Raw genomic sequence first — 115,343 nt, 5'->3', positions numbered from 1 at the left:
TCCTAATTGAATCGGGCAAATAACTAGCCAAAACAACACAGAAACGAAAGCCTTCGGCAAGCAAAATCATTGCCCTCCTAGAATTAATTCCCACAACCCTTTGTCTTATTTTCCTCTCAAAAGAGCTTACATCCTGATTCCTATCCTGAAACAAAGCCATACATTTCTTTTCCCAATTCCCACCTCTTGAGCACAGCGCTCCCAAGCTACAATAGCGAGAAAAAATGTGGTCAGCATAAATTGTGTTTAAAAAGAACAATAACTCTTCTTTTTGTTGTCCAATCAAAAGCTTTCTCAATTTTTCATATCCCTTCAAAAGATTCTCAATATGATCTTTTTTACTGATTTGAGAACGACTCAAACTTTCATATCGAATATCACAATAGTAATAATTTTTATTTCTTACAAAGCTATTTTGAGCAAAAGCCAAAAAACTTAAGACAAACATCAAATCTTCGCCATAGCTAATCTCTTCACAAAATTGAAGATGGTGTTCTTGTATAGCGCTGTTTTTAAAAAATTTTCCACATCCCCAAGAATTTCCCAAATAAAGACAAAAATCAATAAACAGCCCTCTTCCTACGTACTCTTGATCACCACTTGCTTTGGCCCAAAAGAGGGGAACTTTTATTTCTTTTGTTTTTTGAATCGCCACTCCTGCATAAAATAAGCACTCAATATCTCCTTTTGAGAGAAAACTATATGCATCTTTCAAAAAACCTTGGGCGATATAATCATCACTATCTATAAATGTAACATATTGCCCTCTAGCGTGTTGCAAGCCTAAATTTCTTGCCGATGAAACTCCTCCATTTGCTTTATAAAAATATCGAATTCTCTCATCATTGTATTGTTCCAACAACTCCCTTGTTCTATCTGTACTACCATCATCAACAACAATCAACTCAAAGTTTTCAAAATCTTGACAAAGCACCGAATCAATAGCGCGACTGATAAAATCCTCACGGTTGAAGGTGGGGATAATAACACTAAAAAACACTGCAGACAAAGAGGACATTGTAATAGCCTTTTATTCTTCACTTGCATTCAATCCACTCCTTTACTTCCTGCATAATTTGTCTTTTATTAATCTCCAGCAACAACTCGTGTCTGGCACCGCTATAAAGGCGCAGTTGAACATTCTCATATCCTTGAGAGACAAGATACTCATAAGCCCTTAGCGCCCCTTTGCCAAAGTCTCCACAAGGATCATCATCTCCACTCAAAAACACAATAGGAAGATTGATCTTGTTCACACGAAAATTAGGAGAAAAAACTCTCTTCAATCCTCCAAACAAACACCCAAAAGAATTGAGTGTAAAAGAGAAGCGATACTCTTTTTTTTGCATATATGGCTCTGCTTGCTTCAAATCTCGCGTAAGCCACGCATAAAAAGGAGCAGATGCATCTCTTTGGCGAAATCGACGATTAAATCCTACAAGACTTAAGCGATTCATCATTCTAACCCCGACGCGTTTCAAACCCAAAAGCTCCAAAACAGAACACAGATTGACTCCAAATCCCGCCAAGGCATTTGGTGAAGGCGTCCCCATCAATACTAAAGCATCTAACTCTTTCTCATATAACTGCAAATAGCGTCTTGCGAGCAAAGATCCCATAGAATGGCCTATAAGAATAAACCTAAACCCCTCAAAACGCTTTTTAAGAATCTGTGTTAGGGTATGCATATCCCCAACAGCTCTCTCAAATCCATTCTCACCCATCTCACCTAAATCAACGACATATTTTCCACTCCTTCCGCCAATACTCTCTCCATGTCCCCTATGATCATTGACCGCCACAACATATCCACAAGCAGACAAAAATTGAGCAAACTCATCATACTTTCCTCGTTCTTCAATCATTCCATGCGCAATTTGCACAATACATTGATTGTAATTTTTGGGGGTATATAGACTATAAACCACCTCCCCAAAATCACTCCTAAAGCTCAAATCTTCTTTTGTCATTTCTTTTTCTTTCTTGCGCACACCACACGCTTAATCAAGTACAAAATTTTAGAAAATCTTCCCAATTTATATAAAATTTTTCTCTTAAAAAAATAAGGGTAAGCTCCAAGTTCTTTAGATAATTTTTCTGCCCTATCAAGATATTCTTTTTCGTTGCTATAGCCTATCGCACAATCATACAAAAAATAATACGGCGGAGAAAAGTGCTCCAATAAACAATTGGACTGATAGTACAGATAGATTGATCTAAAAACATCAAGCAAATCATAATTTCTAAAGTTTTTATGTTGCGCCATGATTGAATCATCTCTTTGACGATAAAAATAATATTCTCCACAATAGCGCACAAATGCATTGCAAAAAGGGGAAATCATATATAAAAACGCCTCATCTTCATAAACCTTTCCCTCCAAAAACTCTACCCCGCAACGCTCCAAGAATTGTCTCAAAAACAAAAATCTCCACACTGCTCCACCAAAAACAATATTGTGAGAATCTGGGACATATCTTTGAGGCTCCTTCCTTTGCGGATTACTTAAGCGCGTCCTTCCAAAGCGTACGATGGCTTCATTGCAAACCATTTCGACATCAAACCGTATCGCAATTTCAACCATCTCTGCAATATAATTCAGACTTAAGTAATCATCGCTATCTACAAACATAATGTATGCACCGCTTGCCTTTTTCATTCCGACATTTCTTGCTGCACTTAATCCCTTATTTATCTGAGAAATTAATTGCACGCGTGGATCATACAAGTACTCTCTAGCGATCTCTTCACTTCCATCCTCACTTCCATCATTGATCAAAATGATCTCAAGATGCTTATAGGTTTGAGAAACTACAGAATCAAGGCATTCTTTCAAATAGCGAGAAACATTATAAATCGGGATAATTACGCTCACTAAAGGTGGCAACATACAAATGCTCCAAATCAGAAGCCCCCCCATCTGAAGCATGGAGGGAGAGGGAGGAAAACTTATGAAAGCTTAAAGGGATTTTCTACAACTCTTTTGCGATCAACAATATAAGGGATCAAAGCCATATGTCTTGCACGCTTAATTGCTTTTTCAACCCTTTCTTGCCATTTTTTTGTATTGCCTGTAAGGCGTCTTGGCATAATCTTATAACGCTCAGATAATGAATGCTTAAGCATTTCAACATCTTTATAGTCAATAAATTCAATTTTGGCTTCAGTATAGCGACAATAGCGCTTTGAATATTTTTTCTTTTCCATATTTCAACTCCTAAAATGGGATTTCATCATCATCGATATTGATTTCTGGGATATTGTGAGAATTACTATAATTGGATTGTGGGGAGGCTTGTTGCGGTGCCCTTTGCATCTGAGGAGCATAAGAAGCCTGTTGTTCATATTGAGGATAGGCTTCATAAGCTTGTGGAGCACTTTGAGAATCAGAGCGCGTATCCATCATCTGCATAGACTCTGCAGTGATTACGTGACGCGATCTCTTTGCACCCGACTGATCAGTCCAACTTTCATAAGTAAGCTTACCTTCAATCAAGATTTTGCTTCCCTTTCGCAGATATTGATTAGCCACTTCTGCAGTACGCCCAAATAGCTTCACATCAATAAAGCAAACCTCTTCAGCTTGGCTGCCATCTTGTTTTTTATATCTACGATTGGAAGCAAGTCCAATTGTAGCTACAGCACTTCCGCTAGGAAGATACCTCAACTCAACATCACGCGTCAAATTTCCAACCATAATCACTTTATTAAACATTATCCCAACCTCAAAAACTATTCAGCAACTTCCTTAGTTTCAGTCTCCTGACTCTGTTCTTGAACTTGCTCTTCAACCTTTTCCTCAACCTTTTTTCTTGGAGGCTTTGGAGAATCATCTTTTTTGAGCGTCTTTTTTGCATATTTTTGTGGGTTATTCGCTTTATCTACAAGCGTTTCCCAAGCTTTTTGCTCTTTTTTGTTTTCATATTTCACAACAATAAATCTCAAAATATCTTCATTGATTCTATAGAGTCTTTCAAGCTCCAAAATCAAAGAGGCTTGAGCCTTGAAATAGATCACAAAATAGTAGCCTCGTTTATTTTTTTTAATCTCATAGGCAAGTTGTCTCATTCCCATATCAAGGCATGTTTCAATCTCACCACCATTTTTTGTAATTGCTTCTTTAAAGAATTCAATCTTAGATTTGATTTCGTCTTCAACAAGCGTAGGTTTAACGATAAACATCGTTTCATAATGCTTCATAAAAACTCCTTTTGGTTTCAGCCCAGCCCACTCAAGAGCCAAGCAAGGTCTTTTTATAAAAAATAAAAAGCCTCAAATTCTACCCTAAAATTTTTTGAAGTTTTTGCAAAGCGATCAATACCGCTGTGCTTTTCCCCCTACCTGAAAAAATCTGCACTCGTGCCTCAATAAGAGTCTCAAAAACTTCCCTATACTGTCCCTCACGCAAACTCATCGCCTCTTTCGCCATCTTATCCACCACAAAATTTGGAGGAGAGTACCCCAAAATCTCTTTGGCATCAGCCTTTCCGTTTGAGCGAATATAGGCAAAAAACATAAAAAGTTTATAAAAATGAGCACCAATAGAACTAATCATTCCCATCTCATCCAAACCCTCTTCTTCAAGTCGTGCGTATATTCCCATAATCTCTCTACGGGATAAAAGCGCATCTAACAAATCTTCTAACTCCACACTTCCCAAAGCACTACATAACTGTAAAATGTCTTTTTCCTCAATAGGACGATGAAAATAAACTAATTTTTCAAGTTCCTTATAAGCAATTGAAAGATCCCCGTTTTGGATATTCAAAAGCAACATTAAATGGCGCGAATCAATACTAATCCCAAGCTCTTTTGCCCTAGCCATCAAAACCATTTGAGCCTCATTGAAATTTGGTTCAAAAAACCTTGCTTCAACTAGTTTTTCCCCCTTAAACAATCCCGCCATTTCTTTAAAATCTCTCGCATATTCACTGGAACTCTTAGAATCGCTTTTGCGAAACTCAACAATAAGAAAATTGGATGGATTTTTTTTCAAAGCCTCTAGAAATGATTGAAGCTCTTTTTTGGACAATTTTTTATCAATTTTTAGAACAACAAGTGTGCTATCCCCAAACAAAGAAGATTGACTAAGCAAATCAAAGACTTGAGCATAATCATAATCACCAAAATAGAAACTCACAATATTCTCAAGATCTGTTGTCATGGAGGCAATTTTTTTTGAATAAAACTCAATCCAAAACATACACTCTCCATAGAGTAAGCTTGCTTGAGGAATTTGAGAATCCAAAAATCTGTCCAATTGCTGTCGATTCAAACCTTATCTCCACCTTTAGTTATTCGTATCCATGCTCGTGCTAAATAGGGAATGTAAAATGCTGCCCTCACCTTATAGCTGACATAAGGGATGAGCTTTTTTAGATCTTGCTTATGACACAAAGAAGAATCTTTGATCCAGCACAAAAATGGCATCGATGCGCAACTTCTCAAGCAGCGCCGAATCAATGGGTAAATGGCACTTAATTCTTTTTTTTGCAAAAGAGACAATAAATAATTGCAATTAATCATATATGAGCGAAACAAAACTTGATTAGAGTGCTTAGAAAATGTTTTTGCACAAGATATGCTCCCCTCCCTCAAACGATAACAAACCCAGTCATTAAAAAAACAAATCCTATCCGCCATCCTAAATGTTTCAAGACCAAAGATTAAATCTTCATTGATCATTCCTTCAACAAATCTGATCCCACTTTCCTTTAAGAAGCCCAATTTATACCCCCCCCCCCAAGAAAAGGCAAAATAATTCCCCTTAACCCCCTTCAGATATTCCATTCCACTCAACTTCAATGCCTCATCTTTCTCTTCTCTTTCGATTAGCAACCCCCCTTCTTCATCAATCACTTGAACCCCGCCTATAGCTATCTTGACAGAAGGATCTCGTTTGAATGTTTCCTGCATTGTTTGAATATAACTTTTGTGCATCACATCATCAGAATCTAAAAAAACCAAAATATCTTCTTGATTTGTGCTATCGCTCATTGCTATCTCTATGCCCACATTTCTAGCACAACTAAGGCCTTTATTCTCTTGATTTACCAATAATACGCGAGGATCTTTTGTATATCTCTGCGCAATGACTCCACTCTGATCGGTGCTCCCATCATTAATTAAGATAATCTTAATATGCCGATAGGTTTGAGCAAGCACCGATTCGATGCATGCTTGCAAATACTTCTCCACATTATAAATAGGAATAACAATATATACACAAAGATTCAATCTCAATCCTTTTAAACTTTTTGTGCATAGATTCTAGCACTCGCCAAATCCACTTCAAGAATCTCCACATCCAAAATATCAAATTTATTCACCCATTCTCTTTCTAAAAGCACGATCTTTGCTCCATCGATTTGTTCAATTGCCCTGCAAAGCGGAGGATATTGCTCATCAATAACGCTCACCTTCAATCTCTCTCCAAGATGCTTATTTGCCCAATGAGCATATTTTCGATCCTTATAGGCATTTTCAATTTTTGCCACTTCACGCTCTAATTCACTCAAAGACTTGCAAAGCGATGGGAAATCTTCACTCAAATAAATCAATCGCTTATTCTGAGATTTCAATGCCTCTTTGATAACACGATGAACACACAGATCGCTATATCTACGAATGGGAGAAGTAAAATGAGTATAACTCTCAAAGCCCAAACCAAAATGCCCAATATTATCACTAGAGTATTGGGCTTGATTTTGGGCTTTGATGATCATTTTGTCTATCTCTCTTTGCATACCTTTTTTCTTCGCCCATTTTTGGATCTCTTCAATTATTTTATGGACATCTTTTTTTCCTCTTTTATCTTCAAATCCTAAACTTTTAAGATAGCAAAGAAGCTCTACAAGATGATTTTCCTTCATTTCTTCGTGGATGCGATAGATTCCATAGGAGGGCAACCCCTCAAACATCTCTGCACTTGCAACATTGGCCAAAAGCATCGCTTCCTCTACCAAATGATTGCTTTCACCCTCCTTTGATTGTTCAACCCCCAAAAGACTTTCATCTTCAAGGAGCAGTTTAACCTCATCACTCAAGAAGTCATACCCTCTTTTTAATCTCTTTTCTCTCAGTCGCTTTGCCAGGGGATAAAACTCCAAAATACTTTCAGCAACCTCTTTGGCAATCCCATCTTGTTGTTGGTTTTGCAAGAGTTTTTCAACTTGATCATAGTTCAAGCTTTGATGATTCTTAATCACTGCCTCATAAATTTGCTTAGCACATATTTCACCCAAAACATCAAAATGGATCTCCCACACCATTGCAAGCCTGCTTTCCCCCTCTCTGAGAGAGCAAATATTTTCGCTCAGCTCTCTTGGGAGCATCGGAATGCTTTTGTGCGGAAGATAGATGCTAAATCCTCTCCTCCTTGCTTCTTTATCAAGTGCGCTTTCTTTATTGACATATTCACTAACATCAGCAATCGCGATATACAAAATCCTTTTTCCCCGATCGTAATACAACGCATCATCATGATCTTTTGCATCTTTGGGGTCGATTGTGCAAAATGGCAAAGATTCTAAATCTTTTCTATGAGGATAAAACTCTTTATAAACTCGATCTCCAAAACTTTGCGCCAAAGTCAAGCATTCTTGAGGAAAATCTTCATCTTTGCCATAAGTGCGCAGAACAATCTTTTCATCTACCCTCTCATCTTCCAAAACCCCTAGTACCTCCAAAATTTCTCCATTTCTAGCATCAATTTCAAGCACAGCATGAGGAGGAAGCGCACTCAATGCTTTTTGCCTAGCCCTAAGAGGATAGATGATAGGTTTATCCTGAGTGCTTTTCAAAGAAAGTGCAGAAATTTTTTCCCTTACCTTTTCTAAAAAAACAATTTCTCTACAAAGCGGAGAATAAAGCAAGCTCACCAATCTTGCTCGCGTCCCTCCAGATAAAGTCTTAACCAGTGCGATATCTCCACTCATAACAAATTTCAAACTTCCCATCATCCTAAAATCTTTTGAATGAATTGGACAAAAACTCTTCAAAAAAACAAGATCCTTCCTTACAACATCCAAAGAACCAATCGCAAAACCTTCTTTTAGCTTAAAAACTCTGTCTTTTTTTGCGATAGCATCAAGCTTTTGAAGTGCATAAAATAGAGAATGATGCTTCTTAGGAATCTCTCTAGTCCCACAACTCAAGGACTCTAAAAATTCTTTGATTTCCACCTTAAATCCTTATAAATTTCAAAAAATATCTCATAGTCTCCTTTGAGCAATTATACACTTGGCTATAATCTAAACTCAATGAAAGGAAAGATGATGGATCTAAACAAAATAAGCATAAACAAGTATTTCGCCAACATTCTTTTGGCAATATTGCTATGTCTTTGGCTTGCAGGCTGTACCTCCACCCTAGAGCAAAAACCCTCTCCATCCTCTTCTCCATTTATTTTCCCCTCCCAACAACACCAACTCAATATTGAAGATATCCCACATACCCCTTCAGAACAAGTCATCGATCTCAACTAATGCAACCCTTAAATCCCATCCCTACCTCTTTGCAATCTCTCAAGTCTCCTCCTGCAAAGCTTTTCTATAAAGGCAATGCAGAGCTTCTAAACTATCCTAAAATAGCCATTGTTGGGACACGCAAACCCAATCCCTACACAAAACTTTTAACTCACAATCTAGCTTCCATGATTGCCAAACATCAAGGCGTCGTAGTGAGCGGAGGAGCCTTGGGAGTAGATATCATCGCCCATACTGCAGCCTTTCCTTATACAATCATGGTTGCACCCACTGATCTCAATCACTACTACCCAAATACCAACAAAATAATGCTTCAAAGAATCTATCGCGATGCACTAGCCCTTAGCGAATATGCAGATATTCCCTCGCCAAGACCTTATCACTTTCTTGAGCGCAATCGCATTGTCATTGCTCTAAGCGATCTTGTCATCATCCCGCAAGCAGATCTTCATAGTGGCTCCATGGAAAGCGCTAAAATCGCTCTTGATCTTGGCAAGCCTCTTTATGTTTTTCCCCATCGGATTGGAGAGAGCGAAGGAACAAATTCTCTACTTGCAGCTTCAAAAGCTCGCGCAATCTATCGTCTTCAAGAGTGGGTTTTAGAACAATTTGGCGCACACAATGAAAAAGAAAAGGATGAGATTCTTGAATTTTGTGCTTTGATTCCAAATTTTGAAGAAGCTTATCAACGCTTTGGTGATCGCCTTATTGAGTATGAAATTGAAGGGAAAATTGAGAGGAAAAATGGAAAAGTTTATGTCCGATAATAATATTTTAGCTTGTGATATTGGGCTCAAACGCATTGGCCTTGCTAGCCACATCCAAGGGATCACTCTTCCTCTTCCACCCATTCTAAGAAAAAATCGCGATCAAGCAGCACTTGCGCTCTCACAACTTCTCAAAGATCGAGCGATTAATATACTTATTGTAGGAATGCCAGAATCAGATGAGCATAAACCCCACGAAATGGAAAGGCGGATCAAACATTTTGTCTCTCTTGTAGAGTTTTCAGGAACAATTATTTATGTCAATGAAGCCCTTAGCTCAAAAATCGCCCAAGAATCTCTTTTTGAGCTAAGCAAAAAAGAAAGAAAAGAAAAGATCAAAAATGGTGAACTCGATAGCCTCTCAGCAATGGAAATCTTGGAAAGATATCTCTCCAAACAATAATCATTATTTGCTTTTTATATACGGCCCCTCTTTACTTGAGCCGTTTTTCCATCACCCGTCTAACTTTCTCTATCTTCAGCCTCATAATTGACAAGATATTTATCAAACAACCAATTCGGCCAATTATTGAGGAATCGCCCTCTATCAAATCTTGTTTTAGGAAAATCTTATTAACTCCCCCTCTTTTTTAAGACCTTGAGATCCAGTATTTTCCCTAAGCAAAGCATGACTTAGGGAAAAGCAATATCATAAATCTATTAAATCTTATGCCTTTCTTCAAGCACCTCTTGACATCTGAGGCATAATTCCCCCTCTTGCTTTGTTAGATATCTCCAGCACCTTGGACATTTGCATTGAGCCGATCGATAAACCAAGAATTTCTTGCCAGACACCTCAAATTCTCCTACTTTTTCGCCATAGCATTCCTTGCCAACACAAGAGACAATCAACCATTCTGCAAGTTGTTCAAATGCATACTCAGTTGCAATCTCCACTTCAAGAGAACTTTTGATTTTCCCTTCTTTTTTCAAAACATCCAAGACGCCCTCAAAAGCATCCTTGATTTCTTTGAGTTCTGAAAAATCAACTTGAGGAGTTTGAGCGACCTTTACCTCACTCCGCGTCAAATCAAAGACATTTTGAATCTTTCCTCCATCCCTCACCGCTTCACTTGCATAGCTCAAAGCTTCATTGACAGTGTAAGTCAAAATTGGAGCAACTGCAAAAAGCATCTCTCTAGCCAAAATTGCCATCACGCTCATACTTGCCTGACGCTTCTTGCTCTTATCACTTTCACAATACAAGATATCCTTGCAAAGCTCAAGATAGATTCCGCTCAACTCATTGACAATAAAGTTTTGCAAAAGTGCCAACCCTTTCACAAACTCAAACTCAGCAAAATTTTCTTGCACTTCATCAAAGACTTTCATTCCAAGATGATAAATCCACAAATCAATCTCACTCCAATCACAAGAATCTACAAGAGTCTTGCACTCGTTTGTGTTGGCCAAAAGGAATCTGATCGTATTGCGGATCTTGCGATAAACCTCGCTGACTTGCTTCAAAATATCTTTTGAAATCTTTAAATCATTTTGATAATCACTGCTTGCCACCCAAAGCCTTAAAATCTCCCCACCCATTTCTTGAAGCACTTGCTCTGGAGCAATCACATTGCCCTTGCTTTTGCTCATCTTTTCACCTTTTTCATCTACGCAAAACCCATGCGTCAAAACTCGCTTAAAAGGAGCTTTGGCATGAATTGCACAAGAGACTAAAAGTGAGCTTTGGAACCACCCACGATGTTGATCACTCCCCTCAAGATACAAATCTGCTGGATACTCTCCTGCATCATAACGCACGCTTTGCAAAACAGCCTTCCAAGTGCTTCCACTATCAAACCATACATCTAAAATATCTTGATTCTTTTCTAGATCTTCTGCACGCGACTTCCAAGATGGTGGAAGCAAATCAACAATCTCTTTGCTCCACCACACATCACATCCCTCGCTTTTAAAAATCTCTTGAAGATGTCTCAAAACCTCCTCATCTAAAATCACCTCTTGAGTTTTTTTATCAACAAAAAATGCAATAGGCACACCCCAATCTCTTTGTCTTGAGATACACCAATCTGGACGATTTTCAATCATAGTTTTTAAGCGATTCTTGCCACTTTCTGGATAAAACTTGACTTTTTCAATCTCCTGCAGGGCAACTTCACGCAAGGTTTTTCCCTCACAATAAGGCTTATCCATCAAAATAAACCATTGAGTTGTCGCCCTAAAAATAACAGGCTGATGCGTTCTCCAACAGTGAGGATAGGAATGTCTGATCTTTGCGTGCTTCAAAAGCGCACTACCCAAGAGCTTGATGACTTTATCTTGAGCTTCAAAAATATTTTGTCCCAAGAATTCGCTTGGCAAAAGCTTGAGAGACAAAATCAGATCGTTATATCGCCCTTTTTCATCTACAGGCACAAGCGTAGGTAGATCATATTTTAATCCCACATAATAATCATCCTCACCATGCCCAGTGGCTGTATGCACACACCCTGTTCCATCTGTGGTGCTAACATGCTCTCCCAAAATGATCAAACTTTCCCTTCCATTAAGAGGATTGCGTGCTTTTAAGCGTTCAAGCTTGTCCGAATCCCATTGTCCAATCACCTCATCATCTTGAGCGATCACTCCTTTTTGTCTCAAAGATTCTAAAAGCTCTTTTGCTACGATATGGCCTTTTTGCGTCATAACATAAACTTCATTGGGCTTAAGCGCGATTGCCACATTGGCAGGCAATGTCCAAGGAGTTGTCGTCCAGATCACCAAAGCCCCATGATCAATCCCCAAAGTCTCAAGACTCTCTTGCATCAAAGGGAAAGCAACAAAAACAGAATCGCTTTCTTTTTCTTCATACTCCACTTCCGCTTCAGCCAATGCACTCTCTGCAGCCCAGCTCCAATAAATAGGCTTATAACGCTGTGCCAAAAGCCCATTTTTGGCAATCTCACACAATGCCTGATAAATATCTGCTTCAAACTCAAAATCAAGCGTTCTGTAAGGATTCTCAAAATCTCCCAAAACCCCAAGCGATTGAAATTCATCACTTTGGATTTGGATAAATTCTTTTGCCCAATCGCGACAAAGCTCTCTAATTTTTTCTTTGGGAAGAATGTCTTTTTTTGCCTTGCCAATCTTTTTTTCTACTTGTTGCTCGATAGGAAGTCCATGACAATCCCACCCAGGCGTATAGTAGGGATATTTGCCTTGAAAATACGCAAATTTAACAATAATATCTTTAAGAATTTTATTAACCGCATGCCCAGTATGGATATGACCATTGGCATATGGCGGGCCATCATGAAGTGTAAATTTTTTGCCCTGATTCTTTGCCTCAAGACGCTTTTCTCTCATTGTCTGAAAGGCTTGACTCTTCCACGCTTGATAAACTTTAGGCTCATTCTCGCAAAGATTTCCTCGCATAGGAAAATCGGTTTGGGGAAGCCTCATTGTATCCTTATAATCCATATCAACTCCTCTGTTTTAGAGCAAATAATAAAGTAGAATTTTACTCAAACTTTGCCAAAGGAAAAGGTATGGAACATCATCTTGGCACCTTAAATACTCCTTTAGGAAAATTATTTTGTCTCATTGAAAACAACTGCATTTCACTTCTTCATCCCTCCCCCCACCTTGTGCCAAATTCTCTCTACATAAACTCTTCGCACCCTCTTTTGGCTGAAACACAAAACCAACTAGATGCTTATTTTTCAAAAAAACTCCAAACTTTCAACCTTCCCTTAAAGATCACAAGCTCTTCTTTTGGAGAAAAAATTTTAAGCGCACTCCAAGAGATTCCCTATGGACAAACTTTGAGCTACAAAGAGCTTGCTTCACATATAGGACATCCCAAATCTTACAGAGCTCTAGGCAGTGTCCTTTCAAAAAATCCTATTCTTCTACTGATCTCTTGCCACAGAATCATTCTCTCTAGCGGGGATCTAGGACAATATCTTTGGGGGAATGAACGCAAAAAGAAGCTACTCACTCTAGAAGGTGCTATTTTCTCCTAATGTCCAAATGCTCGCTTTTTTAATTTAAAAGCGATGATTGCAAAACACGCCAAAATCACAGCCCAATACTCCCAGCTCAAGACTTTTTGAATCTGCACAATATGCAACAAAGCACTTCCTATGCAAATCAGCACAAGCCAAAATAAAATGCGATAAAACCTCCCACCAAAAGAAAAATACCCCAAGATAAGCATTCCAACAAAGCTTAGCAATCCCCAAAAAATATATTTCTTCTGAAAAATCTCAATCACCATCAAATCCCAAGCAAAAGCAAAATCAAAATATACAAAGATTCCTAGATGCAAAATCGCAAAGACCAAAGCACAATGCCCCAAAGCTCTTCCCCAACGCCCCGCAATCAGTCCAAGCACCAAACTCCCAAAGCTTAGCCACCCACTCCAAAAATACAAAACTTTGATTGGATCGCTCAAACTAGAATATTGCTCAATGGCATAGCTTCCTGCAAAAATAGCAATCAATGCCACCCCAAAAACAGCAAGCTCCCTAAAAACCTTCATCAATAAAGCTCTTTTGGATTCATTCCCTCATACAAATACCCCACCTCTTTGTCATAACCATTGAGATAGAGCGTTCTTTGTCGTCCCCTTTCTCCTATCACTCGCTCACTTGCTTGCGACCAACGAGGATGAGGAACATCTGGATTGACATTGGCATAAAAGCCATATTCTCTAGGATTCTGCTTCTCCCAAGTTGAAATGGGACGCTCACTTACTAGCTCAATTGTTGCGATTGATTTAATGTATTTAAAACCATATTTCCAAGGCACAACAAGACGAATAGGGGCACCATTTTGGGGCAAAAGGCTTTTGCCATACATTCCCACAGCCAGAATACTTAGAGGATGATAAGCCTCATCAAGTCTTAACCCCTCCACATAAGGAAAATCAATAGAAGGAAAGAGTGACTTTTGAGCAGGAAACATTGAGGGATCAAATAAGGTTGTAAATTTGACATATTTAGCTTTTGGAGTTGGCTCAACCATTGCCAAAAGCTCACGCAACTCAAACCCAATCCAAGGGATCACCATACTCCAAGCCTCAACACATCTTAAACGATAAACCCTCTCTTGCAATTTGACCCTCCGAAGAAGATCTTGAAGCTCTATTTGCAAAGGCTTTTTCACTTCTCCAGTGATGCTGAGTTTCCAAGATTTGGGAGCAAAAGCTTTAGAATTTCGTTTAGGATCATCCTTCCCAAACCCAAACTCATAAAAATTGTTATAACTTGTTGCGAGTTCCTCTTGAGTGGGATTGAGCGGAGAGTTTTGAGCCACATAGTCCAAAGGAGCGCCAAAAGAAGTCTGAGCCATCAAAGAATCAATCAAAAAAGGAGCGACACTAGCACCAACTCCTAACTTCATAAATTTTCTACGTTTTAAAAAAAGTTCCTGAGGTGTAATCATTGGATTTCCTTTTGTCTAGATTTCACAAGAATATCCGACAAATCCAAACCATTCCTAATCAACCCTCAAGCAAAGCCTTATAAACAATCATCCACGCTTCTCGATCTGATTGGAGCTCAAACTCTTCTCCCATCGCCTCATTAAGGGTGCCATTAGCCAAAAGATGAAGGGATAGTTGATTGAGCGGATATTTAAGATTTGTAGAAGTAATCCTTACTTGAGTGTCAAAACAAAAAAGCGAGATCTGCATTCCCTTTTGAGAGCTGACCTTGCAAGGAAGACGCAACGCTTCAAATTCCCCATAATCGCTCTTCATCACAATGCTCTTACATTGCTGTGCATATTCATAGAGCAAAGAAATATTCCCCAAAGCATGATCTTCTCTCTTGCCCGTAGCACCTAAAATCAAAAATTCATCAAAACCTTTATGAAGACAAAAATAAAAAGCCTTGGAAAGGTCATTGCTCATTTGCTCTGAGATTCTTACAACTTGACTTGCATATTTTTTCTGAAGCTCCAAAGGAATACTATCTAGATCCCCAATAATGACATCTGGAAGGATTCCCAAACTCTCAAGATGCACAATCGCACCATCACACACAATCAAAAACTCAGCACTCCTCAACTCTTCTACCAATTGACTCTTCTTGGGAAATTCTCCATTGGCCAAAATCACAGCTCTCATCGCACTAAACCACCCCTTGCTTGACTGATCCAAATCCTCCAATACCATAGCCCGATTCCCAAAAATACGCACATATTCAATAATTGGGGCAATGCCGTCGAATCTTTATAATAAAAAAACCCCCACATCAAAACAGAAAGCACATTGGCAATACTCACAAAGAGATAATTTTCCACATATCGCTTCGCCTGAAGATAAAATGCCAAGATTTGTAGCACGACACTAAAAGCATTGAGATAAGCAAAGGCAGAATTTGCAGATTTCAAAATCTCGCCATATCCTACACCCAACACCACAACCACGCATAAGCTCAAAACAATCTCTCTAAGCCCAAGAAATCTGACCGTCACTCTCTCTTCTTTTTGATTTTGATTCCACAGCCAAAGTCCTAAAATATTGATGGGCAGATAAAAAAGATTGAGCATCACATCCCCATAAAGCCTTGCTTCAAAAGCGATATAGGCATACATAGCCGAATATATCAAACCAAATACAAAACATACAAGCTTCCCCTCTCCTGCAAAAAATGCATACATAATCCCCAAAATTGCAACAAATAACTCAAGACCATAAGACCCGCTCATATAGCTCAACCACCCTACAATCCCACACACGCAAGCCAATGTTATATAAAAATAAATCGAAAGATTTTTAAATTGAAGCATTAGAATCTGAAGCATTTCTTTCCTTTCGCGAGCATTACCTCACAAGTTTAGAGTATGATCTCAGCCCAAAGCTTCAAGCTCTGAGCACCCCTAGAAATTCGCCTGTAATTTTAATCAAAATTTATCATCTATTGCTTCAACTCTAATTTCATAAACCCATCATTTGCTTCATTTTAAATCGCTAAAATAATCAAAACAACCAAAGGAAAAAAATGAAAAACAATACTCTTGCTCTTATAGCTTTTACCATCCTAGCATCTCACACCCTTCAAGCAAACCAAGCATGCCACAGTGAAAAAGACAAAATCAAAGGATGTATAGAAAAAGAATTTTTTAAAGATGAAAATCTATGGAAAGAAGTACCCTACCTTCAAGGAAAAAAACAAGGAATAGAAAAATGGATTGACCCCACTTTGGGAGTCTTAAGAGAGATTCCCTACAAAGATGGGAAAATCAATGGAATAGTCAAAGGATATTATGAACAAGGAGTCATTTGGTGGGAAGCTTCTTACAAAAATGATCAACAAGAAGGGGAAATGCGGGGATATTATCGCGATGGAAAACTTGAATACACCACCCCTTATCATCAAGGCAAAAAACAAGGAACAGAAAAATGGTATAACTCAAATGCAACTCTAGAACTTGAGATCCCCTACCAAAATGGAAAAATTGATGGAATTGAAAAATGGTATTGGGACAATGGAAAAATCAAATACCATATTCTCTACACAAATGGAGTCAGAGAAGGAGAGACAAAAACTTATCATTCAACAGGAGAACTTCAGGCAATCATCACCTTCAAAGATGATCAGGCTATCCGTGGAACATGCTCCAACCGACATAAACTTTCAGCCTCTCAACTATCTCAACTCACAGAAGATTTATTTTATATCAATACATTCTGCCCCTAATTCCTCTTTCAAAACCCTTAGAATCTTCCTCACGCTATCGCCTTCTCCATAGAGATTGGGGAGAACTTCAAAAGCTCCTAAAGCTTCAAAAGCTTGGTCTATTGTCCTCTGACCCAACAATTCACATGCCCCACTTTCTACAAGCTCCTTCCACTCGCTCACTTCTCTCAAAACAAGACATTTTTTCTTCGCAAAATATGCCTCTTTTTGCAATCCTCCGCTATCAGTAAAAACATATACACAATGCTTTAAGAGCCAAAGAGTTTGCAAATACCCTTGAGGAGGAAGAAGACAAATAGAAGAAGGAAGAGAAATACAAAACTCTTTAAGTCTTCTTTGAGTACGCGGATGAAGAGGCAAGAGAATCGGGATCTTCTTCCCCACTTCGCCCAATCCCTGCAACAAAACCCTTAATCTCTCCATATCATCTACATTGCTTTGCCGATGAAGCGTGCAAAGAATAAAATCTCTAGGGATCTCCACCCCTTGAGGTTTTTGCGCCCTAAATGAAAAGTGCAAAAAGCTATCCAGCATCACATCTCCGCTAATGAACGCTTTTCCTTTGACATCTTCCCTTAAAAGATTTTCATACGCCCCCAGTGTAGGTGCAAACAAAAGATCTGAAATTTGATCGCTCATGATTCGATTTCGCTCTTCAGGCATTGTAAGATCTCCACTTCTTAGACCTGCTTCGATATGCACAAGCTTCACACCCCTTTCTTTGGCAAAAAGACTTCCAGCAAGGGTCGTTGTTGTATCCCCATAAACAACAACACAATCAAAATTCTCACTTTTAAGCCTTTGATGCATTTGGATAAGCATAGACCCCAACTGCAACAAACTCTCTCTTTCCTTGATCTCAAGAAGGATTTGAGGTTTTCTCATCTCCAATTCCTGAAAAAAAACCTCACTCATTGCAAAATCAAAATGTTGCCCAGTATGCAACAAAATCTCTTCTATTCCATAATCTGCAAGCTTTTTTTGCAAAATCGCATGCTTGATAAATTGGGGTCTAGCGCCAATGATTGTCAGGATTCTCATCCCTACTCCTCATCGCATTTTTGGCATACACCTTTAGCCAATACGCTCTTCACTCTTCCTTTGATAGATGGCATTTGCATATTCTGAAATTCATGACAAACCTCGCAAACAAAATATGCCCCTACGCGATCGGCCAATTCATAAAACCCTTTTCTATTGAGTTCTGTTCGCACCACAATCCCCTCTCGCTCAAAAAGTTCCATATTGCGGTAGAAAGTCGTCTTGTTTGCCTCAAGCAAAAAGGATTCAAAGCTCAAAGGAGTTTTTGAGCGCGCAAGAGTTTGCAATATTTCTACTCTCAACTTACTGATTCCAATATGATGATCTTTGAGAAGCTGATGCACATTCATAAATCTTGGACCTTTTTATTTTTATTTTATCACTACTTATCGATAAACTTTTGATTTGCAACTCAGTTGCATTTGATACAATTCTGGCTTAACTTACAACGCCATAGGATATCTCATGAAAAAAATCAAGTCTCTATTCTTCATACTTTTTGGCTTAGGTGTCTACCTAAATGCCAAACCACTCATCACCGTTAGCATCCCTCCTCAAGCCTACTTTCTCTCCCAAATTGCAGGCACAACGGTTGATATTCACACACTTATTCCTCAAGGAGCCGATCCACATACTTTTGAGTTTAAGCCTCAAATGCTTATTGCGTTGCAAAAAAGTGATTTGTATCTCACAATTGGATTAGAGTTTGAAGAGATTTGGATCCCCAAATTTAAAACTAATCTTGCACATACCCAAATCCTCTCTATCGCACCAAAGCAAGAAGCAGAGTGCTGCCATCACAATCACAATCACAATCACAATCACGACCACGACCACGACCACGACCACGACCACGACCACGACCACGACCACGACCACGACCACGACCACGACCATTCTACCACAGAGCACAAGCACGATCCTCACACTTGGCTTAGCCCAATCTTGGTAAAATCCATTGCGACAAACATCGCTCAAATACTCATTGCCCAATATCCACAGAATGCTTCATTGTATGAAAAAAATCTGCAATCCTTTATCGCTAGAATCGATGCGCTACATCAAAACATTTCAAACAAACTCAAACCACTCAAAAATCGCACCTTCATCACCTACCATCCAGCATGGGGATACTTTGCCAAAGACTATCAACTCCAAGAAATTTCAATCGAATTTGAAGGAAAAGAACCCACTCCACAGATTCTCAAATCCATTTTTAACACCATCAGATCTCACCACATTCAAACTATCTTTGTCCAAAATGGCTTTTCAATCAAAACCGCCTCTGATATCGCAAAAAATACAGGAGCCAAAACTTGGATTACAAATCCTTTGGCCTATGAGTGGGAAAAGGAGCTTTTGCACTTTACTGAAGGACTACTTCAATGATTCAAATCAATGGTTTAAACTTCACCTACGCCAACCAAACTGTGCTTTCAAATATTTCTCTCCAATATGATTGCTCCCAATTTTTAGGAATCATTGGCAACAATGGTGGAGGAAAATCAACGCTTCTAAAGCTTATTTTGGGGTTATTAGATGACCCTTCAGATGCAATCTCTCGCGATCTTCCCATTTCTAAGATTGGCTATGTCCCACAGCACATTGCCAACAATCCCCACTTCCCTATTTGTGTTTTTGATCTTGTTTTGATGGGTCGCACGCGCCCATTTGGCTTTTATACCTCACAAGACAAAAAGCAAGTGCTGAAAATCTTAGAAGAGCTTCATATCGCTCATCTAGCCCACAAAAATTTCAATTCCCTTAGTGGCGGACAAAAGCAAAAAACTCTCATTGCGCGCGCATTGTGTGCAGATTCTCAAATCCTCATTCTTGATGAGCCTACAGCGCACATTGACACACATTCTACTCTAGAGATTTTTTCCCTTTTGTCCAAACTCCACTCACAAGGAAAAGGAATCATCACTGTATGTCATGATCTTGAGCTTTTGCTCTCGCATGCAACACACATCGCTCACCTCCAAACAACCCTTACTTGCTTTGCAATTCCAAAGCAAGAGCAAGAACTCATCAGGGCTTTTGGGTGCAAACATCACATCAAAGGAAATTGCGATGCTTGAATACTATCTCTCTTTGCTTGAGATTCCTTTCATCACCAATGCTCTTTTGGCAATCTTCCCTCTTAGCATTATGTGCGGGATCTTAGGATCTCTTATCATTATCAATCGATTGTCTTATGTTGCCGGAGGGCTTACACATAGTGCTTATGGCGGGATTGGAATAGGGGTTTATTTTGGCCTTCCAATTTTGGTGAGTGCGATGAGTTTTTCGCTAGCAATCGCATTTTTGATGGCCTATCTTATCAAACACCATAAACACGCAAGTGATAATTTTATTGGTGCAATTTGGGCCTTTGGAATGGCTCTAGGAATCATCCTCTTGCAAGCTTCAAATGGCTATCAAGCTGATATGATTGGATATCTCTTTGGCAATATTTTAGTCCTATCAACCACAAACCTTTGGCTTATTTTTGGACTGTCTTTGATGATTTTGGGAATCACTATCATCTTTTTCCCTCAGATTCAAGCTCTGAGCTATGATGAAGATTTTGCCAAAACGCGAGGAATTCACTGCACCAAGATCTTTTATCTAATCGTTTTAATGATTGCCTCTTGTGTTGTTATTAGTATGCAGGCGGTTGGACTAATTCTTATTATTGCACTTCTTAGCATTCCAACTTTTATCGCCCAATCCCTAAGCAAAACACTCAAAGGTATGATCATCCTCTCAAGTCTTTTAAATCTTGTCTTTTGTTTCTTGGGACTCCTAATGAGCTTTGCTTTTAATCTCTCAAGCGGAGCTAGTATCGTCTTGGTTAGCGTTTTTGGCTTTGTTTTATATTTGATATCAAAAAAGATCTTTAGAGATCTTGGATAATGTCTAAGATTTTTGGCTGATTGTTTGCATTATTCAAAACAGATGAAGCCCTATAAGAGGCATTTTTATAGTGCTCAATTTCCTCTTGTGTGAGGGCATTGATCAGATAAGCCATTTTTTGCAATGAAAAATCTTGAGCTATTTTTCCAACTCCATTTTCCTCTATCATATCAGCAACATCTGGATTGGGCGTGCTTACAAGCATCAAAGATGAAGCAATATATTCAAAAACCTTATTAGGAATCGTACACAAAAGATTGTAAGTCTTGGGAGGCATAAAATATAAACCAATATCAAAAGCATTGCCAAAAGGGATAATCTCCTCAAATGCAACAGGAGAGTGAGAAAAGATTTTCTGGCCTTTTTGCTGTCTTTTTTGAATCATCATTTCAATCTTCTTGCGATACTTCTCTTCGCCTCCAACAAAAACACAATGCAACTCAAAGCGTTTTTCCAAAAGATCACTTAACTCAATCACTTTTTCAATACTTCGATTGGGCGAAAGGGATCCATGATAGAGAATCTTGATTGTTGAGCGCACCTCAGAAGGAGGCAAATCATAAAAATAAGGCCATGAAGGATAATAAACTGGGTTGATTTGATATTCTTGGGCATAGCGTTTAACAAAACTTGGAGATACGCTCAAAACACAATCGGCCTGAGGCAAATACATCCGGCACAAGCTTTCATAAAATCTCTTAAAAAGCAGATTCCAACGCTTATTGGATGTAAACCATAGAGGAAAAAACTCTTGGGCATCAAAGATGATTTTTGCTCCTTTCTTATATTTCAAAGCAATGGGAAGCAATGGAAGATCAAAACAAATAATAAAATCAAAATCATATTTCTCAAGAAATGGAACAATTTCAAGACGATTTTTTGTCCAAATCAATCTTTCCCATTTAGAAAACAGAACATCTCGATACAAACACACTTCTTGCCAAAAATGACGCTTTAAATAGCTAGGAAAACTAAAAGTTTGCACCCCTTCAATCTTTTCGCTTCCAATCCCCATCGCAAAAAGTTCAAAATCTCCCCTTAGATTCTCAATCATGCGCCTAGGTCGCGGATTGCTTGCTGGATTAGATGCTGTAAGGATCAGAATCTTTTGCACCCAAACACTCCAAAAAACTCTCAACCCCCATTTCTTCCCTTTTTTGGTTATAACGCTCAAGTCCTCCCATGACTTCATCAATCAAAGCCTGCTTCTCATCTTGCGTCAAGCTAAGCAGATAGCAGGCTTTTTCTCTATAGTCTTCCCTGCTTATTGCCATCGTCTTCCATTCTTTTTGCACAGCTTGCAGATTTTTTGCAAGCACCAAAGAAAGATTGCCTTTTGCAACATATTCAATGCGACTCTCTCCTTGCTCCATTGGAAAACTATCGAGCCAAAAGTCAATAATATGCCCATAAATGGCACTATTGACATAACCACAAAAGTAAAATCTAGACATAAATCCTTCGTATTTATCATTTAAGATTTGTCTTAATTTATTTTGTATCTCTTCGATATTGCCACTTCCGCAAGCCAAATAAATCGTATCTGGAAATTCCTCCATAAGATCAACTATCATTTGCAAATAAGGCAAGCTATCAATCTTTGTCAATCTTCCAATTGTCCCTAAGATTCTTACATCTTGCGGATATTGAGAGCGATATCTAGCAATCATCTCTTGTGGGACATAGGGGTTATAAAACTCACGATCCATAACAACAGGAACTCCCACAAAATCATATCCCTCATGCATCACCCAAACAGAATTCCCGCAGATGTGCGTGATTTTTTGATCAAGATGAGGAATATCATAAACAAAATTTCCATGTGACCAAAAGATCTGTTTGGGCGCACTTCGCACACTTAAAAGAAAATCACTGATTCCATACCCATTATTGGGACTAATCAGCACATCAATGCCATCTTTTTGCATCGCTTTATGGAGCATCAATGCCTTTTGTAAATGAGAATTATAAAATCCTTGAAGATTGCACTCTTTTCCCACATCAACAATCTCAATACCCAATTTTTCATAGCTAGCGATTGCACTCTCAGAATTTTCACTCTTTTCTAGCAAGCTCATCAGATAAATTTTGATTGTATAGCGATCCTTAAAGTTTTCATTGGAAAGCAACTGTTTTAAAAAGCTATATTCAACCTTGTATGGAGAATTTTCAACAATGCGATCTCTTAAGATTCCAATTACTTTTTTATCTTTTCGAGCAGAAGAGACTTGTTTAAGGCCATATGCGCTTCCAAATTCTTCATATCTCTTACAAGCAACCTGATCAATTTCTTGGCAAAAAGTCCTCCACTCTTCCTGAGATGAGTAACTATTGCCACACATATGATAGATAAAAAACTGCATATACAATGCATGATCTAGGTATTCCTCTTGAGGAGATCCAAGATAAAAATAAAACAACTCTTTCCACAATGGATAAAGCTCAAGCCATGATCGATGATTGAAAAAGCTTGCAACATTCCAAAAACAATGCAATTGCCAATTTAAAATTGATCGAGCACGCATTAGAGGCAAAGAAAAATAATATTCACTCTTTAAAATTTCCCCAACGGCATCTAAAAAATCCTCCATCCTAATGCCCATTTTTGGAAAAGCTTGGCGAATAAACTCTGCTGCCTTTCCAACCAAACTAGAATGAATCTGCAGATGACTAATTCCTTGAATATATTTCTTGATAGCCCCCTTAGCACCTCCACTTAGAATCAAACTCAAAACCTCAAGCTCCAAAAGCATAAGATTCTCAACCTCCCCAAGGCCCTCTTGCAAAAAATGCTCTTGTGCAGTTTGAATAAATGGCCCAAATCGCTCATCTTCTTGTGCGATCTCAATAGGAGCAAAAATCAAATAACTTATAAGATAAAAGCTCTCTCCAATATCCCCCTTTTGCAAAACCAAATGAAGGATTTTTTCACGCAAGGTGGCTGCGAGATTTAAATATGCTTCGTGATCTTTGTGATACAAGGTTTCAAAATCCTGTATTTCATAGGAAAACAAAGACTTCAAAAACACATCCAAATCACTCTTATATTGACATTTTTCTAAAACTTCTTGCAATTGCTTAATCACTTCTTTCCACTCCTATCCAATAGCCACATATATCCCAGTCCATGACCCTTTGCATAAAGACTAATTTGTGCGCTCAAATATCCGCCCTCTTCAATAATCTTTGTTATTTTTCCCAGAGGGATATCTGCAAAGAAAATGCCATCCATCCCATTTGTCATCACCTCATCACCAACAGAGATCTTGCTTCCCAATGGGATATAATCGATGACTGCATGATTTTCCTCTCCACGCAAGATTCCAAGCGCCCTAGAATCTCCAATAAACACCCCATAAGAGCATAGAGAATCCCCATTAAGATAACCCACCATACGCCCCTGATCCAATCGCGCAATCCCTGCTACATATCCACCAACAATCAGTCCATAAAACTTATCTGATCTTTGAGCTTCAAAATCCGAAAGCCATACGCGATTATAATTTCCCATTTCTACATAAGAAATAGAGCGAACTGGAAAAATTTGAGTCATAGAAGTAGGAGGAAGGTTATAAAACCCCAAAAGCTGATTTAGCTCGGCTTGTAATTCTAGCTTTTCAATTTTCAGTGCTTCAAGTTTCTGCAACTGCTCCTTAAGATTTGCAATCGTTTCTGCTTGATCAAAATGAGATTGATACACATCCACAATCCACGCCTTAGTATCAAAAAATCCATTTTTGATACCATCGCTCAAGGCAAGCACGCCGTTACGCATTACATGATCAAGCTTAAAAAAAACAAACAGACCTATTAAAAATAAAATAAAAAAGAATAAAGGTTTAGATTTCATCTACTCAAAGCTCAACTGCTCCAAAAGGTCCATTTCTTCAATCGCCTTGCTTGTTCCTTTGGCTACGCACAATAGAGGCTCTTCTGCAACAAAAACAGGAAGCTTAACAAGATCTGAGAGATATTTATCAAGTCCGCGAATCAAGGCTCCACCTCCTGTCAAAACAACTCCATTTTCTACAATATCTCCAGCCAAATCTGGTGGCATTGATTCCAAAACACTCTTGAGTGCATTGCCAATTTCTTTGAGTTGAGATTTGATTGCCTCTCTTACATCTTCACTTGTTAGCTCAATAGTATTGAGCAATCCACTCACCTGATCCTTTCCCTTCACCTGCATTTTAAGTGGTTGATCCAATGAGATTGCTGCACCAATTCCGATTTTGATTTCTTCTCCCGTTCTTTCTCCAATATAGAGATTGTAATTTGCTCTGACATATTCTACGATTGCCGTATCTAGCTTATCTCCAGCTACTCTCAAAGATTTTGCAATGACAAGCCCGCCCAAAGAAATCACTCCAATCTCTGTTGTCCCCCCTCCAATATCTACTACCAAACTCCCCTTAGGATCTCTTACGGGAAGTCCTGCACCAATAGCTGCAGCCATTGGCTCTTCGATCAAAAATACCTCTCTTGCGCCCGCACTCATTGCAGATTCTCTTACAGCCTTTCTTTCCACTCCAGTTAAGCCATAAGGGACACATACCATAATCCTTGGACGCATAAGAGATTTACGCTTATGGGCTTTTTCGACAAAATAGCGAATCATCTTCTCTGTCATATCAAAATCAGCAATCACTCCATCTTTCATCGGACGAATTGCATAAATGCTTCCTGGCGTTTTGCCCACCATGTCTTTTGCATCTGTTCCCACAGCTAGCAACTTCCCTCTAGTTCCATAACGATCGTTTTGCACAGCAATAATTGATGGTTCATTAATAATAATACCCTGCCCTCTCACCGATACAACAGTATTGGCAGTCCCCAAATCTATAGCAATATCATGGGAAAAAATCCCTATAAAACGATCTAAAATCATCTTTTCTCCTTCAAATCCCTTGTTTTTTCTTCAGCCTCTTGCTTAGAAATTGTTTCAAATAATGTTTTCATTTCACCTACAGGACAAGGTTTTAGTCCTCCCTCAATTACGTGGTGACGCCCGACAACATACCCCATATTTTGATGATTTTCTGGCAACTCAAACATCACAGGATTCAAAACCTCTTCAAGAATGTTTCTCAATCCTCTAGCACCTGTTTTTCTTTCAAGCGCAAGTTTTGCAATCTCTTGCAATGCCCCATCTGTGAAATTTAACTTCACCCCATCCAAATCAAAAAGTTTTTGATACTGCTTAATCAATGCATTCTTAGGTCGAGACAAAATTTGAACCATTGCATCTTGTGAAATCTCATCTAATGTCGCAATCACAGGCAAACGACCAATCAACTCTGGAATCAAGCCATAGCTCACCAAATCATCAGGCTCTACCTCAGAAAGCAAATTTTCATCTTCCTCTTTGTGTTCTTGATTAAACCCCAATGTCTTGCCACTTCTGCGACGCTTAATGATTTCTTCTAAACCATCAAATGCCCCTCCACACAAAAACAAAATATTGCTAGTATCAATTTGAATAAATTCTTGTTGAGGATGTTTTCTGCCTCCCTTTGGAGGAACATTTACAACACTTCCCTCAATGATTTTAAGCAATGCTTGTTGAACACCTTCTCCAGATACATCTCGCGTAATAGATCGATTCTCAGAAAGTCTTGAAATCTTATCAATCTCATCAATAAACACAATTCCCCTTTGTGCCTTTTCAACATCACCATCTGAGGCTTGAAGCAAACGCGTTAAGATATTTTCGACGTCTTCTCCCACATATCCAGCCTCTGTCAAACTTGTTGCATCACAAATTGCGATTGGAACCCCCAAGGTTTTTGCTAGAGTTTGTGCCATCAATGTTTTTCCACTTCCTGTTGGACCAATAAACAAAATATTGGACTTACTTACTTCAACATCTTGATAATCCCCCTCATAATCATTTTGGCAGATACGCTTATAGTGATTATAGACTGCAACACTCAAAACTTTTTTGGCATTTTCTTGTCCAATCACATATTCATCCAATGCCATTTTGATCTCACTTGGAATGGGCAATGCACCAAAATCCTCAAGAGTTTCTGAACTCTCTGCTTGAGCATTTAGAATCTGATTGATCGCTGAAATACAACTTACGCAAATACATGCATCTTGATGCGAAATCTCCTCATCGCTTAAAATAATCGATTCGCGTGGATATGATTTTCCGCAAAAACTACACTGATAAATAGAGGGTTTATTCACTGATTTTTCCTTTCTTGAGTGGAATTCCTCGTGTTGAGTCTAAAATAAATTGACAAATTTTTGCCAAAGTAGGCTGATGCGCACATCTTTGTAGCTCTTCTTTTGCCAAGTCCTTAAGAGGAGCAGTGCGAGAAAACAAGCGTCTATAAAGCGATGAGATTTCATCAATCAAAGCAGAATCAAATAATTTTCTCATCCTATGCTTATTGAGTCCACGAATCACTGCACGATTCCCTTCAAGCATGCAATAAGGTGGAGCATCTTGACTGAGAGCAGATGCACCCGCAATCATTGCGCCATCACCAATCTTGACAAACTGATGCACAGGTGTCAATCCACCAATATTGACATAATCCCCCATCTCAATATGCCCAGCCAAAGTTGCATTATTGGCCAAGATACAATGATTGCCAATCAAGCAATCATGCGCAACATGAACATAGGCCATCAAAAGATTATGATTTCCTATGATTGTTTTTCCTCCTCCCCCTTCTGTCCCAGGATTAAGGGTTGTAAATTCTCGAATCAAATTAAAATCCCCAATGATAAGCTCTGATTTTTCTCCAGAGTATTTAAGATCTTGTGGGGGAACCCCTACTGCTGCTCCTGTAAAAATTTTGTTATGCTTTCCAATTTTTGTATATCCCTTGATCGTGACATGGTTATAAATAATACTTCCCTCTCCAATCTCAACATTTTCACCAATCACGCAAAAATCTCCAATCTCAACATTTTCACCAATCACGGCCCCCTCTGAAATCACGGCAGTTTTAGCGATTTTTGCACTTGAAGAAATTTTCATTTTAGTCCTCCGCGTCTGCGACCATCGCCTTAAGCTCGGCTTCAGCAACAAGTTTTTCATCTACATATGCATAAGCCTGCAATTGCCAAATGGCTCCTTTTTGCTTAATAACCTCAACTCTGTATTCAAGGCGATCTCCAGGAACAACAGGGATTCTAAATTTCACCCTATCAATTGTCATAAAATAAACAATTTTCCCCTCAGCCAAAGAAAAATCATCCCCAAACATACTCATAAAAGCAAGAATGCCACCTGCTTGAGCCATTCCCTCTACAATCATCACTCCAGGATAGATTGGCTTTTGAGGAAAATGACCCAAAAAAACCTCCTCATTAATCGTGACATTTTTATATGCCCTAATCCTTTGATGAACCTCAAGATCAAGCACCCGATCTACAAGCAACATCGGATAGCGATGAGGCAAAATTTTCTTAATCATATTCACATCTAGCATATCAAACCTTTTGATTTTAGAATCTCTACCATAATATAAAAGCGAATTATTCTACCAAAACTCTATAGTTCTACAATCTCAAAGACTTTTTCTTCCTGAAATAGGCTTAAGATATTTAAGCGCAAGTCTTGGGAGTTTTGATCCTCTATCACAACAATCGGACATACACTGCAATGTCCTGCAACCTTAGCGCGCAATGCAAGCTCTTCCTCATATGTCATTGGATTTTTCAATAGCTCTCCAAGACTTGAATAGTTCTTTCCTGTCAGCTCATTAAAGGCCTTGAGATCTAAAAACAACGAATCATCTCTTTTGCTAAAACCAATCTTTCCCTGTTTTAGAGTTTGCCTCAAGTCTTTTGGACACTCCCAAATCAAAGACCCTAATCGTATGTTTTTTTTAGAAGATGAAGAGACTAGGATATGACAAGGCAATGTTTGAGCAAAACATTCTAAGCGAGCATTTAAGCATCGCCAAACTACCTGCGTCTTCTGCGTAAGTAAATATCTCTGATCTTGCTCCTCAAATTGATTGCGTTTTGAAAAAATCATATTGCGATGCTCAATGCTTCCTGGCATGATCTGACGATTGAGAGGAGTGATAAACTCCAAAGGAAATCGATTTTGTTTTTCTCTTTGCTGCTTTAAGGCAAACTTACAGCCACAATAGTTTTGTCGATAAAGATTATCTTTCTTACTTAGCTCATTTTGTTTTTGCGTTCCTCCACCACTTCGCACATCAATTTTGACAAAGTCTAGTCCAAAATCTTGGGCGATTTTATCTCCTTGAGCAAAAAGCACCTGTTGTGTTTTCATAGGACTTGAAAGAAGTGTTGTTGTAAATCTTCTCACTCCAAGATCCTTTGCCAACTTTGCTGTTTCCAAAAGCCGAACATCAAAACAAACCGAGCATCTCTCTCCCTTTTCTGGCTCATCCTCAAGTCCCCTGACTTGACATGTCCACTCTTGATCATCATATTTCCCCTCATGCAATCTTATGCCAAGCATTTCGCAACTTCGCCTCACATCCAAAAGCCTCAAATCGTGCTCTGCTTTGGGGTGAATATTGGGATTATAAAAAAATCCAACCAACTCTTCTTGTGGATAAGCTTTTTGAAGCTCTTGCAAGAAGTAATGACTATCTACACTGCAACAAATATGAACCAACATAACGCATCCTTATTTAATGTTTTTCAAGAAGAACCATCCACCTATGCATACCACGCCAACCAAAAAAACAAGCAAAATCACATCAAGAAAACTCATTTTCTCTCCTTTGTTTCACATGAAACATATTTGAATTTTTTCTCTTTTTCTCTAAGCTGTCCGCATGCAGCACTAATATCAATACCCTTAGATTCTCTGATCGTGCAAAGCAATCCCTTATTGACCAAGAAATCAGCAAACCTTTTAACATCTTGGATATGCGGACGCTCAAATTCACTTTCCTCATGAGGATTAAACAAAATCAGATTAACCTTGGCCTTGATTCCATTAAGAAGCTTCAATAAAGCCTTTGCGCTCCCCAAGTCATCATTAAGTCCCTTAATCACAAGATATTCAAACATAACGCGCTTCCTTGCATCTACAGGAAACTCTCTTACGGCCTCAAGCACTTTTTCTATATTGTATGCCTTATTCATGGGGATCAATTTACTTCTTAACTCATCATTGACAGCATGCAAAGAAATTGCCAGCTGCACACCCAAATCAAGCTCTCCAAGCTTTTTGATCTTAGGAGCAATTCCGCTTGTAGAAATTGTCTGTCTTCGTGTCGAAATAGACAACCCGTTTAACTCAGAGAGAATCTGGATCGCTTTTGTTACCTCATCAAAATTATCAAGAGGTTCTCCCATACCCATATAAACGATATTGACACGCTTCTCTGGAGCAAGCCCATTATCCTCCTTAAGTCGCACCACCTGCTCCACAATTTCACCCGCACTTAGATTCCTCACAAATCCACCCTTGGCTGTGGAGCAAAATGCACACCCCACCTTGCATCCCACTTGAGAAGAAAGGCAAAAAGTATATTTTTCTCCCTCGATGATTTTGCCTTCTTCATTGATTTTCTTATCTCGCATTTTAATAAACACGCTTTCAAAGCTCAAACCATCTTGAGTCCGAAACAAATACTTTCTTGTCCCATCTTGACTTGTTTCCACCTCAATAATGGACAAATTATTGGCAGAAAACTTTTCACTTAATTCTTGTTGCAAAGTTTTAGGAAGATTTGGCATCTTTTCAAATTCATGGATATATTTCACATAAAGCCAATGATAGATTTGCTTAGCTCTAAAACTAGGCTTGAAAATTTCCTCCAATTCCTTGAGGGTATAGTCATAGATATTTTTTTTCATTTGAAACGCACTTTAATATGGGATTTTGAATCGAGGGGGGATTGTAGCAAAATGTTTGTTATATCCCTAGTTCTTGCTTAACTTGCTCCAAAGTTAAAGTTTTGCCCCTCTATTTTTCTCTTTTTGCTTTTTTATAAGCCCCTTCATCACTTTTGCTCCAATGTGTATCTTTGTTTGCTCTGCTTTGATGTTTGCTTTGAATCTTCATAAGCGTTTTTCCTCTTTATTTTTTGTGTATTTTAGTATGTTTCCCCCAAAGAAAAAGGTTTATCCCCTCCCCCGCTCCCCTTAACCCAAAAAGAAAGTGTCGCCCCTTTCTTTTTGCAAATAAGGGGAGAGCCTCGCTAATCTTGGGCTTATTCATTTTTTAAGCTATTTTTAAGAGGAGGGCATGATATCATTTTTGTTCTCAATAATAAAAAACCACCATAGAAAAAGGAGAAAAAATGAGAGTAAAAACACTACTTCTTGTCGCTTTATTGGCTTCTAATTTATCTGCCCTCCCCTCACAATGCTATGACGCTATGTCTGGAAGTTATGATCTGCAAACAGACGAAGAAAAACCCTTGAAAAGGGATAAACTCAAATTATATTTCAAACAAGAAGGGAAAGATTTTTTAGTTTCCGGTAATCAACACAATTGGAATCCACTTGTGATGATTGCAAACAATGAAGAAAATGCTCAATTTCTTGAACCTATTAGTGCTGGTGTTGTTCTCTATACCTATCACAAAAGAATTAAAAAAAATGGTGATTCAAAAAAGTTATAGCTATCCATTAGTTGGCTCAATGATTATTACAGCTGTTTTGAATAAGTGCATTGAATAGGAGATAAAATGGAAAGATTTTCACTATATGAAAAAGATAATGTTTTAAGGACAATTTGTGAATACCTAAAAACAACAAATATTGAAACTCAATATTTTGATAGTTATTTTGAATTTCTTGATTTTTTTCACAATATTGGAGTTTTTGACTATCATTTTTTTACTATTGGTGCTTACTTGATTTATGGTTGGATGCCAACAATTCCAAATATAAGCATTACCCAAGAAGCAATCAACACCCTAAACAAAGCAAAACAAGAAGAGCCATTAAATTACTCTGATTATTTTTACCTTGTAAAAAGTGTCAATAATTCAATCGTTGGAGCTTCAAAGATTCTGCATTTTGTGAATCCAAAGGAATATCCAATATTTGATAGTCGTATCAAGAGCTTTTTTGCAAAAAACTTTCTTATTGAGGACATTTACAAAAAGACTTACAATGATAAGAAAAAAGAAATCAATCAATATCTTATCTATAAGACACTTTGTGAAGAAATTATTGAAATGGATCCTTTTCAAAAAATCTTTAATGCCGTTTCAAATGCCTATCCAATCACAGCAAAATTTACAAAAATGAGAATGCTAGAAAATCTATTTTTTAGTTTCGACAAGAACTCAAAATAATCTCGCCTTGGGCTAATGAAATTTTTGGGGAATAGACAAGGCAGGAGTGCCTTGTCCCACTAAAATGAATAAGCCCAAGATTGGCGAGGCTCTCCCCTTATTTGCAAAAAGAAAGGAGTGACACTTTCTTTTTGCAAATAAGGGGAGCGGGGAGGGAATAAACCTTTTTCTTTGGGGAACAATGCTTTGGGAGAAACTTTTTAGAAAAAACTCTCAGGAAAAATTCTTTGAGAAATTCTTAGGGAAACAAACCTTTAAAAACAAATTTTAGAGAAAATCCAAAAGAATATGCCAGAGAAATCGACCAAAACAACTCCTCTAAAAACCAATATTTGCAATCACCCCTCTCAATCTCCCCATCACATCTCTCCTATTCCCCACAAACTCCTGATGAGCATTCTCGCCACAATAATTACTCACACAAAACACCCCAATAGCAGGGATCTCAAAAGCATTTGCCACGCTTAGCACAGAAAAAAACTCCATATTCTCTAGCAAGATTCCCCTCTCTTTCATTCTATAAGCATGTTGAATATCTGTCGTGATATAGTTACTTGAATTGACTACAGCCTCTTGCAATCCAAGAGATTTGATTCTCTGAATTGTTTCATGTGAAACATCTTTTAAGGTGCAAATACGATTTTTAATTGGAGTATAACCCCCTCCAAGCAAAGCACTAGATTCAATCTGAGTAGCATGATCGCCAATCCAAAGCTCAAGCAATGGGAGTCCCAAATCATAACTCCCAGCACTTCCTACAAAAATCAAACAATCAGGCTTTTTCTCCAAACAAAGCCGAGTAAGATAAATTGAGCTTTGAATCAATCCAACACCAATCTTTTGAGCAAACTCAAACTCTTCACCATTCCCAGCACATACAAACATACTTTTCTCCAAATCCTTACAAAAAAACGATACAATCCAAGATAAAAGGATTATATAAGGCGTGAATTATAAAGCAAAAAAGAAATTTGGTCAGAATTTCCTCAAAGATCAAGGATATCTCAACCAAATCATCGAAGCGATTCCCCTCACACAATCACAATTGATTGAAATCGGGATTGGCTTGGGTGATCTGACAGATAGGCTACTCAAAGTCCACAATTTGATAGCTTATGAAGTTGATAGGGACTTATGTTCTTTGCTTAGCGATAGACACCAAAAAACGATAGAAGATCAGCAACTAAAACTCATTTGTTGCGATGTAATGGAGCTTAAAAGTCAAATAGCTTGGCTACATCCAACTTCATATTTTTTGGTTTCAAATCTTCCTTATTATATTGCAACGCATATTGTTCTGCGATTATTGAGAGATTGCGTATGTGAAGGTTTTGTCGTAATGACACAAAAAGAAGTAGCGCAGAAATTTTGTGCCAATGTTATGGAAAAGGAATTCTGTGCTTTGAGTGTTATTGCTCAAAGTGTTGGAAATATTGAGCTTTTATTTGAAGTTCCGCCTTTTGCCTTTGAACCTGCTCCAAAGGTAACTTCGGCTGTTTTTAAGGTTACAAAAGCCAAACATCATCCAACACTGGAGGAATTAGAAAGATTGGAAAATCTTCTTAAAATTTCTTTTTCTTCTCCTCGCAAAAAACTAGCAAAGAATCTCCTACAAGTCTATCCAAAGCAAAACATCTATAAGGCATTTCTTGCTTTAAATCTTGAGGAAAATATAAGACCTCACGAAGTCTCAACTTCGCTTTATCACCAACTTTTGAATTTTTTATAAGAGGTTGAAATAATGGAAAAAACAGAAAATCTTGAAAAAAAGCGACATTTTTCGCGAAATCAAAACAATAAACATCAAGGAAAAACAACACCAAATGAAAAAGGACAAGAGAGAAGAAATCAAAATTCCTCAACTCAAGGCCATCCATCCAATGCAAATTCTTCCAAAAAACCAAGAAGATGGTCTGGAAAAAATCCCAATACGCACTCATCTAAAAAACAAGAAAATGTTTCTACAAATGGTGTAAGTGAAATTGCAAACGTCAATGAAAAAGGGAATCTTCACCTCCACAGAGAACTCCGAAAAAGCGTGGATTCCAACACAAAGATACAAAAAAATAGTCTCAACCCTCACTATAAACTCAATCTCAACTCCAAAGCCAAAGTAAGAATTACTCCTCTTGGAGGGCTTGGAGAAATTGGGGGAAATATGACTGTTATTGAAACAGAAAAGTCAGCAATTGTGATTGATGTAGGGATGAGCTTTCCTGATGAAACAATGCCTGGTGTCGATATTCTTGTCCCCGATTTCAGCTATCTTCAAGCAATCAAAGATAAAATCCAAGCCGTCATCATCACACATGCCCACGAAGACCATATTGGAGCGGTGCCCTATCTTTATAAGCAAATGCAATTTCCTCTATATGGGACACCTCTCCCTCTTGGTATGATTAGCGCCAAATTTGATGAGCATGGCCTCAAGAAATACCGCTCCCTCTTTAGAAGCGTCGAAAAACGCAAGCCTATCAAAATTGGAGATTTTGAGATTGAATGGATTCATATCACCCACTCAGTCATTGATGCCTCAGCCCTTGCTATTCGAACAGAAGCAGGTGTCATTCTTCATACTGGAGACTTCAAAATAGACCACACTCCAATTGATGGACTCCCAACAGATTTGCATCGCTTAGCTCATTATGGCGAAGAAGGAGTTATGGTTTTGCTAAGCGATAGCACAAATTCTCACAAAAGTGGTGTTACCCCCAGTGAAGCAATCGTTGGACCAACCTTTGATCAACTTTTTAAAAGCGCAGAAGGTCGCGTCATTATGAGCACCTTTAGTTCCAACATTCATCGAGTTTATCAAGCGATCAATTTTGGAATCAAATACAAAAGAAAAGTGGCTGTTATCGGAAGATCAATGGAGAAAAATCTCGAAATTGCAAGAGAATTGGGCTATATCAATCTTCCCCAAGGAATCTTTATCGAAGCTCATGAGGTAGAAAAATATCCAGATGAAGAAGTCCTTATTGTCACTACAGGTTCTCAGGGTGAAACTATGAGTGCACTCTATCGAATGGCAACAGATGAGCATCGCCATATCAAAATCAAACCCACAGATCTCATTATTATTTCTGCCAAAGCAATTCCAGGAAATGAGGGATCAGTATCTGCTGTTATCAATCACCTGCAAAAAAGTGGGGCAAGAGTTGCCTACCAAGATTTTAGCGAGATTCATGTAAGCGGGCATGCCGCACAAGAAGAGCAAAAACTAATGCTTAGGCTTATTAAACCCAAATTCTTCCTTCCTGTGCATGGAGAATACAATCACATTGCTAAGCACAAAGACACAGCAATCAAATGTGGCGTGCCAGAGCGCAATATCTATCTTATGGAAGATGGGGACCAAGTTGAGGTCAATCCAAACTATATGCGAAAAGTGCGTTCTGTCAAAACAGGAAAAACCTTTATTGACAATCAAGCCGATAGAGTCATTGATTACAACATTGTTGTGGATCGTCAAAATCTATCCAATGATGGCACTCTTTCAATTAGTGCCAGAATCGATAAGAAAAAACTTGATTTCTGCGATGAGGTTCGAGTCACTAGTTTTGGTCTAATTAGCGCAAAAGAGGAGAAACATCTTGCAAAGGAAATCCAAGAAACTCTTCTTTTGATGATAAAGGCGTTCAAAAAAGACATCACGCCCAAAAATCTTGAAACAGAAGCAAGAAATATTCTTAAGAAATTTTTATTCAAAAAATATAAAAAATATCCTCTTATGGCAATTAACTTTTTTGTGGATTAAGTGCAATGTTAGAGACTGTAAAAGAGGTTTTAAAACAAGAAGCGCAAGCTTTGCTTGATGCTTCTTTGGATGAATATCAACTCCAATGCATCATAGATTGCATTCTTCATACCCAAGGAAAATTAGTCATTATGGGCGTAGGGAAAAGTGGTCTCATTGGAGCAAAAATCGCAGCAACACTTGCAAGCACCGGCACACCAAGCTTCTTTGTTCACCCTACTGAAGCTTTGCATGGGGATTTGGGAATGATTGAATCTAAAGATTCTGTTTTGGCAATTAGCTACAGCGGAGAAAGCGATGAGCTCAAAGTCGTCCTCCCTCACATCAAAGCCAAAGGATGCAAAATCATCACCATGACAAAAAATCCTACAAGCTCAATTTCCAAGCTCGGAGATTTTTTTCTAAGCATTGCTATAGAAAGGGAGGCCTGCCCGCTCAATGTTGCACCCACCACTTCTACAACACTCACTCTTGCACTGGGGGATGCTCTAGCTGTATGCCTTATGAAAAAGCGCAATTTTACACATCAAGATTTTGCAACATTTCACCCTGGAGGAAGTTTGGGGAAACGCTTATTTGTCAAGGTTAAAGATCTAATGCAAACAAACAACCTTCCTATCATCTCTCCTCAAACCCCACTCAAAGAAGCAATTGTTGTAATGAGCGAGGCACGATTGGGTAGTGCTCTAATCGTTCAAGATCACACTTTGATTGCTGTTTTGAGCGATGGAGATCTTAGAAGAGCAATGATGCAGGAAGATTTTGATCTTCATACTCCTGCCTTGCATTTTGCATCCAAAACACCCAAGGTATGCCAAAATCCAAATCTTCTCGCCTATGAGGCGCTAAAAATTATGGAAGCATGTAAGATCCAAGTTCTTGCTATTGTTGATGAGCAATACTCAATTATAGGAATCTTGCACTTGCACACCCTCATTGAAGCGGGGATTAAATAAAGTCCCTCTTCTTTTATCTCTCTTGCGTTTCTTGCAACACTTTAATTCTTTGCGCAAGTCTTAGACTAATAGATTGTATAGCTTTTTTAAAAGATGCAACATAATGCTCTGAGGGCTCTTTCTCTTCAATAAATCCACTTTCCAAAACTCTAAATTCCTTGAGGTCCAAAAACTCATAAAATAACCCCAAATGCACAAAATCCTCATTTGCTTCTTGAGAAATCTCAAAATTCAAGATTTCCAATTTAAGCAAGTAATCATTTTTGATTCCACCAAATGGAGGAAGGGAAACCTTGATGCATTGTGCATTAAACTGCTCAATGATTGCTTTCTTAAAAAGATTCTTAGGAGTATCAATCCAGGCCATTTTGGGAACTTTGACCACTTCACCACTGCTTTTTTTCATCATCAAGCTTTGATCCTCATAAATATTGAGTGATCGAATCTCTGCAATCCCTACATAATATGGCGATGCTTGACACTTTTGACTTTTGTTTAGGTTCAAATCCAAATCAAAGTAGCTCACTTCGGGCAATGGTGTTTTTAGACTAAAACATCCGCTCAACATCATTCCAAGAAGAAAAATCAAATAGTGCTTTTTCATTTTTTTGCTCCTTGTTGTCTTTGTCCAAAAATTGCCTCATAGGGGCTTTTTTCCAATCGATCCAACAAAAGATTGGCTTTTGAAAAGAATCGGTTCATCTCACTTAGACTATTTTCCACCCCTAGCATTGTTGGAGCAATAATTGAGCGGACATTATAATCTCCACGCTGAAGACTTGCATTGATATTGGATATCGCTTCATTTGCTGTAATGCTTAAAGTATTGATATTTTTTCTTGTTTCTTCCAGGTTGTGCAAAAGCACCTTAAGTGAGAGAATGATTTCTTGGATATTTTTACCATTCTCATCTGCAAACATTGATTTGATTTCAGCAATAATCTCTCTTGCATCGCCTCCACTTTTATCTATATTTTCAAGCAATTTCCCCATAAAGCCTTTTTGATAGCATAGCTCTGCTCCATCTTGCAAAATCTCTCCAGATCCCTGCTCAAGGTGCAAAAAATTTCCTCCAGCCAAACCTTGACTTTCAACGCTCACACAAGCATTTTGGTATAACTTCAAAGCAGAATCAATTAGCATTTTAATCTCAATCAGATTCATATCCCCCTTTTTAAATCCGATTGATTGCACTTTTCCAACCAAAATCCCTTTATAGCGAATACCCGTCCCTTCACTTACTCCGGATAATCCCTCACTTGAATAAGCCACATAAGACTGATACTTCGTCTTATCCAAGTTTTCACCACTCATCCAAAGAATAAAACCAACCATTGCAATCACAACAAACAAAAACAATCCACCAATATAGGTGAAATTTACATTTTTTTCCATATTCTTCTTCCTCTCTTGCACTCAAACAATTCACCAGCACTATTTATCTCACTCATCGAGGCAAGAGTGCCATCAAATACAATTTTTTGCTGCTCCAATACAATAAAACGATCCATACAATCCCTGACAGAATCCAAATCGTGCGTCACCATTACAATGGTAATTCCAAGCAATTCTCTTAATTTTAAAATAAGTTCATCAAATTTTTCGCTACTTGCTGGATCAAGTCCACTTGTTGGCTCATCCAAAAATAAAATCTCTGGACTTAAAGATAGGGCTCTAGCTAAAGCTACGCGTTTTTTCATCCCTCCACTCAACTCATAAGGATAGAGCGAACAAACATGAGGAGGCAATCCCACCAACGAAAGCCACATTTTTGAATTTTCATCAATAATCTTTTTGGGATAATCAGAATACTCACTCAATAAAATCCCCACATTTTCCAAAACACTCATTGAGCTAAATAAAGCACCAAATTGAAACAATACGCCACATCGCCTCAATAGACGTTCTTGCTTGGGGATTGACAAAAGGGCAACATTTTCATCAAAGATAAAAACTTCTCCCCCCTTAATAGGATTGAGAAATAAAAGTGTGCGTAACAATGTGCTTTTTCCACTTCCACTTCCGCCCAAGATTCCAAAAATCTCTCCACGGCCCACTTCAAAACTAATATCATCATGGATGATGCGTTGGCCAAATTGTGTGATGAGATGACTGACCTTGATGATTGTATTCACACATTCAACCTTGTAAAAATAATTGAAAAAATCGCATTCACAACGATAATCCAAAATAGAGCATTCACAACACTAATAGTTGTATATTTCCCCACAGATTGCGTATCTCCAATAATCTGAAATCCCCTATAACAACCAACAAGAGCAATCACTCCTCCAAAAAATGGAGATTTAATCACTCCCACCCATAAATGAGAAAGATCTACATATTCATAAAATCGTTCAATATACTGAGAAAAAGCAATGCCTGTTTGTATCTTAATCACCAGAGCACTTGCAAACAATGAGGCAATATCAGCCAAAAACACAAGCAAGGGCATTGCAATCACAAGAGCCAAAAACCTTGGAATCACAACAAAACGATACCAATCAAATCCCATAATTTTCATTGCATCAAGCTCTTCTGTGATACGCATAACCCCAATTTGAGCAGCAAAAGAAGAGGCACTTCTTCCTGCGATCACAAGCGCCAAGATAAAAGGACCCATCTCCCTTAAAGCAAGCTTTGCCATTGTCTCAACACTTGCAAGAGGAACACCCATTTTTTGAAGCTGAATCACCCCCTGCAAACTAATCGCCGCACTCACAATTGCACAAGTTGAAAGCCCTACAGGAAGAGCTTTGAAGCCAGAATTATTGATATGAAAAAGCAATGAAGAAAAGCGCAAAAGAGTAGGTTGGAGCAGCGTGCGAAAAAGATTAAAAACAAAAAGTCCAAAAAAATGACAAAAATCAATCAATCCTTCCCACAAGCCATACACCCAACATCCAAGCGAATATAAAACGGTTTGCTTTTGTTGTTTGGCAATAAAGCCTTCACGATGCACAATGAGCTTAAAAATCTCTTCATATTCTTGGCGTGCATGCAAAAGCTCATAAGAAAGACCTCTTTTTTTAAGCACCTCATCTAGATAAATTGCAAATGAAAAATCAAGCTTTTCTAGTTTTGAACAATCTAGCCAAATTTTATCAACCCCCTCCATAGTGGGAATCTGTTTGCGCGCTTGGAAATCACACACACCTTCTAAAAACAAAGTCTGACTGCTTGCCTGAAAAGTCATTATTCAACCGTGACGCTTTTAGCCAAATTTCTTGGCATATCCACATCGCTTCCTACGCGTACAGCTACCTCAAGGGCAAACAACTGCAAGGCAACCATCATCGAAAAGAACTCCTCCATATAATGAGAGCAGGGTGAAATATAAAGCATATCATCTGCCCCATCAAATTCCTTTGCACTAAGAGCACAAATCGTCGCATCTCTTGCACTAAGCTCTTCAACATTGCTTTTAATCTTTTCATAAAGCAAATGTTCAGGCATCAAAGCTACCGTAAAAAGCTCAGAATCTGCCAAAGCAATAGGCCCATGCTTCATCTCTCCGCTGGGATATCCCTCTGCATGCAAATAACTAATCTCTTTTAGCTTAAGGGCCGATTCTAGGGCAAGGGGATAAAACACATCGCGACCAATAAAGAAAAATCCATGTCCATGCAAATACCTCTTTGAAAGCCTTTTGATTCTGTCGTGAAGCTTGTGAGAAACTTCTGTTTTTTTGGCACTCTCTACCATCACCTTGATCAATGTCTCTGCCTCGCTAGGAGCCAAAACACCTCTTCTTTGCCCCAAAAAAACACTCAAAAGCCACAACACCATCACCTGTGTCGCAAATGCCTTGGTTGAAGCAACTCCCTTTTCAATCCCTGCACGCGTCAAAAGCACCTCATCACACTCTCTTACAATCGAACTGTTATCTACATTACAAATTGCTAGAGTTTTGTTTCCAAATGTCTTGACATACTTAACCGCTTCAAGCGTGTCAAGCGTCTCTCCGCTCTGCGAAATTGCCACAAAAAGCTCATTTTTCTTCAAAATAGGATTGGCATAACGAAATTCACTTGCAATCACAACATTTGTTTTGATCTTCCCATAACGCTCCAAAAGGTATTTGCCAACCATTCCAGCATGATAGCTTGTCCCGCAAGCACAAATTGTAATCTCTTCAATCTCATCACAAAACTGCCCATCACGAAAGTCAAAGATCACCTTCCCCTCATTGGTCCTTCCCATCATTGATTCAAGCAAAACTGTGTGTTGCTCATAAATCTCTTTTTCCATAAAAAATCTAAATCCGTCTTTTTGGGCATATCCCTTATCTTGGTTAAGCTTTACAACCAAATCCAAACTCTCAAAGCCGTTTAAATCCATATAGCCCACACTTTGATCTTCAAGATAACTCACATCTGTTGCCAATCCAATCAAAGGGGCATCACTGCTAGCAAAAAATATCCCATCCTCACCCTTGCCAATAATCAAAGGAGAGGCGTTCTTGGCATAAAAAATCTTTTCGGGTTCTTTTTGTGTGATCAACAAAATTGCATAAGCACCCCTTAATTCTGCGATTGTTTGCTTGAAAGCTTCAAAAGTATCTGTAAAAGTTTTGAGCTTTTCCTCAAAAAGATGCACAATCACTTCCGTGTCAGTCTGAGATACAAAATGATGTCCTTTTTTTTCAAGACATTCTTTGATTTCTCGATGATTCTCAATAATCCCATTATGCACAACATTGCTAAAATCTGCAAAATGAGGGTGGGCATTGGCCTCTGTTGGCTTTCCATGTGTTGCCCAACGCGTATGACCAATGGCAACACCAAACCCACTAGATGCAAAAGTCTCACACTTTTTTTCTAGATTAACAAGCTTGCCAACAGCCTTAAAAGTATGCAGTTGCCCTTGGCTCAATACAGAAATTCCAGCACTATCATATCCACGATACTCAAGCTCTCTCAATCCCCCAATAATCAACTTCTTCTTCTCGAGGTTTCCGATATAGCCGACAATTCCGCACATACTAACCCTTTTGATTTGAATCTAAAATTGTAAATTTTACCCTAAGCATTATTTTTTTTTCAAATAAGATTCAGTGTCCAAAAACAAGAGAGGATTCTGTTTGAAAAAGTTTTAATTCATCTTGAATAAAATTTTCAAATCTCAATTCTCCTAGTGTTCAAAGTCCAAATACCCAAACAAAGGAAAAAAGTGAACTCTCAAAACTCCATCGGCTTGCTTTGTATGCTTTTGGCAAGCATCTTTTTCTCTCTTATGAATGCTTGCATCAAGATTTTAAGCCTCCATCTTAGCATTACGCAATGCATGCTTTTTCGATCAATACTAATGAGCATTTTCATCCTGTCTTTGCTTTTATTGAAACCGATACAAAAAACGCATACAAAAGGAGGATATGGACCTTTATTGATTCGAAGTGTTTTTGGCGCAGGATCGATGCTTTTGTTCTTTTATAATATTTCTACCATCTCTTTAGGAACAGCATCTACCTTTGCCCAGACTGTCCCGCTTTATGCTGTCTTTTTTTCTTATTTTTTTCTCAAAGAATCACTGCACCCCATTGTCTTTATCGCCACATTTATCGGATTTGCAGGGATTATTTTGATCTGCAATCCTGATTCTCAAATCCCCCTACCCAACATCATCATTGGGTTACTCAGCGGAATCACTGCAGCAATGGCTCTAGTAAGCGTAAGAGCATGCAGGCAATTTTTTGATGATAGGGTTATTATTTTGAGTTTTGGGATTATTGCAACACTTATGAGTTTAGGGGGGATTATTCTCCATCGCGCTCTTAGTTTTGATTTTCTTGCTTGGAATGAGATACCAAACAATATGTGGGTTTATATCATAGCAATGGGTATCACAGGTACATTGGGTCAGTACTTCATGACCAAAGCCTTTATGTTGGCTCCTGCTGGTCTTGTTTCTCCGCTAGACTATACAAAAATCATTTTTAGCCTCTTGTTGGGAATTATTTTGGGCGATCCCTTTCCTAATTTTCCAACACTTTTTGGCATCTTTTTGATTATTCTTTCAGGGTTGCTTATTGCCACTCCAGTCTTTTTAAATGATATTCGGGCAAAAAGGAAGCGAAATGATTAATTTTAAAAAGCTAAAAAATATTGCAATTGTTGGCCTTTCTCCAAATCCAGACAAACCAAGCTATCAAGTCGGCCTATATCTTCAAAATCAAGGCTATAACATTTTTCCCATCTATCCCAAAACACAAAAAATTTTAGGAATCCAAGCATTGCAAACAATCCAAGATCTCAAACATCTTCCCATTGAATGGGTTGTAATTTTTCGAAAAAGTGAAGTATGCGAGATGCTTGTTCAAGAAATTATTGATTTGCACTCTCCTAGCATTCAAGGAGTATGGTTACAATTAGGAATTCAAAACACAAAAGCCAAAGATCTAGCCCTTAAAAATGGACTAGAATTTGTCCAAAATCGTTGCATCAAGATTGAAAGAGAAAATTATGCGAATTAGGCTTTATCTTGCTTTCCTTATTCTTTTGAATGGATTGCTTCTAGGGATGATGATCGATCAGATTAGCATCAGTGCCAAAGAGGCTCAAGGAGTGCTTTCTCAAAGCCAATACCCCTATATATTTGCAAGGCTATTTCTTGACCTATTTGGATACAACGATTTTGCTCTTAGACTTCCTTTTTTGTTTGTCCATCTTTGCAATATCATCTTAATTTTTTCCCTCTCTCAATCCTATCTCAAGCATCCAACAGATTCTCTTTTGTGTGCCACTGTTTATGCATTTCTTCCAGGAATAGATATCACTGCTATCTTTGTAGGAAAAAGCGTCTTTATTTTATTCTTTGTGCTTATGCTTTGCTATCTTCACCTCAAGCAATACAAGTCCTTATTTTTTATCCTATGCACTTTGGCAAGCGTCATTGATTTTAGTTTTAGCGTCATCTTTTTGGCTCTTTTTTTACACGCCTTCCGCTTCAAGCACAACAAAACGCTCATCTTCTCGCTTTGTGGCTTCTCTCTAAATATGTATTTTTTCAAGCTTCCTATTGGCGGATCTCCAGATGGACACTTTTTGGATACCTTGGGACTACTTGCTTTGCTTTATTCACCATTTTTATTTATCTATTTTGTCTATACCCTCTATCGAGGAATCATTAAAAAAGAAAATAATCTGATGCTCTATATCAGCTCCACCTCTATTGCCTTTTCTTTGCTTCTATCTCTCAGACAAGAAGTTGATCTCCTTAGCTTTTTGCCCTTGAGCGCCGTTGGGCTTCCCATTGCAATCAAAGATTTCTTACACAATATACGCCTACGCCTTCCCAATTTCAGAAGAACCTATACACGAAGATTTTATGCTGTCTTGATTCCACTCATATGTGAGGTAGTGATTTTATTTGGCAATAAATTTCTGTTTATCTTGGATCCTAAGCGACATTTTTTAAGCAATTTTTATTTTGCAAAAGAACTAGCTTACACTCTCAAAAGCCAACAAATTCAAGAACTACAAACCTATCCCTCTCTTCAAAGACAGCTCCTATTTTATGGAATCAATCACTCTTCCTCTCCCACTCTCCAAGAGAGCCGTCAAGGAAAAATCAAAATTGATTATCTGGGGAAAACTGTCAAATCATATGAACTTATTTTTCAATAGGGCTTAATTTTGATTTTGCCGATAATCCACAACCATCGCACGATTCCATATGCAACATAACCGCTCATCGCGACAACAAGACTTTCAACAGGACGATAAACAACAATAGAGCAAGCAGTAAGCAGAATAATAAAAATTCTAAGATTCCACTGCACTTTTTTAAAAGAAGGATAGCGAATATTGCTAACCATTAAAATTCCAACAACAAAAATGCACACCAACAATAAGTATCCAAAAACAGGCGCAACAAAAACATCCATTCTGTTGTCTAAAAAATCCAATTTTGGAGCAGGGAACATCTTAAATAGCCCATAATGCTCATTCAATAAAACCCATGAAACCAAAAAAACAGCTGCTGCTGGGATAGGAAGGCCAATAAAAGAATTTGGCTCGCTTGAAGTGGTAATATTAAATCTCGCCAATCGAATCGCCCCAAAAACAACAAACAAGGCACAAATCACCATCCCCAATCTTCCATAATATTGACCAACATAAAAATATGTAAGCATAGCAGGCGCAACACCAAAGGCAACAACATCAGCCAAAGAATCAAGCTCTACCCCAAATTTTGAAGAAGTATTTGTCAAACGAGCAACACGACCATCTAAACCATCTAAAATCATTGAAAATACAATTGCCCAACAAGCAAGAGAAAAATCCTCTCTTGCTGCAGAAATAACGCTAATCATGGCCAAAAACATACTTCCTGCTGTAAAGGTATTAGGCAAGATATATAAAGGATTAATTTTCATTTAAATATCCTATAACGCTTTCTCCACCCTTGATTCTATCCCCAACATTGACCTTTAACTCAATTTTTTGAATCTGCATCTCCACTCTCCCAGCTTTCACAAAGCCCATTCTCTCTCCTCTTTCAAACTCACCTTGAGAATAAAAAGGCTCAATGCGAAAAAGATTTTGGGTTATACAGATTGAGTGACCCAAAAAAGACAAAGAAGAAACGGGTGAAAAAAAATCTCTTTTTTTAGAAAAAAAGAGAGGAACACCACAGGACTTAGAAAGTTGATAATTCTTTATTGCAATAGGCGATCGTAGCACTCCTACATTCATCGCACCAACTTCAATAACCACTTTTGTCTTATCGCCTTTGGCACAAATTTCAACAATCTTTCCATCAGCAGGAGCCAAGAATATATTTTCAGACAAATGAGTTGCCAAACGCTCTGGATTCCTAAAAGCAAACACCCACAAAGCAAAAAGAATTAAAAATAAGCAAGCTAGAAACTCAAAAGAAAGTATGGCGCTAAATATACATAAACCCAAAAGAATCAAAGCCCCCTTTTTTCCACCTTGTGCAATATAAAAAACTCGGGGACTCATTTTTCACTCCTTACTTTTCTTCTTCGTGAATTGCAAGTCTTGAGGGAAGACCTTTCTTCTCTTCATATTCCTTAATAATTGTTCTAACTCTCTCTCCATCGATCACCTCTTTCTCAAGAAGCTCTTGCACCATTGTCTCAATGGCTTCAGAATAATCTCTAAGTGTTTGCTTGACACTTTCAAAGCGTTCACTCAATGTCTTTTGGATAAAGCTATCTAATTTTTCAGCAGTTTTTTCACTATATTCTGCATTTCCGCCCATTCCCCCATTCAAAAATGAATTTCTTGGTTTTTCAAGCACCATCAATCCACTAACTTCAGTCATTCCATAATAACTTGCCATAGCTTTTAAAATATCAGTTGCTCGCTCCAAATCATTGCTTGCGCCCGTAGAAATTTCTCCAAGGAAAACATCTTCAGCTGCACGACCACCCAACAAAACATCAACATCAGCAATCAACTCATGTTTTTGGACCAAATATTTGTTTTCTTGTGGAGTATTAAGGGTATAACCAAGAGCTGCCATTCCACGCGGAATGATGGAAACTTTATTGACCCTATCTGCACCTTTTGTAAGCTCGCTAATCAGAGCATGACCACTCTCATGATAAGCAACAATGTGCTTTTCTTTCTTACTAATTCTTCTTGATTTTTTCTCTAATCCAGCAATTCCTCTCTCAACAGCTTCTTTTAGATCTGCCTGAGTGACTTCTTTTTTATTTGCTCGCCCTGCAAGCAATGCGGCTTCATTAATGATATTGGCCAAATCTGCCCCAGCAAGTCCTGCTGTCATTTTTGCAATCTCTTGCAAATCCACATCTCTAGAAGGCTTAATGGCTTTAATATGCACTCTTAAAATATCAAGTCTTCCTTTATAGTCGGGCTTATCAACAAGTACTTGACGATCAAATCGACCTGGACGCAAAAGCGCAGGATCCAAAATTTCTGGACGATTGGTTGCTGCAAGCACAATCACAGGAGCCGCCTCACTTCCAAATCCATCCATTTCTGCCAAAAGCTGATTGAGTGTTTGTTCTCTTTCATCATTTCCGCTTACAATTCCCCCAGCCGCACGACTTTTTCCAATCGCATCAATCTCATCAATAAAAATAATACTTGGGGCTTCTTTTTTTGCCATTTCAAAGAGATCTCTTACGCGACTTGCTCCAAGTCCTACAAACATTTCAATAAAGCTACTTCCACTCATAGAAAAAAATGGAACATTTGCCTCACCTGCCACAGCTTTTGCCAAAAGCGTTTTTCCTGTTCCGGGAGGTCCAACCAAAAGCACTCCTCTTGGAATCTTTGCACCCAAAAGAGTATAGCGATCAGGATATTTTAAGAAATCCACAATCTCCACAACTTCTTCTTTGGCTTCATCATTTCCTGCCATATCATCAAATTTAACATTGGGTTTTTCAGCATTTACAAGCTTTTTGGCACTCCCCATCCCAAAAATGCCATTGCCCATATTTTTTTGCACACGATTGGCCATAAACATCCAAAATCCGATAAAAATCAAAACAGGAAGAATCCAACTCAAGACCTCCATAAAAAGATTATCTTCACTAAATCCACTGTATTGGATCTTGTTTTCATCCAGAAGTTTTACCAATGAGGGATCATTGACTTTCTTGGCAATATAAAGTGTTCTTTCATCTCCAGAAATAGCCCTAACCATCGTTTGACCAATGCTTACAGCGCTGACTTCTTTGTTTTGAATCAACTGCTTAAGCTCATAGTAGCTAATCTCTTTTTTGCTTGTAATGGCGCTCATCTTTTCATTCAAAAGCCCATCGCTTGGCGAGAAAAATCTAAAAATCACCATTGCAATCAGTGCAAAAACCACAAAAACTAAAATGGGGTTTTTTGAAAAAGGTTTTTTGTCTTTTGGATTTTCTTTCATCTCCTACCTTTTGTAATAAATTTTATTTTTTCAATGTTACTTAAGTTTGATGAGTTTTAGAGCAACCCACTCATCTTTTTCCAAAATTTGATCCACTTCAAAATCACAAAATCGATCTAAAACTTGCTGCTTATATTCACTTAAAATTCCAGAAAGTATCAAGATCCCTCCCTTCTTGAGCTTATGCGACAAATCGGATTTGAGCATTATTAAAATAGATGCCAAAATATTGGCCACAATCACATCATATTCTCCTTGAGCCAAACCAATCGATCCAACCCATGAACGAACTATCTTTTGATGGTTGAGGGCAAAATTTTTATCACTCTCCTTAATTGCCAATTCATCCGTGTCACAAATCTCAACATTTGCCCCAAGCATACTTGCAGCAATTCCTAAAATCCCACTTCCACAACCCACATCTAAAAGCCTCTTTGTCTGCAAATCTATGGCACTCAAACACTTCAAACACATAGCAGTGCTTGCATGATGACCCGACCCAAAAGCCAGCGCTGGATCAATCACCAAATCTTTCAAGCCCTCCTCAGAGGTTTGTAGATGCCAAGAGGGGCGAATATAAAATCCTCCAACGCTCACAGGCAAAATAGATTGCCTATAAGCCTCAATCCAGTCTTTATTTTGACATACTCTATAACCCAAACCAAAATCAACTTTCTCTTGCATGCGCTCTGATAAAATCTTTGCAAAAGATCTAAGCAACTCTACAACAGACAGGGGATTTTGAAGGGTTCTAATGACAATTTGTGGGTATCTTTGCTCTTGGTTAGTAAAAAATTCAGAGAGATTCCAATTTTTAAGATCTTGATTTTTTGTCTCTAAATGATAGGGTGTAGAAACTTCTTCCACACAATCTTCTATTTCAGAAATCACAAAGTCTAAATATGCCTCATAACACTCATAAGGCTCAAAAAGAATTTCATAGTATTGATCGTTATCTTTCATTGATTCCCAAAACCATTTCTAATTTTTCTTTCAACACCTGAGGGGTAAAGGGCTTGACAATGTAGTTATTTACACCTGCTTTGATTGCCGCAATTACCTCAGCTTTTCCTCCTTCTGTTGTCACCATAATAATAGGAATATTCAAAAAGCGTTCATCTGATCTTGTTCTTCTTACTAGCTCCAAACCATTCATTTCAGGCATATTCCAATCTGTGATTAAAACGCTGATATCGTGATTTTGATCTAAAATCTCCCAAGCCTCAATTCCATTTCCGGCTTCCAACACATCGGTATATCCCAATCTTAATAATGTATTTTTGATGATTCTTCTCATCGTTGAGCTATCATCAACAATAAGCATTTTCAATCTTTTCTCCTAAAAAACTTTTAGAGCAAGAATCATAACACAATCACGAATCCACAAGCCCAAAAAGCCATTCTTGATTTTGTTCAATTTCCTTTCCATTTTTTTGAATCAAACGATTTCGAATCCCAAGAAGATCTTTGATCTCCAACTCCCTCATAATTTCTTCAGACAATACACTTTCGTCCCCAGATCCCAAACGATTGAGCAAATGCTCTATCTCCCTAAGCAATTCTTCTCTTTCTACCACCTCTCCATTTTCATCTACATAGTGCATTTTTCTATTTCCTTTTGAAGATGCTCATTAAAAATTTCTGAATATTCTTTGTCTTTTGGAAGCTTATCCTTCCAATCTTGTAAGATCTCGACATAATCTCTCAAAGTTAGATTTCCCTTCAAAACCTCATATTTAAGATAGACCCAATAGGTATTAAGCACATCACTTTGACAATATTCATCTATTTTTTTTAGATTCTTTTCTGCATAATAAAGAGAAAAAACATCATCCCCGCTTACATCGTATTTTCCAGGCAATCCACATAAACTTGACACATCATCAAGTCTCAATCCCCTCACGCTCCCAAAATGCCCCAAACTATCCAATAGATCTGTATGAAAACGCTCGCTATAGCGTTGCCGATAATTCTCCCATTTGTTTTTATTCAAAAGAGAGTTGTCTTGCTCAAAATATGCCAAAGATTCCATATTGTATTTCATCGCCCTAAGCATCATTGTAGGCAAGTCAAACCCTCGTCCATTGAAACTAACAAGTCTTGGCTGAGCTTTATTAAACCATTTTAAAAAATCTCCCAGAGTCACCTCTTCAATATAAGAATCTTGAACTTCTTGTTTGCGTCCAAATACTCCCACTTTTTCAAATTTTCCATATTCATCACAAACAACGCTTGCAATAGAAATAATTTTGTGAAATGCAATGGGTAAAAATTCGCTTCCACTTTTATTTTTTTGATCCTCAAAAGCCTGCAAACAGATTTCCAACTCACTCCCTGTATATCCAAATTTTTTCCTCAACAAATCAACATCAGGAACAGTTTCAATATCAAAAACACAAATCATTGCCATCTCTCCTTGCACCGATCAAATCAAAACTTACAATTTTAGAATATATAACACCAATCTGGCCAAATTGTTCCTTTTTGTAACTCCAATCAACAAAAACTAGAAAAAAATAAAAATTTGCTTTTACTATAAATAAATCAAGTAAAATTGACCAAAGGTGGGAAATTATCAAAAGGAGATGCAATGAAAAAAATAGTGCTCGCTTCGATTTTGACGATTGGAGCTTGTTTTGGTATCAATCTAGATACATCTAAAACACAAATGTATTGGGAGGCTTACAAACTCATCAATAAAACTCCAGTTAAAGGAAGCTTCAGCGATGTCCAATACAAATTTTCAAAAAAAAGTGGGATTAGCGGAAGTCTTCTTGGAGCAACAGCCAAAATCGATTTGTCTAAAGTAGTCACAGGAAATCCTGTTTCTGAGGAAAACTTAACCAATAGTTTTTTCAAAAAGTTTGAAGGGAAAGATATCAAAGTAAAAATCGAACAAGTCATTGAAGGCGAGGACAAAGGAACAATTCTTGCAAAAATTACAATGAACAAAAAAAGCCAACTCGTTCCTATGCAATATGAGATCAAAGAAGGACAGCTCATTGCAAAGGGTATTTTTGATGTTCTTTCTTTTAAATTAGATGGGGCACTGAAACAATTGGCAAAAGCTTGTCAAGATTTTCACGAAGGATATACTTGGTCACAAGTTGAGGTTGGATTCATTATCCCAGTGCAACAATAATTTAAAAAAAATGGGGGGTATCTCATCTTAAAAGCTCAAAATCATAACCTAGCAATTTGAAAAATCATCTCATGATTGATTTATGCAAAGTTTTGCCCTTTTCTAGCAACAAGCTCAAACCTCAAGCCTATATAGTGATTTTTATATCAGTCCTGTTTTTACAAACTTATTTTTAATCTATGATCAAAAAATTTCAAGCTAGAGCTTGGGCATATTTAGCCCCTAAAATGCAATCGATTCTTTAAACCCTATTGCACAAAACCCCCTCTAATTTCAATCCTCCTGAGAAATCCTCTGCTTTTAAAATCCAAAACGCATTACATAAAACAAGTTTAGATGAGGCACAACCCCTAGGCACCACAAAGAGCGGTTGATTAACTCTTAAGCAGAGCTGTCAAAACCTCTTTTTTACATCTATATCTGATCAATCTTGATACTATAAGTATTGCAAGAATGATAGATTTTCTGCACTTCCAAAGAATTATCCGTTTGCTGTGATCCAATATGCGTAAAAAGCGGAGGCAAAACTTGCAAACTCTTCTTGCTCTGAATCCTTGCCCAAATCATTGCAAGAGTGGCATTTTGAGACTCTCTGGGATGCACAAACCTCGCTACCTCAGCATTAAACCCCGCATCTTTCAAAGCATAAAAAACACGATGCACTTCCTTTGCATCATAACAAAAAGCGACTCCGCCATTGGGCTTAAGGTTTCTTTTGACCTGTTTAAGCATCAATTCAAGTGGAAGAGAAGATTCATTGCGAGCAAGATTGAGCTTTTGATTTTTAGAAGGGAGAATCTCTGCGCGATAAAAAGGGGGATTGGAAAGAATAAAATCAAACTTCTCTTCATCCCAAAATTCCAAAAAATCCATACAATGCACTTTGGCTCTAGGCACATTAATCTGAGCTAAAAACGAGCTATCAGGATCCTTTTCAACCATTTCCACCCTACAGTCAAAATCCCTGATACACAAGGCACCCAAGATCCCGCTCCCGCACCCAACATCTAAGATTCTTGCTCCTTTTTTCAAAAACCGTCTTGCAAAATCAAACAAAAATAAGCTATCACTGTTATAACAATACCCATCCCTTAATTGATAAAGTCGGATTAAAGGAGGTCTTTGGGTTTGAGCCATAATGCAATATCTCGACTTGCTTCACAAAATTCTTGAGCATATAAAAGATCAAAATTCATATCTGGAGCTTTAGTAGGATTGCTTCCACCAAATTTTGGAGCAACAATCAGCAAAAGTCCATCAATCTTATTCCTTAAAACACTCAATAATGGATATCCCCCCTCAATGAGATTAAAGCCCTCTTCAAGCTGCAAATCATCAACATGATTGTATAGCCTAATATCATTAGCACAAATACAATCTGTAGGCGTAAAAGTTTGAGTAAGAATTTGAATCTTGGGAGTTTTATTTTGAATGCGCGAAAAACGCGTATCTAACTTTGGAGAATCTGTCCTTACTGTATTGCCAGAAATCACAATAGAATCAGCATTGCTTCTTTGCGTATGGGTAAAAATACGAGAAGCCATATTTGAGATTTGTCCTCTTTTGTAATCGCCATTTAGCCTTTGGGCAATCTTAAAAAGATTAAATCTTCCCTTATGGACATAAGTCATAAACGGATAAAGCAAATCTAAACTCTGTTGCAAACATACCCCGCCCAGGACTTCAATACCACAAGAAGACAAAAACTCTGCCCCACCTTTTGCTTGCGATGTTGGATCACTTGCTCCAAAAACAACGCATTTAGGATGCAAGATAGAGAGAAGCTTTGCACACGATGGTGTTTTCCCTTCATGCAAGCAAGGCTCAAGGGTCACAAATACACTGCATTCCTTAAAAACCCCTCCATGATTTTTAGCTAGAAAATCCCATAATTCTTTGGGTGATAAAGAATCTAAAACCTCTTTTTTCACATCCGCATTCAACTTCAAAAAAGCACTCTTAAAGGCCAAAAGTTCAGCATGCGAAGATCCAAAACGCTCATGAGCCTCTAAGGCCAAGATTTCAAAATCTTTAGAGAGAATGAGAGCACCTACAGAGGGATTGGGAAGGGCAAGAGTTTGCACTTCCCACGCCTCAGAAATCGCCTGAAGAAGAAAAATTTCTTGAGCTTTTACCATCTAAAAATTGTTTTTACTTTTTTGGTTTGTGCATAAGCAATCTTATGCTCTCCTTGAGAATTTACAAGCACAAATCCCTCATCATCACAAGACTTTAAAACTCCCTCAATAATAGTCTTGTCAATATTTTTAACCTGAACTTCCTCTCCAAGTGAAAAAGAAAAGTGACGAGGATTTTTCAAAACCCTTTCAATCCCAGGCGAGCTAACCTCCAAAATATACTTAGATGCAATCGGATCTTCAACATCTAAAAACGGAGAAATCAAATGACTGATTTCTTGACATTTATCCAAACTTACGCCCTCTTTAGAATAAACACTAACCCTCAAAACATCTTGCCCAAAGTCTTTGACCAATTCGATTCCATAGAGCTCACATCCACAACTTTGAATGTATTTTTCTATTTTTTCCTGAATCTGCGAAGAAATCATTACTTGCATCTCTCCTTTTGAATTTGTTCAAAAATCTTGTCCAAGGCATTGCGAGACTTCAAGCTTTCATCAAACTTAAAAGTTAATCTTGGACACTTAAACCATCCACTAGATCCCAAAATATACTCTCTCAAAACACTCTCTGCTTTTTTTAATTCTCTAAGTATCAAGCTTTTTTCTGATTGAGTTAGACTGCTTGATTCGATAAAGACCTCAGCATTGTATTTTCCACGCGAACACACCACATCTGTAACGCTCAAGGAGTTTAGATTGGGATTATTAAGAGTGCTCAAAGCTTCAGTGACCAGCTCTTTGAGCAAGGACTGAGAGCGTTGAAGCTTGATATTTTGCATCTTTAAAGTACCTGCTTTTTGGCCACTTCTCTAAATGTCTCAAACACATCCCCCGCACGCACATCATTGAAGTTCTCAAGCATAATCCCACACTCATAGCCTTTTGCAACCTCTTTGACATCATCTTTAAAGCGCTTAAGTGAGGCAATCGATCCAGTATGCACAACTACTCCATTGCGGATAAGACGGACTTTGATTCCTCTTTGAATACTGCCATCCACCACAAAGCAACCTGCAATTGTTCCAACTTTTGCGATATTAAATGTCTCTCTTACTTCTGCTTGTCCTGTATTTTCTTCTTCAAACACAGGAGACATCATTCCAGAGACCAACGCCTTAACATCATCAATAAGGGCATAGATAATAGAATAAGTCTTAATCTCAACGCCCAATTCTTTTGCCTTGTTTTTTACGCTACCTGTTGGACGAACATTAAAGCCCAAAATCACACAATTTTCTGATGCGCTCGCAAGAGAAATATCGCTCTCTGAGATTCCGCCCACACCAAAACTAATCACATTGATCACGACTTCATCATTATTTAGTTTTGCCAAGCTCGCCTTAATCGCCTCAAGAGAGCCTTGCGTATCAGCCTTAATAATAACTAGGAGCGATTTGAGCTGACCTTTTGCAACCATCTCGCTCAATTCATCAAAGCTTACTTTTGTACTTTTACTCAATTCTTTTTGACGCAAATAGTTTGCCTTCTGCATTGCCTGCTCTCTTGCTACAGTGTCGCTTTCAACACTGATCAATTTCGATCCTGCACTTGGCACTTCAGACAACCCTGTTACAACAGCTACACCAGAAGGGTAGAGTTCTTGAATATTTCTTCCCTTATCATCAAGTAGTGCCCTTACTCTCCCAAAAGCAGTATCAGCAACAATTGGATCACCCACTTTAAGGATTCCATTTTGCACAATGATTGTCGCAACAGGTCCTCGCCCCTTCTCCAAGCTTCCCTCCAAGACTACAGCTCTTGCCTTAGAGGAGTGAGCAGCTTTGAGTTCCATTAGCTCAGCTTGGACCAAAATTGTTTCTAGCAACTCCTCAATCCCTTCTCCTGTTTTAGCAGAAAGGGGAATAAAATCATATTCTCCTCCCCATTCACTTGGTGTAAATCCAAGCTCTGCACATTCAGCTTTTGCCTTATCCGGATTGGCATTTTCTTTGTCCATTTTGTTAATTGCAATAATAATTTGCACTCCTGCGGCCTTGGCATGATTGAGTGCCTCAATCGTTTGTTGTTTCACGCCATCATCAGCTGCCACTACAATAATGGCAATATCGGTAACTTGAGCACCTCTTGATCGCATCTCTGTGAAAGCTTCATGCCCAGGAGTATCAATGAAAGAAATCATCTTTTCATTTTTCTCCACCATATAAGCACCAATATGCTGAGTGATTCCTCCCGCTTCTCCGCTAGCTACACGAGAATTTCTGATTTTATCAAGCAAAGAAGTTTTTCCATGATCAACATGTCCCATAATTGTTACAACTGGAGGTCGCTCAAATGTCTCCAATCCTTCATCTTCTTCAATTTCCAATTCTGGAACAACGCTTTGGAAAGAAATCTCAATACTAAATTCTTCAGCCAGAATCTCTAGTGCATCACGATCCAAAAAGTCATTTTTGGTCATCATTACACCAAGCTTAAAAAGAGCTCCAATCACCTCTTTAAGCTCCCTTCCAGCAATATCGGCAAACTCATAAACACGAATTTCTTCGGGGATCACAATTGCACTCTGTGCGCTTTTGCTTGCAGTGGGAGCAGGGGGGGCTTTGCGTTTCTTTCTATCGCGCCTAATGCCTCCTTCATTCATCCATTTGTTTCTTTTTTGCATTTGAACACGATCAACGATTGCTTGCTTGGCTCGATTTTCTTCATCTTCATTTTTAATTTCTTGCTCATGAAGATCAAACAACACAATCTCATCATTCTCATCTTCATAACTACTTCCAAATTCGCGATCAAAATCCATTTTCTTTTCATTTTGTTTGTGAGAAACATGGAGCTTTGGCTTTTCTTTTTTGCGAATCTTGGGCTGAATTTCTTGAGTTTCTTCTTGTTTGATCTCTTGGAAAAGATCTTTGATATTGGGAGTTGAACGAATCTCCTTGGCTTCTTCTTTTGGGCGAGAAGCTTGAGATTCTCTTCCTTTTTTGACAATTGTAATTCCCATACGCTTATTAACAAGCTGTTTTTCTTTATCTTCGACTACAGCAAGCTTTTCCTCTTTTTTCTCTTGTGTTTCTGGGCTTGGCTTGGGAGAAATAACCTCTTTTGTCTCTTTTTTAGATTGTTCTTTTGGAGCTTGTTTTGTTGTTTTGGCCTTGCTTTGAGGCTTTTTGATCCCCTGTGGAAGAATTCCACTTTCAATATAGTTTGCTAGCTTTTCTGCCTCTTCATCTTCAATAACAGTGCTTGCATTTTTAACCGCAATCCCAATTTCCTTTGCTCGTTCTATAACGTCTTTAACATTATTAATCGCTAGCTCTGTGGCAAATTCTTTGATTGTGATTCCCATAAGGCGATGATCTCCTTTATCTGATGTTTGGCTTGGGCGTCCAACTTCTTGATTTTTGCAATCCTATCCCCAGTTTTTGGATTTTCTAAGCATTCGCTACACAAATAAAAGCTTCTTCCGCTTCCAGAAAAAAGCTTGATTTTTTCGCTATCTATAGATAATCTCAAAAGACTTTTTTGCAAAAATCTTTTTCGGCAACAAACGCACATTCTTATACTTTTTTGGGAAGCCAATGAATACATTTTTTTAAAAGCAAACATTCTACCAAATTAGCCTTGTTTGAGGACACCTAAATTATCAAAATCAAGTGCCAAAACCCTAAACTCTCTAAAACGCTCACTTAATTTTTTTGCAAGCCCTGCCTTATCGTCTGCAAAACATAGATTAAAAATACTAGACCCACTGCCTGAAAGAGTACTCATCAATGCACCATGAGAGAGAGCAAATTTTCTTACTTCTTTCAAAATAGGGAAAGTTGCCATTCTGCGATCTTGATGCAACATATCCTTGCTTGCAAGATTGAGAAACTCCCACTTACCGCTCATAAAGATTCCACTCAAAAAGCTTGCATGTGAAATATTAAAAACGCAATCTTTTACGCTGTATTCTTTGGGCAAGAGAGAGCGAGAATATTTTGTATTCATCGGCTTATCTGGAACAACTACAACAGCCTTAATGTCCTTAGGAAGAGTTTGTTTAAGATAAAAAACTTTATTTTTTTCAAGCATGGAGATAACAAATCCTCCAAATGTTGCGGGAGCAATATTATCTGGATGTTTTTCGTATTTAATTGCATGATTTAAGATCGCACCGCGATCAAGCTTTTTTCCTGCTATTGCATAAGCTCCGCTAATCGCTCCAACAATCATAGCTGAGCTACTACCAAGACCTCTTGAAATAGGAATTTGATTAAAAAATTTAAAATGAAAGTGCTTCTCTTTGCTTCCAAGATCTCTCAAAACTTCTCTAAAAATCTTGACAAACAAATTGCTCTCATCTGCTCTCAATCTTTCTGCCCCCTCTCCTCGAACCACAACTTTTGTTTCAAGCGCAGGGACAATTTCAAACCGATTTCTAAAATTCAACGACAATCCAAGACAATCAAATCCTGGCCCAAGATTAGCACTTGTTGCTGGAACTGTAATAACCAACTCTCCTCCTTAAACTGCAGGAAGAATATACAATGGCTCACATTGAGAGCCAAAGGCATCTTCATTTAAAATTTTAGGCAACACAAACACACTCTCTGGCTGTTTTTCAAAACTCTCCAAAACAATTTGTCCTTGCTTTTTTTGAAAATATCGATTTCCAAAAGCCTTGATGGGTGCATTGGAATTGAAAAAAAAGCTATCTACACAAAATAATTCAATACCTTCCACTATATGCAAAGTTTGCAAAAAAATATGAGTCAATTTAATAGCTGTAAAACTCCCAGGACCATTTGCATAAAAAACCCTCTTAACTTTATGCTTTGTGATAACTTCTTGAACCTCAATCAGCGCATCGAGCGTCTTGTCTTCGCACCGAAAAGATTCTTGTAATTGTCCCTGCGTATAAATTCCGTATAAGACAGGATTGAGGCTTGAAAACAAAAGCAAATCATTCTTTGGCATAAGCATACTCAACTTCATATTCTTGCACCTCTTCTGGAAGAGTAACAATCTCATAAGCATCACTTTGGGCTAAAATTTGTTTAGTCAAAAGATGATTGAGCTTATGACTTCCTGCAAAAGCCACATAAGTCCCAAGAAGAGGCATTCCTAGAATTGCCATATCACCAATTGCATCTAAGATTTTATGTCGAGCAAATTCTTCAGGATATCGCAACCCTTCTTTATTTAAAATCCCACTTTCATCTAGCACAATACAATTATGCAATCCTCCCCCCTTAGCAAGACCAACTGATCGCAAATAATTCACCTCACTCAAAAAACCAAAAGTGCGAGCTCTAGCGATTTCTTCTTTGTAGGCTTGGGTACTAAAGCGGAAACAATACACTTGTTCTTTGATACTAGGATGATCAAATTTAATTTTAAAATCAAAAATTGTTTGATCACTTGGCTCAATGCGAACAAACTTTTCTCCGTCTCTAACCTCAATAGGCTTTTTAATCTCAATGGCTCTTTTGCTTGCCCGTAGATACTCAACTCCTGCCTCATCCAATAAAGCACAATAGCCAATCGCACTTCCGTCCATGATTGGAATCTCTTCATTATCAACTTTTACAAGTAGATTATCGATTCCATAAGCATGGACAGCAGATAAAAAATGCTCAATAGTGCTTATCCTTGCTCCATCTTTACCCAACACAGTCGCCATTGTCGTATCGACAACATAATCAGGATGGAGCGGAATCTTAACGCCCAAATCTGTCCTATAAAAAACAATGCCACTATTAGCAGGTAATGGCTCAAGGCTCATCGTGACAGGAACGCCTTTGTGTAATCCAATCCCAACAACCTCAACAGGCTTTTTAATCGTTGTTTGTTTCATTTAATTTGTCCTTTTATGATCTTCTCACCCTTTTGTAAAACAGATGTGATATTGTTCTTAATCCACTTGGAATCCATCCATTCTGCAATCCAAACAAAATGCCCTTGAACAATAATTCCAAAATGCAAATGATCCCCAAAGGCCCATCCTGTAGATCCCGTATAGGCTAGAACAGAATCTTCTTTCAAGAAATCGTCCAATTTTGAATTAAATGTTGAAATATGAGAATAAGAAGATGAAAGACCAAGTGCATGATAAACAACAATCGTATTGCCATAAAGTCCCAATCTCTTTTCTAAAACAACCAATCCAGCATTAGAAAGTAAAATTGGAGCGTGCTTCGTGCTTGCAATATCAAGGCCTAAGTGATATGAATTGCTGACATTTTGATCTTTATAGAAATAATGTCTTGCATCACCAAAAGATCCTACAACCTGCCCGCCCTTCAAAGGATAAAAACGCTCAAAAATAGGTGCCTTATCAATTAATTCTAAAGGGAAATTATTAGATGCTTGATAAATCTCACTCTCATCTTCTCTTCGGATTTCTTCATTAAGATATTTAAATTTAGCTCCACCCTCAGCAAAACTATCAGGATTCTTTCTTCCAATCTGAAGAAGCATTTTATGGACTTGATCAAAATTTTTATCTTGAAGTTTTAAAATAGACTTGCGATAAGCCTTCGTTCTTTTGACAATTGCAACTCGATATTTTGTTTGATTATTTGCATAATCTGTTGCAATAATCAATGGAGAAAATGAAGTGTTTTTAATCGGCCATGCCACAATCACAGCATAGTATCCTTTTGCTATATAGGGAAAAGGTTTAAACTCATCTATTCCATTGCTAAAAATAACACTTTTGAGATTTTCATCCTGAGCTTTAAAAACAATCAACGCACTTCCGCCATAAGTGATTGCAAAAGAAGATGCCACAACATCTACTTTTGGAGCAAGAGAATCAACAATCAAATTGAGCTCTTTTGTTTGAGTATTTCCGCTAAAAAAATTCGCATTACTCCAATCTGTAACGCGAATCACATAGTGCAATTTCTCTCCCTCTTTTAGAGCAATTTTAGGAATAGGAAGATTGATTTTTATTTCTTTGGGTTTATCTAGCACAACCTCTTTGAGATCCAAAACCTTAGCGCCATTTGCAAGAGTGGCAGTGATAGAATATTCTTTGATACTGCTTTCATCACGAAATACAATAGGAACAGGGACTTTGGGATTCCAATATGAGTATTCTTCCATCTCAATTTCTGGCAATCTCTTTTCAAAAATATCCGAATCTTTTACAACATAAACAAGCGTAACAATAAAAACAAAAAATAAAAAGACAAAAAATCCTCTATAGTTTGTTGTTCTCCGATAACCTCTAACTCTTCCCATAACACAAATTCCCAAATGAAGATTGATTGATTCTGATAGTATTTAAAATCATATCAAAAACAATCTTTAAAACTCAAAACGATTGTTTTTGCCTTGCAGTTTTTCAAGCCTAATTACCTCTTTAAGCAAAGCAGCAACAGCGACAAATAAATCATCCTCTATAGGATATTCTATCTCAATACGCGCATAGAGCTCTCGAGCCAATGGAGGATTTTCAATCACTTGTATATCATGTTCTCTTGCAATCGATTTAATACGAATTGCCAGATGATCAATCCCTTTGGCTACAACAATAGGGACTCCAAATTTATCCTTATCTTCCTTATTAAAACGCAATGCTACAGCGTAGTGTGTCGGATTTGTCACGACAACAGAAGCACTAGGAATATTTTTCATCATCCGATTCATAGCAGCCTTCATTTGCATTTGCCGGATTTTCTGTTTGACTTCGGGACTTCCTTCTTGTTGTTTGTGCTCATCTTTAATTTCTTTTTTGCTCATTCTAAGAGATTTGGTGTATTGATATTTCTTAATCAAAAAATCAGTCAAAGATAAAATCGCAAACAAAACCAACAAAACTCCTATCAACAATATGGCTTTATTTCTAAACCAAACCATTTGAGAAAAAATATCTAATCTGCTCATCAATGGAATCTCATCCAAAAAACTCAAAAAAACCAAAAATCCCACGCTAAAAGCCAAAAGAACTTTGAAAGTAATAAACATCCCCTCTATCAATTTTTTGAGTGAAATGACATTTTTGATCCCTGTAAGGGGATTGATCTTTGAAAACTTTGGAATGATTACTTTTGGGGCAAAAAGGAGTCCAAATTGAAAAATATTTCCGAAGACTCCGCCAACAATAAGAGCCAAAAAGATAGGAGAGACCAAAAGAAAAATCTGCCAAGTTAGGGACAAAAATAAATTGAGAGCATCTTGAATGCTGAGCTCGGTTTTCATCTGTCTCATGACTTCAAAATAAACTCTTTGGACCCCATCAAGCCAATAAGAAAAAAGAAAGAAGACTAAACTCAATCCAATCATTAATCCCAAAAATCCAATAACTTCTGGACTTTTGGCAACATTTCCTTCTTCTCTTGCCTTAGCAATTTTTCTAGCCGATGGAGCTTCTGTTTTTTCTTCATCAGATGCCATTTTTTATCCTCTCAAGAGCCAATACATAATCTTCTTTTGTGTTGAGATTGCTAAAAGACTCTTCGCTATCAAATAAAACATAATCAGCACAGCACACTTGAATAAGGCTAGACATCTTATAGTCCTCTTTTTGTATCTTTTCTCTTAAAATAGGAAGAACTTTATTTGTATATATCCCAATCAAGAAATGAGATTTCTCTAAAGTTTTTGCATAAACAATATCTGAATTGCATTCTAAAAATTTCTTCTGGATTTGCAAAAAATGCTCTTCTTGCAAAAATGGGCAATCTACAGAAACAATAAATGGGTTTTGAGAAAGATTTTGCAATGCCATTTGAAGACCTATCATAGGCGAAAAAATCGGACTCTTTTCAATCAAAAGCGATACTCCCAATCTCTCATAAAATTTCACATGTTCTTGTTTGCAACACAAATAAACCTTTTCAAAGATCATTTGATATTTTTTGATGAGAAAACCAAGCAATGTCCTTCCTCCAAAAGAAAGCAATGCCTTGTTTTCACCCATTCTAGAACTTTTTCCTCCACACAAAATCACACAGGGTCTAGTAATCAACTCTTGTCTCCATTTTGGTCAAATCATCAAATTGTAATCATTACACAACAAAAAGCAACTTGTTTTCGTTATATTTCCAAAAACATAATGAAAATATTAATTAATTAAGTTTTACTGAAGACACAAACCCAACCCAAATAAGATCATTTTGGGACTAGGAGCAAAAATGCTAATTGATTCTTTTGATCGAAAAATTGAGTATCTAAGAGTATCTGTCACTAAGCAATGCAATTTTAGATGCCAATATTGTATGCCTGATACTCCAGAGAACTTCTCAGATACATCCTCACTGATTCCTTTGGACAAAATGCTTGAATTTATCAAAGTCGCCATTGATGAGGGAATCAAAAAAATAAGAATTACAGGTGGGGAACCTCTTTTGCGTAAGGATTTGGCAAACTTTATTGCCTCAATCCGATCTTATTCTCCAGAAATTGAGCTAGCATTGACAACCAATGGGTTCTTTCTCAAGCAATATGCACAAGCTCTCAAAGATGCGGGACTTAATCGCCTCAATATTTCCCTTGATTCTCTCCAAGCTTCAAAAGTTGCTCTAATCTCCAAACGCGATGTTTTACCTCAAATTTTAGAAGGTATTGATGAAGCACAAAAGGTTGGATTCCCTATCAAAGTCAATATGGTTCCACTCAAGGGAATCAATGATGATGAAATTCTTCCAATGCTTGAGTATGCAATGCAAAGAAAAATCACCCTGCGTTTTATAGAATTTATGGAAAACGATCACGCACGCTCTCACCTTAAAGGGCTCAATGAGGCTGAGATTTTGCACATCATCTCTCAAAAATATCGCATTATAGAAGTTCCCAAACAAACACTAGGGCCATCCAAAAGTTATCAACTTGAAAATGGAACAAAGTTTGGAATCATCGCACCACACAATGATGATTTTTGCAAAAGCTGCAATCGTATCCGCCTAACAAGTGAAGGAACTATTTGCCCTTGCCTTTACTATCAAGAAGCAGTGGATGCCAAAGAGGGGATCTTAGAAGGTGATTCCCAAAAAATGAGAGAATCTATTCGTCTTTCTGTAAAAAACAAACCAGAAAAAAATCAATGGGACTTAGAGCAAAATGAGCATAGTGCAAGGGCATTTTATTACACAGGGGGATAAGGTTCAAAAGCAACCCCGATAAATAAAAAGCTCATTTTAAATATTCAAGCTCTCTAGCTTTGAATGTCAAAGTAAAGATTAAAGACTTGATTTGACTATGTGGTTATGATTTCTATCTTCTTAACACTACACACCCTTATTTCAAAACTAAATTGCCCTAGAAGATAGCTTAGTTTTACGCACGATCAAGAATGGGATATTTACGCATCCTTTAAGAATTGTGATTTGATTTGTTAAAATAAGACATTTTTTCTTCGAGGTTTTTTATGGATATTCTAGATCGCTTAGAGCAAGGAGAAGAACTTCATCCAAGCCAGCTTGCCAAACTTTATGAATATGATCTGCTCACTCTTGGAGAGATAGCAGATCAAAAACGCAAACAACTTTATGGAAGTAAAGTATTTTTCAATATCAATCGCCATATCAATCCAAGCAATATCTGTGCAGATGTATGTAAATTTTGTGCCTTTTCAGCAAGTCGCAAGAATCCAAACCCTTATGAAATGAATCTAGATGAGATTCTTCAAATTGCCCAAAATGCTCACAATAAAGGAGCAAAAGAAGTCCATATCGTGAGCTCTCATAGTCCAAATTACACCTATGAGTGGTATATGGGAATGTTTCAAGAAATAAAAAAATCTTTTCCGGATCTTCATATCAAGGCAATGACAGCTGCAGAAGTAGATTATTTTTCACGGCGATTTGGCAAAAGCTATGAAGAAGTCTTAGAAGATATGGCAAAAAATGGCGTAGATTCTATGCCTGGGGGAGGAGCTGAGATTTTCAATGAAGAAATAAGAAAAATCATCTGTCAAGGGAAAGTTAAATCTAACGATTGGCTTAAGATTCACTCTATTTGGCACAAAATGGGAAGATATAGCAATGCCACGATGCTCTTTGGACACATTGAGCAAAGAGAACACAGAATCGATCATATGCTACGCCTCAAACAAACACAAACAACAAATAAAGAAGGAGGGTTTAATGCCTTTATCCCCCTTTTATATCAAAAAGAGAACAACTATCTCAATGTAAAACAATTCCCAAGTGCCCAAGAGATTCTAAAAACTATTGCAATCGCTAGAATTTTATTAGATAATATCCCACACATAAAAGCCTACTGGGCAACGCTAGGACTAAATCTTGCTCTTGTGGCTCAAGAATTTGGTGCAGATGATATCGATGGAACAATTGAAGTTGAAAGTATTCAATCTAGAGCTGGTGCCAAAAGCGCTTCAGGAATTGAGCTAGAAGAGCTTATTTTCAAAATCAAAGATGCTGGCTTTAGAGCGATTGAAAGAGACAGTCTGTATCATGAAATCAAAGAATATTAAGGAAAAATATGCAGTATTACCCCTATGATGAGTTTTTAAAAGATGCTCGTACTTTATTTGAAAAAATTGATTCTCAAATTGGAAAACCCGATGCCATTATCGCGATTGCTAGGGGGGGTCTTACTCTTGCACATATGTTATCTTTGAGATGGAATCTTCGAGAAGTTTATTCACTCAATGCAATTTCTTATGATGGAAACAAACAGCAAGAGCTCATTATCAAAAATGTTCCTAATATCAACAAAGACTTTAAGAAGGTTTTGATTGTTGATGAGATTGTTGATAGCGGAAAAAGTTTGCACAAAATTATGGAAATCCTAAGAGAGGAAAATGCGGATATCAAATTTTACTCAGCAGTTGTATTTCAAAAACAAAATGCCCAAATTAAAGCTGACTTTTTTATCAGAGAACCCCAAGATTGGATTGACTTCTTTTGGGAAAGAGATATGTTCTAATTCCTTTTAGAAACCCTCTTTTCTTTCCATTTCATTACACACCAAAGAACTCCGAGCAAGAAAACAAATCCTAAAGGCATCGCATAAGGATATTCCTTAAATCTCTCAAACAATTTCATTGCCAAATTAGATGCAAAATACCCTCCAATTCCCATCAAAGCACTCCATACAAAACAAGCAATACTATTCCATATAAAAAATTTCATAAAAGGATATTTACTGATCCCAACCACTAAAGGAAGAAGAGTTTTAAAACCATAAATGTATTTATTGATAAAAATAAGTGCAATCCCATAATGCCTAAACCAAAGATTGACAAGCGCAATTTTTCGCCTATGTTTTTGAAGATATTTTTTGAGATCTTGTTTTTGATTTCTTCCCAAATAAACCAACAATGCACTGCCAACAATATTGCCACAAGAAGCGATCAATAAACTCAAAACCAAATCCATTTTTCCCAAAGCAGATAAAACTCCGGCCGCTACAATTCCTACAAGTCCTCCTCCAAAAGAATAAAAAAACAAAAAAATATAGCCATAAGTCTCAAGATTCCCTATTGTTTCTTGCATATCTTCTCCGAATCATAAAAAATCATTACAAAACTATATATTTTACATTTAAAAAAATTCTAAGATAAATGTTCTTTTTGGTTACATTTAAACATAAAATATTTTGTTTTATCTTCTTGCATTTTTTTCCTATAAAAAAATCTACTACTATTAAAAAAGTAAAGTATCGGAGAGAATCAATGGAAGAAATCATCAAACAACGCTTACAAACTTTGAAACATACCTATATGAATCCAAGAGAATTTAATGATCAAGAAAAAGAATGGATTAAAAGTGCTATCAATCTTTTGGGGCTTCCTAAAGAGCATTTAGAATCATATTATGAGATTTTAAGTTATTCTCGTCTGAAAGTTATTTGGCTTCATATGGAAGAGTGCTCAGGATGTAGTGAAAGTATTTTGATGTCTTCTGATTTTAGTTTTGAGCGATTTGTTATTGATTTTATGCAGATTCAATATCACGATATGCTTATGGCCAATAGTGGTCATCAAACCAAACAAACACTCAAAGATTGTATCGGTCATGATCCTTATATTCTTATCGTAGAAGGAAGTGTTTCAGAAGAGGGGGATATGTTTCTTACACTTGGGGCTGAAGCTCATAGTGGAGCTCACGAATGTAGAGAGCTTGCTGAAAATGCCAAATTTATCGTTGCCGTAGGGTCTTGTTCTTCTTTTGGTGGAATCCAAGTCGCTCATCCCAATCCAACCAAAGCCAAACCTCTCTCAGAAATTATTCACAAGCCTACAATCAATATTGCTGGATGTCCTCCGAGTGATACTAATATCTGTACAACTTTACTTTATCTTGCAATTATGGGAGAAACACCTCCTCTTGATGAGCTTCATCGTCCTATATGGTCCCATGGGAAAACTGTGCATGATTTATGCGAACGCAAAGGAGCATTTGGAGCAGGAGAGTTTGTCCAAGAATTTGGAGATGAAGGATCAAAACTAGGCTATTGCCTTTATAAAGTCGGATGTCGTGGTCCTTATGTTTATAATAATTGTGGAAAAGTCAAATTTAATTCCAAAATGAGCTGGCCTATTCAAGCAGGACATGGATGCATCGGCTGTAGTGAGCCAAATTTCTGGGATAATATGGGAAAATTTGAAAATCCTATGGGGAATAACATTCCCAAACTAAAAGAAGGCAAAGAATATCTTCCAAAACTCGCAAGCTACACCAAAATACCAAAAATCTATTCTCTTGAAGAATTTAAACAATACTCTCAAAATGAAAATCTCAATCATGCCCTCTTAATCAAACTTGATTATGAAAAAAACACACTTCTATATTCTTATAAAGATAGTGAATGCAAGCAAATTGATGGATTTAGCTTTGAATCAAATCCTAGAATATTATTTGACACACTCGCAACCAAAACAAAAATTGGTGGAAAACTTGCCTCTAACTATTTCAAAGCTTTTCCAAGTAAAGAAACCTTTATCCAAACTCTCAGCCAAGAAAGCAAAATAAGTGGAAATCTTTGCGATATGTTTAGCGTGGTTTGCATGCTTTTGGGAGAGGATAGAATCTATTCAAATGCTGAATTGGTCAGCCTTGCAGAGCAATTTATCCACAACTATGGAAGCAAATATGCGATGAAATTTAAGACAGATTCTGAAGGAAAATACAATGTGGATTTTTCCAAATTCCTAAATCCTGTGTTCTCCTATGCTGTAGGTGGGCTTGATCTTTATGGAATCTGTTATGGAGTGATTGATAGCTATGCTGAGAGCTTTGGAGAGATTGCAAATGAATATGAACATATTATTTTGTGCGGAGATGTCTTTAGTGTTACACCCAATCTTTTCACACAAAAATTTCTTCAATACGGGAGAACAAAGAGATTTTACTTGGCTTTGGGGGAATAGTCTAAAATTTCTATAAAACTTCTAAAACTAGCACTTAGTCATTCTGACTAAGTGTGCAGAATATCTAATCAAAATCTCAAAATAAAATCAAAAACACTGCAAAACCAACAATAGAGAGATTGCAGAGCTTGGCAAATCCTTGGACTATCGCACAGAGATATATGGAGAGGAATATCGCTTTGGCATGGAGGGGGAAGTGGTAGAGATGTGAGTGTGTATGGTTTTGAATCATAACCCTTGTCATCTGGACTAAAAGTGAGAGTTTGGTTTAATGGAGTTACAGCTAGTTCAATAACCCTTTTTATTTTGCAAAATTTTCCAAAAATCGCACTCCCTGATAAATTTTAGAAACAACTTCAAAATAACCTTCTTCATTTTCTAAGTAATTATTAGAATTATTTCTTACTAGATCAACTTGTCTAAAAATTAAATCAAATTGTTTATCCAAAATTTCAAGTATTTTTGAGTTTTTATTTTGAGAATACTCTCTATATTTATTTGTTAAGTCATACGAAATTTTCTCATACTCACTCTTGTTTAGTTTTTCAACTTCAGTTAAAACAAGAACGATAAGAACTTGCATTGCAAAAGCTCCATTATATATATCCCTATTTAGTGGGATCACAATCCTGATTTGATCAAAAAATTGTTTCAATTCACGCAAAGTGAGATTTTTGTAGTTGCTTATAATTTCAATTAGAGCCAAGTTTATTTCATCTGTACGCAAGTTGTAGGGAATGTCCCTTTTTATGCTTTCGTAAAGAAATTGCTGATATTTACTTTGGTGATCTATGCTTAGATGATATTCCAAATCAAAAAATCGCTTGAGATATTGATTTGTATCAATGTTGCCATATTGAGATTTGATCGATTCCCCAAGCTGTTCTTTGTCAATAGAGAGGACAAACACCACGCCGCTTGTGCCAAAAAGGTGTTTCACTCTCTCCAAAAGCTCGATTGCATACAAGGGGCGACAACGATCAAGCTCATCAATAAAAATTACAAATTTTTTATCTGTAATATCTTGAAAAACTTTCTTTATATCTTCCTTGATTTTTTCAAGAAGTGATTTTTCTTTGGGATAATTTTTTACGCTTTTTTCAAACTCATCGCAAGCAATTTTTATAACTTCCTCATATCCTGTACCAAATTTTTGTTGCATATAGCCTTTTGCCAATTCCCAACTTCCCTTGACTCCAATTTTGGCTATCTTTTTAACTACTTTTTCCAACCCTTTTTCAACTGTTTTCTCAATATCCTCATTTTTCTTGATATAGCCCTGAATCTCCCCCAAAATCGCAATCAAAGGCTCACTAGAGCAATCATCTTCCCACGCACTAAAATATAAACTTGGAATCCCTTTGCTCACAAGATACTTGTGCCACATTTCTATAAAAGTAGTTTTTCCCATACCCCACGAAGCATTGACTGCCAAAACATTGAGTTCAAAATCACTCTCTATTAGCGAGGTTAGAGAACAAATTGCAGGTTCTCTCCCTAATTTATCGTTTTTAAAAATATCACTCATTTTTCTACTCCCTCAAAAATCCATACTCATAAATCTTTGGCTCTAATTTTTTAGCTAGGGTGTTAAGAGATTCTGTGAGAGTGGCGATGAGGACTTTGTAGTGAGAATCTTCTGCTTTGTTTGGGGGATTCATCACTCCTTTTGCATTCCTTCCTTGAAAAAACTCTTTGATGTCATAAAGTGAGGCATTGACATTATAGGGCTTGGTGCTGAAGTCTTGGGCGTGATAGTAGGCAAAAACCTCTCTCCCTGCTTCAAACACTGCCTTAGCTTCAGGGCTAAACTCTAGCTTCTCGCTCATTCCCTCACTTCCAAAAAGAGAATCCGAGCTAGTGTCTAGCTTGACTTTGCCACGCATAAAACGAGTCATAAAATCGCTTTCAAATGCACTTTTTGCCCCTACTTCAGATTCTGTAAAGGGAATAAAGTGGTTTGTCCCATTTTGACTTGAGATTTTGTTTTGTCCGTGAAAAAGAGTGAAAGCCAAACAATCACTTTGAAATTCCTTGTCCTCTTCCCATAATAAATTTGGAGCATAAAATTGATCTCTGTCATTGATCCAAGTTGCTTCTATTGCGTGGCGAACAGCAAGATATATAGCTGCTTGAATTAAATTTTTTGAAACAATCGATTGATAAATAATATGCGCATTTCCTTTGATATCAATAATGGCAATATGATTATTCTGCTGAAAATCTGGAGCATCTGCCATTAAATAGGCAACAATATTTTCACTCTTGGATTGAAAGCTCCTCAACCAATGATTGATAGTTTTATCTTTGATATTGTAGAACTTCTTATTTCCCAAAAAAACGATTTTCTCGATCAAATACTTTGACTTCAATTGATTCAAATTTTTGTTTTTTGCAAGTATCCCACATCAAAAAACCTATAGGGAATTTTCCTTTGACATTGTCAAAAGTATCTGCTGGAGTGATAAAGCCTCCTAAAAATTGGGCTTTGAAAGTTTCTCGGAATTTGATGAAGTTTTGAGAATTTACATATTTTAATGTTGAAAAGGCTCCCAATATACAACCACTCATTTCAGTATAGATTCTTATAAAAAATTGTGTAAAAAGCTCATTATTTGCTCTGCCTAATACTTCGTTATATCTTTCACTAGTTTTATTCCCTTTAGCAACCAAAGCTTTATGATTGCCCGTTTTCTTTTCTGTTGATGAGTTGCCTGCCTCAGCATAAGGGGGATTGATATAAATCACAAGCTTTTGCCTCTTTTTCTTATCTTTTAGTATTTCTTGCAAAGCTTTAGGAAGCTTTGAAGCTACAATGCCCCCCCCCCCCCGAAGAGCTTGGGGTATCAAAAAACTCATCATTGAGAAAATCAAACTGAAAAATGTGATTTTCAAAGAGGTTTGCTCCATTTTTGATTCTCTCTTTGATGACATCGACATCGGCTTGATCGAGCGTGGAGCAGAAGACATTTCTAGGATTAGAAAGCCCTGAGAGGAGATTGCCCGTCCCTCCTGCACAATCCCATATATAATACTCCTCTTGCCAATCCTCTCCTAGTGCTTTGGCCAAGTATTCTTGAGATTTTTGCACCCAAATTTTGGGAGTAAAAAACGCTCCTTTTCGCTCCCTGACATCTTGAGCGACTAGCAGATCCCTTCTTGCGATGATGTATTCCCAAAACTCCTCTCTTGGAGGGCGTTTATACACACTCCAAAAAATTTGATGAGCTTTTTGTTGATCTTTGAAATTTGCGATTTCATTGGTTTGTGTGCCAAGGAGTGTGAGTTTTTTGTTGAACTCATAATGCGAGCCTTTAAGAATGGCATAGAGCTTGTCTGTGATTGTGGAGTTTTCTTTGGAGAGCAAATCAGCTAGATAAAAATCAGCATCCAAAATTCCCACTTCCTTGGCTCTCTCCCAATCAATGCTAATGCTATCTTTGACCACCTCTACCCATTTGAAATACACGCTGACAAAGTTGTTTTTGTCTATTTCATATTTGTTGATTTCATCTGTAGTGAGATTTTGAGAGATAAAACTTGAGAGTTCTTTGCTTTGGTTTTCATAGAAAAATAGAATCATTTCTTTTTCTAAGATGGGTTTGAGTTGAGTGAGGAGAGAGAGGAATTGAGGGGTTTTGTGATCACTTGGGGTTACGCTCCAATTGATGTCGTTTTGATAAAAGATTTCTTGAATACACGCAAAGGGAAGAAAAGCAAACTTCTCTGTATCAAATGCTCCTAGGAATTTTGGAGTTTGCTGAGTATTGTAGCGATATTTTCCGATAGTGAGAATGAGCTGGATAAAGGACTCATAGACACAAGAATCTTTACCATTTTTGGCTTCCGCCCATAAGAGATTGATTTCACCCAAGATCCCAAGATTTTGTGTAATAGTGAAGTCGATCTTATCTCCAAAATAATTAAAGTCTTGAAAATACAAATCTTTTATCTTGCTTTTGAGTTTTTCTTCTGTGAGGTTTAAAAACTGATTCATCTATTCTCCATGTTAGATCAAATATTTTTTGCTAATTCCTTTGCCAAATCTTCTAATTCTTTTTCATCTTTTTTTTGAGCCAAGAGTTTGGCTTCTTCTTTTCTAAGAGCATCAAAAATCTCATATTCTTCATAAACAAGTTTTTCCATCTCTTCTTTGCTTATATTTCCATTCCCCTCCAAAACCTTTTTGCCCTGAAATTCCAAAAGCCTATCTACATTCTTTTTCCAAAAAGAAAGTGTCAGATCTTTTTCTTCTTTTACTCTAAGCTCTGCAGATTCTAAGAAAACATTGACTAAGCGATTAAGACGATCAAGTTCATCGGCATTGAGATAGTTTTTGGCGATGATAATGTCCCCCTTTCGCACTACACTTCCTTTCCATGCACTTAATCCCATATTCGGTTTAGAATGATCCGCTCGCTCACAAATCAATTCACTTGCTGTTTTTTCTGTAATTGCATAAAGAAGCTTATTTTGAATTTGTGCAAAAAACATTTGTGTCGCTTTATCATTTGAATCATAATCACTACTTAATGCAAAAAGATCACGCACTTTTTGATAAAACCGCATTTCTGAAGCACGAATCTCACGAATACGCTCCAAAAGTTCATCAAAATAATCTGTGCGTCCATTGGGATTTTTTAACCTCTCTGTATCGATCAAAAAACCCTTTTGGAGATAGGTTTGGAGATTTTCATTTGCCCATTTGCGAAATTGCAAACCTCTTTTACTTCTAACGCGAAACCCAATCGCTAAAATCATTTCCAAAGAATAAAACTTAACTTTGTATTGCTTTCCATCTTTGGCAGTTGTCAAGTTTTCTTTGACAACTAAATCTTCCCTTAATTCCGCGTCTTCAAAGATATTTTGAATATGTAAAGAGACATTTTGTTTAGAGGTGTCAAAAAGTTTGGCGATCAACTCTTGTGTAAGCCAGACACTTTGTCCAAATTCATAAAGCTCAACTTTGACCTTGCCATCTTGAGTGTGATAAATAAGAATATTATCCATTCTTATTTTTCTTCACCTTCATTATTCATTACTCCTTCAAATAAGAATCGATGCTCTTTTGGCAATGCCTCAAACAAAGCAAAAGCAAGTTCTCTGATTTCCCATAATGCTGCTTTTGAACTTCTTAGAATAAGGAAGTTTTGCAACGCTCTTGCATTCACACTCCAAGCTAGAGAAGTTTTGTAAGACTCAGGCATTGCATATTTAGCTAGATCATTTGAGATTCCCTCAAGAAGAAGAGTTTGGAGATTTTTAAGTGCTTGAATAGAAAATTCATCTACTTGTTGATTCCCACTCATAACTAAATATTTAGAAGCATTTTTTACAACATCTTCTTCACTTTTAAGTTCTTTAAGTGTATAGCGGGAGGATTTGACAGAAAGAGAAGCATGACGATGGCGTGCGAGTTCTTGCAAACACGCCCTAGAGATTCCCTCAATTGCAAAGTTATATGTAAGATGTTCGGCTACAGATCCATGCTTATGTTTATTTAAAATGCGATCAAGAAAATCTTTATCTGCTTGAATAATCTCATCTGTAGGAATTGTATAGCATCCTCCTCTTTCTTGAGATTGCCAACAAGTGCGTCCAGCTTGCACACAAATTGAAAGTGGTGTATGAAAAAGTAATGAAATCCTCATTTGTTACCTCCTTGAAATTTTAATCTTTGAATATGAGTGATTCCCACAGCAATTGCATCAGTAATATCCAAAGGTTTAATCTCTTTTGTGATTCCTAAAAGTTTTTTTACCATAAAAGCTACCTGTATCTTATCGGCTTTGGCTTTTCCTGTAAGAGCCTTTTTAACTTGCAATGGAGTATATTCATAAAAATTCCCAATCTCTTGCAAAATTTTTAAACTCAATGCCCCACGAAACTGAGCCAATTTAATCACAGTTTGAGGGTTATATGCATAAAAAATACTTTCAATTGCAACTTGATCAATTTTTTGGTGTTTGAGTACCAAATCAATACCTTCTACAAATTCTAAAATTTGAGCTTGTAATTCTCGTTCTTTGATTTTTATAAATCCTGCTTCAAGAAGTTTCATTTTTTGATTCTCAAAATTTAAAATCGCATATCCACAATTCCGACTTCCAGGATCAATGCCTAAAATATTCACTTAATTTCTATTCCTACTATGCTTTTTGTTAATATTTTTTCCAACAATTTCACAACTTTTTTCACATTGTGAAAACTTAAAAATGGAGCAATAAAATGATAGGAAATGATATATTAAAAAAACTTAAAGACAAGATAAGTCTTGAAGAATATGAACATTATATTTCTAAACTCAAATTTGATGAAAATGCCTCAAAATCGGATCTTAAAGTTTTCAGTGCTCCAAATATCTTTTTAGCAAATTGGATTAATAATAAGTATTCTCAAGAGATTGCTTTTCTTTTTGAAGAACATCTTCAAACTAAACCAGAAATCAAAATAATCGTTGAATCTAAAAAAGAAGATGTGAAAACTTCAACACTTCAACAAATCCAAAAAAAAACTATTACAAAAACCTTTCTTAATCCCTCTTATACTTTTTCTTCTTTTGTTGTAGGAGATAGCAATAAACTTGCTTTTGAAGTATCTAAAATCATCGCTCAAACCCAAGCCAAAAAATATAATCCTGTGCTTTTGTATGGGGGAACAGGTTTGGGCAAAACTCATCTTCTCAATGCCATTGGAAATGAAGTTGCAAATAAAGGCAAAAATGTTATTTATGTCACTGCAGAGCAATTTTTAAATGATTATATGGTCAGAATCAATAACAATACGATGGATCGATTCCGTGAAAAATATAGAAATTGTGATTATTTATTGATTGATGATGTGCAATTTTTTGGTGGAAAAGAAAAGATTCAAGAAGAATTTTTTCACACTTTCAATGAGTTACATAACAGTTTTAAACAAATTGTGATGACAAGTGATAAAGCTCCCAAAAAAATCCTTGGACTTGAAGAAAGACTTAAAAGTCGCTTTGAATGGGGATTTTGTGCAGATATTATTCCTCCAGAATTTGAAACAAAAATTGCCATCATTCAGCAAAAATGTCAAATCAATGGAATCCATATCGATGAAGAAACGATACATTTTTTAGCTTCACATATCAATGATAATATTCGTCAAATCGAAGGAATTCTTATCAAACTTAATGTTCAAGCTTCTATTATGGGACAAGATATCACCCTCAAAATGGCAAAAAATGCAATCAAAGAATCATTAGAAGAAAACAACGAAAATATTACACTCGAAAACATCATCAAAATGGTTTCAAAAGCTCTCAATATCAAACCCTCAGAAATTAAAAGTAAAAGTCGCACCAAAAAAGTTGCTGAAGCTAGACGTTTTGTAATTTATCTTGCACGATCATTGACGCCAAACTCAATGCCCGTCTTAGCAAAAGAACTCAATATGAAAGATCATAGTGCTATTTCAAAAGCCTATAAAAAAATGCAAGAAGAAACTGAAGAAAATCTTCACACAAAAGCAATTATTGATGAAATCAAAACAAAAATTCAAGAAGAGCAAACTAAGAAAGATCTTTGATTCTAAGATAAAATGATGGATTTATAATAAAATATTTAAGTGAATAAATGTGAAAAATAAAATCTTTCTTTTCACATCTAAAAAGTGCATAAAATAGGGAAAATACAAAGTTTTTCAACTTTTCACTTTGCACTACTATTTACTACTAAAAAAATATTTAAAATACATAAGGAGAAGCCAAATGAAAATCTCAATCTTTAAAAACACTCTTGAAATAGTCTTAAACAATTTTCAATCTTTTTTAGATAAAAGAGATTTTTCTCAAATCACATCTCATATCTTTTTTAAAACTATTGATAATAAACTTCTCTTAAGAGCAACTGATTATGAAATCGGGATTCAAGCTCATATTGATATTTTCAAGATTGAAGAAGAAGGACAAGGAACAGTTAGTGGAAAACAAATTTTAGAAATTATTAAACGCTTAAAAGATGATAAAGAAATCTTTCTTATTGCAGATCATGAAAATCTCACAATCAAACAAGGAAAAAGCCAATTTAAACTTCCTATGTTTAATTCTGATGAATTTCCAAATTTTCCAGTTTATAACACAGATACAAAAATTCAGATTCCATCTCATCAATTCATTGAAGCAATTAAAAAAATCAATCCTGCTGTTGGCACAAATAATCCAAAAATCGAACTCAATGGAGCTTTACTTGATATCAAAGAATATATGATTAATTTTGTTGCAACTGATACAAGAAGACTAGCATTGATGAAATATGAAACACAATCAATTAATACTCTCTCAATCATCATTCCTAAAAAAGCACTAAATGAAATTCAAAAACTTTGTGCTGATGATTTTGAAATTTATCATAATGAAAATCAACTCATTATCCAAACAGGAATTTATACATTTTCAACCAAACTTACAAATGGACGATTCCCTGATTATGAGCGTATTATTCCAAAATCATTTACTCATATTTTAGAGCTTCCTAAAAATGACTTTGTAAGTGCAATTCGCATTATTAATTCTGTCTCTCAAGAAATAAAAATGACCTTTAAAGCCAATGAAATCCTTTTTGAAAGTATGAGTAGTGAAAATTCTCAAGGAAGTACACAATGTGAAATACAAACAAATTTTGAAAATGAATTTAGCATTGGAATCAATTCTAAAAATTTACTTGATTTTCTAGCTCAAGTGCATGATGAAACTTTTACACTTTGTTTAAATGAATCAAATAATCCTTTTATGGTCAAAAGTGAAAATTTTTCAACCATCATTATGCCAATTGTTTTATAAAACCAAAATTTCGGAGTAAAAATGTCAGAAATCAAAGATTATGGTGCAGGGAATATCAAAGTCTTAAAAGGGCTTGAAGCAGTTAGAAAACGCCCTGGAATGTATATTGGAGATACAAATATCAATGGGCTTCATCATATGGTCTATGAAGTTGTGGATAATTCTATTGATGAGGCAATGGCAGGACATTGTAATAAGATTTCTATTCGTCTTACAAGTGAAGGAAGTGCGATCATTGAAGATAATGGACGAGGAATTCCAGTAGATATGCATCCTACTGAAAATCTTCCCGCAGCCACAGTTGTTTTGACAGTTTTACACGCTGGAGGTAAATTTGATAAGGATACTTATAAAGTATCTGGAGGACTTCATGGAGTAGGGGTCAGTGTTGTTAATGCTCTTTCTCGTCATTTGATTATGACAATCAAAAGAGATGGAAATATTTATAGACAAGAATTTCAAAAGGGAATCCCTACAACTGCTCTAGAGATCATTGGTACAACAAAAGAACATGGAACAACCATTGAATTTTTTCCTGATGGTGAAGTTATGGAAGTTCTTGAATTTGATTCAGAGATTCTTATTAAACGCTTTAAGGAAATGGCTTATCTTAATCGTAATATTACGATTGATTTTGTTGATGAAAAAAGTGGAAAAAGAGAAAAGTATCACTTTGAGGGAGGGATCAAACAATTTGTAGAAGATGTAAATAAAAAGCCCTTAATTTCTGAAATCATCAGTTTTGAAGTAAGTGAAGATGAATTAGAAGCAGAAATTGCTCTAGCTTATAATGAAGGCTATGATGAAAAAGTGTTGAGTTTTGTTAATAATATCCGAACTCCTGAGGGTGGAACGCATGAAGCAGGCTTTAGGGCGGGATTAAGTCGAGCGATTATGAATTATATTGAGGCTAATGCAAATGCTCGTGAAAAAGATTCTAAAGTCACTGGAGATGATGTAAGGGAAGGCCTTGTAGCTATTATTTCTACAAAAGTAATGGAACCTCAATTTGAAGGGCAGACAAAAGGTAAGCTTGGAAGCTCATTTGTTAAGCCAATCGTGCAAAAACTTACCTATGAAAAATTAACAAAATTTTTCGAAGAGAATCCTATCCAAGCCAAAGCAATTATGCAAAAAGCTCTTCTTGCTGCTAGAGGAAGAGAAGCTGCAAAAAAAGCAAGAGAACTTACGCGAAAAAAAGAAAATCTTTCTGTAGGAACTTTGCCAGGAAAACTTGCTGATTGTCAAAGTAAAGATCCAAGTGAATCTGAAATTTATCTTGTTGAGGGAGATAGTGCAGGGGGGAGTGCAAAACAAGGAAGAGATAGAGTTTATCAAGCCATCTTACCTTTGCGTGGAAAGATTCTAAATGTCGAAAAATCACGACTTGATAAGATTCTTAAATCCGAAGAAATCAAAAATATGATTACAGCTTTTGGATGTGGGATTGGTGAAGAATTTAGCTTAGAAAAATTGCGTTATCATAAAATTATCATTATGACTGATGCAGATGTGGATGGATCGCATATTCAAACGCTTTTGATGACTTTCTTTTATCGTTATTTAAGACCATTGATTGAAAATGGACATATTTATATTGCTCAACCTCCACTTTATCGTTTTAAAAAAGGGAAAAAAGAGATTTATCTCAAAGATGAAAAAGCTTTGAGTGAATATTTGATTGAAAATGGAATTGAAAATTTTAGTTTTGAGGGAATTGGGACAAGAGAATTACTTGAGATTCTTAAATATATTTCAGCATATCGCAGTGTTTTAAAAGAGCTTGAAAAGCGTTATGCGATGATTGAAGTCGTAAGATTTTTGATTGAAAATCGTGATTATATCGGGCTTGATTTTAAAGAAATGAGTCAAAAGATTGAAGAATTTTTAGAAAAAATTGAATGCAATATTCTTAATAAAATTATCTCTGAAGAAGAAATTTTATTCTATATTCAAACTAAAACAGGGCTTGTTGAACTTGTTTTAAATGATTCTTTATTTACAGATAATTATTTTGAAGAAGCTTATTTTATCTATAACAAAATCCAAGAAAGAGATTTAAGCTTTTTAGAAGGTAAAGATCTTTTAGATGTTCTAGAAGAAATTGAAGAGAGTGCAAAAAAAGGAGCATATATCCAGCGTTATAAGGGTCTTGGAGAAATGAATCCAGAGCAATTGTGGGAAACAACAATGACTCCACAAAACCGCACACTTTTGCGTGTAAAACTTGAAGATATTGAATCTGCTGATGCGATTTTTACACTCTTTATGGGAGATGAAGTAGAACCAAGACGAGCTTATATCCAAGAAAATGCTAAAAATGTGAAGCATTTGGATGTATAAATGGAATATTTTTATACATTTTATTCTTTGCCATTAGCTTGGATTTTTGGGATTTTTTATTTTATCCCTTGTGTGATTGCTTTTATTCGAAGTCATAGTAGTCGCTATGGAATTTTGATAGTAAATTTATTTTTAGGTTGGTTTTTTATCTTTTGGATTTTATCTCTAGCTTGGGCTTTAAGCAAAAAAGATTGAGGAGAAAAAATGTTTGAAATTTTGAGCAATATCAATGTTATTTTTTACCTTTTGGCTTATTTATGTGGAGGGATTCCTTTTGGTCTTATTTTTTGCAAAGTTTTCTTTAGAATCAATCTTAGAGAAGTTGGATCAGGAAGTATTGGTGCAACTAATGTTTATCGAGCAATCAAAGAAATCAATCCTCAAAAAGCAAAAACTTTTTCAATTTTAACTATTTTCTTAGATGCATTGAAAGGTCTTATTGTTGTGGCTTTGGCTAAGTTTTTTGGTTTGAGTTATGACACGCAATGGATGATTGCAGTTTTATCTGTGATTGGTCATTGTTATAGTCCATATTTAAATTTTACTGGAGGAAAAGGAGTCGCTACAGCAATAGGTTCTGTGTTTTTATTGATTCCAATTGAGGGGAGTTTAGGACTTTTAGTGTGGTTTATTGTAGGGAAGGTGTTCAAAATCTCTTCTCTCTCTTCTCTCTCAGGAGTATTAAGCGGGCTTATTTTGACCTTTATTATTCCTTATATCTTGCCATTACCTCAAAGTATTAATATTCTTTCTCAGATTCACTCTCATGCTCCTGTGATTTTGATTGGAATTTTGATCCTTTATACACATATTCCAAACATTATTAGACTCTTCAAAAAACAAGAACAAAAGATTTTTTGATGATTTTGCTTATAGAGCAATTGGAATTAGAAATTATCATTGGAATCTTACCTATTGAGCGAGAAAAGGCACAAAAGATCATCATTGATGCAGAATTAGAATATGACTATCAAGGAGAATATTTAAATTATGTTGAGATTGTGGAACTTTTTTCTTTTGAGTTGGAACAAAATCAATATGGACTTTTAGAAGAAGCTTTGCAAGATTTATCTCACAAGCTCAAACAAAAATTTTCTCAACTCAAAAAAATCTCTCTCTCAATCAAAAAACCTCATATTCTTTCAAACTGTATTGTAGGAGCAAAAATTAATTCATAAAATAATATTTATATGGTTTTATGAATTAATTTTTGAAACGGATTGTTTGAGTTTTTGAATTTGGTGGTTTGCACTCTCTTGAGCAACCTGATCAAGAGAAATCAGGAACTTATCCAAACAACAGATTTCAATTTTATAAAATACTTGATTACCTACTTTTTCATCAGAGATGATCCGAATATTTTTAAGAATAGAGAGAGCTTTAGAAACACTAGATTGATTTTCTTGGCAAAATTCTATGATTTCACTAACATTTTTTTTACCTTCACAAAGACACTCTAAAACTTTTAATCTTAAAGGATTACTAATAGCTTTTAAAATTTCAATTTTAATATTCATTTTCTTCCTTAGATAAAAATATAATTTATTTTATCTATTTTTTGATTTCAATAGATTTTAAAAATTATTTATAATAATATTCCAATATTAGAATATATATTTTAAGGAATATTTTTGAATTATTTATTTTTATCTTATTTCGTAGAATTTTTAAAACTCTTTTTTGAAATTTCATTTTTGTTTTTTGTTGTGGGGATGTTGATGAAATTCCTACAACACCACTATACATACACTTTTCAGAAATATCTTGCAAAGGATTCTATATCTTCTCATTGGAGAGGGATTTTATTGGGAGTAATAACACCATTTTGTTCTTGTTCGACAATCCCTATTTTTCGCTCACTACTAAAAACTAGATGTAATTTTGGAGCAAGTATTGCTTATTTTTTGACTTCCCCTTTGCTCAACCCAATTACTTTTGTTTTACTTTTTAAGATTTTAGATTGGAAAATTGCTATGTTTTATACGCTATTTATCACAATCTTTGTTTTTGTAATTTCTCTCATTTTTACAAAAATAGATTTTATGAAACTTTTGAACGAAGAATTTATCAAATCTTTATATCCCAAATTCTCAATTACTCCAGTTCAAAGAAAATGTTGCACAACTTCTTATTGTCCTACTTCTAATAAATTGACATGGAAGGGTTTATTTATTACAGAATTTCAAGATTATAAAAAGATTTTCCCTTATATTTTTATTGGAATGGCATTAGGGGCAGGGATACATAATTTTTTGCCCATAAATTTTTTAAGTTCTTATACAAATGGAAATTTATTAGAACTTATAATCCTAGCATTTATGGCTGTATTTTTATATATTCGGATTGATTTGGCACTTCCTTTGGGATTGGTTCTCATTCAAGCAGGGATGCCTACCGGATCTATGATGTGTTTTCTTATTGCTGGAGGCGGAGTGAGTTTACCCGAGCTTATTTTGCTTAGATCAATGTTTAAATGGCAATTTTTAATGATATTTATTGGAATTGTGATGGGGATAGCCATATTCTTTGGGTGGATTTTGAATCATTTCTTTTCTCTTTGATCTTGAAAATCCTCTTCTCTATCAATATCAAGAGAATCTTCTCTGCTCATCACATAGCCGATTGTATTGTCATTGAAGCTTGTTTGAAGACTAAGCTCTGAGATGAGATTGAGATAAATTGCACCATTGAGACGATAATAAGGAGGCAAATCTTGGCGACGCACAGAACTTGAAACTTCAAGCAAAGGAGAAAGAGCATTCTTTTGAAGAGTTCGCATAAAAAGTGGATGCTCATTGACTTCACACACACTTGTTAGACTTTGACAATTACAAGAAAGAAAAAGTTCATAAGCTTTTTTGATATGAGTTGCATTTCTCAAAGGAGAAGTAGGTTGCAACAAAAGAAGGACATCAAATTCTTTGCCTAAAGATTTGTATTTTTCTAAAGATTCCATCACACAATCAATACTTTTGCTTTCATCTCTTGCACTTTCTTCACTTCTTAAAAATGGCACACTTGCCCCATATTCTTTTGCAATCAAAGCATAATCCTCACTGTCTGTGCAAACAAAAACTTCATCACAAATTCCACTTTTAAGTGCGCTTGTAATGGTGTGAGACATCAAAGGAAGCCCACGAAAAAGACGAATATTTTTATCTTTTACGCCTTTACTACCACTACGAGCAGGAATAAGTGCCAAAACTTTCATAAAAAATCCACAAAGCTTTTTTGTAAAGGAAGATTCCAAATTGATTTATCTTCCAAAATGGAAATAAATTTTTCTGCACTTTTTCCATCACCAAATTCATTCTTACGATGGATAGGGATAGAGGGGATTTGAGAAATAGCTTGAAGAATCTGCTCAACCTTTTCATCACAAGATAAAATTGAAGGGTTGTTTTCAAAGCGCCCATTTTGGCGAGAGCCAAGATTGATACAGGGGATTCCAAAAAATGGAGCTTCTCTTACGCCCGCTGAACTATTGCCAAGGATATATTTAGCATGTTTTAAGAGAGTAAGGAAATATTCAAACTTGATTGAGCGGAAAGAACAAAATTGAGGAAAATCTTTATAGCTCTGAATCTTTTGGATAATAAGATTTGAGCCCAAATCATTATTAGGATAAATCAAAATGAAATTTTGTTTTGTTTGAGTGAGAGCTTGAAAAATATTTTCAAGTTTAGAAGGAAGATTTTCATATTCTGTTGTTACAGGATGATAAGAAAAGATTGCATAATCTTTTCCAAAGGGTTTGATTTGATAGTACTTTTCTTGCACTTCTTCAAAACTGGGCAATGTAGGTGAGTTCATTACATCTAGGTCAGGTGAACCAATGACAAAAATATGATCTTGTTTTTCTCCAAGTTGGATAAGTCGAGATTTGGCTTTTTGATTTGCTACAAAATGAAGATGAGCAAGTTTAGAAATACTGTGGCGGATTGATTCATCAATCGTTCCACTCACTTCCCCTCCTTCAATATGTGCGACTAAAATATTATTAAATGCTCCAACAATCGCCCCAGCAAGTGCTTCCAAACGATCTCCATGTACAACAATCATATCAGGTTTTTCTTTTTGGATAAAAGCTGAAAATTGGGCAATACATTCGCTCAAAGATAAATCCATTTGTTCTCCAAATTGGTAAGGAGTGGCCAAATGGACTTGATCAAATCCATCTTTATAAATCTCAAGATAAGTTTCGCCATAGAGTTTGAGTAAGTGCATCCCACATGCAAAAATTTTATATTGCAAATCTTTAGATTCTTTGATTTTTTGAATCAAAGGTTTGATCTTCCCCCAATCAGCCCTTGTCCCACTTAAAAAGACAATTTTTTTCAATCAATCATCTCCCATGTCAGATGAGTATCAGGGGCGATATCAATTTTTGCCCTCTTGCCTAAAATCTCTTCATAAGATTCTGCTTTGATTTCTCCAATCCCTGGTCTTTTGACCCAAAGATTTTCTTTGCTAAATATTTCACCTTTGCGGATAGGAGCGATACTTACACAAGTTGAAAAGGCAAAATCGATTGTTACTTGTTCTTCTTGAGTGGCCCTTTTTTCTCCTCCACGCATCAAAAAGATTTCTTTAGCACTTTGGATGAGATCTTTTGTTTCTTCTTCATCCATTGAACAAACAATATCAGGACCGATTCTATTTTTGTGATCAGTGAAATGTCTCTCAACAATACTTGCACCCAAAGCAATAGCACTTTTGCAAGCATTGTTATTGAGTGTATGATCACTTAATCCAATAGGGATATGAGGAAACTCTCTCATCATCTCTTGCATTGCTCCAAGTCGCACTAGATGAGGAGGTGTGGGATAAAGATTGGTTGTGTGGAGCAAAGCATAAGGGACTTTGAAACTTTCTAGAATCTGAACAGTTTTTTTGACACTTTCTAAATCATTCATTCCTGTAGAGACGATCATAGGCTTCCCAAAACTCGCGATATGTTTAATCAAGGGATGATTATTCATTTCTCCTGAGCCTATTTTATAGGCACTTACTCCCATTTTTTCAAGTCGATCTGCCCCAGCACGTGAAAATGGGGTAGAAATAAAAATCATCCCCTTGCTTTCCACATATTCTTTGAGTTCAAATTCTTCTTCTTCACTCAAAGCACATTCACTCATAATCTCATAAATACTTTTTTTGCTATTCCCAGGGATTGTTTTTTGGGCCAATGTACTCATCTCATCTTCAACAATATGGGTTTGATGCTTGAGAATTTCAACTCCTGCACGATGAGCACTATCAACCATTTCTTTGGCAATTTGTAAATTTCCATTGTGGTTGATTCCAAGTTCAGCAATCACAAGAGGTGTAAAGTCTGCGCCAATTTTGCGGTGTTGGATTTGGATATAATGCATAAAATCTCCAAAAAATTATTTTTTAAATTATATAAACTTTTTTAGAGGATATATTTTATGCACAATCAAAAACCCCCTATTGTTATTGCAGGTAATGGCCCATCTTTAGCTCAAATTGACTATACACGCCTCCCTCAAAATTTTGATGTATTTCGATGTAATCAATTTTATTTTGAAGATCGTTATTTCTTGGGTAAGAAAATCAAGGGAGTGTTTTTTAATCACAGGATAATTCGCGATATGTTTTTCACATACTATCAACTTCAAGAAAGAAAAGAATATGAGATTGAAAATCTTTATTGTCCTCTTCAGCCTTTTTCTATTGATGATCAAAGCCTTAAGTATTTTCAAAGATTAAAGTCAGAATATCCTACGGTGCTTGATTTTTGCTCATATCTTACTCAAGACAAAGAGATTTATGAGTGTATTTTGTATCACTATCTGTATTTCCAAAAGTTCTTACATATGGGGATTTATATGCTTGTTGTGGCTTACAATTTGGGTTACAGAGAATTTTTTTTAACAGGAATAGATTTTTATGAAGGTCAAACTCAATATGCCTTTAATTCCAAAAAAAATAATTTAATTCAGAGAGTTCCAGGATTTTCTAAAATGGAAGATCAGAAGAATTATTCATGCCACAGTATGGAATTTGATAAAAAAATTTTAGAAATTATCAAAAGAAAAGCCAATGTCTTCTTTTTGTCTGAAAATGAGCTTGTCGCACCTCTTGCACCAAAAATTGAAAATAAAGTGCCTTTTGAAGTTCAAAGCAAAGATGAAAACTATATCTCTGATCTTTGTCTGGCTCCGAGTTTTTCTTCTCAAAAACAAAAAAGAATTTTTGATTTTTTGCAAAGAAGTATTAAGAAAATCAAGAAGTTTTAATTAAAATCAAGTTCTATGGTTTTTCTTAAATAAACCTATCTTTAAAAGAAAGGAAAAAATTTGGAAAAAGTTGTTGAATTTCTGAATTCTATCAATACCTTTGCTTATGGGTATTATTTAGTTGGTTTATTAATCATTGTAAGTGTTTTTTATAGTTTTAAGCTCAAATTTGTTCAAGTCACAATGCTTAAAGAAGGATTACGCGTTATTGCAGAAAAACCCGATGGGAAAAGCGATGCATTAAGTTCTTTTCAAGCTCTAGCCATTTCTGTAGCTTCTCGTGTTGGGATTGGAAATATTGCAGGAATTGCTGTAGCTGTAATGGCTGGAGGGGCTGGATCTATATTTTGGATGTGGGTTATGGCTTTTTTTGGAGGAGCAAGTGCATTTGCTGAGAGTACTTTGGCTCAAATTTATAAAAGCCATGATGGCAATGGATTTAAAGGAGGTCCTGCTTATTATATGCAAAAGGCACTCAATCAACGATGGTTGGGGATTCTTTTTGCAATTATTTTGATTTTGACTTATGCTTTTGGCTTTAATGGATTGCAATCTTATACGATGACTTCCGCATTTGCCGTGTATTATCATAATCCTGATGGATTTGAGCAAAGTCATTGGACGATCATTATTGGTCTTTTTTCTTCAGTAATCGCAGCGCTTTTGTTTTTTGGCAAAAGTTCTTTAATTGGTAAAATCAATGCTTATATTGTCCCTGCTATGGCGTTATTTTATATTGCTTTGGCATTGATTGTGACTTTTATGAATCTCCATTTACTTCCAGAAGTTCTTTCTAATATTTTTGCTAAAGCTTTTGATTTTAAGGCGATTTTTGGAGGATTTGCAGGGAGTGCTGTTGTCATTGGGATTAAGCGTGGACTTTTTGCAACAGAAGCAGGAATGGGGTCTGCTCCAAATGCTGCAGCATCTGCTCACACAAGCCATCCAGTCAAACAAGGTTTAGTGCAAGCCATCAGTGTATTGATTGGAATATTGATTTGTTCGAGTACAGCTTTTTTGGTGCTTTTTTCACAGGCTTATTTTGAAGGTAGAACGACAGCATTGCCTCTAGTGCAAAAAGCAATGGGAGAATTTTTTGGTTCATGGGGATTGCACTTTGTGAGTATTGCTGTAGTGTGTTTTGCAATCACTTCACTTTTGGGAAATTATTATTATGCACAAGCCAATATCAAATACTTGACAAATTCCAAGCTTGTTATGTGGATTTTTAATGCTTTAGCAGTTGCAATGGTTTTTATTGGATCGCAGATGAATCTCAAATTAGCTTGGGAGCTTGCAGATGTGTTGATGGCTGTGATGGCGACATTAAATATCATTGCAATTTTACTTCTCTCTCATATCGTTAAAATTGCACTAAAAGATTATTTAGAGCAAAGAAAAAAAGGAATTGAACCTAAATTTGATCCCAAAAAATTAGGGATTAAAAATACTGAGTGTTGGGAGTAAATCTTTTAAAAAGGGACAGTATGCATTATAAGATTTTTTGTGATGAGAGCAATCATTTAAAGTATAAAACTAAAACTAATTTTACGCTTTCATCTCATATTATGGTCTTAGGTGCCATATGTGTTCCTTCAAGCTCCATGGCCTTTGTTAATAGGTATATTAAATTCCTCAAACATAAATACAATTATCAAAAAGAGTTAAAATGGACAAAGCTCACTTTTTCTCAAAAACAATTTTATAGTGAATTGATTGATTTCTTTTTTGATAGTGTCGATTTAAGATTTCAGGCTCTTGTTGTTCCAAATAAACAGGAATTGGAACATGATAAATATAATCAGGGAAGCCAAGATATTTTTTATTACAAAATGTTTTATTATGTTTTAAGGAATTTGCTTAGAACAGAAAGCAGAGCAGAAATTTATTTGGATTATAAAGATACAAGATGTGCTCCCAGAATGAAAGAGCTTGAAAGAGTTCTGTGTCATGAGTATAAACAAATTAAGTGCTTTACTGTAAGATCGCATGAGTCTTGTCTAATCCAATTGACAGATCTTTTAATCGGAGCAATTGCCTATAAAGCAAGAGATGATATTGATCATATGAGTAAGATTAAGAATTATATTGTTCAAAAATTGGAACAAAAAACGAATATCCAACTAGAACAAGGAACGCCACCTTGGGAAACAAAATTTAATATTTTTCGAATCCAATTAGGAAAGAGCAGATAGTGTTTTCCTTGTTGGATTTCTCACAGTGTAGTTGTTTAGAAGAGAAAATTAATTTAGCTTATACAGTGTTTAAAAACGATTTTTCGGAGACACAGTGTTTTTTAAGAGATATTTTCATTGATATTAAAAATAGGCAAAAAATCAAAATTGAAAATATGGAAGTGGAGGAAGTATTTTGGCACATTATTAGTCGTAAAAATAATGGGAAAAGAGAGTTTGATATATTGCGAGCAGAGCGCATAGGCTGGATTAAGGCAATCTTTTTAAATTATAATAATGTTCGATTAGTAAAGTTATTTTATTTTTTTGAAAAAACAGGTCAGATTCGATTATATCTATGGTTATATCAATATGATTTTGTTGTTATTTTAGAAAAAATTATTACTTCAAGCAAAAAAGCTTTTATTGTGACAAGTTTTTATATTGATAATCTAAAGAAGAAAAATAGCTTTCAAAAGAAATATATAGATTATATTGCCAAAAATGATAAAAGACTTATAAATTGTGAATGGTTTTAAGCGTTTGGTGGAGGATTGCGGCACCTCCAAGCCACCTCTTTCTACCACCGGTAGTTGAGCAAGAGGAAATATAGCGTTTTTTATTTTTTTTTGCAAATCTTAAAATAAAGGGAAATCATGAAGTCTATTGTTATTGCAGGTAATGGCCCATCTTTAGCTCAAATTGACTATACACGCCTCCCTCAAGATTTTGATGTATTTCGATGTAATCAATTTTATTTTGAAGATCGTTATTTCTTGGGTAAGAAAATCAAGGGAGTGTTTTTCAATCCATTTGTGTTGAAGCAACAATTTTGGACTCTTCATCGTCTCAAAGACAAAGGAGAATATGAAGTAGAAGATGTTTATTGCAATATAACAATGGGGAAATGGGATAGAGAATGGGGCAATGGAAAATCTAAAAATTTAGAAGAAGAGCTCAAATATGATTATCCAAGTGTGAAAAGCACCTATCCATACTTATCGGCTATGAAAGACTTTGATGCTTTGTTGAAATTTTTTGTGCTTTATTATAATTTGCGCTTTACAAGTGGAGTGATGATGCTCATCACAGCTTTGGCTCAAGGTTATAAAGAAATCTATCTTACAGGGATTGATTTTTATGAAGATGGAGGATTGAGCTATGCTTTTGAAGTCAAAAATAAGCCTAGATTATCTCAATGTATCCCGCTTTTTGATCAAGAGGGATTCAAAGATCAAGTGCATCAAAAACATGTAGATATTGAAGGCATTAAGCTAGCCTCTATGCTTGAAGGTGTGAAAATCTATGCTCTCTCACCTTCAAGCACGCTAGCACAAATTATCCCTTTGGCTCCATCCCAAAATCAAACAAGCTTTGAGGTCTATTCTAAACCCAAAGATTATATTTGTGATTTTGTTGAGCTTCCTGAAATAGATAAGAAAGATGCTTCCATCCCCCCCCCCTTACGACTAATGGCCCAGAAAGCTTCACAATCAGGAATAAAATCAAACAATTTTTTCGTCAAATTATTTCTTGATTCTCTTGAGCTTTTTAGAGGGATTGTCTATTTGATTTTAAATAAGCGATGATCTTTCCTCCTTGAAAGCTCAAGGAGGAAAGAAATGGGGAAAGTTAAGAGTGTAAATGATTTTTTTGAATCTTTTCTTTTGGCAAAATAAGATTAAGTGCAATCGCACAAATTCCTCCAGCAGCAATCCCTGATGAAAAGAGCGTTTTAAACCAAGTGGGCATAAATTGCAAGATCTCTGGGTGATTATTGATCCCCAGTCCGATACCAAGCGATAATGCGATAATAAGAATGGATCGACGGGAGAGATCATCTTTGGAGATGATTCTAACACCAGTTGCTGCGATTGTCCCAAACATAACCAATGTCGCACCCCCCAAAATAGGCTCTGGTATCTGAAGCGTGAGCGTAGCAACAAAGGGAAAGCTTCCAAGAATCATTAGCAAAATAGCCACAAAATAACCAACATATCGACTAGCAACACCTGTAAGAGCGATAACACCATTATTTTGTCCAAAGCAAGAATTAGGAAAAGTATTAAAAAAGGCCGAAAGACAAGAGTTGATTCCATTGGCTAAAACTCCTCCTTTGAGTCTTTTGAAATATTGCTCTCCTTTGATGGGTTGATTGCTGACCTCTGAGGTAGCTGTAATATCTCCGATTGTTTCAAGAGAAGTCACTGCATAGACAAGGATAAAGGGGAGGATTAATGTATATTCGATTCCAAACCCAAAATAAAGAGGCGTAGGAAAAAAGAAAGAATGCTCATTTGAAGAAAAATCAAAGCTAAATCCCTCAAAGCTATAGGCTAGAAAAACGCCAATCACAATGGCAATAAAAAGAGAAGAGATACGAATATAGGGGTTTTTAAATAGATTGAGCAAGATAATCATAACAATCACACTGCAGGCTAAAAAGAGATTTTCAAAGCTCCCAAAACTCCCCTTTTCCATCGCGCCATATCCTCCACCAGCATTGATAAGTCCTACATTGATGAGACTAAGTCCAATGATGAGCACAACGATTCCTGAAACAAGTGGAGAGATGATTTTTTTGACAAAAGGAAGAGTTTGAGAGATGAGCATCTCTGTGAGTGAGCAAAGCATCAATGTGCCAAAGATTGCTCCAAGCATCGCCTCATCGCTCATTCCTTCATTTTTGAGCACCAAACCCCCCAAGATGATAGGAGAGACAAAGTTGAAACTTGTCCCTTGAATGGAAAGAAGCCCCGAACCAATAGGGCCAATGGTGTGAATCTGCAGGAGTGATGCCAATCCTGAGGCAAAAAGAGACATAGAGATGATGCGTGCAGTGTCTTGTGGAGAAACCCCCAATCCTTTGCAAATAAGAAGTGCTGGGGTGATGACTGCGACAAACATCGCAGCCAAATGCACACAAGCACAAAAAAAAGATTTTAAAAATGGAGGTTTGTCTTCTAGGGCATAGATCAAGTCATTTTGCATAGAATTCCTTTGGGTTAAAATGTATAAGCAAATTTTACCCCAAGATTGAATGGGTTGCCTGCTGTATAGGCCTTGCCATTACTATCCCAAAGCACACTTGTGGCATAGCGAGAGTTTGTAAGATTTTGAGTAAAAAGTGTGATTTCATAATGCTTAAAGAGTGTATAGATCAGACTAAGATCCCAAATGGCAAAGGCTTTTTGGACAAGATCTTGTTGGCGATTAAAATCATCTAGATAATAGGTGCTTGAAAATGTTAATAAATTGGCAAGCACTAGGGAGTGATTAGAGGATTGATAGATAGCAAAATCAGCTCCTGCACTAAAGCTTAAAAGGGGAGAGAATCTTGTGCTTTGTCCTCTGAGATCATAATGGCTTTTGTTTCCTCCAATCAGCAAAAATCCTTTGTTTTTATCATCTTTCCCAAATGCAGAGTAGCCCATATTGATATTGACAAAAGAAGATAAAAAGGAGTTTTGATAAGAAACCTCCAAATCGATCCCAAAGGCATAAGATGTGCCAATATTTGTGATGCTTTTGTTGTATCCCTCTCCTACATATGCCTGAGTTTGGGTTCTCAAAATCCCATAAAGCGAACTATCAAACTTAATGGAATGATTAAGGAATTTTGAGCGATTGCCTAGTTCGATGGAATAGATTTGTTCTTGTTTGTAAGGAATTGTATCTGTATCAGCAAAGGGAAATTTTGAGAATCCTCCTGGTTTTGTTAAGTTGGAGAGTTGCAAAAAGATGAAATGATCAGGAGTGATATGATAAGAGATATTAAGGCGAGGATTGATAGCGTGGAATAGGGCAACATCACTATATGGAGCCATCAGGGGCATCATAGGAGGCAGTGGAGAGTGAATGAAGGATTGATAAAGTTGGTAGCGGATTCCAAAGTTAAAATTCCAATTGCCATAGGGAATAAAAGCATCTGCATAGAGGGCAAAAGTATTGATTTTTTCTTTTGCTTGCCATGTTCCATTGTAATAAAGGGGAGGTTCTCCCATCCCATCTACTCCTCCTGAGGCGCTACCTGTGGGGACATTATCCATCCCATTGTCCAATAAGAAAAATTTGTAATATGCCCCAATGATACTTTCGATGCCCTTTGAGTAAGTGCTATGCAGTTTGATTTCTTGGATGAATTGCAAGGTGTTGTAGTAGTTTCCATCACGCTTTTCATCTTTGACAAAGATTCCAGGATAGCTATTGCCCAATGTATTTGTTTTTTGAAAGGCACTCATTGAGCTGAGGGTCGCATCTGAGAAAAAATATTCCATTTTGAGGCTTACATTGTGTGCTTCAAGAGAATTGAATGGGTTTTTATTAAAGATTTTGTTTTGCACTCCAGCTTGATATTCCTCATAGCCTGAGATTTGCTCTCCATTTTCAAATTTTAAAGAATCAAATTGAGCTTTAGAGAGAAAAAAATCTTTATGTGTGAGTGTGTAGTGGTAGTTGTAATTTGCCCAGATGAGAAATGATTCTGTTGGGAGATAGTATAGGATTACTCCAGCAAGGATACTATCCCCGCTATTGAGCATTTTTTGGCTTTGAGGATCTTTTAAAAATCCATTGTCTCGGATGTAGCGAAAGTTGGCTTTTCCCCATAAGGTATTGGGAAGGAGATTCCACCCAATGTAGGCATTGAGATCTTCTTGCAAGATTGAAGCACTCACAGATGCTTTGGCATAGTTTTTAGAAAGAGGGTTTTTAGTCTGAATTTCAATCAATCCCAAAGGAGCATTTTCTCCATAGAAGAGGCCCTCTGCACCATTGATAAGTCGAATAGATTCTATATCTCCCAATGTTTGAATCATAAAATTTGGACTTTGCGGAACGCCATCGACATAGAGTCCAAGCACATAAGAATAATAATCCGGTCCAGTAACTCCCCTAAGGGTGATCATCGGAAATGTATCACTTCCTTGAGGATAAATTTTGAGATTGGGAAAGAATGCATTGAGATTGGAAGTTGAGGTTGCAAAATTTTGTTCTAATGCTTTGCCTTGGATACTTTTTGCGCTTTGTATGCTTTGTGACTTGGTGGCATACTCAGGGGCCTTGACTTCTATTTGAGGGGTTTCTAGGGTTTCTCCAAAAAGTGAGGTAAAACTTAAAATATAAAATAAAGTAGAAGTTTTCATCATCTTGTCCTTTTTAAAAAATGACAAGCGAGGGGAGTATAGATTCTAGCGTTCCCGACGCTGGCATTACCCAGATCCGGTTCGGTCTAAGCTCACAGCTTACTCTCAGCCTATTTATAGGCTCCCGTCACTTGAAGTTTGGATTCTAGCAATAAAAACTTTTTAAAAGTCAATGATTTTTTTCTCATTTTTTAAATATAATGAGAATTCAATCTCAAACAATAAGGAGTCAAAAGTGTTATCAAAAGAAGTAATTGAAAAATTAAATGGACAAATCAATAAAGAAATGTATTCTGCAAATCTTTATTTGAGTATGAGTTCTTGGTGCTATGCTCAAGGATTTGATGGGGCTGGGGCATTTTTGTTTGCACATGCAGATGAGGAGAGCGCACATGCTAAGAAATTGATCACCTATCTCAATGAAACAGATTCAAAAGTAGAGCTAGAGTTGATTCAAAAGCCAATGAGCGAGTTTTCTTCCTTGATTGATGTGTTTGAGAAAACATATGCTCATGAGGTAGAAATCACTCAATCAATCAATGAGCTTGTTGATTTCACGCTTTCTTGTAAGGATTATCCAACTTTTAATTTCTTGCAATGGTATGTGAGTGAGCAACACGAAGAAGAAGCGCTTTTTAGAGGCATTGTTGATAAGCTCAAAATGGTGAGCGATAGTGGAAATGGACTTTATTTGGCTGATCAATATATCAAAAGCTTGATCAAAGGATAAATGAGGGGGAGATTGGAGACTTCCTCCAATCAAATTTACAACAAATGAAAAATCATATTTGAGCATAGCAATCAAGACAAGATGAAATGATGGAATCTTGTCTTGATCTAATCGCTTAGATCTCTAAGCAGTGAGGATTATTTAAAATACTCAACCGCTCCTTTGAAAATTTTCATCTCAAAATTTCCTTGAATATTTTTATAGAGATTTTTCCCAGTGCGTTCTGTATGTCCCATTTTCCCAAAAACTCTTCCATCTTCTGAAATGATTCCCTCAATAGCATAGATTGAGCCATTGGGATTGTAATCAATGCAGGCACTTGGATTGCCCTCCAAATCTACATATTGTGTCGCAATCTGTCCTTTTTGAATCAAAGTATCAATCATTTCTTTAGAGGCATAAAAGCGTCCTTCTCCGTGCGAAATGGGGACAGAGAAAATCTCCCCTATTTGAGTTTGGGAAAGCCATGGAGAGGCATTGGAGCATACTTTGATTTGGACAATTTTGGATTGATGTCTCAAGATTGCATTATGCAAAAGCGTAGGATGAGAGGGGCGAGAGGGGATGATCTTCCCAAAAGGAACAAGTCCTAGTTTAATGAGGGCTTGAAAACCATTGCAAATCCCTCCAATAAGCCCATCTTGCTGGGATAAGAATCGCTCTATCTCTTCTCTTAGAGTTTGATTGTAGAAAAAGGACTTGATCATTTTGGCTGAGCCATCAGGCTCATCTCCACCAGAGAATCCTCCCGATAAGAAAAGGATTTGAGAATCTCTAAGGGCTTTTTGCATCTTGTGAATTGATTCTTGGATTTGTTCATTTGTGCGATTTGCAATGATGAGGGTTTGGACTTCCGCCCCTGCTTCTTCAAAAGCTCTTTGCGTGTCGTATTCGCAATTTGTGCCAAAAAACACTGGGAGGATCACGCGAGGCTTGAGATGCTTGAGATAGGATGCAGTATAAGATGTGTTTGTTTTTTCAATAGGTGCAAGTGGGATTTGCAAAGATGGAGCATCTGTTTTATAAAGAGATCTTAGGGGCTTTTGATAAAGCTCTAAGAGCTCTTTTAAAGAGAGAGAGGAGTCTTTGTAGGTTATGTGAGGGTGTGAGGAAGTTTCTCCTAATTTAACCCCAAAATCAAGCTCTTGCGTGCTTTCTATGACAAAAGAACCATAAGAGAGAGAAAAGATTTCTTCCATGCAAACAGAATCTTCAAATGCAAAGCCGATCTTGTTGCCAAAACACATTTTCATAATCGCTTCTGCCACTCCTCCAAAGGTTGGCGTATAGGCTGAGAGAATGATCTTTTGTTCAATCAAGCTTGAAATGTTTTGGAAGTGCTTTTTTAGATTGTCAGGCAGGCCAAAGGAATCTAGCTCAGGCTTGATCCAATAGACAAAATGATGGGGAGATTTGAATTCTGGAGAGATAAGAAGCGAGCTGTCTGTCGCACTAAAAGCAAAAGAGACAAAAGTAGGGGGGACATTGAGCTCTTCAAAGCTCCCACTCATCGAATCTTTTCCTCCAATCGCACAAATCCCAAGACGCTTTTGTGCCAAAAACGCTCCCAATAAAGTAGCAAGAGGCTTCCCCCATTTGAGGGCATCTTGTCTGAGGCTTTCAAAATATTCTTGGAAGCTTAAATAAATCTCTTCAAATTTTGCTCCACAAGCAATCAGCTTACACACAGATTCAATGACCGCAAGATAGCCTCCCCTGCAAGGATCTTGTTCGCAAAGATAAGGATTGAAACCATAGGAGGCGATAGAGCAGGTCGTCGTATCTTCAAAGGGGATTTTATGAGCCATTGCTTGAATGGGTGTGATTTGGTATTTTCCTCCTAGGGGCATAAAGATCGTATTGCTTCCGATTGTGGAATCAAATTTTTCAACCAATCCTTGTTTGGAGCAAACATTGAGATCTTGAGCTAGGTTTTGGAAACCTTGGACAAAAGTGTGATTGATAGATGAAATTGGCTTGGGTTTGGAGATATGAGCTTTGGCATATTTTGTAGCCCCATTGCTTTGGAGAAGTTCTCTAGAGATTGAGGCAACGATTTTGTTTTGATATTTCATCGTGACATATCCATCATCTGTAACAAGCGCGATAGGGGTGCTTTGGAGATTTTCTTCTTCTGCAAGTGTTTGGAATAGCTCCAAATGTTCTGGGGCAATCACAACAGCCATTCTTTCTTGAGATTCGCTTAAAGCAAGGTCAAAAATACTGAGCCCTTCGTATTTGCAAGGAATCTTGTCTAAAAAAATCTCTACACCCTCAGCAAGTTCAGGAACAGCGATGCTTACGCCTCCAGCACCAAAATCATTGCATCGCTTGATGAGTCGTGTTACATTTTTGTTGCGGAAGAAGCGTTGGATTTTTCGCTCTTGAGGGGCATTGCCCTTTTGCACTTCTGCGCCACATAGGCTAAGTGAGTTGGCGTGATGAGCTTGAGAAGAGCCTGTTGCTCCTCCACATCCATCGCGTCCAGTTTCTCCCCCAATAAGCATAATCATATCCCCTTTTTGGGGGGTTTGGCTGATGATATGCTCTTGTGGTGCAGCTCCCAAAACTGCCCCAAGCTCTAGGTGCTTGGCCTTATAGCCCTCATGATAGAACTCTTCTACCATTCCTGTAGCAACACCGATTTGATTGCCATAAGAGCTATATCCTTCCGAAGAAGATAGGGCGATTTTTCTTTGAGGAAGTTTCCCTTCTCGTGTTTGGCTAATAGGTTCAAGAGGGTTTGCACTTCCTGAGATTCGCATACCTGCATAGACATAGCCTCTTGCTGAGAGGGGATCTCTGATGGCTCCGCCAATGCAGGTGGAAGCTCCTCCAAAAGGCTCAATCTCTGTGGGGTGATTGTGTGTTTCATTTTTGAAAAACAAATAATAAGGCTTAGAGCCTTGGGGTGTTTTGACTTGGATAGAGAGCGTGCAGGCATTGTTTTCTTCGCCTTGTACAAGCGAGGAAAGTTTGGGCTTGAGATATGTGCTCATAATTGTTGAAAGATCCATCAGTGTGATGGGTTTTGTGCGTTGCAATTCATCACGCATTTGAAGATAATCTTGATAGATCTGTTCAGCCAAGGGATCTTCAAAACTTACCTCTTGAAATTGTGTGAAAAATGTCGTATGTCTGCAATGATCAGACCAATAAGTGTCAATGATTTTGAGCTCTAAAAGATTAAGAGGTTTTTGTGTCTGTTTCAAAAAGCTTTGAATGAGCTTCAAATCTTGCACATCAAGGCTTAGGCGATATTTACAAATCAAGGATTCAAAATCTTCAAATTCTAAAAAATCCTCAATGATTGGAGGAGTGAGTTCAGGAGAGATTTGTGCTTGAGGAATGGGTTTGGAATCTAGTTTGACTTCTTGTGTTTCAAGCGGGTTGAGAAGATAGGAGAGGATTTTTTCTCTTTCTTGAGGGCTGATAGCTCCATAGAGTTTGTAAATTTTTGTATGCTCAACCTCAACGCTCTCATTGCCCAAAAGCATTTGCAGGCATTGTTTTGCAGAATCGCTCCTTGGATCAAATTGTCCTTTGAGGATTTTGATTGCAAAGTATGCATCACAATCATCTAAATCAAGTGCGTCCAAGATTTCATCAACTTGGGGTTCGGCAAAAATCACTTCTTTGGCATGTTCTAAGTCTTGAGAAGAAATATGTGTAAGGCTATATTGGTTGATAATTGAGATTTTTTCAAGACAAGAGAGGGAAAAAAGCTCCTTGAGCTCTTCTTGTAGGTGTTTGGCTTCAAAGTCAAACCCTTCTCTTTTTTGCACATAAAGCTGATGAATCATTGTTGCTCCTCTATATCTTTTCCAATATCTGTGCGGTAATAACGATTCTTAAAATCAATTTGAGAAATTTTTTGATAGCTTTCTTGTCTTGCTTCTTGGAGTGTAGAGGCTATTGAAGTGACGCTTAAAACACGCCCTCCAGAGTTGATGAGATGATGATCTTTTTCTTTCACCCCTGCAAAGCAAATTTCAAATGAAGAAGGATAGGTGATGGGATGGCCTACTTCAAAATCTTTGGGGTATCCACTAGAGGCCAAAACAACACAGCAGGAAGCTTTTTCTTCAAAAATCACATCTTCTGTCCTAAGTTCTCTTTTGGAAACCTTGAGCATAATCTCAAATAAATCACTCTTTAAAAGAGGCAGGATTGTTTGTGTTTCAGGATCGCCAAAGCGACAATTGTATTCAATGACTTTGGGCCCTTCTTTTGTTAGCATGAGACCAAAATAGAGACACCCTCTAAAATCTCGATTCTCACTTTGCAATCCTTTGAGAGTGGGGAGGAAGATTGTTTCCATACATTTTTGAGCGATTTCTTTTGTGTAGTATGGGTTGGGGGCAATGCATCCCATTCCGCCAGTGTTGAGCCCTTGATCCCCATCAAGAGCTTTTTTATAATCCATTGAAGAAATCATAGGCGCGATATTTTTCCCATCACAAAAAGCAAGAATAGAAGCTTCTTTTCCTTCTAAAAACTCTTCAATCACAACTTGCTTTCCACTTTCTCCAAAAATCTCCTCTTCCATCATTTCTTTGAGGCATTTGACCCCTTCTTGCAAAGTTTGAGCGATGATAACACCTTTGCCAAAAGCAAGTCCATCGGCCTTGATAACGATAGGAAAAGATGCTTGATGTAAAAACTCTATCGCCTCTTGAGTAGAAGAAAAAGTCCAGTATTGCGCTGTTGGGATAGCGTGTCTTTTCATAAAATCTTTTGCAAAGATTTTGCTTCCCTCTAAGATTGCGCCATTTTGTCTAGGACCAAAGCAAGCAATTCCTGCTTCTTCCAAAACATCTACCATCCCCCCAACCAAGGGATTATCAGGAGAAACGATCACAAAATCAAGCTTTTGTTCTAATGCAAACCCTAGCACCTCTTCATTGCGCGTAATATCAAGAGGGACACATGTGGCTTCTTGTTGCATTCCTGCATTTCCTGGGATAACAAAGAGTTGTGTGATTTTGGGATTGTGCTTGATTTTTTTCAAAATCATATGCTCCCTTCCACCGCTTCCAATAATTGCAACTTTCACAAAAACCTCCTTAATGGTGAAATAATCGCGTATGAGTAAAGATCATTGTTAGATTGTGCTCATTGCAAGCTTCAATCACTGCTTGATCTTGCTTAGATCCTCCACTTTGAGCGATATAAGACACCCCGCTTCTAACAGCTCTTAAGATATTGTCTGCAAAAGGGAAAAATGCATCGCTTCCTAGGCTCACCCCTTGAATGGATTGGAGATATTGCTCTTGTTCTTCTTTCAAAAAGGGTTCAGGTCGCATAGTAAAAAACTGATCCCATTGTGAGGGAAGCTCATTGTGGATGTATTGATAGACTAGATTGTCCTTTGTTGGGCGTTTGAGAGAATCAATAAAGGGGAGTGCAAGCACTTTGGGGTGTTGTCTGAGATTCCAAAAATCAGCTTTATCTCCAGCAATCTTTGTGCAGTGGATGCGTGATTGTTGTCCCGCTCCTACTCCAATAGCTTGAGAATCATAAGCAAAACAAATGGAATTAGATTGTGTGTATTTTAGAGTGATGAGCGCAAGAATGAGATCTGTTTTGGCTTGAGGGGGGAGAGTTTTGTTTTGGGTGACAATATCTGCAAGAAGAGATTCATTGATTTGTATTTCATTGCGTTGTTGCTCAAAAGTGATTCCAAAGACTTCTCTTCTTTCAAGAGAATGGGGAGTGTAGTGCTCATCAATTTGGAAGATATTATAAGTTCCTTGACGCTTTTGTTTGAGTATCTCAAGTGCTTGAGGGCTAAAAGAGGGAGCAATGATTCCATCTGAGACCTCTTGAGCGATTAGATATGCAGTGATCTCATCGCAAGGATCACTTAAGGCGATAAAATCTCCAAATGATGACATACGATCTGCCCCTCTTGCTCTTGCATAAGCTGTGGCAATTGGAGATGAGTTGAGGTCTTTGCATTCTTGAAGAAAAAGTGCTTTGATGAGCGAATCAGGAAGTGGATTGGCAAGGGCTGATGAGGTGGGGCTGAGATGTTTAAACGAAGTAGCACAAGGGAGTTTTGTCGCCTCTTTGAGTTCTTTGACAAGTTGCCATGCATTGAGTGCATCCAAAAAATTGATATAGCTAGGCGAGCCATTGAGGACTTTGATAGGAAGCTCTGTTTGGCTAAAGATTCTGGCGTGTGTTTGATTGGGATTGCACCCATATTTGAGTTTGATTTCTTGCATTATTTTTCCTTTGTGTTGAAGATGAGAGTTTGGACTTGTTGTGTGTGAAGATGGATAGATTGGACGCAAAGAGAGATTTTGTATTCTGCATCAAGATGATTCCAAATCAATGTGGCAAATTCTTCTAGAGTTGAGGGAATCTGAAGGGCCTTAGGTTCTCCCAAAAAAGAAGGAAGGGGATGAGAGTCATAAGCATAAGTATGGATCAAATGGCCAATTCCAGCGATGCTTTCATATTCATAAAAAAACCGATTGCAAGAATTGTGAAAAGCTTTGAGGATACTCATTTGATAGGTGGGAGTAGGAGAGAGCGTGATAAGTGCACTGATGCGTGGAGTGAAATGAGGAGCATCAGGTTCAAACTCTCTTTGTCTTAATGCATCTTGAAAGGTCTTGTTTTGTTGGAGAGATTCTAAAATCGTAGAGGTTTGATCTCCATTGGTGATGATGATTTGATTGTGATGATGCACGATAGGTGGATAAAAAATCAGCGAAGGATCTTGGACACATTTTGGATCAAAAAAGTCAATTTTTACATCATTTCCTTGAGTGTAGAAGATGCGATTTTGACTATTTGGACTTCTTCCCATTAAAAAGTAAGCCAAAAAGATGGATTGAGAATCAGGACTTTGTCCTATGAGGATCCCTCGTCCAAAATAGCGATGAGAACTTAAAACTTCATTGATTTTTTTTTCCATTTATTTCCTTTTTGCTTGAATGGTTTGGTTGATGAGGATTTGAACTCCTTTGGGTAGGAGTTTGTGTTCGAGTGCAGAAATCTTTTTTTGTAAGCTTTGGGGTGTTTCTTGCTTGGAGATTGAGACTGCTTTTTGGGCAATGATTTGCCCTCCATCAACGATCTCATTGACAAAATGCACGCTTGCTCCGCTGACTTTGACACCATATTGCAAGACTGCTTCATGCACCTTGATTCCATAAAAACCCTCTCCACAAAATGCAGGAATCAAAGAAGGATGAACATTGATGATTTTATTGGGAAAGTGTTGAATAAAAAAGGGGCTAAGAATAAGCATAAATCCAGCTAGCACGATGCAATCGATGTGGTGTTCTTTGAGGTGTTTGAGAATGCATTCTTCAAAGGCTTGCTGAGAGGGATAATCACATCTTGGGATAGCAATAGAGGGGATTTGATGATTTTTGGCCCGCTCAAGTGCATAGGCTTTGGGATTATTGGAGACGACAAGTGCAATTTTCCCATTTTTGAAGGGCGTATTGAGAAGCACTTCAAGATTGCTTCCATTGCCTGAGGCAAAGACAGCAATGTTTAGCATAGATGGATTCCTTCCTCCTCTATAATCTCTCCAATCTCATAGGCCTTCTCTCCACAAGAATGAAGAATCTCAAGTGTTTGCTTCACATCTTCTTGGCGGACAACAAGAGTCATCCCAATTCCCATATTAAAAATTCCAAACATCGCTTGAATCTCTAATCCTCCTTGTTGGGCCAAGAACTCAAAAATAGGCAAAATTGGGAAAGCATTTGTTTGGATCTTTGCTCCAAGCCCTTGAGGAAGGCTTCTTGGAATATTCTCAAAAAATCCTCCTCCTGTAATATGGGCAATTGATTTGATAGGAATCTCTTTGAGAACTTGAAGCATAGATTGGACATAAATTTTGGTTGGAGTAAGCAGGGTTTTGGCTAGAGTATGCTCTTCAAAAGCATAGTTTAAAGGGTCAATCTGACGATCTTGTAAGATCTTTCTAACCAAAGAAAATCCATTAGAATGCACGCCACTTGAGGCGATTCCAATCAAACGATCGCCTTTTTGGATGGTTTGTTTATTGGGCATCTTGCTTTTATCAACGATTCCCACACAAAACCCCGCTACATCATATTCATCTTTGGCATAAAAGCCTGGCATTTCTGCAGTTTCTCCGCCCAAAAGCTGACATTGTGCTTGAATGCACCCTTGAGCGATTCCTTGCACGATTTCAGAAACTTTGTTGGGATAGTTTTTATCCAGTGCAATGTAGTCTAAGAAAAACAAAGGCTTAGCACCACAGCACAAAATATCATTGACACACATTGCTACACAATCAATCCCAATGCTTGAGTGCTGATCAAGCATAAAGGCAAATTTGAGTTTTGTCCCCACTCCATCAGTGCCACTGACTAAAATGGGCTCTTTGATTCCATCAAGTTGGAGAGGGAAAAGGCCTCCAAAATCTCCAATTTGATTGAGAGAATTGTGAATTTGAGTTTTGGCAATATGCTCTTTAATCAGAGAGACAGACTGATAGCCCGCCTCAACATCAACACCTGCATCTTTGTATGGATTGCTCATAGTCGTCCTTATTCAAATTTATTTTTTTGTGTGTGAGAGGGAGTTGGTGTGGGATATTCTCCGCTAAAACATGCATGGCAAAAGCCTTGATCGCCTTTTAGCATATAAGCTAGCCCTTCCATACTCAAATATCCTAGACTATCAAGCCCTAGAAGTTCTTGGATTTGAGGGATAGAATATTTACAAGCGATGAGATTCTCTTGAGAATCAATATCTGTCCCATAAAAACAAGGATGCATAAAAGGAGGGGCAGAAACTCGCATATGAATTTCCTTCACGCCTGCTTCTTTGAGGAGTTTGACAAGTCTAAGCGTTGTATTGCCTCGAACAATAGAATCATCAATGAGCACAATGCGCTTTCCTTGGATATTGGGCAGGATTGGGTTGAGTTTGAGGCGGAGCTTTTCTACCCTTTCTTCTTGTGTGGGAGAAATAAATGTGCGTGCTATATAGCGATTTTTGACAAAGCCAATATCATAAGGGATTTTTGATTCTCTTGCATAGCCAATGGCTGCATCAATCCCGCTATCAGGGACACCAATCACCAAATCAGCCTCAACAGGGTGGGATTTTGCAAGGAATTCCCCAGCCCTAATCCTTGCTTGATGCACGCTTTTCCCATCAATCATAGAATCAGCGCGCGCAAAATAAATATATTCAAAACTGCAGATCCTCTTGGGAACTTGGTTGCAATATGTTTTGATGCTTTGGATTCCTTCTTGGCTAAAGACAAGGATCTCTCCTGCCTCAAGATCTCTGATAAAGCGCGCTCCAATAGCATCTAAAGCCGTGCTTTCAGATGCAATTACATAGCTCCCATCCTGCATTTCTCCATAACAAAGTGGGCGAAATCCAAAAGGATCTCTAAGAGCGATAATCTTGCTTGGACTCATCAAAAGGAGCGAAAAAGCACCCTTGAGTAAAGGGATGGTTTTTTCAACAGCTTCTTCAATGGATTGGGACTGCAAGCGTTGTTTGATGATTGTGTGAGCGATCACCTCTGTGTCGCTTGTGGTGTGAAAGATTGAGCCTTGGAGCTCAAGCTCTTCTCTGAGCTCAAAAGAATTGACAAGGTTGCCATTATGTGCAACAGCCAAAGAGCCCTTGATATGATTGACAAGGATGGGTTGGGCGTTTTGGCGATTATTCCCTCCTGTTGTGCAATATCTCACATGCCCAATGCATAGATTCCCTTTTCCTAGATCGCTAAGAATTTGAGGAGTGAAAACTTCATGCACTAGCCCTACATCTTTGTATGCTTTGAGATTTCTATCTTTTGAGATGGCAATCCCACAGCTTTCTTGTCCCCTGTGTTGTAGTGCTGAAAGTCCATAATAAGCAAGCGGAGCGATTTCAAGGTCATCTTTGGAGAAGATTCCAAAGATTCCGCATTCTTCTTTGATTTTACGCATTATTTTGATTCTTTGGCAAGGATTTTTTGTAGCACGATTTCATAGGCTTCAGACACATCGCCCAAATCCTCTCTAAAGCGATCTTTATCTAGCTTTTGTTTTGTTTGTGCGTCCCAGAAACGGCAAGTATCAGGCGAGATTTCATCGCCTAGGATGATTTTCCCTTCTTCATCTTTTCCAAATTCAAGTTTGAAATCTACAAGCAAGATCCCCATTGAGGCAAAGTAATCAGATAAAAGCGTATTGATTTGCAATGCATATGAAGAAATCGCATCGATTTCTTCTGCTTGAGCTAATTTCAATGCCAAGATATGGTCTGTGTTGATCATTGGATCGCCCAATGCATCATTTTTGTAGCAAAACTCTAAAATAGGTCTTTCAAATTTTTCACCCTCCTTGATTCCTAGGCGTTTAGTGATTGAGCCTGCAGCAAAATTGCGCACAATCACTTCAAGAGGGAACATCGTGAGCTTTTTGACAAGCGAATCTGTGGGACTAAGCTCTTGGATAAAATGTGTGGGAATGGCGTGTTTGTGAAGCATTTGCATCAAAAGATTTGTGATGCGATTGTTGAGCTCACCTTTTTTCTTGATTGTGTCTTTTTTGAGTCCATTAAATGCTGTGGCGTCATCTTTGTAAGAGACGATATAAGATTGAGAATCTTTAGTGGCATAAACTTTTTTTGCTTTGCCTTCATAAAGAGGGGCTTGTTTGGTTGGTGTCATTATTGCTCCTTATATTTGAGGTTGATCTCCTTATTGTCATTGAGGATCTTTTGGGCATTGTCTTTGCGTTTTTGCTTGAGTTTTTCAGAAAGGACTTCATTATGGATTGCAAGCATTTCAATTGCAAGCAAGCCGGCATTTTCTGCTCCATTGATCGCTACACAGGCCACAGGGATTCCACTAGGCATTTGCACACTAGAAAGCAAAGAATCCATCCCTCCAAGATCACTTGTTTTGATAGGGATTGCAATCACTGGAAGAGTTGTAAGAGAAGCAATGACGCCTGCTAAATGAGCAGATTTTCCTGCTGCAGCAATAATGACACCAAAATTGTTTTCAATCGCGTGAGTTGCAAGGGTTTTGACTTCTTCTGGAGTGCGGTGAGCTGAGAGAATGTGTATTTCAAAATCAATTTGAAATTCTTTGAGGATATGGATGCATTTTTCGACAACTTCAAGATCGCTTTTGCTTCCCATAACCACAGCAACTTTTTTCATTTTCGTCCTTTATGTCGATAAGTTGTGTTTTGATCAAAAGTGCTTTGGTTGAAAGTCGCAATTGTAGCAAAAGCAAGTTATCGGGAAGACAAAAAGTCCTCAATTGTGCGATAAATCTTTTCAAATCCAGCCGGCTCTTGTTCAAAGAGGTGGGATTGGAAAGAGAGATTTCGTGGTTGATTTGGATCAAAATGGCGTAGTTTTTGTTTTGCTAGTTCAAGCACTTCTTGAGCGCTTTGAGCATGATCCATGAGTTTGTTTTCAAGCAGAAAAATATCATGAAACAAAAAAAGCGATCTTGTGGAGATTGTGGGGATTCCAAGATAGCAACTCTCCAAATTCATCGTCCCTCCCCCTCCAATGAGTAGATCAATATAAGGATAGAACTCACTAGGTTCTAATTTGTCTTCAAGGATATAGACATTTTGCAAAGTTCCAAATTGCTCTTTGAGTTCTTCGCTACCGTATCTGGGCATAATGACAAGATTGGCATCAAGATTTTGTGAGAGCAAAGTGATGCTTTCATAAATCACGGGTAGCTTTTCTTTGACATAGTGGGCTTTATACTCTTCTTCGCGAAATAAAATAGTGGGAAGAGAGAGATTCATCGCATATTTTGCTCTAAAGTCTTGGGAGGGCTTGAGGTCTTTGAGCCACAGGGCAACATCGATGAAATGATAAGGGATGCAGTTTTTTTCATCAACTCCCATAGAGGTATAGCAGATCTTTGGCACGACAAATGGATAAAACACAAGACTTGAGAGAGGAAGCGTGAGGCGTGAGAGAATTGTGATGCGATCAAGGGAGAAAGTATGTCCTGCAATAGGGGTATCAGCAAAGTTGATGATGGGGATTCCAAGTCCAAAGGCACATTGCATACCCTCCACGCTTGCTCCTGAAATAAACAATCTAGGGATTGCTCCAAGTGTTTCAAAAAGGTTTAAAAACCCATTTTCTCTTTGTAATCTTGCTTGATATTTTCCTAGCTTGGTGCCCCCTCCATAGCCTCCAATTTTATAAGCCTTGATTCCAAACATTTCAAGCAATCTTTGACACTCGCTATAGCCTTGATTTGCTCTTGTGGTAACTAGCACCAAATCAAGTGTCTCAAGCATGGGAATCAAGCCTCTAAAAAAGAGGACATATTTTGGATCAGTGATATCTAGCCAAATCATTTATTCTCCTATGAGTGCAGAAATAAGAGCAAGAATTTTAGCTTGATTGCTTGAGAGATTGAGGACTTGGCTGGCTTGGTGAGCATTGTCCTTGAAACGCTTAACTTGACTTGGATCTAAAGAGTTGAGGATTTGGATTAGGCTTTGGGTTTCAAAATCACAAGAGCACATTCCAAGTTGATGGGATTCGATCAAGGGCTTGATAGAAGGGAGGGGTGTAGAGATTACACCAAGACGAGCTTGAATGTATTCAAAAAACTTATTGGGAAGAGCGTGAGTGTTGTTAAATCCATTGGGTTTGAGTGTCAAAAGTCCTAGATCAAAAGTATGGGTGAAGGGAATGATCTCTTCTAGCTTGACAGGGGGAAGTAAAGAAATGGAGGGGATAGAGAGAGCCTTTTGTTTGAAGGTATTAAAAAAAGCAGGGTGATTGCTTAGGGCGATGATATTGAGATGAAGATGTGGAGCAAGAGAAGCACCGATTTCTAAAAGATTCTCACTCTCTCTATCAGCGCTAATAAATCCATGATAGATTAATTCAATGCGTGTATTTTGTGAGGGAGTGAGATGAAAATATGGCGGGAGCGAAAGGAAAAGCTCACAATCTAGCCCATAGGCTTGTTTGTAGCGCTCTTTGAGCCCTTCGCTCACTGTGAGTGCCAAATCCACCTCGTGCAAATAAGTCTGACACAAAAAGCCAAAAAACTCCCCAAAGGTCTCAAGCCATAAGGGATCATTTTCATACTCAAGAGGATAGAACTCTCGCAAATCAATCATAATTTTCACTTTGGGATTTTTCTCTTTATAAGAAAGTGCAATGGGGAGCAACACAAGATCTTCGATGATCAAAAGATTAAGGTTTGGAGTCGAGAGTAGTTGGCGTTGCAAAATCAGGCGATTGGGTGTGAAAATGAGAGAGTGAAATTCTTTGTTTTTCAGTGCAGATTCTAGCTCTTCTTGCTCTTTGGGGGTGCGATCTTTGGAGCTTTTGAGCGGAGGGAAGGGGAAGCTCTGCACGCCTTCAATCACAGGACAATTCACCCCAAAGACAAATAAAGCATAGGAATCTTTGAGCATCTGAATCAGGCGTGCTGGACGCGGACGGGTGAGTGGATTGCTATCACAAAGTATGCCAATGTTTTGCATTAGACCTCCAAGGTTTTTTGCAAGTTTATTATGATTTTGGGATTAATGACAAAAAGTGCTTCTTCCAGTGAGGGGAGCAACGCAGATTTTAAGAGATTCTTTGCCCTTATAAAGCGTGATTTTATAGGGTTTGCTGATAGGTTGGGGATTTCTTCCACAATAGGGCACGCCAAAATCATCAAAATAAATTCTTCCCCCATCTTTTTCCTTACAAAAAGAATCTCCCTCAAGCGTGATTTTTTCAACGCCAAATTGTTCTTTGAGGCGCACATCAGGTGAGGCGTTGTTTTTGCAATAATCTGAGATATTTGTATTGTTGTATCCGCTTAGACATTGATTGCTTGTGGGCTCAAGGGCGATGAAATCCCCACTCATAGGTCTTCCATCCCAATGAGTGGTTGCAGAATATCTAGGCGTGTCGATATAGATGCTATAGCTATTTTGCGTGTAGATTCCACTTGTATGAAATTGGATCTGCCACAAAGATCGCAGTGAGGGTGAGATAAGCTTGTGAGGATCAAGAGAGGGGGAGAGGGAATGTGTGAGTGTTGTGGATAAGAGATTGGGGAAGAACCGCGAATCTTGCAAAGCAAGGCTTTGTGTGTGCTGAAGATCTGCAAGCAGGGATTGCCCTGCCAAAATCAAGGGCTTTTGTGTATAAAACTTTCCACCTAGACCCAAGATAAGACCTAAGATGAAAAGAGTGAAAATAAATTCTAAAAGGCTGAAGGCTTCTCTCATAAAGAGAGTATAGCCTTATTTGTGAGGGAGTTGATGAGGGTTTCCACTTCCTTCTGCGGCAAACTTGATTTCTCCGTGAGCATCAATATCATAAGCTGCACCAAATCCCTTGACAAATCTTCCCTCTTGGAAGAGAAGCTCTACGAGGTGGAAATCTCCCATTTTTCTAATTGTTTTTAAGCCACCCGCACTTGCATTGTTGGCTTCAAAATGATCAAAAATTTGATCAAAAAGGGCATCTTTTTCTCTAAAAACAGCCTTAGCTTTGTAGCGCAATCTTTTGCGCAAGATCACAGATTTAGCCTCTTTTTCATCTTCTAAGAACAAAACCTCAATTGATTCTGGATTGGCTTTGATGGAAGCATAATGCTCTGCAACTTCACTGATATAGATAAAAAAGCGATTTTCGAACTTAAGAAGAGGAGCATAAGAGGCGATGGCGTGATTTTGTGCATCAACGCTTGCAATCACAACAGAGCCAAAACCATCTCTAAACTCTAGCATTTCTTGTTTGATTTCTTCATATTGCATTGTTTTTGGCACAGAAGTGCAAAGATCAATAATGGCATTTTTCAGCTCAGATTCGCTGACTTCCTTTGGAAATTCAACTCTGATGATTTTCCCATCACAAGAGATATCAAGACCTTTAAGATCAACTCCTACTAGAGAGATTTCCTCGCATTTTTGGATATTTCCAAATTTTTTTACCAACCCAAGTAGATCTTGCTTGTGATGGTCGTTCATATGAGAAATAATTCTTTGAATCATTCTTCACTCCTTTTAAAATTTTTGAAATTATAACATCATTATGATAATCATTATTATTTTTGATAGTATTCGCAAAATCAAACCCACTTTATTTGGAGGAAAGATGAAAAAATACTCAATTGTTGCTCTTTTGAGCGTGTTTTCTTTTGGTGTTGAGCAAAAAGAACTTGAAAAGATTCAGATCACTTCGACGAAATATCGACTTGATGAGCTCAATCGCAATATTTATTCAGTTGATTCTCAAATGATTGAGGAGAAGGGTTATAGCTCTACAGAGCAAGTGTTGGGCTCTCTTCCTTTTATAACCTTTAGTAATTTTGGTCTGGGACAAAATGTAGATTTGCGAGGACAAGGAACTTCGAGTAATGTCAATACGCAAATTCTTTTAAATGGTGTGGGACTAAATATGCTTGACTCCTCTCATGGAGTGACACCACTCAATAGTGTGGGGGTGAGCGAGATTGAAAGCATTGAGATTTTGCCTGGGGGAGGGGCTGTGATGTATGGGAATGGAACGCGTGGAGGGGTTGTTAATATTATCACCAAAAAGCGATATGACAAACTTACAATCAATGCAGGAGCAGGATATAGCTACTCAAATGGTTCTGGAGCAAAAGCAGATGCCAAAATCGGAGGGAAGATCGGAGAGGGTCTTTATTTGAGTATCGGAGGGAATTATCTTTACTCCCAAGGATATCGTGATGGAGATATCGCACATTTGGGTGGGGTGAATGGGAATGTGACTTGGGATATCAACTCTAATCATTCTTTGAGCCTAGATTTGGGATATTTTCGAGGGGAGAATACAACTTCTCCCATGATTCGATTTAGCGAAGTAGAGACTCCAAGTATCAGTGATCGCACTAAGGCGGGCAATGGCAAGATTATCTCCTTACAAGATCGAATCAATACAGCCCTTCAATATGATTACAAAATCAATGATTCGCACAAATTGATGTTTAAGACTTTTTTTCACAACTATGATTTGAAATACAAAGAAAATCTTCAAGTGATGGACTATACCTACGGCGGATGGTTTTTGAAAAATACAAAAATTCGTCAAGATGGAAGCCAATTTATCGATCGCAAAATAGGATTTCAAACACGATATGACTGGAATCATCAAAATGGATTATTAATCGTAGGCTTTGACAGTATTTATAATCAAGGGGAGAGAAATCTTGATCTTGGGTTATCTTGGGCAGGGAAGATTCCTGCTTTTCTTTTCACGATTCAATTAGACTATAAACATTTAATGAATGCTTATGTTAATGCAAAAAAATGGACAAACTCAGTTTATGTGCTTGAAAAGTATGATTTTACTCCCTCTTTTTCTTTGACAGGTGGGGCAAGATATGAGTTTGCATGGTATGGGGGCTATCGCACATTCAAAAATGACATGAATATTGATATGTATTGGGGACCAGTCAAAAAGAAATATTCCCTTTATAAAGATATTTCAGAGATGACACATAATTATGCTCTTGAGCTTACACCGCGCTACACCTTTGATATTGGCGATGTTTATGCCAAATATGAAAGAGGTTTTCGCTCTCCCAATCCCGATAATCTGACTTATCGCAATGGTTCTGGAAGCAAAAACAATTATGTTGATACCAATGTCAAATCAGAGATCTATGATACTTTTGAGTTAGGAAGCAAGCTGTTTGCTGGAGAGTATGCGATGTTTTTACTCACTGGATTTTACACGCTTACACACGATGAGATCTATACTCTTGGCACTGCTCATACTCCAGGAGGATTTAAGGTTGGAAACTATAAACTGACACAAAGAGCGGGAGTTGAGCTAGCAAGTGAGCAAAGTTTCTTAGAGGGGATGATCGGACTTAGCCAAAGTTTTTCTTATGTGGATGCAAGGGTGCTAGAAAGTGGGGTTGCAGGGATTGAGAATGGATCCTTGATCCCTTATGTAAGCAATTATAAGGCAACTCTAGGGGCTAATTATCGATTCTATAAAGGATGGAACCTTTGGATTACAAGCTCATTTATGGGGAGCCAAAGAGATACAGCTCAAAACTATATCCCTGCTTATAATCTCACTGATATCGGAATGGATTTCACATACAAGGGGTTTTCGCTCACCTTTGGTGTGAGAAATGTCGCTGATACTTTTTACTATAGCTTCTACAACAAAGACAAAAGCGATGAAATGACAGGGTATGCCTTCTTGGTCGGAGAAGGAAGAAGCTACTTTATCGAAGCAAGATATAAGTTCTAAAGGGAGAAACAATGGAAGAAATGATTCAAAATCTAGAGTTTTATGGATACATCCTTTTGTTTTTCTCTTCATTTGGAGGATCGTTTTTGGGAATCGTTGCTGCAGGTGTTTTGTCTTCTTTGGGGAAATTTGATCTGTTTTTGAGCATTGTTTTGGCTTCTTGTGGAAATATCTGCGGGAGTATGATTTTGGTGTATCTTGCCAAATACCAAAAAAAGCTTTTTAGAAACAAAAAGTATCTGCACAAAATTGCTATTGTCAGAGTGTGGCTGAAAAAATACGGAATCGCATTGATCTTAGTGAATAAATACATTTATGGATTTAAAAGCATTATCCCTCTAGTTGTAGGAATGAGTGGCTATAGTGTGAAGAAATTTATGTTTTGGAATAGTCTTTCTGCTTTTATTTGGGGGAGTTTGATGGGCCTAGGAGGATTTTTTGCATCAAATTTTGCGATGCGTGTTTTCACAGAACTCAAACAGTATCCCTATGTTTTTCCCTTGTTATTTGTGGGCGTTTTGGTCTTGCTTTGGTTTGTGATGAAAAAAAGGGAGGTCGCTCCCCAAGCTCAATAATAGCGATCAAAAATGAGAAAAAATCTCTTGGATCGCTTCTTGGGTGAAAGAATGCTTAAGGCATAGAGCAAGGAGGATTCTAGCTTTTGGCACACTTAAGCCATATGCAGGGATAAAATCACTTTGAGTGACAAAGCCTTGTGATCCGCGTGTGCAGGCTAGGATTTTGATTCCATCATCTTGGAGTTGGAGGAGAGAAGATTTAATCTTTGAGGGTATATTCCCCGCTCCACACCCTGCGATAACTAGGCCATCGACTTTGTGAGAAAACTGAGGAAGCTCTTCTATCCCCGCATAAAGATAAACAATCTCCACTTTAGGCAGAGATTCTAGGTCTTGAGGTTCAAAAGGGAGTGGAATGCTTGGTAATGGATGATAAAAAAACTTCACGCATCCATCTAAAACATATCCGATCTCTCCTCCATTGCGTGAAGCAAAAGCATCAAGATTGTAAGTGTGGGCTTTGTAGAGAGTATGGGGATTATAAATCTTGTCATTCATAAGCACCATCACTCCGCGATAAGGGGATTGTGATGCTAGGGCAATTCCATTGCAGAGGTTTTTCATCCCATCGCTTCCAAGAGCATTGCTTGGTCGCATAGCTCCTACAAGCACAACAGGCTTATCTTTCTTATAAAGAAGATCAAGCGCAAAAGCACTTTCTTCCATCGTGTCTGTTCCGTGAGTAATGACAAAGCCATCATATTCTAAGGCTTTGCTATGGAGACTCTCAAGGAGCATTTTCCAAATGTGTGGTGTGATCTCAACGCTATCTATTTGAGCAATTTCTTGGACTTCCAAAGTCTCTTGTATAGAGGGAAGAAGAGAGAGCAAAGTCTCTCCATTGAGTGCTCCTGCCTGATAGCTTGATCCCTTGAGGTGATCATCCCCACTCCCAGCGATTGTGCCACCTGTTGTGAGGATCAGAATCTTTTTATTGGGCATGAGAGGAGTTTTGGGCATTGGGCGTGAAAAGTTCTTGTCCATTAAGCTTGAAGTTTTTAATGGCACTTTGTCCTTTTTCTCCTGTGATCCATCGGATAAACTGCATTGCTCCTTGGTAGTCTGTGTTTTTGCATCGTTGTGGATTGACTGCCATCACAGAGTAGAAGTTTTTCAGTGCATCATCTCCCTCAGAGACGATCACAAGCCCTTTTTTACCTTTGAGATTAGCTATATATTTGATAAAAGTCCCGCGATCTGTCAAAGTGAGAGCTTTGTTTTCGCTTGCGATTTGGATTGTTGCAAGCATTCCTTGACCGCTTTCTTTGTACCATTGATCTTGCTTGCTTGGCACGCCTGAGCCTATGGACTTCCAAATAGCCACTTCTTTGTTGTGCGTTCCGCTTTTGTCTCCTCTAGAAATGAAGGGAATCTTATTGGCACGGATAAATTCAAACACCTCTTTGAGTGTCTTGCCTTTGAGTGTCTCAAGATAAAAGGGATCCCCAATGATCACAAAGTCGTTATACATCACAGGCTCTCGATCCACACCAAAGCCTTTTTTGACATATTCTTCTTCTACCTTGGGAGAATGCACAAGCAAAACGCTCACATCGCAATTTTCTCCAAGTTTGAGGGCATTTCCTGTCCCCACACTTACCCATTCAAGTTTGATTCCTGTATCGTTTTGGAATTGTGGAGCAAGCACATCAAGAAGTCCTGTATTATCTGTGCTTGTGGTAGTTGCCATTTTAAGTGTTTGAGCCCAGATCAGAGTGGAACAGATTCCAAGGGCAAATAAAACCTTTTTTAGCATTTTTTTCTCCTTGCTATTGATAAAATCATAAAAAATCATTTTACTTTAAACTAATGGGGAGATGGGTGTGGATTTTATTTCAAGTGGGTTTTTAGAGGCATTTTCTCTTCTTTCAGGGGGAGATGCAGAAACATATGATGCGATTTATAATACCCTTTTGACCTCATCGCTTTCTATTTTGATCGCGACGATCTTGGGGCTTCCCTTGGGGTTTGGGCTAGGATATTTTGACTTTTGGGGGAAAAGAGTGTTGAGCTTGATTTGCAATACCTTGCTTGCTTTCCCTACTGTTGTGGTGGGATTGGTGGTGTATGCCCTCATTAGCTCTAGAGGTCCATTGGGTGGATATGGATTGCTTTTTAGCAATGCAGGAGTGGTGATAGGACAAACCTTGCTTGCTCTGCCCATCGTGATCGCCCTTTCTGCCTCTGTGGTCGAAAATATGGACAAGCGTCTCTCTCTGACACTCAAATCTTTTGCCCTCACCCAAACGCAAATGATCCAAACCACTCTTTGGGAGTTGCGACATGCTCTTTTGAGTGTCGTGATCACAGCTTATGCGCGCATTGTGAGTGAGATTGGGATTGCGATGATGATTGGGGGGAATATCAAATGGCACACACGCACGATCACCACAGCCATCTCACTTGAGACCAATAAGGGAGAATTTGCCCTAGCGATTGCTTTGGGGATTGTGCTTGTAGGGATTGCTCTAAGTATCAATCTTGTGCTATTTTGGCTAAAAGAAGCGCAAAAATGAAGCTCTATGACCTCAAGCACCTCTCCCATTTCTATCAATCCAAAATGATTCTAAACATCCCCTCTCTCCAAATCTATGCCAAAGAATTGATTGGAATCGGCGGGAAAAATGGAAGTGGCAAAAGCACACTTTTGCGCCTTTTGGCTTTTTTGGAATCCCCAAGTAAGGGGGAAGTGCTCTATTGTGGAGGAGAGATAGGGAGTATTGCTATTTTACTCCCAGAGGTATGTTTGCTCTCAAGGAGTGTGCGCGCAAATTTAGAATATATGTTCCAAATCCGCCAAAGAAAAATCTCTCTCCAAAAGATTCAAGAGATTCTTGATTTGGTCGGCTTGGAGCCTAAGAAGTTTCTTGAGCGATCTTATTTGGAGCTCAGCAGTGGAGAGAAGCAAAGAGTAGGGCTTGCTCAAAGGCTGTTGCTAGAGCCCAAGGTCTTGCTTTTGGATGAGCCGACAAACAGCCTAGATCTTAGAGGATTGGAGGCTTTTTCTAGAGCGATCAAGTGGGCCAATGCAGAGCTAGAATCGACAGTAATTACAATTAGCCATGATAAAAAATGGCTTGATGCCAATGCGACAAGACGCTTTAAGCTCCACTTTGGATCTTTGATTTTGCAAAATCAAGCCAATCTTCTCTCACACAATTGGAGTAAAACAGCCAATGGAGAAAAATACTATGAGTTTGGAGGGGGACAGGTCTTGCATCTCTCAGGGACACAAACGCTAGATATGCGTGAGGGGATCTTCATCGCCCAAGAGCATATCCAGATCCATCCCTCCTTAGAGCAAGCTCAAAAATGCTTTGCACATACTTGCATCTTGCAAGGCAGGATTGAAAGGATGGGGATACATCCTCAAGACAAAGATCAAATCATCATTGAGTGCAGGATCGGAGATGAAATCCTTCGCAAGGTTCTTTGCTCCTCGCAAGATTTTGCTCTATCTCAAGAGGTGTATATCAGCTTTGATCTCCAAGCCATCCTTTCAGCCAATATGCTCTAAACCCCCAAAATAGAGATACAAAAAGTAACAGGAAAATAAAATAGAGCGGGGGGGGGGGGGTGTTTTATGCCTTTTTTGTGAAGATTTGTGATAAGCTTCTTTCGCTAATCTTTGTTAAAAATTCTTAAACTTTGTTGAATTTGAATAGAGAAACGACAAAGATGCAACGCAATAAACACAAATAGAAACAATAAGGATAAGATGATGAAACACCAATCAACAGGCAACCATCAGGTATATACGACGAGTGGGATTCGATTTCGTCCATTGATCGCTGCATCATTGGCTGTAGCTTTGGGGGTAAGTGTCGCTAGCGCTACAAACACAGTGATAGATGGAAATAGCGAAGCAACTCTTTCAAATGAGGCAACTTTCTCACAAGATGCAGATCTTCTTGTTGTAGAAGGAGGAAAGGCAGGGGTATCAGTTAATCTTACTGCAAATACACACCCATCTCTTCAAATGCAGGGACATACTCTTACTTTTGATGGGGAGCAATTGAACAAAGAGGGTCAATCTGAAAAGATCTATGGGATTTTTATTGACAATGAAAGTCAACACAATTTTTCCGTAACAGGAAGTGCATCCGCATCTCTGATTTTCAGAGGTTTTGAAGATGGCTCAAAACTTCAGGTAATCAGAAACAATGCAAGCAAAACCTTGACATTTACCAATGTCTCTATTTTGGTTGGGGATGACAAAACAGGAGGACTCAAATACGGGATCCAAAACAACCTCTCAGGCGTGAGCTATGACTTTGGCGCAGCTGGGACGATTTTTAAAACTATCACAGGTGATGCTGCGACTCGAGGGAGAGAAGAGCCTGCAGCAGCTACAGATGCAAAAGCTGCAGTGGGCGCACTGATCTCAGGAGGCGCAAACTTTGCAGGTAAGCTAACTTTTGAAAGCATCACAGGAGGTTCCTCAGCAGCTGCAGCAGAAGCAAATGCAAATGGAGCAAATGCCTATGGACTTGTGACCAACGCTGCAACCCTTGATCTTGGGCAAGGTGAGATCATTTTCACTAAAATTGATGGCGGAGCCAAGAAAAGTAATGGTGGTGAAAAAGATGGCAGTGTTTTTGCGATTGTCAATAGTGGCAATTCCGCCATCAAAAACGGAACGATCGCGATCACAGCGATAGGAGAAAGCAACACTGATGCCAAATATATCCTTCAAAACCAAAGCGGCACATTGACTTTCACAAACGCTTCAATCATCGCTGGAGACAAAGGAAACTTTGCATCAACTGCAGGGATCCTAAGTAACATTGCTGGTGTCAGCTATG

Annotated in this window: 118 protein-coding genes and 1 riboswitch (1 of these 119 running past the window's edge); of the genes, 39 read left to right on the top strand and 79 right to left on the bottom strand. The window is 37.5% G+C overall.

Annotated features, from left to right (window positions below):
* The 9 genes from LW137_RS03885 to LW137_RS03845 form a co-directional block, all read right to left on the bottom strand.
* A protein-coding gene (locus LW137_RS03885; RefSeq protein ID WP_233033379.1) for a glycosyltransferase family 2 protein crosses the window boundary here: on the bottom strand, positions 1-1,018 show its 5' portion. The gene continues 41 nt to the left of window position 1, outside the view; the window shows 1,018 of its 1,059 coding nt (coding positions 1-1,018); the start codon lies at positions 1,016-1,018; its stop codon lies off the left edge, out of view.
* Between the two features lie 19 nt (positions 1,019-1,037).
* Positions 1,038-1,970 carry an alpha/beta fold hydrolase gene (locus LW137_RS03880; RefSeq protein ID WP_233033377.1) on the bottom strand — a complete coding sequence of 311 codons (933 nt, stop codon included), beginning with the start codon at positions 1,968-1,970 and terminating at the stop codon, positions 1,038-1,040.
* Complete coding sequence (locus tag LW137_RS03875; RefSeq protein WP_233033375.1) at positions 1,967-2,890, bottom strand: glycosyltransferase family 2 protein; 924 nt, start codon at positions 2,888-2,890, stop codon at positions 1,967-1,969. Before LW137_RS03875 ends, LW137_RS03880 begins: the two co-directional genes overlap by 4 nt.
* Before the next feature lie 59 nt (positions 2,891-2,949).
* Entirely contained in the window at positions 2,950-3,207 is a 258-nt protein-coding gene (rpsR, locus tag LW137_RS03870) for a 30S ribosomal protein S18 (RefSeq protein WP_233033372.1), read from the bottom strand.
* A 10-nt stretch (positions 3,208-3,217) separates the two neighbouring features.
* The gene (locus LW137_RS03865; RefSeq protein ID WP_233033370.1) at positions 3,218-3,715 is read right to left on the bottom strand and encodes a single-stranded DNA-binding protein; all 498 of its coding nucleotides are present in this window, start codon (positions 3,713-3,715) and stop codon (positions 3,218-3,220) included.
* A 17-nt stretch (positions 3,716-3,732) separates the two neighbouring features.
* Positions 3,733-4,200 carry a 30S ribosomal protein S6 gene (gene rpsF, locus LW137_RS03860; protein ID WP_233033368.1) on the bottom strand — a complete coding sequence of 156 codons (468 nt, stop codon included), beginning with the start codon at positions 4,198-4,200 and terminating at the stop codon, positions 3,733-3,735.
* Between the two features lie 79 nt (positions 4,201-4,279).
* Positions 4,280-5,275: a DNA polymerase III subunit delta gene (gene holA / locus LW137_RS03855; RefSeq protein WP_233033366.1), complete on the bottom strand. Its 996-nt coding sequence runs from the start codon at positions 5,273-5,275 to the stop codon at positions 4,280-4,282.
* Complete coding sequence (locus LW137_RS03850) at positions 5,272-6,237, bottom strand: glycosyltransferase family A protein (protein WP_233033364.1); 966 nt, start codon at positions 6,235-6,237, stop codon at positions 5,272-5,274. Before LW137_RS03850 ends, holA begins: the two co-directional genes overlap by 4 nt.
* 11 nt (positions 6,238-6,248) lie before the next feature.
* Positions 6,249-8,183, bottom strand: a complete 1,935-nt coding sequence (locus LW137_RS03845; RefSeq protein ID WP_233033362.1) for an RNB domain-containing ribonuclease — start codon at positions 8,181-8,183, stop codon at positions 6,249-6,251.
* Positions 8,184-8,276: 93 nt separating this feature from the next.
* Here LW137_RS03845 and LW137_RS03840 point away from each other — a divergent pair, with 93 nt between their 5' ends.
* From LW137_RS03840 to ruvX, 3 genes are read left to right on the top strand one after another with little or no spacing between them, the layout of a single operon-like run.
* Positions 8,277-8,486 (top strand): hypothetical protein, encoded by a 210-nt coding sequence (locus LW137_RS03840; RefSeq protein ID WP_233033360.1) that lies wholly within the window; start codon positions 8,277-8,279, stop codon positions 8,484-8,486.
* Positions 8,486-9,253: a DNA-processing protein DprA gene (locus tag LW137_RS03835; RefSeq protein WP_233033358.1), complete on the top strand. Its 768-nt coding sequence runs from the start codon at positions 8,486-8,488 to the stop codon at positions 9,251-9,253. Before LW137_RS03840 ends, LW137_RS03835 begins: the two co-directional genes overlap by 1 nt.
* Complete coding sequence (ruvX, locus tag LW137_RS03830; protein ID WP_233033355.1) at positions 9,243-9,656, top strand: Holliday junction resolvase RuvX; 414 nt, start codon at positions 9,243-9,245, stop codon at positions 9,654-9,656. Before LW137_RS03835 ends, ruvX begins: the two co-directional genes overlap by 11 nt.
* Before the next feature lie 257 nt (positions 9,657-9,913).
* On the opposite strand, the gene ileS is transcribed toward ruvX, so the two are convergent.
* The gene (gene ileS, locus LW137_RS03825) at positions 9,914-12,676 is read right to left on the bottom strand and encodes an isoleucine--tRNA ligase (protein WP_233033353.1); all 2,763 of its coding nucleotides are present in this window, start codon (positions 12,674-12,676) and stop codon (positions 9,914-9,916) included.
* A gap of 68 nt (positions 12,677-12,744) precedes the next feature.
* Here ileS and LW137_RS03820 point away from each other — a divergent pair, with 68 nt between their 5' ends.
* Positions 12,745-13,221 (top strand): methylated-DNA--[protein]-cysteine S-methyltransferase, encoded by a 477-nt coding sequence (locus tag LW137_RS03820; protein ID WP_233033351.1) that lies wholly within the window; start codon positions 12,745-12,747, stop codon positions 13,219-13,221.
* Here the strand turns inward: LW137_RS03820 and LW137_RS03815 are convergent.
* Genes LW137_RS03815 through pnuC form a run of 4 tightly spaced genes read right to left on the bottom strand, consistent with a single transcriptional unit; the run spans position 13,218 to position 16,009 of the window.
* Positions 13,218-13,739, bottom strand: a complete 522-nt coding sequence (locus tag LW137_RS03815) for a cytochrome b family protein (protein WP_233033349.1) — start codon at positions 13,737-13,739, stop codon at positions 13,218-13,220. The two genes, LW137_RS03820 and LW137_RS03815, sit on opposite strands and share 4 nt — an antisense overlap.
* Complete coding sequence (gene msrP / locus LW137_RS03810) at positions 13,739-14,644, bottom strand: protein-methionine-sulfoxide reductase catalytic subunit MsrP (RefSeq protein WP_233033347.1); 906 nt, start codon at positions 14,642-14,644, stop codon at positions 13,739-13,741. The genes LW137_RS03815 and msrP overlap by 1 nt, the downstream gene beginning before the upstream one ends.
* 58 nt (positions 14,645-14,702) lie before the next feature.
* Complete coding sequence (locus LW137_RS03805; protein WP_233033502.1) at positions 14,703-15,329, bottom strand: thiamine diphosphokinase; 627 nt, start codon at positions 15,327-15,329, stop codon at positions 14,703-14,705.
* Positions 15,326-16,009, bottom strand: a complete 684-nt coding sequence (gene pnuC, locus LW137_RS03800) for a nicotinamide riboside transporter PnuC (protein ID WP_233033345.1) — start codon at positions 16,007-16,009, stop codon at positions 15,326-15,328. Before pnuC ends, LW137_RS03805 begins: the two co-directional genes overlap by 4 nt.
* 197 nt (positions 16,010-16,206) lie before the next feature.
* Between pnuC and LW137_RS03795 the strand changes: the two genes are divergently transcribed.
* Positions 16,207-16,905 carry a toxin-antitoxin system YwqK family antitoxin gene (locus tag LW137_RS03795; RefSeq protein WP_233033343.1) on the top strand — a complete coding sequence of 233 codons (699 nt, stop codon included), beginning with the start codon at positions 16,207-16,209 and terminating at the stop codon, positions 16,903-16,905.
* Here LW137_RS03795 and wecB read toward each other — a convergent pair.
* Both wecB and LW137_RS03785 read right to left on the bottom strand, forming a co-directional pair.
* The gene (gene wecB, locus LW137_RS03790) at positions 16,876-17,946 is read right to left on the bottom strand and encodes a non-hydrolyzing UDP-N-acetylglucosamine 2-epimerase (protein WP_233033341.1); all 1,071 of its coding nucleotides are present in this window, start codon (positions 17,944-17,946) and stop codon (positions 16,876-16,878) included. The two genes, LW137_RS03795 and wecB, sit on opposite strands and share 30 nt — an antisense overlap.
* 2 nt (positions 17,947-17,948) lie before the next feature.
* Positions 17,949-18,296, bottom strand: a complete 348-nt coding sequence (locus LW137_RS03785; RefSeq protein ID WP_233033339.1) for a transcriptional repressor — start codon at positions 18,294-18,296, stop codon at positions 17,949-17,951.
* A gap of 115 nt (positions 18,297-18,411) precedes the next feature.
* On the opposite strand from LW137_RS03785, the gene LW137_RS03780 reads away from it, so the two are divergent.
* Genes LW137_RS03780 through LW137_RS03770 form a run of 3 tightly spaced genes read left to right on the top strand, consistent with a single transcriptional unit; the run spans position 18,412 to position 20,844 of the window.
* Complete coding sequence (locus LW137_RS03780) at positions 18,412-19,335, top strand: metal ABC transporter solute-binding protein, Zn/Mn family (protein ID WP_233033337.1); 924 nt, start codon at positions 18,412-18,414, stop codon at positions 19,333-19,335.
* Positions 19,332-20,027, top strand: coding sequence for a metal ABC transporter ATP-binding protein (locus LW137_RS03775; protein ID WP_233033335.1), 696 nt, complete (start codon positions 19,332-19,334; stop codon positions 20,025-20,027). Before LW137_RS03780 ends, LW137_RS03775 begins: the two co-directional genes overlap by 4 nt.
* Positions 20,020-20,844: a metal ABC transporter permease gene (locus tag LW137_RS03770; RefSeq protein WP_233033333.1), complete on the top strand. Its 825-nt coding sequence runs from the start codon at positions 20,020-20,022 to the stop codon at positions 20,842-20,844. The genes LW137_RS03775 and LW137_RS03770 overlap by 8 nt, the downstream gene beginning before the upstream one ends.
* Here the strand turns inward: LW137_RS03770 and LW137_RS07235 are convergent.
* The 9 genes from LW137_RS07235 to rlmN form a co-directional block, all read right to left on the bottom strand.
* On the bottom strand, positions 20,828-21,958 hold the full coding sequence (locus tag LW137_RS07235; RefSeq protein WP_233033331.1) for a glycosyltransferase: 1,131 nt from the start codon (positions 21,956-21,958) through the stop codon (positions 20,828-20,830). The genes LW137_RS03770 and LW137_RS07235 overlap by 17 nt on opposite strands.
* Positions 21,927-23,930, bottom strand: coding sequence for a hypothetical protein (locus LW137_RS03760; RefSeq protein WP_233033329.1), 2,004 nt, complete (start codon positions 23,928-23,930; stop codon positions 21,927-21,929). Before LW137_RS03760 ends, LW137_RS07235 begins: the two co-directional genes overlap by 32 nt.
* Complete coding sequence (gene mreC / locus LW137_RS03755) at positions 23,927-24,694, bottom strand: rod shape-determining protein MreC (protein WP_233033327.1); 768 nt, start codon at positions 24,692-24,694, stop codon at positions 23,927-23,929. Before mreC ends, LW137_RS03760 begins: the two co-directional genes overlap by 4 nt.
* The gene (locus tag LW137_RS03750; protein WP_249206144.1) at positions 24,695-25,732 is read right to left on the bottom strand and encodes a rod shape-determining protein; all 1,038 of its coding nucleotides are present in this window, start codon (positions 25,730-25,732) and stop codon (positions 24,695-24,697) included. It lies immediately after the preceding gene.
* Positions 25,729-27,036 (bottom strand): ATP-dependent protease ATP-binding subunit ClpX, encoded by a 1,308-nt coding sequence (gene clpX, locus LW137_RS03745; protein ID WP_233033325.1) that lies wholly within the window; start codon positions 27,034-27,036, stop codon positions 25,729-25,731. Before clpX ends, LW137_RS03750 begins: the two co-directional genes overlap by 4 nt.
* On the bottom strand, positions 27,029-27,838 hold the full coding sequence (lpxA, locus tag LW137_RS03740) for an acyl-ACP--UDP-N-acetylglucosamine O-acyltransferase (RefSeq protein WP_233033323.1): 810 nt from the start codon (positions 27,836-27,838) through the stop codon (positions 27,029-27,031). The genes clpX and lpxA overlap by 8 nt, the downstream gene beginning before the upstream one ends.
* Before the next feature lies 1 nt (position 27,839).
* Entirely contained in the window at positions 27,840-28,292 is a 453-nt protein-coding gene (gene fabZ / locus LW137_RS03735) for a 3-hydroxyacyl-ACP dehydratase FabZ (RefSeq protein ID WP_233033321.1), read from the bottom strand.
* 62 nt (positions 28,293-28,354) lie between these two features.
* Entirely contained in the window at positions 28,355-29,461 is a 1,107-nt protein-coding gene (locus tag LW137_RS03730; protein WP_233033319.1) for an epoxyqueuosine reductase QueH, read from the bottom strand.
* A gap of 92 nt (positions 29,462-29,553) precedes the next feature.
* The gene (gene rlmN / locus LW137_RS03725; protein WP_233033317.1) at positions 29,554-30,651 is read right to left on the bottom strand and encodes a dual-specificity RNA methyltransferase RlmN; all 1,098 of its coding nucleotides are present in this window, start codon (positions 30,649-30,651) and stop codon (positions 29,554-29,556) included.
* 446 nt (positions 30,652-31,097) lie between these two features.
* Between rlmN and LW137_RS03720 the strand changes: the two genes are divergently transcribed.
* Entirely contained in the window at positions 31,098-31,421 is a 324-nt protein-coding gene (locus tag LW137_RS03720) for a hypothetical protein (protein ID WP_233033315.1), read from the top strand.
* Positions 31,422-31,487: 66 nt separating this feature from the next.
* The gene (locus LW137_RS03715; RefSeq protein ID WP_233033313.1) at positions 31,488-32,102 is read left to right on the top strand and encodes a hypothetical protein; all 615 of its coding nucleotides are present in this window, start codon (positions 31,488-31,490) and stop codon (positions 32,100-32,102) included.
* Between the two features lie 318 nt (positions 32,103-32,420).
* On the opposite strand, the gene LW137_RS03710 is transcribed toward LW137_RS03715, so the two are convergent.
* A complete protein-coding gene (locus LW137_RS03710) occupies positions 32,421-32,987 on the bottom strand; it encodes a 5'-methylthioadenosine/S-adenosylhomocysteine nucleosidase family protein (protein ID WP_233033311.1) in 567 nt (188 codons plus the stop codon).
* 61 nt (positions 32,988-33,048) lie between these two features.
* On the opposite strand from LW137_RS03710, the gene rsmA reads away from it, so the two are divergent.
* From rsmA to LW137_RS03695, 3 genes are read left to right on the top strand one after another with little or no spacing between them, the layout of a single operon-like run.
* On the top strand, positions 33,049-33,831 hold the full coding sequence (rsmA, locus tag LW137_RS03705) for a 16S rRNA (adenine(1518)-N(6)/adenine(1519)-N(6))-dimethyltransferase RsmA (protein WP_233033309.1): 783 nt from the start codon (positions 33,049-33,051) through the stop codon (positions 33,829-33,831).
* Positions 33,832-33,843: 12 nt separating this feature from the next.
* Positions 33,844-35,859 (top strand): ribonuclease J, encoded by a 2,016-nt coding sequence (locus LW137_RS03700; protein WP_233033307.1) that lies wholly within the window; start codon positions 33,844-33,846, stop codon positions 35,857-35,859.
* A 5-nt stretch (positions 35,860-35,864) separates the two neighbouring features.
* Complete coding sequence (locus tag LW137_RS03695) at positions 35,865-36,815, top strand: KpsF/GutQ family sugar-phosphate isomerase (protein WP_233033304.1); 951 nt, start codon at positions 35,865-35,867, stop codon at positions 36,813-36,815.
* A 13-nt stretch (positions 36,816-36,828) separates the two neighbouring features.
* Here the strand turns inward: LW137_RS03695 and LW137_RS03690 are convergent, their stop codons facing one another.
* Genes LW137_RS03690 through glmS form a run of 5 tightly spaced genes read right to left on the bottom strand, consistent with a single transcriptional unit; the run spans position 36,829 to position 41,798 of the window.
* Positions 36,829-37,419, bottom strand: coding sequence for an ABC-type transport auxiliary lipoprotein family protein (locus tag LW137_RS03690; protein WP_233033302.1), 591 nt, complete (start codon positions 37,417-37,419; stop codon positions 36,829-36,831).
* Positions 37,416-38,210, bottom strand: coding sequence for an MlaD family protein (locus LW137_RS03685; protein WP_233033300.1), 795 nt, complete (start codon positions 38,208-38,210; stop codon positions 37,416-37,418). The genes LW137_RS03690 and LW137_RS03685 overlap by 4 nt, the downstream gene beginning before the upstream one ends.
* On the bottom strand, positions 38,195-38,950 hold the full coding sequence (locus LW137_RS03680; protein ID WP_233033298.1) for an ABC transporter ATP-binding protein: 756 nt from the start codon (positions 38,948-38,950) through the stop codon (positions 38,195-38,197). Before LW137_RS03680 ends, LW137_RS03685 begins: the two co-directional genes overlap by 16 nt.
* Positions 38,947-40,011, bottom strand: a complete 1,065-nt coding sequence (locus LW137_RS03675; protein WP_233033296.1) for an MlaE family ABC transporter permease — start codon at positions 40,009-40,011, stop codon at positions 38,947-38,949. Before LW137_RS03675 ends, LW137_RS03680 begins: the two co-directional genes overlap by 4 nt.
* Positions 40,011-41,798, bottom strand: coding sequence for a glutamine--fructose-6-phosphate transaminase (isomerizing) (glmS, locus tag LW137_RS03670; protein WP_233033294.1), 1,788 nt, complete (start codon positions 41,796-41,798; stop codon positions 40,011-40,013). Before glmS ends, LW137_RS03675 begins: the two co-directional genes overlap by 1 nt.
* Before the next feature lie 189 nt (positions 41,799-41,987).
* On the opposite strand from glmS, the gene LW137_RS03665 reads away from it, so the two are divergent.
* Genes LW137_RS03665 through LW137_RS03655 form a run of 3 tightly spaced genes read left to right on the top strand, consistent with a single transcriptional unit; the run spans position 41,988 to position 44,440 of the window.
* Entirely contained in the window at positions 41,988-42,899 is a 912-nt protein-coding gene (locus tag LW137_RS03665; RefSeq protein WP_233033285.1) for a DMT family transporter, read from the top strand.
* Positions 42,892-43,287 (top strand): CoA-binding protein, encoded by a 396-nt coding sequence (locus LW137_RS03660; protein ID WP_233033283.1) that lies wholly within the window; start codon positions 42,892-42,894, stop codon positions 43,285-43,287. The genes LW137_RS03665 and LW137_RS03660 overlap by 8 nt, the downstream gene beginning before the upstream one ends.
* The gene (locus LW137_RS03655; RefSeq protein WP_233033282.1) at positions 43,277-44,440 is read left to right on the top strand and encodes a hypothetical protein; all 1,164 of its coding nucleotides are present in this window, start codon (positions 43,277-43,279) and stop codon (positions 44,438-44,440) included. The genes LW137_RS03660 and LW137_RS03655 overlap by 11 nt, the downstream gene beginning before the upstream one ends.
* Here the strand turns inward: LW137_RS03655 and pssA are convergent.
* The 7 genes from pssA to LW137_RS03620 are packed head-to-tail and all read right to left on the bottom strand — an operon-like array spanning position 44,434 to position 50,091.
* Positions 44,434-45,192, bottom strand: a complete 759-nt coding sequence (gene pssA / locus LW137_RS03650) for a CDP-diacylglycerol--serine O-phosphatidyltransferase (protein ID WP_233033280.1) — start codon at positions 45,190-45,192, stop codon at positions 44,434-44,436. The two genes, LW137_RS03655 and pssA, sit on opposite strands and share 7 nt — an antisense overlap.
* Complete coding sequence (locus LW137_RS03645) at positions 45,182-45,781, bottom strand: phosphatidylserine decarboxylase (protein ID WP_233033278.1); 600 nt, start codon at positions 45,779-45,781, stop codon at positions 45,182-45,184. Before LW137_RS03645 ends, pssA begins: the two co-directional genes overlap by 11 nt.
* Before the next feature lie 10 nt (positions 45,782-45,791).
* Positions 45,792-47,687, bottom strand: coding sequence for an ATP-dependent zinc metalloprotease FtsH (gene ftsH / locus LW137_RS03640; RefSeq protein WP_233033276.1), 1,896 nt, complete (start codon positions 47,685-47,687; stop codon positions 45,792-45,794).
* 36 nt (positions 47,688-47,723) lie between these two features.
* On the bottom strand, positions 47,724-48,650 hold the full coding sequence (locus LW137_RS03635) for a 50S ribosomal protein L11 methyltransferase (protein ID WP_233033274.1): 927 nt from the start codon (positions 48,648-48,650) through the stop codon (positions 47,724-47,726).
* Entirely contained in the window at positions 48,640-49,017 is a 378-nt protein-coding gene (locus LW137_RS03630) for a response regulator (protein ID WP_233033272.1), read from the bottom strand. Before LW137_RS03630 ends, LW137_RS03635 begins: the two co-directional genes overlap by 11 nt.
* Positions 49,018-49,060: 43 nt before the next feature.
* Complete coding sequence (locus LW137_RS03625; protein ID WP_233033270.1) at positions 49,061-49,291, bottom strand: hypothetical protein; 231 nt, start codon at positions 49,289-49,291, stop codon at positions 49,061-49,063.
* Entirely contained in the window at positions 49,279-50,091 is an 813-nt protein-coding gene (locus LW137_RS03620) for a 3'-5' exonuclease (RefSeq protein WP_233033268.1), read from the bottom strand. Before LW137_RS03620 ends, LW137_RS03625 begins: the two co-directional genes overlap by 13 nt.
* A gap of 186 nt (positions 50,092-50,277) precedes the next feature.
* Between LW137_RS03620 and LW137_RS03615 the strand changes: the two genes are divergently transcribed.
* Positions 50,278-50,829, top strand: a complete 552-nt coding sequence (locus tag LW137_RS03615; protein WP_233033266.1) for a YceI family protein — start codon at positions 50,278-50,280, stop codon at positions 50,827-50,829.
* A 414-nt stretch (positions 50,830-51,243) separates the two neighbouring features.
* Here the strand turns inward: LW137_RS03615 and LW137_RS03610 are convergent, their stop codons facing one another.
* The 12 genes from LW137_RS03610 to LW137_RS03555 form a co-directional block, all read right to left on the bottom strand.
* A complete protein-coding gene (locus LW137_RS03610) occupies positions 51,244-51,885 on the bottom strand; it encodes a tRNA1(Val) (adenine(37)-N6)-methyltransferase (RefSeq protein WP_233033265.1) in 642 nt (213 codons plus the stop codon).
* Positions 51,886-51,938: 53 nt separating this feature from the next.
* Entirely contained in the window at positions 51,939-52,967 is a 1,029-nt protein-coding gene (ribD, locus tag LW137_RS03605; RefSeq protein ID WP_233033264.1) for a bifunctional diaminohydroxyphosphoribosylaminopyrimidine deaminase/5-amino-6-(5-phosphoribosylamino)uracil reductase RibD, read from the bottom strand.
* Entirely contained in the window at positions 52,961-53,395 is a 435-nt protein-coding gene (locus LW137_RS03600) for a ribosome maturation factor RimP (RefSeq protein ID WP_428845619.1), read from the bottom strand. Before LW137_RS03600 ends, ribD begins: the two co-directional genes overlap by 7 nt.
* Before the next feature lie 2 nt (positions 53,396-53,397).
* A complete protein-coding gene (rbfA, locus tag LW137_RS03595) occupies positions 53,398-53,751 on the bottom strand; it encodes a 30S ribosome-binding factor RbfA (protein ID WP_233033262.1) in 354 nt (117 codons plus the stop codon).
* Positions 53,752-53,753: 2 nt separating this feature from the next.
* A complete protein-coding gene (gene infB, locus LW137_RS03590; protein WP_233033261.1) occupies positions 53,754-56,279 on the bottom strand; it encodes a translation initiation factor IF-2 in 2,526 nt (841 codons plus the stop codon).
* Positions 56,243-56,488, bottom strand: coding sequence for a DUF448 domain-containing protein (locus tag LW137_RS03585; protein WP_233050781.1), 246 nt, complete (start codon positions 56,486-56,488; stop codon positions 56,243-56,245). The genes infB and LW137_RS03585 overlap by 37 nt, the downstream gene beginning before the upstream one ends.
* A gap of 60 nt (positions 56,489-56,548) precedes the next feature.
* Positions 56,549-57,430 carry a homoserine kinase gene (gene thrB / locus LW137_RS03580; RefSeq protein WP_233033259.1) on the bottom strand — a complete coding sequence of 294 codons (882 nt, stop codon included), beginning with the start codon at positions 57,428-57,430 and terminating at the stop codon, positions 56,549-56,551.
* A 9-nt stretch (positions 57,431-57,439) separates the two neighbouring features.
* Positions 57,440-57,910 carry a hypothetical protein gene (locus LW137_RS03575; RefSeq protein ID WP_233033257.1) on the bottom strand — a complete coding sequence of 157 codons (471 nt, stop codon included), beginning with the start codon at positions 57,908-57,910 and terminating at the stop codon, positions 57,440-57,442.
* Complete coding sequence (lpxC, locus tag LW137_RS03570; protein WP_233033256.1) at positions 57,879-58,772, bottom strand: UDP-3-O-acyl-N-acetylglucosamine deacetylase; 894 nt, start codon at positions 58,770-58,772, stop codon at positions 57,879-57,881. Before lpxC ends, LW137_RS03575 begins: the two co-directional genes overlap by 32 nt.
* On the bottom strand, positions 58,769-60,163 hold the full coding sequence (locus LW137_RS03565; protein WP_233033255.1) for a M23 family metallopeptidase: 1,395 nt from the start codon (positions 60,161-60,163) through the stop codon (positions 58,769-58,771). The genes lpxC and LW137_RS03565 overlap by 4 nt, the downstream gene beginning before the upstream one ends.
* Before the next feature lie 66 nt (positions 60,164-60,229).
* Positions 60,230-61,318, bottom strand: a complete 1,089-nt coding sequence (gene flhB / locus LW137_RS03560; RefSeq protein WP_233033254.1) for a flagellar biosynthesis protein FlhB — start codon at positions 61,316-61,318, stop codon at positions 60,230-60,232.
* A complete protein-coding gene (locus LW137_RS03555; RefSeq protein WP_233033253.1) occupies positions 61,308-61,892 on the bottom strand; it encodes an NTP transferase domain-containing protein in 585 nt (194 codons plus the stop codon). Before LW137_RS03555 ends, flhB begins: the two co-directional genes overlap by 11 nt.
* Positions 61,893-62,058: 166 nt before the next feature.
* Between LW137_RS03555 and moaA the strand changes: the two genes are divergently transcribed.
* The 3 genes from moaA (at position 62,059) to LW137_RS03540 (ending at position 64,813) form a co-directional block, all read left to right on the top strand.
* Positions 62,059-63,024 carry a GTP 3',8-cyclase MoaA gene (gene moaA / locus LW137_RS03550; protein WP_233033252.1) on the top strand — a complete coding sequence of 322 codons (966 nt, stop codon included), beginning with the start codon at positions 62,059-62,061 and terminating at the stop codon, positions 63,022-63,024.
* Between the two features lie 266 nt (positions 63,025-63,290).
* On the top strand, positions 63,291-64,358 hold the full coding sequence (mqnE, locus tag LW137_RS03545; RefSeq protein ID WP_233033251.1) for an aminofutalosine synthase MqnE: 1,068 nt from the start codon (positions 63,291-63,293) through the stop codon (positions 64,356-64,358).
* Positions 64,359-64,366: 8 nt separating this feature from the next.
* Complete coding sequence (locus LW137_RS03540) at positions 64,367-64,813, top strand: phosphoribosyltransferase (RefSeq protein WP_233033250.1); 447 nt, start codon at positions 64,367-64,369, stop codon at positions 64,811-64,813.
* Here LW137_RS03540 and LW137_RS03535 read toward each other — a convergent pair.
* A complete protein-coding gene (locus LW137_RS03535) occupies positions 64,810-65,382 on the bottom strand; it encodes a DedA family protein (protein ID WP_233033249.1) in 573 nt (190 codons plus the stop codon). The genes LW137_RS03540 and LW137_RS03535 overlap by 4 nt on opposite strands.
* Before the next feature lie 179 nt (positions 65,383-65,561).
* On the opposite strand from LW137_RS03535, the gene LW137_RS03530 reads away from it, so the two are divergent.
* Positions 65,562-67,259 carry a hydrogenase small subunit gene (locus tag LW137_RS03530; protein WP_233033242.1) on the top strand — a complete coding sequence of 566 codons (1,698 nt, stop codon included), beginning with the start codon at positions 65,562-65,564 and terminating at the stop codon, positions 67,257-67,259.
* Between the two features lie 301 nt (positions 67,260-67,560).
* Here LW137_RS03530 and LW137_RS03525 read toward each other — a convergent pair whose 3' ends face one another.
* The 7 genes from LW137_RS03525 to ruvC form a co-directional block, all read right to left on the bottom strand.
* Positions 67,561-68,787: a KAP family P-loop NTPase fold protein gene (locus tag LW137_RS03525; RefSeq protein WP_233033241.1), complete on the bottom strand. Its 1,227-nt coding sequence runs from the start codon at positions 68,785-68,787 to the stop codon at positions 67,561-67,563.
* A gap of 4 nt (positions 68,788-68,791) precedes the next feature.
* A complete protein-coding gene (locus LW137_RS07265; protein ID WP_428845625.1) occupies positions 68,792-69,499 on the bottom strand; it encodes a nucleoside 5-triphosphatase RdgB (dHAPTP, dITP,XTP-specific) in 708 nt (235 codons plus the stop codon).
* An 85-nt stretch (positions 69,500-69,584) separates the two neighbouring features.
* Complete coding sequence (locus tag LW137_RS07260; protein ID WP_428845624.1) at positions 69,585-70,118, bottom strand: hypothetical protein; 534 nt, start codon at positions 70,116-70,118, stop codon at positions 69,585-69,587.
* Entirely contained in the window at positions 70,054-71,256 is a 1,203-nt protein-coding gene (locus tag LW137_RS07255; protein ID WP_428845615.1) for a hypothetical protein, read from the bottom strand. The genes LW137_RS07260 and LW137_RS07255 overlap by 65 nt, the downstream gene beginning before the upstream one ends.
* Before the next feature lie 17 nt (positions 71,257-71,273).
* Positions 71,274-72,269 (bottom strand): virulence RhuM family protein, encoded by a 996-nt coding sequence (locus LW137_RS03515; RefSeq protein ID WP_233033240.1) that lies wholly within the window; start codon positions 72,267-72,269, stop codon positions 71,274-71,276.
* 2 nt (positions 72,270-72,271) lie between these two features.
* The gene (gene thyX / locus LW137_RS03510; RefSeq protein WP_233033239.1) at positions 72,272-72,910 is read right to left on the bottom strand and encodes an FAD-dependent thymidylate synthase; all 639 of its coding nucleotides are present in this window, start codon (positions 72,908-72,910) and stop codon (positions 72,272-72,274) included.
* On the bottom strand, positions 72,907-73,392 hold the full coding sequence (ruvC, locus tag LW137_RS03505; protein ID WP_233033238.1) for a crossover junction endodeoxyribonuclease RuvC: 486 nt from the start codon (positions 73,390-73,392) through the stop codon (positions 72,907-72,909). The genes thyX and ruvC overlap by 4 nt, the downstream gene beginning before the upstream one ends.
* A gap of 95 nt (positions 73,393-73,487) precedes the next feature.
* Here ruvC and dnaA point away from each other — a divergent pair, with 95 nt between their 5' ends.
* The 6 genes from dnaA to LW137_RS03480 all read left to right on the top strand — a co-directional run bounded on the left by dnaA (position 73,488) and on the right by LW137_RS03480 (position 79,589).
* Positions 73,488-74,816, top strand: coding sequence for a chromosomal replication initiator protein DnaA (gene dnaA, locus LW137_RS03500; protein WP_233033237.1), 1,329 nt, complete (start codon positions 73,488-73,490; stop codon positions 74,814-74,816).
* A gap of 181 nt (positions 74,817-74,997) precedes the next feature.
* Positions 74,998-76,068, top strand: coding sequence for a DNA polymerase III subunit beta (gene dnaN, locus LW137_RS03495; RefSeq protein WP_233033236.1), 1,071 nt, complete (start codon positions 74,998-75,000; stop codon positions 76,066-76,068).
* 21 nt (positions 76,069-76,089) lie between these two features.
* Positions 76,090-78,411, top strand: coding sequence for a DNA topoisomerase (ATP-hydrolyzing) subunit B (gene gyrB, locus LW137_RS03490; RefSeq protein ID WP_233033235.1), 2,322 nt, complete (start codon positions 76,090-76,092; stop codon positions 78,409-78,411).
* On the top strand, positions 78,412-78,606 hold the full coding sequence (locus tag LW137_RS07250) for a superinfection immunity protein (RefSeq protein ID WP_428845614.1): 195 nt from the start codon (positions 78,412-78,414) through the stop codon (positions 78,604-78,606).
* Between the two features lie 9 nt (positions 78,607-78,615).
* A complete protein-coding gene (gene plsY / locus LW137_RS03485; RefSeq protein ID WP_233033234.1) occupies positions 78,616-79,272 on the top strand; it encodes a glycerol-3-phosphate 1-O-acyltransferase PlsY in 657 nt (218 codons plus the stop codon).
* On the top strand, positions 79,272-79,589 hold the full coding sequence (locus LW137_RS03480; RefSeq protein WP_233033233.1) for a dihydroneopterin aldolase: 318 nt from the start codon (positions 79,272-79,274) through the stop codon (positions 79,587-79,589). The genes plsY and LW137_RS03480 overlap by 1 nt, the downstream gene beginning before the upstream one ends.
* 18 nt (positions 79,590-79,607) lie before the next feature.
* On the opposite strand, the gene LW137_RS03475 is transcribed toward LW137_RS03480, so the two are convergent.
* Positions 79,608-79,928, bottom strand: coding sequence for an ArsR/SmtB family transcription factor (locus LW137_RS03475; RefSeq protein ID WP_233033232.1), 321 nt, complete (start codon positions 79,926-79,928; stop codon positions 79,608-79,610).
* A 114-nt stretch (positions 79,929-80,042) separates the two neighbouring features.
* Between LW137_RS03475 and LW137_RS03470 the strand changes: the two genes are divergently transcribed.
* Entirely contained in the window at positions 80,043-80,972 is a 930-nt protein-coding gene (locus LW137_RS03470) for a permease (protein WP_233033231.1), read from the top strand.
* On the opposite strand, the gene LW137_RS03465 is transcribed toward LW137_RS03470, so the two are convergent.
* The 3 genes from LW137_RS03465 to LW137_RS03455 are packed head-to-tail and all read right to left on the bottom strand — an operon-like array spanning position 80,954 to position 83,786.
* Positions 80,954-81,622, bottom strand: coding sequence for an acylneuraminate cytidylyltransferase family protein (locus LW137_RS03465; protein ID WP_233033230.1), 669 nt, complete (start codon positions 81,620-81,622; stop codon positions 80,954-80,956). The two genes, LW137_RS03470 and LW137_RS03465, sit on opposite strands and share 19 nt — an antisense overlap.
* The gene (gene neuC / locus LW137_RS03460) at positions 81,619-82,752 is read right to left on the bottom strand and encodes a UDP-N-acetylglucosamine 2-epimerase (protein WP_233033229.1); all 1,134 of its coding nucleotides are present in this window, start codon (positions 82,750-82,752) and stop codon (positions 81,619-81,621) included. Before neuC ends, LW137_RS03465 begins: the two co-directional genes overlap by 4 nt.
* Positions 82,749-83,786, bottom strand: a complete 1,038-nt coding sequence (locus tag LW137_RS03455) for an N-acetylneuraminate synthase family protein (protein ID WP_233033227.1) — start codon at positions 83,784-83,786, stop codon at positions 82,749-82,751. The genes neuC and LW137_RS03455 overlap by 4 nt, the downstream gene beginning before the upstream one ends.
* 57 nt (positions 83,787-83,843) lie before the next feature.
* Between LW137_RS03455 and LW137_RS03450 the strand changes: the two genes are divergently transcribed.
* The 5 genes from LW137_RS03450 (at position 83,844) to LW137_RS03430 (ending at position 88,437) form a co-directional block, all read left to right on the top strand.
* Positions 83,844-84,674 carry an alpha-2,3-sialyltransferase gene (locus tag LW137_RS03450; protein WP_233033225.1) on the top strand — a complete coding sequence of 277 codons (831 nt, stop codon included), beginning with the start codon at positions 83,844-83,846 and terminating at the stop codon, positions 84,672-84,674.
* Between the two features lie 60 nt (positions 84,675-84,734).
* On the top strand, positions 84,735-86,141 hold the full coding sequence (locus LW137_RS03445) for an alanine/glycine:cation symporter family protein (RefSeq protein WP_233033224.1): 1,407 nt from the start codon (positions 84,735-84,737) through the stop codon (positions 86,139-86,141).
* A 20-nt stretch (positions 86,142-86,161) separates the two neighbouring features.
* Entirely contained in the window at positions 86,162-86,869 is a 708-nt protein-coding gene (locus LW137_RS03440; protein ID WP_233033223.1) for a DUF3800 domain-containing protein, read from the top strand.
* Positions 86,869-87,387 (top strand): hypothetical protein, encoded by a 519-nt coding sequence (locus LW137_RS03435; RefSeq protein ID WP_233033222.1) that lies wholly within the window; start codon positions 86,869-86,871, stop codon positions 87,385-87,387. The genes LW137_RS03440 and LW137_RS03435 overlap by 1 nt, the downstream gene beginning before the upstream one ends.
* 117 nt (positions 87,388-87,504) lie before the next feature.
* A complete protein-coding gene (locus LW137_RS03430) occupies positions 87,505-88,437 on the top strand; it encodes an alpha-2,3-sialyltransferase (protein WP_233033221.1) in 933 nt (310 codons plus the stop codon).
* 43 nt (positions 88,438-88,480) lie between these two features.
* Here the strand turns inward: LW137_RS03430 and LW137_RS03425 are convergent, their stop codons facing one another.
* Together LW137_RS03425 and LW137_RS03420 are read right to left on the bottom strand one after the other, a co-directional pair.
* Positions 88,481-89,839, bottom strand: a complete 1,359-nt coding sequence (locus LW137_RS03425) for a nucleobase:cation symporter-2 family protein (RefSeq protein ID WP_233033220.1) — start codon at positions 89,837-89,839, stop codon at positions 88,481-88,483.
* A 14-nt stretch (positions 89,840-89,853) separates the two neighbouring features.
* The gene (locus LW137_RS03420; protein ID WP_233033219.1) at positions 89,854-91,992 is read right to left on the bottom strand and encodes a TonB-dependent receptor; all 2,139 of its coding nucleotides are present in this window, start codon (positions 91,990-91,992) and stop codon (positions 89,854-89,856) included.
* A 34-nt stretch (positions 91,993-92,026) separates the two neighbouring features.
* Positions 92,027-92,130: riboswitch (TPP riboswitch) on the bottom strand.
* Between the two features lie 97 nt (positions 92,131-92,227).
* Here LW137_RS03420 and ftnA point away from each other — a divergent pair.
* On the top strand, positions 92,228-92,722 hold the full coding sequence (gene ftnA / locus LW137_RS03415; RefSeq protein ID WP_233033218.1) for a non-heme ferritin: 495 nt from the start codon (positions 92,228-92,230) through the stop codon (positions 92,720-92,722).
* A 137-nt stretch (positions 92,723-92,859) separates the two neighbouring features.
* Here ftnA and LW137_RS03410 read toward each other — a convergent pair whose 3' ends face one another.
* The 13 genes from LW137_RS03410 to LW137_RS03350 all read right to left on the bottom strand — a co-directional run bounded on the left by LW137_RS03410 (position 92,860) and on the right by LW137_RS03350 (position 107,721).
* Positions 92,860-96,525, bottom strand: coding sequence for a phosphoribosylformylglycinamidine synthase (locus LW137_RS03410; protein ID WP_233033217.1), 3,666 nt, complete (start codon positions 96,523-96,525; stop codon positions 92,860-92,862).
* Positions 96,522-97,778, bottom strand: coding sequence for a phosphoribosylamine--glycine ligase (gene purD, locus LW137_RS03405; protein ID WP_233033215.1), 1,257 nt, complete (start codon positions 97,776-97,778; stop codon positions 96,522-96,524). The genes LW137_RS03410 and purD overlap by 4 nt, the downstream gene beginning before the upstream one ends.
* Before the next feature lie 10 nt (positions 97,779-97,788).
* A complete protein-coding gene (locus LW137_RS03400) occupies positions 97,789-98,952 on the bottom strand; it encodes a phosphoribosylaminoimidazolecarboxamide formyltransferase (protein WP_233033213.1) in 1,164 nt (387 codons plus the stop codon).
* On the bottom strand, positions 98,952-99,650 hold the full coding sequence (locus LW137_RS03395; protein WP_233033211.1) for an IMP cyclohydrolase: 699 nt from the start codon (positions 99,648-99,650) through the stop codon (positions 98,952-98,954). Before LW137_RS03395 ends, LW137_RS03400 begins: the two co-directional genes overlap by 1 nt.
* Entirely contained in the window at positions 99,651-100,244 is a 594-nt protein-coding gene (gene purN / locus LW137_RS03390) for a phosphoribosylglycinamide formyltransferase (RefSeq protein ID WP_233033209.1), read from the bottom strand.
* Positions 100,238-101,257 (bottom strand): phosphoribosylformylglycinamidine cyclo-ligase, encoded by a 1,020-nt coding sequence (gene purM / locus LW137_RS03385; protein WP_233033206.1) that lies wholly within the window; start codon positions 101,255-101,257, stop codon positions 100,238-100,240. The genes purN and purM overlap by 7 nt, the downstream gene beginning before the upstream one ends.
* 8 nt (positions 101,258-101,265) lie before the next feature.
* Positions 101,266-102,669 carry an amidophosphoribosyltransferase gene (gene purF / locus LW137_RS03380; protein ID WP_233033196.1) on the bottom strand — a complete coding sequence of 468 codons (1,404 nt, stop codon included), beginning with the start codon at positions 102,667-102,669 and terminating at the stop codon, positions 101,266-101,268.
* Positions 102,669-103,394, bottom strand: a complete 726-nt coding sequence (gene purC, locus LW137_RS03375) for a phosphoribosylaminoimidazolesuccinocarboxamide synthase (protein WP_233033194.1) — start codon at positions 103,392-103,394, stop codon at positions 102,669-102,671. Before purC ends, purF begins: the two co-directional genes overlap by 1 nt.
* On the bottom strand, positions 103,394-103,891 hold the full coding sequence (gene purE / locus LW137_RS03370; protein WP_233033192.1) for a 5-(carboxyamino)imidazole ribonucleotide mutase: 498 nt from the start codon (positions 103,889-103,891) through the stop codon (positions 103,394-103,396). The genes purC and purE overlap by 1 nt, the downstream gene beginning before the upstream one ends.
* Positions 103,892-103,968: 77 nt before the next feature.
* Positions 103,969-105,066, bottom strand: coding sequence for a DUF354 domain-containing protein (locus tag LW137_RS03365; protein WP_233033190.1), 1,098 nt, complete (start codon positions 105,064-105,066; stop codon positions 103,969-103,971).
* Positions 105,067-106,212 carry a glycosyltransferase family protein gene (locus LW137_RS03360; RefSeq protein WP_233033188.1) on the bottom strand — a complete coding sequence of 382 codons (1,146 nt, stop codon included), beginning with the start codon at positions 106,210-106,212 and terminating at the stop codon, positions 105,067-105,069.
* A gap of 42 nt (positions 106,213-106,254) precedes the next feature.
* On the bottom strand, positions 106,255-106,953 hold the full coding sequence (locus LW137_RS03355; RefSeq protein ID WP_233033186.1) for a hypothetical protein: 699 nt from the start codon (positions 106,951-106,953) through the stop codon (positions 106,255-106,257).
* Positions 106,954-106,968: 15 nt separating this feature from the next.
* Positions 106,969-107,721 carry a HugZ family heme oxygenase gene (locus LW137_RS03350; RefSeq protein WP_233033185.1) on the bottom strand — a complete coding sequence of 251 codons (753 nt, stop codon included), beginning with the start codon at positions 107,719-107,721 and terminating at the stop codon, positions 106,969-106,971.
* Positions 107,722-107,824: 103 nt separating this feature from the next.
* On the opposite strand from LW137_RS03350, the gene LW137_RS03345 reads away from it, so the two are divergent.
* Both LW137_RS03345 and LW137_RS03340 read left to right on the top strand, forming a co-directional pair.
* The gene (locus tag LW137_RS03345; RefSeq protein ID WP_233033183.1) at positions 107,825-109,960 is read left to right on the top strand and encodes a TonB-dependent receptor; all 2,136 of its coding nucleotides are present in this window, start codon (positions 107,825-107,827) and stop codon (positions 109,958-109,960) included.
* Between the two features lie 11 nt (positions 109,961-109,971).
* Complete coding sequence (locus LW137_RS03340) at positions 109,972-110,535, top strand: DedA family protein (protein WP_233033181.1); 564 nt, start codon at positions 109,972-109,974, stop codon at positions 110,533-110,535.
* Positions 110,536-110,541: 6 nt separating this feature from the next.
* Here LW137_RS03340 and LW137_RS03335 read toward each other — a convergent pair whose 3' ends face one another.
* Together LW137_RS03335 and tupA are read right to left on the bottom strand one after the other, a co-directional pair.
* A complete protein-coding gene (locus LW137_RS03335; protein ID WP_233033179.1) occupies positions 110,542-111,522 on the bottom strand; it encodes an asparaginase in 981 nt (326 codons plus the stop codon).
* Entirely contained in the window at positions 111,470-112,294 is an 825-nt protein-coding gene (gene tupA / locus LW137_RS03330) for a tungstate ABC transporter substrate-binding protein TupA (RefSeq protein WP_233033177.1), read from the bottom strand. Before tupA ends, LW137_RS03335 begins: the two co-directional genes overlap by 53 nt.
* A 67-nt stretch (positions 112,295-112,361) precedes the next feature.
* On the opposite strand from tupA, the gene LW137_RS03325 reads away from it, so the two are divergent.
* The 3 genes from LW137_RS03325 to LW137_RS03315 form a co-directional block, all read left to right on the top strand.
* A complete protein-coding gene (locus tag LW137_RS03325; protein ID WP_233033175.1) occupies positions 112,362-113,054 on the top strand; it encodes an ABC transporter permease in 693 nt (230 codons plus the stop codon).
* Positions 113,051-114,055 carry an ATP-binding cassette domain-containing protein gene (locus LW137_RS03320; protein WP_233033172.1) on the top strand — a complete coding sequence of 335 codons (1,005 nt, stop codon included), beginning with the start codon at positions 113,051-113,053 and terminating at the stop codon, positions 114,053-114,055. Before LW137_RS03325 ends, LW137_RS03320 begins: the two co-directional genes overlap by 4 nt.
* A gap of 204 nt (positions 114,056-114,259) precedes the next feature.
* Positions 114,260-115,343: hypothetical protein (locus tag LW137_RS03315; RefSeq protein WP_233033171.1), on the top strand; the 1,084-nt coding region annotated here is incomplete at its 3' end.

The organism is Helicobacter kayseriensis, from assembly GCF_021300655.1.
Classification (GTDB): domain Bacteria; phylum Campylobacterota; class Campylobacteria; order Campylobacterales; family Helicobacteraceae; genus Helicobacter_G; species Helicobacter_G kayseriensis.
The sequence above is the reverse complement of the archived record's forward strand: the minus strand, read 5'-3'. Positions and strand labels throughout refer to the sequence as shown.

What these genes read in the sequence shown, in the direction of transcription:
- LW137_RS03880 (WP_233033377.1), bottom strand. Translation starts at nt 1,970, where the DNA reads ATGACAAAAGAAGATTTGAGCTTTAGGAGTGATTTTGGGGAGGTGGTT.
- LW137_RS03875 (WP_233033375.1), bottom strand. Translation starts at nt 2,890, where the DNA reads ATGTTGCCACCTTTAGTGAGCGTAATTATCCCGATTTATAATGTTTCT.
- rpsR (WP_233033372.1), bottom strand. Translation starts at nt 3,207, where the DNA reads ATGGAAAAGAAAAAATATTCAAAGCGCTATTGTCGCTATACTGAAGCC.
- LW137_RS03865 (WP_233033370.1), bottom strand. Translation starts at nt 3,715, where the DNA reads ATGTTTAATAAAGTGATTATGGTTGGAAATTTGACGCGTGATGTTGAG.
- rpsF (WP_233033368.1), bottom strand. Translation starts at nt 4,200, where the DNA reads ATGAAGCATTATGAAACGATGTTTATCGTTAAACCTACGCTTGTTGAA.
- LW137_RS03840 (WP_233033360.1), top strand. Translation starts at nt 8,277, where the DNA reads ATGGATCTAAACAAAATAAGCATAAACAAGTATTTCGCCAACATTCTT.
- LW137_RS03835 (WP_233033358.1), top strand. Translation starts at nt 8,486, where the DNA reads ATGCAACCCTTAAATCCCATCCCTACCTCTTTGCAATCTCTCAAGTCT.
- ruvX (WP_233033355.1), top strand. Translation starts at nt 9,243, where the DNA reads ATGTCCGATAATAATATTTTAGCTTGTGATATTGGGCTCAAACGCATT.
- ileS (WP_233033353.1), bottom strand. Translation starts at nt 12,676, where the DNA reads ATGGATTATAAGGATACAATGAGGCTTCCCCAAACCGATTTTCCTATG.
- LW137_RS03820 (WP_233033351.1), top strand. Translation starts at nt 12,745, where the DNA reads ATGGAACATCATCTTGGCACCTTAAATACTCCTTTAGGAAAATTATTT.
- LW137_RS03815 (WP_233033349.1), bottom strand. Translation starts at nt 13,739, where the DNA reads ATGAAGGTTTTTAGGGAGCTTGCTGTTTTTGGGGTGGCATTGATTGCT.
- msrP (WP_233033347.1), bottom strand. Translation starts at nt 14,644, where the DNA reads ATGATTACACCTCAGGAACTTTTTTTAAAACGTAGAAAATTTATGAAG.
- LW137_RS03805 (WP_233033502.1), bottom strand. Translation starts at nt 15,329, where the DNA reads ATGAGAGCTGTGATTTTGGCCAATGGAGAATTTCCCAAGAAGAGTCAA.
- pnuC (WP_233033345.1), bottom strand. Translation starts at nt 16,009, where the DNA reads ATGCTTCAGATTCTAATGCTTCAATTTAAAAATCTTTCGATTTATTTT.
- LW137_RS03795 (WP_233033343.1), top strand. Translation starts at nt 16,207, where the DNA reads ATGAAAAACAATACTCTTGCTCTTATAGCTTTTACCATCCTAGCATCT.
- wecB (WP_233033341.1), bottom strand. Translation starts at nt 17,946, where the DNA reads ATGAGAATCCTGACAATCATTGGCGCTAGACCCCAATTTATCAAGCAT.
- LW137_RS03785 (WP_233033339.1), bottom strand. Translation starts at nt 18,296, where the DNA reads ATGAATGTGCATCAGCTTCTCAAAGATCATCATATTGGAATCAGTAAG.
- LW137_RS03780 (WP_233033337.1), top strand. Translation starts at nt 18,412, where the DNA reads ATGAAAAAAATCAAGTCTCTATTCTTCATACTTTTTGGCTTAGGTGTC.
- LW137_RS03775 (WP_233033335.1), top strand. Translation starts at nt 19,332, where the DNA reads ATGATTCAAATCAATGGTTTAAACTTCACCTACGCCAACCAAACTGTG.
- LW137_RS03770 (WP_233033333.1), top strand. Translation starts at nt 20,020, where the DNA reads ATGCTTGAATACTATCTCTCTTTGCTTGAGATTCCTTTCATCACCAAT.
- mreC (WP_233033327.1), bottom strand. Translation starts at nt 24,694, where the DNA reads ATGAAATCTAAACCTTTATTCTTTTTTATTTTATTTTTAATAGGTCTG.
- LW137_RS03750 (WP_249206144.1), bottom strand. Translation starts at nt 25,732, where the DNA reads ATGATTTTAGATCGTTTTATAGGGATTTTTTCCCATGATATTGCTATA.
- lpxA (WP_233033323.1), bottom strand. Translation starts at nt 27,838, where the DNA reads ATGAAAATTTCTTCAAGTGCAAAAATCGCTAAAACTGCCGTGATTTCA.
- fabZ (WP_233033321.1), bottom strand. Translation starts at nt 28,292, where the DNA reads ATGCTAGATGTGAATATGATTAAGAAAATTTTGCCTCATCGCTATCCG.
- LW137_RS03730 (WP_233033319.1), bottom strand. Translation starts at nt 29,461, where the DNA reads ATGTTGGTTCATATTTGTTGCAGTGTAGATAGTCATTACTTCTTGCAA.
- rlmN (WP_233033317.1), bottom strand. Translation starts at nt 30,651, where the DNA reads ATGAAAAAAAATATCTATGACTATACCCTCAAGGAATTGGAGGAAATT.
- LW137_RS03720 (WP_233033315.1), top strand. Translation starts at nt 31,098, where the DNA reads ATGAGAGTAAAAACACTACTTCTTGTCGCTTTATTGGCTTCTAATTTA.
- LW137_RS03715 (WP_233033313.1), top strand. Translation starts at nt 31,488, where the DNA reads ATGGAAAGATTTTCACTATATGAAAAAGATAATGTTTTAAGGACAATT.
- LW137_RS03710 (WP_233033311.1), bottom strand. Translation starts at nt 32,987, where the DNA reads ATGTTTGTATGTGCTGGGAATGGTGAAGAGTTTGAGTTTGCTCAAAAG.
- LW137_RS03700 (WP_233033307.1), top strand. Translation starts at nt 33,844, where the DNA reads ATGGAAAAAACAGAAAATCTTGAAAAAAAGCGACATTTTTCGCGAAAT.
- LW137_RS03695 (WP_233033304.1), top strand. Translation starts at nt 35,865, where the DNA reads ATGTTAGAGACTGTAAAAGAGGTTTTAAAACAAGAAGCGCAAGCTTTG.
- LW137_RS03690 (WP_233033302.1), bottom strand. Translation starts at nt 37,419, where the DNA reads ATGAAAAAGCACTATTTGATTTTTCTTCTTGGAATGATGTTGAGCGGA.
- LW137_RS03685 (WP_233033300.1), bottom strand. Translation starts at nt 38,210, where the DNA reads ATGGAAAAAAATGTAAATTTCACCTATATTGGTGGATTGTTTTTGTTT.
- LW137_RS03675 (WP_233033296.1), bottom strand. Translation starts at nt 40,011, where the DNA reads ATGACTTTTCAGGCAAGCAGTCAGACTTTGTTTTTAGAAGGTGTGTGT.
- glmS (WP_233033294.1), bottom strand. Translation starts at nt 41,798, where the DNA reads ATGTGCGGAATTGTCGGCTATATCGGAAACCTCGAGAAGAAGAAGTTG.
- LW137_RS03660 (WP_233033283.1), top strand. Translation starts at nt 42,892, where the DNA reads ATGATTAATTTTAAAAAGCTAAAAAATATTGCAATTGTTGGCCTTTCT.
- LW137_RS03655 (WP_233033282.1), top strand. Translation starts at nt 43,277, where the DNA reads ATGCGAATTAGGCTTTATCTTGCTTTCCTTATTCTTTTGAATGGATTG.
- pssA (WP_233033280.1), bottom strand. Translation starts at nt 45,192, where the DNA reads ATGAAAATTAATCCTTTATATATCTTGCCTAATACCTTTACAGCAGGA.
- LW137_RS03645 (WP_233033278.1), bottom strand. Translation starts at nt 45,781, where the DNA reads ATGAGTCCCCGAGTTTTTTATATTGCACAAGGTGGAAAAAAGGGGGCT.
- ftsH (WP_233033276.1), bottom strand. Translation starts at nt 47,687, where the DNA reads ATGAAAGAAAATCCAAAAGACAAAAAACCTTTTTCAAAAAACCCCATT.
- LW137_RS03635 (WP_233033274.1), bottom strand. Translation starts at nt 48,650, where the DNA reads ATGAAAGATAACGATCAATACTATGAAATTCTTTTTGAGCCTTATGAG.
- LW137_RS03625 (WP_233033270.1), bottom strand. Translation starts at nt 49,291, where the DNA reads ATGCACTATGTAGATGAAAATGGAGAGGTGGTAGAAAGAGAAGAATTG.
- LW137_RS03620 (WP_233033268.1), bottom strand. Translation starts at nt 50,091, where the DNA reads ATGATTTGTGTTTTTGATATTGAAACTGTTCCTGATGTTGATTTGTTG.
- LW137_RS03615 (WP_233033266.1), top strand. Translation starts at nt 50,278, where the DNA reads ATGAAAAAAATAGTGCTCGCTTCGATTTTGACGATTGGAGCTTGTTTT.
- ribD (WP_233033264.1), bottom strand. Translation starts at nt 52,967, where the DNA reads ATGGTAAAAGCTCAAGAAATTTTTCTTCTTCAGGCGATTTCTGAGGCG.
- rbfA (WP_233033262.1), bottom strand. Translation starts at nt 53,751, where the DNA reads ATGCAAAATATCAAGCTTCAACGCTCTCAGTCCTTGCTCAAAGAGCTG.
- infB (WP_233033261.1), bottom strand. Translation starts at nt 56,279, where the DNA reads ATGGGAATCACAATCAAAGAATTTGCCACAGAGCTAGCGATTAATAAT.
- LW137_RS03585 (WP_233050781.1), bottom strand. Translation starts at nt 56,488, where the DNA reads ATGTGCGTTTGTTGCCGAAAAAGATTTTTGCAAAAAAGTCTTTTGAGA.
- LW137_RS03575 (WP_233033257.1), bottom strand. Translation starts at nt 57,910, where the DNA reads ATGAAGTTGAGTATGCTTATGCCAAAGAATGATTTGCTTTTGTTTTCA.
- lpxC (WP_233033256.1), bottom strand. Translation starts at nt 58,772, where the DNA reads ATGAAACAAACAACGATTAAAAAGCCTGTTGAGGTTGTTGGGATTGGA.
- LW137_RS03565 (WP_233033255.1), bottom strand. Translation starts at nt 60,163, where the DNA reads ATGGGAAGAGTTAGAGGTTATCGGAGAACAACAAACTATAGAGGATTT.
- flhB (WP_233033254.1), bottom strand. Translation starts at nt 61,318, where the DNA reads ATGGCATCTGATGAAGAAAAAACAGAAGCTCCATCGGCTAGAAAAATT.
- moaA (WP_233033252.1), top strand. Translation starts at nt 62,059, where the DNA reads ATGCTAATTGATTCTTTTGATCGAAAAATTGAGTATCTAAGAGTATCT.
- mqnE (WP_233033251.1), top strand. Translation starts at nt 63,291, where the DNA reads ATGGATATTCTAGATCGCTTAGAGCAAGGAGAAGAACTTCATCCAAGC.
- LW137_RS03540 (WP_233033250.1), top strand. Translation starts at nt 64,367, where the DNA reads ATGCAGTATTACCCCTATGATGAGTTTTTAAAAGATGCTCGTACTTTA.
- LW137_RS03535 (WP_233033249.1), bottom strand. Translation starts at nt 65,382, where the DNA reads ATGCAAGAAACAATAGGGAATCTTGAGACTTATGGCTATATTTTTTTG.
- LW137_RS03530 (WP_233033242.1), top strand. Translation starts at nt 65,562, where the DNA reads ATGGAAGAAATCATCAAACAACGCTTACAAACTTTGAAACATACCTAT.
- LW137_RS03525 (WP_233033241.1), bottom strand. Translation starts at nt 68,787, where the DNA reads ATGAGTGATATTTTTAAAAACGATAAATTAGGGAGAGAACCTGCAATT.
- LW137_RS07265 (WP_428845625.1), bottom strand. Translation starts at nt 69,499, where the DNA reads ATGGCAGATGCTCCAGATTTTCAGCAGAATAATCATATTGCCATTATT.
- LW137_RS07260 (WP_428845624.1), bottom strand. Translation starts at nt 70,118, where the DNA reads ATGAGTTTTTTGATACCCCAAGCTCTTCGGGGGGGGGGGGGCATTGTA.
- LW137_RS07255 (WP_428845615.1), bottom strand. Translation starts at nt 71,256, where the DNA reads ATGAATCAGTTTTTAAACCTCACAGAAGAAAAACTCAAAAGCAAGATA.
- LW137_RS03515 (WP_233033240.1), bottom strand. Translation starts at nt 72,269, where the DNA reads ATGGATAATATTCTTATTTATCACACTCAAGATGGCAAGGTCAAAGTT.
- thyX (WP_233033239.1), bottom strand. Translation starts at nt 72,910, where the DNA reads ATGAGGATTTCATTACTTTTTCATACACCACTTTCAATTTGTGTGCAA.
- dnaA (WP_233033237.1), top strand. Translation starts at nt 73,488, where the DNA reads ATGATAGGAAATGATATATTAAAAAAACTTAAAGACAAGATAAGTCTT.
- dnaN (WP_233033236.1), top strand. Translation starts at nt 74,998, where the DNA reads ATGAAAATCTCAATCTTTAAAAACACTCTTGAAATAGTCTTAAACAAT.
- gyrB (WP_233033235.1), top strand. Translation starts at nt 76,090, where the DNA reads ATGTCAGAAATCAAAGATTATGGTGCAGGGAATATCAAAGTCTTAAAA.
- LW137_RS07250 (WP_428845614.1), top strand. Translation starts at nt 78,412, where the DNA reads ATGGAATATTTTTATACATTTTATTCTTTGCCATTAGCTTGGATTTTT.
- plsY (WP_233033234.1), top strand. Translation starts at nt 78,616, where the DNA reads ATGTTTGAAATTTTGAGCAATATCAATGTTATTTTTTACCTTTTGGCT.
- LW137_RS03480 (WP_233033233.1), top strand. Translation starts at nt 79,272, where the DNA reads ATGATTTTGCTTATAGAGCAATTGGAATTAGAAATTATCATTGGAATC.
- LW137_RS03475 (WP_233033232.1), bottom strand. Translation starts at nt 79,928, where the DNA reads ATGAATATTAAAATTGAAATTTTAAAAGCTATTAGTAATCCTTTAAGA.
- LW137_RS03465 (WP_233033230.1), bottom strand. Translation starts at nt 81,622, where the DNA reads ATGAAAGTTTTGGCACTTATTCCTGCTCGTAGTGGTAGTAAAGGCGTA.
- LW137_RS03455 (WP_233033227.1), bottom strand. Translation starts at nt 83,786, where the DNA reads ATGCATTATATCCAAATCCAACACCGCAAAATTGGCGCAGACTTTACA.
- LW137_RS03450 (WP_233033225.1), top strand. Translation starts at nt 83,844, where the DNA reads ATGCACAATCAAAAACCCCCTATTGTTATTGCAGGTAATGGCCCATCT.
- LW137_RS03440 (WP_233033223.1), top strand. Translation starts at nt 86,162, where the DNA reads ATGCATTATAAGATTTTTTGTGATGAGAGCAATCATTTAAAGTATAAA.
- LW137_RS03430 (WP_233033221.1), top strand. Translation starts at nt 87,505, where the DNA reads ATGAAGTCTATTGTTATTGCAGGTAATGGCCCATCTTTAGCTCAAATT.
- LW137_RS03425 (WP_233033220.1), bottom strand. Translation starts at nt 89,839, where the DNA reads ATGCAAAATGACTTGATCTATGCCCTAGAAGACAAACCTCCATTTTTA.
- LW137_RS03420 (WP_233033219.1), bottom strand. Translation starts at nt 91,992, where the DNA reads ATGAAAACTTCTACTTTATTTTATATTTTAAGTTTTACCTCACTTTTT.
- LW137_RS03410 (WP_233033217.1), bottom strand. Translation starts at nt 96,525, where the DNA reads ATGATTCATCAGCTTTATGTGCAAAAAAGAGAAGGGTTTGACTTTGAA.
- LW137_RS03400 (WP_233033213.1), bottom strand. Translation starts at nt 98,952, where the DNA reads ATGCAAGAAATCAAACTCAAATATGGGTGCAATCCCAATCAAACACAC.
- LW137_RS03395 (WP_233033211.1), bottom strand. Translation starts at nt 99,650, where the DNA reads ATGGAAAAAAAAATCAATGAAGTTTTAAGTTCTCATCGCTATTTTGGA.
- purN (WP_233033209.1), bottom strand. Translation starts at nt 100,244, where the DNA reads ATGCTAAACATTGCTGTCTTTGCCTCAGGCAATGGAAGCAATCTTGAA.
- purM (WP_233033206.1), bottom strand. Translation starts at nt 101,257, where the DNA reads ATGAGCAATCCATACAAAGATGCAGGTGTTGATGTTGAGGCGGGCTAT.
- purF (WP_233033196.1), bottom strand. Translation starts at nt 102,669, where the DNA reads ATGCGTAAAATCAAAGAAGAATGCGGAATCTTTGGAATCTTCTCCAAA.
- purC (WP_233033194.1), bottom strand. Translation starts at nt 103,394, where the DNA reads ATGACACCAACCAAACAAGCCCCTCTTTATGAAGGCAAAGCAAAAAAA.
- purE (WP_233033192.1), bottom strand. Translation starts at nt 103,891, where the DNA reads ATGAAAAAAGTTGCTGTGGTTATGGGAAGCAAAAGCGATCTTGAAGTT.
- LW137_RS03365 (WP_233033190.1), bottom strand. Translation starts at nt 105,066, where the DNA reads ATGATTTGGCTAGATATCACTGATCCAAAATATGTCCTCTTTTTTAGA.
- LW137_RS03360 (WP_233033188.1), bottom strand. Translation starts at nt 106,212, where the DNA reads ATGCAAAACATTGGCATACTTTGTGATAGCAATCCACTCACCCGTCCG.
- LW137_RS03355 (WP_233033186.1), bottom strand. Translation starts at nt 106,953, where the DNA reads ATGAGAGAAGCCTTCAGCCTTTTAGAATTTATTTTCACTCTTTTCATC.
- LW137_RS03350 (WP_233033185.1), bottom strand. Translation starts at nt 107,721, where the DNA reads ATGATTCAAAGAATTATTTCTCATATGAACGACCATCACAAGCAAGAT.
- LW137_RS03345 (WP_233033183.1), top strand. Translation starts at nt 107,825, where the DNA reads ATGAAAAAATACTCAATTGTTGCTCTTTTGAGCGTGTTTTCTTTTGGT.
- LW137_RS03340 (WP_233033181.1), top strand. Translation starts at nt 109,972, where the DNA reads ATGGAAGAAATGATTCAAAATCTAGAGTTTTATGGATACATCCTTTTG.
- LW137_RS03335 (WP_233033179.1), bottom strand. Translation starts at nt 111,522, where the DNA reads ATGGACAAGAACTTTTCACGCCCAATGCCCAAAACTCCTCTCATGCCC.
- tupA (WP_233033177.1), bottom strand. Translation starts at nt 112,294, where the DNA reads ATGCTAAAAAAGGTTTTATTTGCCCTTGGAATCTGTTCCACTCTGATC.
- LW137_RS03320 (WP_233033172.1), top strand. Translation starts at nt 113,051, where the DNA reads ATGAAGCTCTATGACCTCAAGCACCTCTCCCATTTCTATCAATCCAAA.